The organism is Methanosarcina thermophila TM-1 (genome assembly GCF_000969885.1).
GTDB lineage: Archaea > Halobacteriota > Methanosarcinia > Methanosarcinales > Methanosarcinaceae > Methanosarcina > Methanosarcina thermophila.
On record NZ_CP009501.1, the window covers coordinates 288358 to 403700 of the forward strand.

Consider the following 115343-nt stretch of genomic DNA (forward strand, 5'->3'; position numbering starts at 1 on the left):
TTCTGGTAGTCGAAGACCAGAATATCGTGGCTCTTAATATCAGAAACAAATTGAAAAACCTTGGATATACTGTGACGGGTACTGCGTCCACAGGAGAGGAAGCCATAAGAAAAGCCGATCTGTCGAATGCAGACCTTGTTCTTATGGATATCATGTTAAAAGGAGAAATGGATGGAATTGAGGCTGCCCGTGAAATTAAGAACAAGCTTAAAATTCCAGTGCTTTATCTTACCGCCTATACTGATGACGAGACTCTGGAGAGGGCAAAAACAACAGAACCTGCAGGATATATCTCAAAACCTTTTAAAGAAGAGGATTTGCACAGCAATATAGAGATGGCTCTTCACAAACACAGAGCTGAGAAAAAGGAAGCTGAGAAAGAGGCGGAAAAAGAAAGTGAGAATAGCACTGAGTAATTTTTCACCATAAATCCGACCAAATCAAGTCTCAACGAGAAACTTTAGAGGAAATTCCCACTGGCACAGGGAGCTGAAATTCTAAAAATGGAATTGAGAATAAAGAAAGTAATTCCAATCGGAAAGAATCCTCTAAAATCTCTTTTAGTGAACTATCCCCTGCTTTCTGATGAAAACAAGGAGGGGATTTTCCGCCTTAGGTTTAAAATTGGCGTTCTGACTATGCTCTTTCAGGGTAGATTGCACCGAAGAGAATAACCGTGAGATATGTCAGACAAGTTTCTTTTCTTTTTTCAGGATAAACTCAGCCTACTAGACTCCATGCTACAGAGAATCGAGAGAGATTTACTTGCGCGCGATTTACTACTGAAAAATTGAAAATGCCGTATAAATGAAATCTCGGAGTAAGGGCATAAAAGATTATTAAAATATTTAACAAATATTGCCTTGTCTGATTTCTGTGCAGAAGGCTGAAGAAGAAACAGGAAAGCGATTTTGATAGGAAGACTAATCTGCTGTAAGGACAATAAGATTAACAAGAACTGGTGTGGGGCATGGTACTTCGTTTGTAAATGAAAATGAGCTTGATGAGGTCAGAACTATTGAAGACGGGTTCCGTAAAGCGTATAGTGGAGACCAGAGAGGCACAATAGAAGCCATCAACAGGTTAAGGGACTTCGTGTTTCAGCTTATTCATCTAGATGCCAATGCTGAAAATGAGCTGGATTTGAAAGCACTTATCATCTCAATTGGGGATATAGCCAGGGTTGCTGCTGAAAAGGAGATGCAGCAGGCATGTGCAGTTTCATGCTATGTACTTGGGGATATAGTGTTTGAGGCTGCCAGCCAGAAGAGGGAAACTATTGCTATAAAGGCTTTATCCATTATAGGAAGCCTTGCCCAGGAGATTGCAGAAAAGGGACTGGATACGGCAGCGAAAAGTGCAGCTGAATCGCTTGGGAACTGTGGGAAGAACTCTTCTAGAATGAAAATGGAAACCTTGGTAAGCCTTTCTGAAGTTTATCTTATGCAGGTAGCCTTGAAATCAATAGAAAAAGGTCTTCCTTATGCCGGAATTGCTGCCATAGATTTTCTTGGAGAAATAGGTGTAGCTTCAGCCGAACAGGAAATTGAATCCAATGCTCTGGAAGCTGCAGTTATTCTTGAAGACCTGGGCAATGCCGTCATAAGAAGGGAAAACAGCGAGTCCCATGCAAAGGCTATAATTGAGGCACTTGAAAACCTGGGCAAAGCAGTCTCTCAGCGCGGCATGAGAAATGTAATCATTCAGATTGCGTGGTCTCTGGAAACAATACGTGTGCTTACTCTTGAACGTGGAATGAAAGGAGCATGCTTTGCCGCAAAGGCTGCACTCGAATCTGTCAATACAGCAGGTCTGCTTGATGAAGTACAGAATCTGGAAAAGATCAGGGAAATAAAAGAGCTCCATTCTATTATTTTGAGAAAGCGTTAAGGAAGGAATAGTTGAGTATTCAAAGCTCAACGGATGGCAGTGGGGTTTGAAGATATAATTCCTAGAAAACAAGGTTGTAAAAAAAGAATAGTGTAGTTGATCAGTAAAATAGTGTAAATGATCAGTAAAAACAAAAGCTCGTAATAAAATTTGTAATGACGTTATAGAAAAGAAATCATTATAGGAAAGGCGTTTCGCGTAGAAAAGAATATGGTGCTCCGGCCGGGATTCGAACCCGAGTCTTCGGCTCGAAAGGCCGGAATGATTGGCCGGACTACACTACCGGAGCACATCGCATTTCATTGCGCATCTCACAGCGCATCTCACAACGAGACCTTCAATAGATACTAGTAATATATAAAGCTGTCCCTCTCCAAACCCCTTCTGGGGGATCTATTGGTCAGATAGAGTTTTATGTGAGAACTATTTAAAGGAATTTCATTTCTTTTTATAGACATGCCGCGACTCATTAAAAAAAACTTTTTCTAAACTCTTAAAGCTTTTTTAAAAAAACTCGATTCAAAATTAGTGAATTAGGGCGGGCAGGCGGCAATAAATTATGGACTTTGAGCTCGCCTGAAACTCACATGAGTTACTGGCAACTGACAGCACTATCTGTGCAAGGCAATACATTATAAATTATACGTCTATGGAAAAGTCAGAGGAGTAATTCTCTTAATTATAGAAGTTATTTGTGAAAATCTGTAAAAAAAAGTATGGTGCTCCGGCCGGGATTCGAACCCGAGTCTTCGGCTCGAAAGGCCGGAATGATTGGCCGGACTACACTACCGGAGCGTTTTGTATGTTGTTCCCCTTATTGAAGGAGGTTCTTCAATAAGGGGCTTTTCTATATATAATTATCGGTTGCCTGTACTTTCGATATGTTATTAACTGCTGTACTTGGTAACCTTTTCAGATTTCTTCTTAAGCTTCATTCATCTTCGATATCGACATTGATTTCGCCGGTTTCTTCCGATCTCTCAGCTTCCTGTTGAATGAGGTTTTCAATCCATTCGCTGAGTCTCCCGCAGTATTCGGGTTGACAGTCGCCGGTGCAACCTGTACAGGCCGAAAATAAATTTCCTGCAAGCAGGAGGTCATATTTTTCTTTAACCTCTTCTTTTGCTTTCAGCAGGTATGTTCTTGCACCGTTTGAAACTCCAACCTCTCGTACAATAAGGTCTTTGTCCAGAAGCTTTTTTATGATTCTGGAACATTTTCTGCTATCGATGTTCAGCTCTTTCCAGATAAGGTTCTGGAAAACGCCTTCTTTATGGCTTTTTATTATGTTATAAGCTTCTTCTTCAAGATCCATGATTCCACACTATGATGTTCCTTATGCACACTATGACGTTCCTTATGTACATTATGATGTTCCTTCTGAAGTTTATTCTTCGACAGGAGTAATCAGTATGATGTTATTACCACGAAGCACTACAGAACCAAGGGAACGGACTTTTTCTCCTTTTACGATCTCCATGGTGTCCTCGAGATGAAGGTTCATGTAGTCATCCACACTCTTAAGAGTGCCTTCAAGCAGATTAAGGTCGCCTTTCATTTCTACCTGGATCTTTGATCCAACGATCTTCTGAACTTTTTTATTTGGGAACAAATTTAAACCCTCGCTTATTTGTTCTGCTTTTTCCCCGTACTCCCGGGTTCCTGTTTCTTATGTCCCAAGCCGGTAAGGGCGAGCTGCATCAGAGCCGCATCACATGTGCGGTCTGTTCGCTGCCTGTCTCAGCCGCTTCCTGTCAGTAATCGAGAAAATTTTCTAATATCGTCACTCCACCGGCTTTTAAGAAGACTGAAAATTACTTACCCTTTACAGAGATATATAACCATCGATCTTCCGGGTTCTCAAAAGACTTCCTGGATCAAATAGCTCCTTATGGAAGTCAAGTTCGATTTCTCAGTTAACCAGAATCCTTAAGCTATTTTATCCTGACTCGAGCCAGGATCAGATATAACCCTGAATATCCGTACTTTCGTCAATAGGCTTTGCAGCATCTTTTTTTGGTCTCGGGATTGCTCTTGCAATAGGTCCGAAAACGGACTCATATTCGTTTATATGCTGGGTCAGCCACCTTGAAAGCTCAAGTGCAGCAACAGGAGAGAGTATAATCTCAGCCTCAACACGCCTCTCGATAACCCTTGGTTCTGAGGCATCCCCAAACATTTTAGGAGTGTCGTTGTAAAAACCGATCCTGAAATCGTAGGGGCTGTGCCCTCCTGCTGCTCCGATAGCATATATCTGCCTGAAGTTATCAGGTTTCAAAAATTCTATTGTGATATTTTTTTTAACCTTCTTTGAGGCTTCATTTTCAATATTTTTCTTGTGTTCTACGTCCTCAGTCATGAAATCACCTCTATCTTACTCTCTCAAAATTCTGTTATAATATATCCTGTTGTCGAATTCTGATATATTATATACTGGCTGGATTTTGGGAAAACCTGTCAGCCCTGCGTATAAACAATTCATTTTACATATAAACAGGAGCATCTTAACTCTCTATACAATGCTATCTGCAAAAACGTTTTTGATCTCTTAACCTTGGACTTTCTTTTTAAGCTTTTTTGCTTCTTCTGCCACTCCCTTTTTGGAGTGCACCTTTGCTATAAGTTCCACAGCATCAAGATTACGGACTGCGTTGTCCAGATACCCGAAAACATCGCCCTGGTATGCGGAAATTCCGTATTTTTCTTCAAGTCTCTTTACAATCTGTTCAGGTTCAAGCGCTTCTGTACGCAACTTGATAATTTTTTCCGAGAACTTCTGTTCTGCACAGCCGCAGTAAGGCGAATCTTTGCAGGCACAGGTTAAAAAGTCCGAAGCAAAGCTCAACATTAACTCCCGGATTTTTACATCAAGCTGGGAAAGGGATTCCCCGTCAAAGATTATATCAAGGGTAGCCCCCTGAAAGACCCTTGAAGGCATATTAACATGCAGAGAGCTTCCTATCTGGTTTGCATACTTGAAGTACGCTGCATCGAAAAACTCAAGGTTTGTCACAATCTGAAGGGGTTTGTTCTCTTCAAGCACGGCATCCCGAATCAGGAAGGCTTTCGATACCGAAAGGAAATGAGTCGCAACAATCTTTCCAAAACGCGTAAGCGTTATCCGGTTTCCTTTTCTTTCCAGAAAGCGATAATTCTGGAGGCGCTGGATTAATCTTTCCAGGTCGTAGTTCCCAAACATCATGTTATGGATCTTCCTGAGATCCTGCACCGAAGAAGTGACTGCAACTGATGCAAGCACTTCCTCAAGCTGCTCGGCTTCTCCGTACTGTACCCCTGCTGAGAGCATTTCGCCCTGAAGCAGTTTGATTGCAACCTCTTCTTCGGTATCGGACTGGGAGCCTGAGTAGGACTTTCCGGGCACGGGCATAAGCACGACAATTCCGCGGTCATGATAGTCGGGCCTGCCTGCCCTTCCGCTCATCTGCAGGAAGTCCTGGACTGAAATCCAGTCTACTCCCATTGCCAGAGATTCAAAGATTACCTGGGAAGCCGGAAAATCCACACCTGCCGCAAGGGCAGCTGTAGTCACGACTACCGGAAGCTCTCCTTTTGCAAAGCGAGTCTCAATTTTCTTTCTCTCGTACTGGGAAAGCCCGGCGTGATAGGGAGCTGCCTGAATTGAAAGGGCGGCGGCGAGCTTGTGGCAGTTCCGGCGGGAGTTTGTAAAGACAATTGTCTGCCCCCTATGCTTTTTAGAAGAAAGCATCGAATACTCTTCTTTCGCTAGCTGAGAAATTAGCTTTGCCTTCTCGTTTTCCTGGCAGAATAAGAGATGCCGGTCAATAGGGACAGGTCTGTGCTCGTAACGGACAAGCCTGGCTCCGAGCTTCTTTGCATAGCCCTCAGGATTTGCTACGGTTGCTGAGAGATAGATAAACTGCGCTTCGGGTGCCACATACCTCAGCCTTCCTATAAGCCCGTCCAGCCTGTGCCCCCTTTCCTGATCTTCGAGGGTATGGACTTCGTCCACAATCACAGTTCCGATCTTACCCAGGTAATCGGCATTTCCAGACCTGAGCATATGGTCTATACCCTCGTAAGTCCCCACGATTATATCCGCACTCGGGCTTGTATGCATTTTCACGCGCTGGGAAGTTTTTATGAGATTTGCCCCTATCTTTATTGAAGTGGTGAGCCCAAGTTTCGAATAGCGCTCTCTGAACTGGTCGTATTTCTGGTTTGCAAGTGCCACCAGGGGAACCAGATAAAGCATTTTTCCTTTTTTATCAAGAAGGTTCTGGATTCCTGCCATCTCCCCTATAAGGGTCTTTCCGGTTGCTGTCGCCGAGACTACAAACTGATTTTTCCCTTCTAGAAGCCCGGCTTCAATCGACAAAGCCTGAACAGGCAGTAAGGTTTCGGATCTTTCGAGCAGCATGTCTTTGAATTTCTTTTGAAGGGGCAGGTTCTTTATCCTGACAGTAGCACTCGCAGGGTTTGTCCATATAGTATCGTAACGCGTAAACTCCGGGTCCAGCCTATCAGGGGTAAGCATCCTGATAGTCCTATCCAGGTCCCTGGTCTTCACGAGAACCTGCTCAAGGAAATCTATGGATTTCTCCCCATACTGCACACCAGCCGAACGGACTGCACGCAAAAGTTCTTCTTTTGCACAGTCCAGGCAGATGAGTTCATCGTGGTATTTTATGGATTTACTATTTACAAAGTTGAAACGTTTGTTTATCAGGCAGTGTTTGCAGATTTTAACTCTATCTGCACTGAGTTGAAAACCTTTGAGCATCTCCATAAACGCAGTCTCATTTGCGGGGTCTCCTCCTTCTGCAAGCATTATCCGGTTTGCACTGCGTAAGAGCTCTATAAACTGCTGGTGAGGAATGAATTCTTCTTTTTTACCGGTAAGAAGCCTTATTTTGTGGGGACGTGGTCCTTTGTGACTATCCTTTATATAGAGTTCCGCCGTATAAATCGGCTGTTTCAGCCGATCCTTTATAGCCATAACTCTTATCTTCGATTTTTCAGCGTAGCCTAAGACCCAGAGTATCATTTTTATCCTGATCGATTGAAATTTATTAAATTCTCTCAAAATTTACTATTTACACTTTTAACTTCATTCGGTGCTCAATTTTACTTACTTTTCCTTAGCACACCTTTTTTGTCATTCTTTTATCCTATTTGCACCTCATCTTATAGGGAACTATTATATAAATATTTTATCACTTAATAATTATATAAATAAGATAATCTGCTCTTTCCTGAAGATCACAGTATTGAATAAGCTGCTTGAAGCATTCGAATATGCAATTTTGTGAAATGACACCATGACTCATTTAAGTAATATTTGAAGAAGTTACTTAAGTGAATTGTCTGGAAAATTTCTAAAGACATGCTTAAAGAAAATGTTAGTAAGAGTGCTTATTGTAAAGAAAATTCTGGAAAAATATCTTATCAAGAACCTATTTGTAGAGATTGTATTTATTTGGAGTCTGCTTCCCTGCTGCCTTTTTAAAATAAAACTTATAATATACTTCTTCTGTAATTTCTTTAAATAAGACCTTACAAGCATGCTCTTCTCTCTTCTTTTGCAACTTTTTAACAAAAAGTTATGGTTACAAGCATGCTCCTTCTGTTGCAAATCTGCACATACAGCTTCGGGTTTCTTTGAGATTTTCTATGGTGTCAGAAATTATTTCAAAGATCGAATCCTGGGCTTTTCCCACAACTTCAGTGACTTCATCCGCGGTTAGTTTCTGTGTGGTCAACCCACATGCCTGGTTTGTGACAATGGCGAGAGAAGCATAACAGAGGCTGAGTTCTTTTGCAAGGACTACCTCAGGCACACCCGTCATGCCCACAACATCAGCAAACTGGCTCATCATTCGGATTTCGGCTCGGGTCTCAAAACGCGGACCTTCCGTGCAGGCATAAATTCCTTCAGTATAGGAAAGCCCTTTTTTTTCCAGGGCACACCTGAGAGCAGTCCTGATTTCCGGGCAGTAGGGCTCAGAGAGATCGACATGTACAGTCCTATCATCATAGAAGGTAGAGGGTCTGTTCCGGGTAAAATCTATGAAATCATCAAGCACTACAAAACTGCCCACAGGATGTCCTCGCATTGACCCTACGGAATTTGTAGAGATTATACGCTTTGCCCCTATGGCATGTACTGCCCAGATATTTGCCCTGTAGTTAATTCTATGTGGAGGAATATGGTTTTCTCCTGCATGCCTCGGAATTATTGCAACTCTTTTTCTTCTTATGGTAGTAAAATAAGCGGTAACTTCTCCATATGGAGTGTGTACTGGCTGGCTTTCAAATTCCCTGTATGAATTGAAACCAACACCACCGAACACTGCAATCTCTACATTTTCAGCTGCTTTTTCCATTTTTATCTACCTGATGTTTTTTACCGTTGCTCCATTTTTCTATTCGCCTGACCTATCGGATTCTGGTTACCTGGAAAAATAACCGCAGTCAGGCGAGCTTTTTCTTTCTTCTACCCCTTTCTGGGTTTCCATTTTCGGAAGCCTGGTTGGATACGCTGTACTTTATACCTACAAGAGCAATAAGAATTGCAACTATGACTGAATATACAAAATACTGGAGGGCAAGAGTTGCATTATTAGTAATGCCTTCCGAGAGGGAGGCTGCCGCTAAAATATACGTGCTTGCACCCCAGAAGAGCAGTCCGGTTGCGATTATAAAGAGAGAGATGGAGATATTTTTATAAATTGGCTTTTCCTCCATCCTTAGATCGAAAATTTTTCCAAGATTAGCAAGCAGCAGGGCTCCTGCATACCACCAGACTGAGGCATTTATGAATACCGAGACAAGCGTAAGGGTTCCGTGGTACCACACCCCTTCTGCCGAATAAAGTTCCCATACCTCCATGGCTCCGTATGCAGTTGCTACAAGAATTGTAAGCAGGGCAGCCGTATAGCTTATGAAAACCATCTTCTGTTCCAGAAAAGCGTCCCAGAGCCTTTCTTTCTCAAGGGCGACAAGATCATCCAGCCCAAAGCCCCTGTACAGCATGTAAAGCCCTACAGCTGCAAAAATTCCCACAACTGCACCTTCTGGATACTGGGCAAGCAGAAATATTGCATAAATAAGAAAAGCAAGCCCTAAAGGTACAAAGAAGGTCTGGGAAATCTTTGGGTCGCTGAATGCATGTTTCAAAATATAATAGGTACTTTCCAGATTTTCACTTTGCATTACAACGATTCTTTTTACGGAGTCAATTTTTATACGGGATTGGACAATAGGCACAAGCGTCTCGTCCTCTGCACCGTCTGATACAAAAATCGCTCTCTGCACATCATGCGTATTGAGAAAGGTTTCGAGCTGTTCTGCAATTTTCTGGTCTGAGATTACTCCAACGTTTTTGTCTCCTGCAAAAGAGACTATCTCTGCATCGATTCCTTTTGCCCGCAATTCATCAAGAATCCTGATCCCGCCGAAAATTGTATTGGTATCAGAATCCTCCGGATCTGCGATCCCAAGTGCGGCGGCAGCTTGAATATTTGCTTCCCGTCCTACTATCGGGGTTTCGAGCTTTGCTTTTTCGCCCAGATCGTTATCTCTGTCTATGCATATAACTAAGGTCTGCATACTTCCTCTATAGCCTTTAATGGCTTACTCTATCACAGAGAGCTGATTTTTCCTGAGTACGGCGTCTCAATCCGGTTCTCATATCTTTCCATAAACTCTTTGAATCAGTTAACTAGCCTTACTTTTACAAGCATACTATTTTAATTTATACTTTATAAGCTTGTAGCGTAACATTAATTTACTTTTAAAATTAGTTTTTGGTTGTGGAGGGTTCACAGAATTTTACTGATAATATTTAAACAATTCCAAAACTTTAAATAAAACTTTATGGGGTAATTTTATGATACCGAAAGTTCATAATAAATATCTGAAAAACAGACTTTCTTTTGAGAGAAATCCATTATATTTATTAAATCCATTATATTTATTAAATATATGAAGGGGTCTATATGGTACAAATGGAAAGTGAAAGCAAGGGAATAGAAACCGGAAAAAAGAGTTCCGGGATTCAGGAACGGTTAGGAAAGCTTGGAAACGACATTGATCTTCTTGCAAAGAAGACAGGGGACGAAGCCTCGAAACTTGCAAAGAGTATAAATGCAGAAATAAAATCTCTTTCCGAGGAGATGAAGTCCATTGATGTAAAGGATGAGGTAAAAAGCATCACTGGCAGAGTTGATAAACTCATTGATACAACCGGTGAGAGTGCAAAAAAGCTTGCCTCGGACATCAAGACCGATGTAAAGAAACTGGTGGACAGGTTCGAAAGCTCTATCTCAAAGAAAAAATAAGCACGACGAAGTGACGGATGAGAAGGTAGAAATCTTCCACGGGGAAGATAGAAATCTTCTTTTTAACCTTTTATATAATAATTTTTTACTGTGAGTATTTTCTTTATTACGGTCTCTAAATGTTTGATGGGAAGTCATTTGCCGCTAGAGGTATTAGGGGAGGTTTATTATGTCTGTTTCTTTAAATCCGTACAATTTTACCCAGATCAATCCTGCAAGCTCTCAGCGATCTCTCTCAAGCCATTCGTCTGATCTCTCTTTTTCTCCCGAACCCATAGAAGAAATAAAACTCTTTCTTGACATGGATGGAGTCCTTACGGACTTCACAGGTGCCTGCGAAAAACTGAGTGAGGATATGATGTTCTGGTACAGCAATGATAGAGAATTATTCTGGAAAAAAATTGCATCGGCAGGGATTGAATTCTGGTCAGAGATGCCCTGGATGCCAGGAGGAAGAGAGCTGCATGGGTTTCTTAGAAGTTCGGGCTACTTTCCTACAATCCTTTCTGCGCTCCCAGGACCTGAGAGAAAAAAAGCCTTAACCAATGCGAGAGAAGGAAAAATCAAATGGATCAGGAGAGAACTTGGACCCTCTTATGCAGAAAATGCGATCCTCTGCTACCGCCCGGAAAAAGCCCTGCAGTCAGGGACTGCAAGGGTTCTTATTGATGATAATTCCGAAAACATCCGCGAGTGGGAAGAAGCAGGAGGTATTGGAATTCTGCATAAGAATACCAGCCGAACAATCAGGTGTTTCAGTAAGATTCTTGAGGTTGAGCAAAGGTTCTGATACTAATTTTAAAATAATAAACTTGCTAATCTTAGCTTCTTGGAGGAGGCGTTCGGTCAATTTACACTTCCTGCTTACAGGCTACAATAAGGGCTACAATGTTTTCCCTGTGATTTTTGATATCTTCTCCTTCCGCATTCTTCAACCATTTTTCTCCGCCGTGGATTGCGTGGTCTCCGCAGATAAAGAAAATCGTCCCTTTTTCTGCATTCCGGAAAATCTCGCCCAGGTTTTCATCTACGGCTTTTGCAGCCTTTTTCAGTTCTTCCCAGCTTTCTGCCCTGTGGGAAAAACGATCAAGAGCCCTTAGGTGAACCGCCAGGATATCAGGCTTTTCTTTGAGAGCACGCACAGCATAATTCGTTATCTGAAGGTCATAATCCAGGATATCTTCGGAATCTGGAACTCCATAAAAGTCTCTTATTCTTCCCCTGAAACTTTCTGCACCTTCATACTCGATGACCGCTGACGCTTTCATGCCTGCCCTGTAAGCCCATTCCATGATACTCTTCAGTTTCGGATTTTCCGAGTCTTTTGCTCTTTCGGTATAGATATCTTGAGTCGAGTAGACATTATGCATTTCTGGTGGATATCCTGTAAAGATTGATGCAATAGCAGGGGATGTTGTTGATGCAACGGATTTGCACCTGAACAGGATTCCTTTTTCGGCAAGCTCACTCAGTTTTATCATTAATTTAGAAAGGTGCTTGTAAAGGGAATACCCAAGACTATCAACCACAATAATTACTGCCGCTCGCTTGCAGCCTCTTTCCTGCGCGTAGGTTTCTACTGCTCGAATTGGTCTGCCTGCAGGCGGAACCATAGGAATTTTGAGCAGTGTCGCGATCGTAGGGGCAATATCAATTATGCTGCATTCTAAAATTTCCATGTGCTCTCCAATACATTATCTAGTAAGCCGGTTTATATCTATTTTCCTGTACTGCCGGTTTTAAATTCAGATCTACATAACATAGACCTTTTTAAAGCCCTGAGGCTATTGCTGCAGGTCTATTTTGGTTCCGCCGCCTCTAGGATGGACAAATGAAAGTACAGCTGAATTTTCATGAAAGCCAGCAGTACCTGTGATAGTTTATATATTATCACGTAGACTACATATGTAGTGTAAATACTACATATTGTGTGGCAACAGGCGTTTGCAGCTATTGTAGTAATTCATAGTTGATTACATGCGTGGACGAAAACAAAAACAGGCGTAAAGGTGCATAAAATGAAAAAGGCAATAATAGCAATTCTGCTGGGAATACTGCTTGTAGGAGCCTCCGGAGCAGCAGTCGTCAGTGCAGTTACTTCGGATAATGCAGGGACAAATTACGGATCTGTACCACACAGGTGGGCTGCAAGATGCATGGGCTTGGGTCCGTGTGCAGGAAATTTCTCCAGCTGCCCATATCTCAACTCAGATAAGCCGGTTGAAGTTGAGGTCGAGACTTCAGATGAAGCCCGCGAGATTGCAAGGAAAGAAATCGATAGCAAGATCTCTAAAGATGACATTTCTCAGATGCGCCGCTGGTGGATTGTTACCTATCAGGACGAGGATGGGGTTTACAATCAGGCAAGAATTGATGCTATCAGCGGTGAAGTATTTACTGACTACCCGATTTGCGCAGGAGCACAGGCAGGCGAAAGGCACTGCAGGGGACAGGGTTACTGCAGAGGAGATAGTTATTGAGAATATTATCGAGTGCTCAAGCTAACTCTTAATAATTATCTTCTTTATTCCATCAGATTAGGTTTTAAAGTTACAGCTTAAGCATTCATTTTATCAACCTTTTATCAGTTATTTCTATTGAGTTTTTATCGCTACCTTTCTACCAGATATTCCTTATATTTTGCTTAGCAATATCTAAAGAAAAACTCGATGAGATAAGAAAAGTAAATAATATCAAGAAAACCTGTTTTTTCGAGGTGGGAAGCTTGAATGGTATGGGATACGGCATGATGGGCTCGTTCTGGGGTTTTCTCCTGAACCTTCTACTTATCTTGCTTATAGCAGGTGCAGTGGTAGTGCTGCTAAACAGGTCCGGGTATGCAGCTCCAAGGGATAATGAGCGAATAATTAAAATGGAAAGAGATATCGAAGAAATCAAAAAAACAGTGGAAGAAATAAAATCCAAACTGGAAGAAATCTAAAGTTTAGTCGGAGTGCTAGAATTTTATACAACTGCGGCAGGTTCAGGGAATCTTCCAGGTCAGGTGACACCAGAAATACGTGAGGATATTCAGGATGGAAAAATCACTTGAAAAGATAGTGGAGATCGGCGAAGCCCTCTCTCATCCCATAAGGTTGAAACTGCTCTACCTGCTGGCTGAGAGGGAGAGGTATGTCTACGAACTCGCCAAAGACCTGAACCTCTCAAGGCAGGTAGTAAACCTGCATTTGAAACGCCTGGAAAAAGCCGGATTTGTTGAAAGCGACCTCAGACTTGATGATGACGATATGCGGGCAAAGAAGTTTTTTAGATTAAAAGAGTTTGAAGTTTCCCTGTCTATTGAGGATATAAAGCGAATTTTCGAATAAGGATGGTGTTTTACAGGGTTCAATATATTCTCCCAATTATTCGATTTTTCTTTTCCACTCCCTGAGCAAATATACAAATCTCCCTCCGTAATCTCAGGGTCGTGATTATTCTCAACAGGAATATATCCCGGCTCACCGTAATACTGTTTGGGGATTGGTATGGTTAGTACAATTAACAAAAGCCCTGAGAAGCTGCAGGCATAGCTCCACAGCCAACGATAAGAATTGGTATGGTTAGTACAATTAACAAAAGCCCTGAGTTTTCAGAAAGCATTCTCAAAGAAATATTTGGCTTGTATCAGGACATAAGGGAGCTGTCTGATGATGAGATTCTCAACTGTTCTTCGGACAGGGTTGAGAGATTGTTCCTGAAACTAGATGTTTTAATTACCCGTGATCTGTACAGCGATAAAGATTTTGACCTTTTGAATAAACCAGAAATGGAACCGGTTTTTGCTCACATGAATCGATTCCGAAATTTATATACTGTAAGGCTTGAGACCAGATACTCAAACGAGATCCTTGCAAGCCAGTCGCCGTGGAAGGTGCTTGAAAAGTATCTCTTTTACAGGAATTACCTCAGGCTGGTCCAGATAGAATATGAAGGTTTCAAATTAAAACCCGAGGACAGGATCTTTTTTCTCGGGAGCGGGCCCCTTCCCCTGACCCTTATCGTTTTCCTCAGGTGCCACGGGATAAAGGGCACAGGGATAGAGCAGGATCCTGCAAGTGCACAACTCTCAATAAAAGTACTTGATAAGCTCGGGCTTTCGGAAGACATCACCATAATTAATGGGAATCATCTTTCCATCAGCCGTGCTGATTTCATAGATTCTGGCACCCATTCAAAGGCTCTTATTATAGCTGCCCAGGCTGAGCCCAAAAAAGAAATTCTCGATCACCTGCTAAAGGTAATACCTGAAGGCTTCAGGCTATCTTACAGAATCTATGAGAAAGGCTTAATGAAACTGTTAAACCTGGATTCTTCGCTTGATTTGCCTGAAGGTTATAGAGAGTATAAGAGAATCCAGCCTGTCCCTCCTGCATATAATACCGTCGTATTTCTGCAGAGAACAGAATTTCTGAAGAAAAATGAGTAAATGCTCCGAAAACTGGAGCATTATGAGATTCATTTCCAACTGAACCTTAGTAGAATTCTTTTTGGTTCTCTTGTAAGCTCAGCTGCTTTCAGTATATAGGTGCACTATCTCCTGGCGGTACCTGTGTATTATTTGCTTTGGATACCTGGGGACAGACATTGACTATAGAAGATTTGAAATCCGTACAGTTTTCATTGCTTACGGTCAGGTTAACTCTATAGCTCCCAGGTCTCGCGTATACATGTAGAGGGTTCCGCTCACTTGAATTTGTCCCATCTCCAAAAGTCCAGTACCATTTAGTCGCACCTTTTGACATGTCCGTAAATTTCACCGCATAAATGGGCTTGCTGCTGAAGTTTGCAGTAGGACATTTTGGTACTTCAGGACAGGTAGGACATGGACACGTGGGACATGGCGGTTTTGGTACCGGAATAGCACACACACAATGTCCGGTTGGAACAGGAAGGCTTCTTGCAGGCGTTGTTGCTATAACGTTGTTGTTTATCGTGTTAATTACCGTGATAGTATTGCTGTTAAGGTTTGTCACATGTGCTTCGTTTCCTATTACTGCAATACTGGCAGGATATTCTCCAACGTTAATTGTGCCTATAATATTGTTGTTTATTGTGTTAATTACAGTAACAGAATTACTGTTGGCGTTACAAACAAATGCTTTTGTTCCTGCAACTGCAATTCCGGTAGGATATTCTCCAACATTAATTGTGCCTATAACGTTGTTGTTTATCGTGTTAATTACAGTTACAGTGTTGCTGTTAGCATTGGTCACATATGCATTTGTTCCTGCAACCGCAATTCCAGCAGGATTCTTCCCAACATTAATTGTGCCTATAACATTGTTGTTTATCGTATTAATCACAGTGACAGTATTGCTGTTGATATTGACCACATATGCATTTGTTCCTGCGACTGCAATTCCAGAAGGATGCTCTCCAACATTAATTGTGCCTATAACATTGTTATTTATCGTGTTAATTACAGTTACAGTGTTGCTGTTAGCATTGGTCACATACGCATTTGTTCCTGCAAATGCAATTCCAGCAGGATAATCTCCAACATTGATTGTGGCTTCAACACTGTTGTTTACTGTGTTAATTACAGAGACAGTGTTGTTGTTAAGGTTAGTCACATACGCCTTTGTTCCATCTGGACTAACTGCAACTCCTCCAGTATCGGGACCAACACTCAAATTGGTTGTAGTATTTGTTTCTTCGTTAATTACACTGATAGTACCATTAGTTTCGATTACCGGTGATATAATCTCTGGTATCGATAAATTCTCTGGTACGGTTATATTCTCATCTGGTACTGTTATGCTATCCCCTGATACTGTTACATTCACTGCCGGCTCTGTTATATTCACTTCTGGTTCTGTCACATTCACTTCAGGTTCGGTTATATTCACTTCAGGTTCTGTTACATTCACCTCTAGCTCTGTTATATTCACTTCTGGTTCTGTCACATTCACTTCAGGTTCTGTTGGCTCTGTGACATTTATCTCTGGCTCTGTTATATTGACTTCCGGCTCTGTTACAGTAGGTTCTGGTTCTGTTACATTCGCTTCAGGTTCTGTTACATTTACTTCAGGTTCGGTTACAGTAGGTTCTGGTGTTTCTGTTACAGTGGGTTCTGGTGCTTCTGTTACAGTGGGTTCTGGTGCTTCTGTTACAGCAGGTTCTGGTGCTTCTGTTTCTGTCTCGGTAGGCTCTGGTACAACTGGTTGTGTTTCTGTTTCATTATCTCCTGGTGCTGTAGGTAATAGCGTTTCTCCATTCTGTGCGGTTACTGATACAGCTGTTACTGATAACAAAAAAAATGTCACCGTAAAAACGCTTAATATCTTCTGTATTCTGTCAAACTTTCGTTTCCCCATTTATCATAACCCCAGACTTTGCTAAGTTTGATACAATTTTGACCTGATTATTTGACCCTCCCTGCCCAAAAAATCTAATATAATATTTTTGCAGATTATCGCCCACGTCAATTTTTAAAAATTATTTCCAGATCTTTATACAACCACGGCTTTTTAACAGGCTTTCAAAATTGTATCAAGGAAAGATTACTGCTATATGATATAATACTTAAAGAAATATAATTAAGAATATTATAATAATAAAAGCTTTAAAGTCTATTGCCCGATCAGTACAAATATATATGGAGATTCATTTTTTAATATGCCTTCTTATCTTCTTAAAAAGGAGTAAACAAACATGAACTAGTAAACATATATGAAAATAGCTGGGATTTCTTATCATCCTAGATTGGGTATCTTATATACACCTGTTGATTATTTGGCAGATTTATATATTTTATGCAATCCAGGTTTTTTCTTACAAAAAATATTATTTCGCTCTTTTATCATACTCATAACATGTTTTTTAAAGCAGGAACAATTAAAAGTAAGTTTTTGTTATTCTGACCAGCATTGCTTCCATAACAAGCAACCCTTTCGGTCGTAGGGCCTCAGAGCTTTTTGCAAGAGGCGGGTCATGAGAAAAACTTCCCAATTAATCTGATCTACTAACATCTTGCTCAATCCAGTAATTCTTCTGAAATTAGATAAGCTGCCTTACTTTTCCCTGGGGAAGAGCTATGTGTTAGCGGCAGTAAAAGAAGTCAAAAGTAAAATGCCCACCATACAATGAATTTTATTTTTCATAGTAAAAGGTATTACCTAGTAAAAAGTATTACATAGTAAAAGGTACATTGATTCAAATCCAGAGTATATCGTGTACTTATGATAAAAAATTAGCATTTTTGTAGGTTCTAGCGAACAATTGAAAGATACTTTCTAAAACTGGGGGGACAAATTATTTGCTGGACAGTGAGATAAAATCTCTAAGGCATCCTGCCGAAATACCTCTTTTCATTATATGTTTGCTGATCAGTGTTTTTATTTATGTTACTTTAATGGCAGCTCCGATTCTATATCCTGATCTCCTCGGGAAGGAATATATGCTGATAGTCCCGGGAACGATTGTTTTTCTCTCATACGTCTCTGGGCAGACTTACGGGGCAATGAGGGCGAATGCGATCAAGCTTTCCGAAAAGCAGTTCCCTGAACTCTACGAAATTATAAAGCGCCTTTCTTTTGAACTGAATCTCAAAGAAATTCCAGATGCATTTTTAATCCAGCAAGGTGGGCTAATAAACGCGTTTGCTACCAGGCTGTACTTCAGGAGAAATTATGTAGTTTTTTATGCGGATGTGGTTGAGGTCGCATACAGGGAAGGAGACTTTGATTCTCTGGAGTTTATAGTTGCCCATGAGCTGGCACACATAAAAGCAGGTCATGTTACTCTGCTCTACAACCTCTCAATCTTCCCGGTTGCCTTTGTGCCTGTGCTAAAGAACCTTTTATGGACTGCCCTTAGCCGGGCAAGGGAGTATACTGCAGATAGGATTGCAATCCGGCTTGTTCCTTCAGGCAAAAGAGGGCTTATAGTCCTCTCAGCAGGCGAACACCTATACAAAAATGTTAACTACGAGGAATATCTTGAGACTGCAAAAAGCCCTGAGGGCTTCTGGACCTGGTCAACGAATCTCTATTCAACACATCCAACCCTGGTGAGAAGGGTAAAAGCTCTTAACGAAAACCAGCCTGGAAAAATTTTTTAAACCATGGATTTTGAAAGTATAGATCTTGAAAAATTTATCTGGGAATAGAAATGAGAAGTTTTTCAGCCCGGAACGAGAGAAAAGGGCTTAAAATTGCAGTTTCTGGAGCAAGGTTCCAGAACAGCAGGCAGAAGCCGCAGGGAAAATCAACCGCTAAATGGGAATAAATACGGTTATAAGTTTACAAAAAATAAATTTTTATAATGCTTTAAATAGATTTAAATTATTATCCATCTAATACCTCCAAAATGCCATATTTGACTGAGATTGTAATCATCCTTGTTCTTATCGCACTCAATGGCTTGTTTTCCATGTCAGAATTTGCCCTTGTTTCTGCCAAGAGAACTCGCCTTAAACAGCGGGCGGAAGAAGGGGACACAAGGGCAGATGTTGCGCTTAAGCTCGCGAATGAGCCCACGCCCTTTCTCTCAACAATCCAGATAGGAATTACCCTTGTAGGTATCTTTGCAGGTGCATTCGGTGGATCCACGATAGCAAAGGAACTTGCAGCTTACCTTAGAGAATTCCCTGCTCTGGCTCCATACAGCAGCGGTCTCAGCATCACTCTCGTTGTAGTTTTGATTACCTACCTTACCCTGATTTTTGGGGAACTTGTCCCTAAACGGCTTGCACTCAACAATGCGGAGTCCATAGCCTCCGCTGTCGCAAAACCCATGTTCTATCTTTCTATTATTGCAAAGCCGTTTGTGATAATTCTCAGTTACTCAACCGAGTCTGTGCTCAGGGTCTTAAAGGTCAGGAAGATTACCGGGCCGCCTGTTACAGAAGAGGAAATCAAGATCATGCTTGAGGAAGGAACCGAAGCCGGAGTGTTTGAGAAAGCCGAATTGAACATGATAGAAGGTGTGCTTGAGATTGGCGACCGTCGTGTCGATTCCCTGATGACGCATCGCTCTGATATTATCGGGCTTGACCTTGAAGATTCGACCGATGAGAATCTGCGGAAAATGATAGAAAGTGGCAGATCACATTTTCCGGTATATGAAGGTGAGCTGGATAACATTGTTGGTATGATCTCCGTAAAAAAGGTTCTTGAGAAGTTTGTGAAAAGCGGCACTGTTGATCTCAGAGATTTGGTTACAAAGCCGGTCTTCGTACCTGAAAGCGCTTCGGTTCTGAAGCTTCTGGAATCGTTCAAGCAGACCGGTGTGCATTTTGCTCTTATAACTGATGAATACGGGAGCATTCAGGGAGTGATAACCCTGCACGACATCCTTGAAGCCATTGTGGGCGAAGTCCGTTCTCTGGGCGAGCCTGAGGAGGCGCAGATTAGAGTTAGAGAGGACGGCTCCTGGTTGATTGACGGGGATACGCCCATTGAAAAAGTTAAGGATTTTCTGCCTGTGGATTCCTTTCCAGGAGAGAAAGAGGGTTACTACCGGACAATTGCCGGGCTGATTATTTTTATTCTGCAGCGAATTCCAGTAACTGGAGACTTTATTGTACACGGAGGACTGCGGTATGAAGTTGTGGATATGGACGGCAATCGAATAGATAAGGTGCTTGTGACGCGGTTTCCCCAGGCTCCTGAAGATCAAACACCTGCTCCTAAGATTTGAGTGACTGTAATCCACTCATAACTTTTTCGCATCTGAATGATAAAGTTTCAGAATGGTATTGAAGAGACTAAATACCCTGCAAATTAAAAAAAAGAAATTAAAGAGAATTTCGATAAACTGTATTTTTATTTCTGGAAATAAAGGGATTTTTCAGGGGTTATCACGCTCGAAATTCTCAATCCCGTTTTTATCGGGCTTGAACAGGCGATTAGGGCCTTTCAAAGATTTTATTTGCTGCATGTTGACTGTTTAGAGCTAATCGCGCAGTCGATCTGATCACAGGTCTTTCCGGAGTTGTCAGCGCAGCTTCTCTGGTCGCATGCCTGACCACATTCATCTACACAGTTTTCACAGCAGTCGCCTTCACAGTCTGCCTCGGTACAGTTTTCACAGCAGTCTCCTGTGCAGTTATCCAGACCGCAGACGTCTATACATTTATCACAGCAGTCGCCTTCACAGTCTGCCTCGGTACAGTCGTCACAGCAGTCTCCTGTGCAGTTATCCAGACCGCAGACGTCTATACATTTCTCGCAGCAGTCGCCTTCACAGTTTGCCTCGGTACAGTCGTCACAGCAGTCTCCAATGCAGTTTGATTTGTCGCAGCCGCCAAAGGACAGGCTGTTTAGATCACTGTAAGCAGGGGATTTCTCAGCTTGGCATGCTGAGGCTGTAAACATTCCTATAGTTAATAACATTAATGCAACAGAAACAGATGCTGTAATTTTCCAGATTGACTTTCTGTCAAAATCCATTTTTTTCCTCCTTATTTGTTTACATTTGATCCGAGAATACTCGCAATCGAAAGCCAACTGGAGAAATTAAAATATAAACATACTTATTTCTATAGTGTATTATAAAAATCCAAAAAAGAGTTTAAAGCTTTGTAACGCTTTATTTTCAAACATTAAAGATTACAAAATTATAGATTGTTTTTAACTCTGTTCAGAATCAATTTAAGACTAAACCTGAGGCTCTTAAGGAGGTTACATATTCTAAAATCTTGATACAGTCTTTTGCAATCGAACAAATCAGTCATATGGAGAATTTTTCTTCATACTGAATTCTTAAAGGTCAAAACTACAAAGGAAGCTTATATTTCATACGTTTAATGGAAAACTAGCATTAAAAATGCTCTTCATGCTATTTTTTTATAAAACCTGTCAGTTTCTCTCAAAATAATAAGAATAACCTGATCAACATTTTCTGGAAATAGGAGAAGGAAATTATATGGAAATTATTATATTTGCAGTGCACTATTTCCTTCTCACTTGTTTACTTTTATTTTTTCTGTGTATGTTCCAGAATCCAGTTTCCGATAACCTCTAGAGCAGTTGGAGAGATAGTTTCTTCTATTCTCGCGTATTCTGTGGGAGATCCCGTATTAGCGGTCTGGAATAAATGGTTGAGACCTGGCAACTCTTTAACTGAATAATCTTTATTGCCTCCTGCCCTGAGAGCCTCATCAATAGCGCGGAGGTTTTCTTTAGGCGGAACTTGAAGGTCTTTTTCCCCATTGATTGCCAGTACGGGACATTTAACTCTCATCAATGTTGGTCTTGGGTCATATGTCAGGAAGAAGCGCATCCAGGGTGAGGTGAGTTCTTTTACCTGCGAGTCAATAGCAGCCTCGGAATAGCCTAAATTTGCTTTTTCCTCTTCGCTCAGATTTGCCAGTTCAGCCCTTAGAATCTCACGAAGCTTCTCCTCAGCAATTGTATTATTTTCTTCCTCCTTTACTACAGAAAACATTCTATTCAGCAAAGCTCTATTTTGCGCAATAGTCTCATTACTTACTCCCTCGGCTCTTGCAATCAGGTCACTTTGCATATACAGAATTTCCTCTCCAGTCAGCCCAGGGGCTGCCATCAGTACAATGAATGCAATGTCTGGAGATTTTACTGCCACCATAGGTGCAATCAGACCTCCTTCGCTGTGCCCTATCAGTCCTATTTGGTCCGGATTTATTTCAGGGCGGTTTTTTAGAAATTCAACACCTGCAAGTACATCTCCTGCAAAGTCCTCGGTTGTAGCCTGTGAAAAATTCCCAGTCGATCCTCCAATACCTCGATCATCTACCCGAAGTACGGCAATACCCTGGCGTGTCAGATAATCCGAAAGTACAAGGAATGGACGGTGTCCGAAGACCTCTTCATCACGATTTTGCTGACCTGAGCCCGTTATGAGTATGACTGCCGGGAAGGGTCCCTCTGACTGTGGAAGCGTTAATGTTCCTGCCAGCTTTATTCCTGCTTCTTTATTTTCATAAACAACCTCTTCTTCAGTATATGGATATGGTTTTACAGGGTTCTGAGGTCTTTGCACTTCAGGGATCTTCTCAGTCCTGTTAAGGATAAGTGGGAAAGTTGATCCTGCCTGTTTCCATTCTCCTTCAATAGTCTCGCTACTCTCCTTATATACCCCTTCAAAACTTCCCCCGATGGATTTTACCTCGAGGTTCAAAATGCCTTCTTTATAACTGACAGTATCAACCGGTATACCGCTTACTCCCTGATCAGGGCTATCCATGCTGGCATTGATAGACCCATCAGGATTAGTAGAAATATTGAATACTATCCTTAACTGCAACCCACCTGGGACGGTTAAATTTCCCATCCAGATGCCTTCTATGTCGCTGAGATCTTCAACACCCTCATCAGTCGTGTTATTAATTTGTGAACTGTCTTGCTGCTGTCCATCTGGTTGAAAAGTGCATCCCAGACTCATTATAGTAATAATCAGCAAGACCAAGCAAATTGTTACTTTACTTCTCATAATCTCCTCTCTTTCACATTTTTAATCTGGCGTTTTTTTTCCCTCTCTATTTGCCTCTCTTTGAATATCTGATCTTTTAATGGGATTGTTTCTGCGCTTGTAGAGTCGGAAAGGAATGAATATTAGAAAAATGAATAAGTTAAAACTTATGGCTGAAATTCTAATTCTCAGAAGGTAAAGCTAGGAAATCACGTTTGAGGTATGATAAATGAGATGGCAGGAAAAGAAGAAAGCAAGTTCAAGAAAAGGCAAATTAAGTAGTGAGAGTTAAAGCTATATTAGAAAAAGATAAGGAAATAGTGATAGTTGAAAGCTATATTGGAAAAGTTAAGGAAAAATAGAATAAGTAAGAACTCATCTCCTGAGAATCATTGTTCTCAGCCTATCAGCAGCGCTTGCAGACTTATCGGCAATGCCTCCTATCCTTTCGACAAGCCCTATAAGGTGGCAGACGCCTGCGCCCCCGATAGCATCCTCATTTTCGAAGATTTCTCTTAATAGGGCTGTTTCAAGCACATCCACATCATGTTCAAGCTTTTCGACTTCAGGAATTATGGTCAGTGTTTCCTTTATCTCTTCCTTGCTGAAGGAAGTTGCAAGTAGCTTGTAAAGCTTGCCTACGAGTTCATCGTATAACCTTGCAGTTTTCAGGGAGGTGCCCATTAACTCCATAAAGCCTTCTTTAATCTTATCAGGAACATCTTTGCAGGGGCGAAGGGTCATCCAGTAAGCGGCAGCCTGGGCGTAGTCGGCAATGGAATCCTGCTGCTTAAGGAAAGAAAGAAGATCCTTTTTGTTCACTGGCAGCTTCACTGAAGAGGGAATCCCTGCCCTTATCTTCTGTTTGAGTTTGTCAGCCTCATGCTCCAGCTTGTCAATCTCTTCCGTCCTCTCTTCAAGTATGGGATAATTGCCTGCACAGTAGGCTTCCATTGCTTCAGCCAGCTTTTCAACTGCCATCACTCCCTTTTTAGCGTGTTCTTCCAGAGGCACAAAGGGAGATTCAGCGACCACGTCAAGGACGGAGCGGATATAGTCTATCATAAGAAGATCACCTCAAGCCCTACAAAGATCAATGCTGATGTAAGGGCAGCTATAGGAACTGTTGCTACCCAGGAAGAAATAATCCTCCATATCACGCGCAGGTCAACCGCTGCAATTCCGCCTGCAAGCCCGACCCCTATAACCGAACCTACAAGTGTGTGTGTAGTCGAAATCGGGAGGGAACTGTAACTGTGAAGCAGAACTACAGAAGCTGTTGCAAACTGAGCAGAAAAGCCACGTGTTGGAGTGAGTTCCGTAATCTTGGAGCCGATGGTTAGAACTACTTTATAACCCCAGGTAGCCATTCCTATTACCATTCCAAGACCTCCCATTACAAGCACCCAGATGGGGATTCCGGCTTCTGCTCCTGCCACTCCTATAACCTTAAGCGCTGCACCGAGAGGACCTACAGCGTTTGCTACATCGTTTGATCCGTGAGCAAATGCAATATAACAACCAGTTATGATTTGCAAGGATATGAATTTTTTCTCAACGAAAGGAAGGTCTATAGCTCTATGAAGGTAAATCTTTCTTACTATAGAAAAGGTAACGTAAGCAAAAACAGCCCCAAGAACTGGAGACACAAACCAGCTGACAACAATTTTTGTAATTTGTCCCCAGTGGATGTCAGAAAAAGAGATAGTTCCATTGTAGGCTGCAACCAGTCCAAAGCCGAGTACAGAGCCAACAATAGAATGGCTAGTTGAAACGGGGAGATTGTAGAAGGTTGTAAGGGTTACCCAGAAGCCTGCTGCAAGAATTGCAGCCAGCATTCCAACTGCAACTACATCGGGATGCATGCTTCCTATTGCATCAATGGGAACAATGCCGTTTGCAATTGTCTCAGTAACACGATCACCGAAGAATACGGCGCCTAAAAACTCAAACAAAGCAGCAATAATAATTACCTGTTTAAGTGATAAAGCACCTGTTCCAACCGAAGTTCCCATAGCATTTGCGAGGTCATTTGCCCCTATATTCCAGGCCATGTAAAGACCTGCTAAAGTAAGCGCTATGATAAGTAATTCCATTTTTCTTACTCCGCAAGTTTCAAACTTCAACTTTTATAATTGTTATAAACTTTATAATCACCGTAAAATCAACATCTTTAAGTTTTGATCAATCTTTATGTAAAATCCTTATAATTTCAAGATGCCTATTTAAATTTAGAATTCCTATGGTATTCCAGATAATTTCATTATATTTTATAGTTTCCTTATACTTCAAGAATCTCTATATATACTATAGATCTATATACGCCTATTTTTGGTATATTTATACTCTTTATCTCAATCGAACTTTAATTCTCCAGTAAGAATGATGAGGAGATATTCTAGAAGAAGAAAGCTTTTCCGTTATTCAAAAATAGCAAAAAGTTTTTATCCAGATGTGCCTTTCAGGGAATTTATTGAATATCTAAAAGAAGTTTAAAGGCAGTATAATTCTGAGGCATGTTTAGAGAGGATGTTTGAAAGGCTTATTGACCAATGATTTTTGCTCCGTGATACTTATCTTATTATGCATCAGTAACCTGGCTTTCAGAAGGCGAATTTTCAAAAAGCTTCTTCCAGAAGACCTTCTCCATAATGTAAAATCCCATAAAATGATTGAATTTCCCTGCAGAATCTTTTCAAAAAACAGAAAAATTAATATGAGAATATTAACTTCAAAAAAGCCAAATTTTGTATTATTTCTCTTGTTGTATTATTTTTCTTGTGTGTAGTTTCCTTATCTTACAATAGGAGCAACAAAGGAAGGTTTATAGAGAATAATAGTTTTCAGGCTTCCAGCTCATGAAATTCCTGATCTTTCAGCTCTTTTTCCCTTATTCTTTCTCTGAGCAGGTCAAGCACCTCTTCATCCGAGACATCGTACCATCTCTCATAAACCTGGGCAACAGCCCTGAAATATGCAGGAGTCTCAAGCACTATGAGATCGTCCACCTTTTTCTGAAGTTCCTTTGCAACCTCTCTTCCGGCTACAGGTACTGCAACCACGACCTTTCCGGCTTCTCTGTTTCTGCAAAGTTCAATGGCTGCCCGCATTGTAGATCCCATTGCAATGCCATCATCAATAAGAATTACTGTTCTTCCCTTGATCTCCGGCAGGGGCTTGCCTCCTCTAAGGGTTTTTATGCGCCTTTCGATCTCGGCAATCTGCTGTTGTTTTATCCTTTCAATAGTTACCCCTTCAAGCCAGTAGTATGCATCTTCTAAAATAAACGTACTCCCATCCTCGGCTATTGCCCCGAATCCGGCTTCGGGGTTATCCGGAAAAGGCAGTTTCCTTGCGATAATGAGGGAAAATTCAGCATTCAGTTTTGCTGCAACCTGCAGTCCTACCTCCACCCCTCCGCGAGGGATTGCAAGAATCACAGGATTTTCTTCCCTGTATTTCTCAAGAGCTTTTGCAAGCTTTTCCCCTGCATCTTTACGGTTTTTGAACATACTTCCCCCTTAAGTTCATAAACTGTTCTTTTTCTGTACAGATCTCAAAATCAAACTATCCTTACAGGCCGCCTGTATATCTCGACTGAGGAGCCTGAAGGAAGCGTTGTTTCAGGCAAACAGAGCTCCAGAACTTTTTTTGCAACATCTTCGGGTTTGAGGACAGGCTCATCGGTATGCAGCGACCGGTACATGCTGGTATCCACGCTGGCAGGGCAGACCGCATATACATGAACCCCGCCTCCGGTCTCGTAGGCAACAGACTCCGTAAAACCAATTACAGCAAATTTTGAGGCACAGTATATTGATAATTTTGGTATTCCATGCTTTCCTGCCCCTGATGATATATTTATTATCCTGCCTTCTCCCCTTTTAAGCAGGTGGGGAAGAGCGTACTTCGTGCAGAAAAACATTCCTTTTACATTTGTATCCATAATCTCATCATATTCTTCAGTTGAAGTCTCCACAAGATACTTTCTATACGCCACTCCTGCATTATTTACGAGGATGTCAATTCTTCCAAAGGCATTTATTGCCTTTGAAACCATATTAATGACCTCCTTTTCTTTTCTAATGTCCGTCTTTACCGCAAGAGCCCTTACACCCTGCTTTTCCACCAGCCTGGCAGTTTCTCGAATTTCTCTCTCGGTTCTTGCGACAATTACAATATTGGCTCCTTCTCCTGCCAGCGACTGGCAGATAGCCCTGCCAATTCCTCTTCCCCCACCGGTTACAATGGCTGTCTGACCCTTCAGTTTCATAGCTGTCACTTTACAGTCACTTCATTAACAGTCACTTAATTAATTATCAGGCAGGATAAGGATATATCTTTGGAAGCAATATTTCTGAACTGTAGTCAAGTCCGATCTCAGTATTAAAAAGAAAGAGAATAAAGAGGAATAAAAAGATTAGAACTCTTTCGAATTTAATTTTTGAATAATCATCTCGAATTTAATTTCTTGAATAATCAAAAAGCAACATTTCTCCTGAATGTGCGTCAATTAATACTGAAGCAGGAAGGCTGTCATCTCTTTCAAAACTTGAATCAATGAATCGGATCCACCATGCCAGACGAGTTTTATCTTCATTGTCCTCTTTCCAGACAAGGCTCGACGAAAGAACTTTTACAGTACTTGCTTTTTCTTCTCCTATGGGTGGTTGGCTACTCATGAATTCTTTGAGAATCTCAACTGCTTTTTCATCCGTAATGCTTGGTTCAGTATCGATGAGTGCTCTCTTCCTCATCCATAGACCAGCTTTTGTCATAGCTTAAAACTTCGCCTGTTTCTGCATTAACATCAAGCAGTATTCCATCGGAAAGAGAAGGTATTCCTCTGATAATTCTTGCATAACTTACATGATAATATCCTGGCAGATCGTCAGCGGCAGGTCCTATGTAATTTACATCTTCAAGCTCAATCTCATTAATTTTTTCCGCTGAAACCCTGGATTCGATATATTCTTCTGCTATTTTCAGAGCATCATCTTTGCTTATACTGTCTCTGCCCTGTACATTCTTTGATCCATCATATACAAAAAGTAGCTCTCCATTAGAGGCATTTATTCCTGCAAAGATGTTTTTTCCATTAGTTGTTTTTGAGCTCACTCGCCAGATTATCCCGAAATTTTCATCATCAATCAACTCTCCATGAATAGATTCATTGGTTACTTCCGGATTTTCTGAGATTAGCTTGTTTTTTGCATCCTCAAAACTAATATTTACGTCTGCAGTTGAGGGATCAGGGTATTTTATTTGCTTTGCATCTTCTTTTGTAAAGATTATTCCCCCCTCTTCAGAAGCAAAAGCTACAAATATTGCACACAATAGTATCAAACCTAATTAAAAATTAGCTTAAATCTCATAATTTTCTCTCCTTTAAGCTTTTAAACACAAGTTTGAATTTCATATAATCCAGTTACTGGAAATATCTGTTGCATACCCAAGCCCCTCTTTTACTTTGTTGCTATATATCTGGTTTTTATTATTCTGTATAAGAATTATATATAAGTTCACATTCTGTTCTAAAATCTGTAAAATCTTTGTCACCTACCTGGGCTTATCCTTCGATTCAGGCTGCAAGACCTCACGAACGCGCTATCGCACTGGTAAGGAAAAATTCCAGCAATAATATGGCGTCTTATCATAAACGATGAGATGCATGAAGATGAGATAGGATATCAGAAGGAGTAATTCAAAAGAGGAAGATTGTTGAGACTGAGATATTCTCAGTTGATGAAAGGATAGCAATAATTAGTGGAATGATCGCAATTATGGGAAAAAGGAAGGAGAAAGTATGTGAAAAACAAATAAATATACTTTCATGCCAAGGAAATGAGCAATCTTAAAAAGGAAAAAGCAAATCCGGCAAAAGAGTGCAGTAAGACCTGAAAACATATTGTAAGTTCGCCAAAATTGCCGGACTATGTCCTGCTCTCTCACAATCAAAGCTGAGGGACTGGAGGAGCCTGAATCTCGATTATCTTTCCTGATGTAACTCTTGAATCAGGCGAGGCAAGTTCCAGAACCTTTTCCGCAATATGCTCGGGTTTGAGTGGGGGTCTCTCTGCAAAGAGTGACCTGTACATGTCCGTATCCACAGCACCCGGACAGACTGCATAGACTTTTATTTCTCCTTCCAGTTCGGCAGCAATGGATTCTGTTAAGCCGTTTACCCCGAACTTCGAGGCGCAGTATACAGAAAATTCAGGAAGCCCGTGTAATCCCCCTACCGAAGATATATTGATGATTTTTCCGTTCTTACTTTCTCTTATATATGGAATCGCATATTTTGTACAGAGAAAAACTCCTTTTAAGTTGGTATCCATAATCTCGTCATATTCTTCCAGAGTGGTTTCCTCCAGCCTTTTCTTGTGAGCCACTCCTGCATTATTGATAAGAATATCAAGCCTGCCGCATTTATCGATTGTCATTGAGATCAGACGCCTTACATCCTCTTCACTGCGGATATCAGCCTGAATAGCCATGGCTTTGCTGCCCATCGATTTTAACTTATTCATTGTCTCTTCTATCTCACTCTCATTTCTTGCTGCAATGACGACGTTTGCTCCTTCTTTTGCCAGAGCAAGGCAGATAGCTCTTCCTATCCCTTTGCTTCCCCCAGTTACAAGAGCTGTTTGACCTGCTAAACTCATTGCTATCCCTTTTATGCTTTTTTCTTACTTTTATCGCTTTTTTTCTTTGTTTGTATTATTTCTTTTACTGTTTCACTTCTTTAATCACTTCACTTTTGAACAGTTTATTTTTATCTAATCGTTTTTTATTTAATCAAGGATAAAACTGGTAAAAAAGGGGATATATTTTTTGAAATTAAGTTTCTGAAAAAAAGTTCTTTGAATATGGGTTGCAGCTCATGTGACTCTAACCTTGGTAAACCTCCACCTCGCAATAAGAAACATTATTCCCGCAAAAGCCAGCAGAGCTATGAAGGAAATAAGGATTCCCTGCTGGGTATAAGTATAACGGAGTCCGATTGATGAAAAATCGCTCCCTATTGCAAAGTACCTTATCCCGCTGACAAGATGTGTTAGAGGATTGATTGTAGATAGAGCTCGGAGCACAGGAGGAAAAGAGTTCACAGGATAAAGCGCATTGCTCGTGAAAAAGAAAGGCATGGTAAGCAGGGTTATTACAGCTTGCATTCCTTCCGGGCTTTCCATTGTTATGGCTATTGCAGCTGAAAGGAAAAGAAAGCCGAGTGAAAATGCCCCTATGAAAAGCCCGATCCCCAATAGCGAGAAGATAGTTTGCGCAGGAGTATATCCTTCAAAGAACTCAACTCCAAGCAGAAGCCCGAACCCCATTATAACACTTGCCTGGATAAGAGATTTCGTCATAGCTGAAAGCCCTATCCCTATGATTATATGGATTCTAGGGAGAGGACTTGAGAGTGTCTCCCGCATAAGCCCCCAGTTTTTGTCAAAAAGCAGGACTGTCCCCCCGAAAAGGCTTGTAAAAAGCGTGGTCATGGCAATAACGCCTGCTCCTATAAAAGTCAGGTAACCTACAGTCTTGACCCCGGGAATGGCTGGCATGGTTGCAGTCAATCTTTCAAAGTTGTTTGACATTGCGATTCCGAAGAAGGCAAGCCAGAGGGCAGGCTGGACAAGGGAAGCAAACAGGAGAGTCCTGAACCGAACAAACCTTAGCATATCCCGCCAGTAGATGGTAAGGAAACCTGTATGCATCTTTAACGCCCCCTCGCCCTCTGGGTTACAGTCGAGCCTTTTTCCATGCCGGTATCCCGCAGTTCCCTGCCTGTATAATGGACAAAAACATCATCCATTGACGGTTTTTTCAGGTTTACGGCTCTTATCCTTATTCCTTTTTTTCTAAGCCTATCCATTATCTCGGGCAGCAGGTAGGTGCCATCCACATTGACCATAGCAACTATTCCTTTTGATTTTTCCCGTACTCCTTTTACATTCTCTAGCTTCTTCAACAGGTCTGAAGCAGTCAAGTTTTCGCTGGTTTCAAGATATATGAGATCCTGACCAAGTGTGTTTTTTAACTCCCAGGGTCGACCTGTGACAACGATCTTCCCATGATCAATAATGCTTATCCTGTCACTTAGCTGGTCGGCTTCATCCATATAATGGGTTGTCAGGAAAATGGTCGTCCCCTGCTCGTTTATATCTCTTACATAATCCCAGATTCTTATTCGTGTCTGAGGATCAAGCCCTAGTGTTGGCTCATCCATGAAAAGCACTTTCGGTCGGGTCATAAGCCCCCGCGCAATCTCAAGCCTGCGCTTCATCCCGCCGCTTAGATGCCTTGTCAGAGTATCCCGCTTTCCCTCAAGTTCTACCAGCTCGAGAAGCTCATCAATTCTCTTTTGCCTTTCAGCTTTTGGCATGGAATAGAGCCTCCCATGATATTCCAGGATCTCTTTCACGGTCATATCCCTGTCAAGGGTCAGTTCCTGAAAAACAATCCCTATAGCTTCCCTGACCTTCTCGGGCTCTTTTTTCAAATCGTAACCCGCAATTTTCACTTCTCCTTTCTGAACGGGCAGCAGCGTTGTGAGGATATTGATCACAGTACTTTTCCCCGCTCCATTCGGTCCCAGGAAGGAGAAAATCTCCCCTTTTTTCACCGTAAAGCTGATATTATCGACAGCTTTTATCTCGCCGAAAAAATATTCAAGACCATTTACTTCTATTATATTGTCTTCCAGAGCCAGTACCCCATACCCAGTTTATCATTTCCTCAAGAAAAATTGAACCTTTATGATAAATAGATTCTTTGCTCCGTGAAGCCTGAACTGGATCGGGTCAAAACTTATATTCGTTCAAAATAATAAATAAAACAGAATTAAAGGGAATATTGAAATGGGGAGTTAAATGATAGAAATTATAGAGGGTTTGCCGGATAATGTAGTAGCAGTTAGGGTAAGTGGAGAGGTAACTGGGGACGATTACAGCAAGGTGCTAATTCCTGCTATTGAAGATAAGATACAAAAGTACGGAAAAATCCGGATGCTTTACCAGATGGACAAAGAACTCGAGTGGTTCACCATCAGCGCCATGCTGGAGGATGCTAAGGTTGGCATAAGGAACCTTACAGCTTTTGAAAAAATCGCAGTTGTTTCAGATGTGGACTGGATGAACAGTGCAGTTGGGCTCTTTAAGTTTATCATTCCCTTTCCGGTGAGAACATATAAAAACGAAGAACTCTCTGAGGCAAAAGCCTGGATCAGTGAATGAGTTTAGTATCCATCCTCTCACTCGTTCTTACATAACTGGTAACTATTCCACTTTTTCAATTTAATCTGTGAACTTTTGCTTTACCGCTCCAAAGTTTCCTTTATATTCGTTAAGCTACTCTTTATGCTTGTCAGGTTCTCTTTTATATCGGTTAAATTCTCTTTTATATCCGTAAAGTTCTCGTTTAGAGCCGTTAAATTCTCTTTTTCACGTGTTACGTTTTCTCTCATACCTTCAAGTGCAATTGTCAAATTTTCTTTTTTACTTATCAGGTCTTCTTTTGAGTCTGTTAAGTTCTCTTCTATGCCTGTTAAATTTCCTTTTTCATCTTTTAAGGTTTCTTTTATTTCTTGAACCTGATTTGTCAGGTTGTCTTTTTTCTCATTTAAGTTTTCTTTTATGACCTCTAAGTTTCCATTTTCGTTTCCAGGCATATTTAGAAAACTGCCGGAAGATAACAGTATTAGTGAAATAAGTACCAGTACAATGAACAGAAAGCTAAAGAGTTTTATTTTTCCGATTGTCTCACCTTCCGTTAATGATATTGGGTATGAGAAGCTGCATCAGAGAATTATATATTCCGTGTTCATATAATTTTCTTTAATCTGCTGTGATTTCTTTGTAACAATTCCCGAAGCTCCTATCGAATATCTTTTACAGTTGTAGATTCCTCTTTGAGCGCCAGGAAGCCTGAAAAATAAAAATGAGTGATATATCTCAAAAACTTTCTCCAGATCAAAACCTCAATTTTTTTATTTGGGCGGGAAAGATTTTAAACTTAGAAATTAAGGAAAACTACAACTTATATCCACAATTCTATAATTTTAAAAGCATTATAAGTAAATTTAAAATTACCAATCGAATGACTAGGAGTTTTTCCGGAGGGGGTAACATAGTAAGTACTAGCTTTACGCGGGATATTCAATTTCCACCTCTGCCGCTTGAAGAATGGGAAGATACGAAGAATACGCTGCATCTGTTTTTGCAGATCGTGGGGAAGGTCAAGCTTGGGTTGTCTCCGAAGATGAACCACTGGTGGCATGTCCCGTTTTATGTTTCTGTGCGCGGGCTCACGACGGGACCGATTCCTTACGAAGATATGATTTTCGAGATGCAGTTTAATTTCCGGGACGAAGTGCACGTTTTAAGTATTGAGACCAGTGAAGGCGACTCAAGGGTAGTGCCATTAAAGGGACTGTCGGTTGCCGGATTTTATGACAGGGTGTTTTCAAGCCTGGGAGATCTCGGGATTGTGGCGGGCATCAGGCCGATGCCATATGATATACCTGAAGTGAGTACCGAGCCTTTTCCGTCCGATTTCCAGCATGCGTCCTATGACGAAGAATATGTGAACCGGTTCTGGAGAATCCTTGTGCAGGTCTCTTCTGTTTTTCAGATTTTCAGAGGCTGGTTTACAGGAAAAAGTTCACCTGTGCACTTTTTCTGGCACCATGCCGACCTTGCACTTACTCTGTATTCAGGCAGGCCTGTACCTGTTATGGAAGGGGCAAACTCTGTCGAACGCGAGATTTTCTCAAATGAGATGATAAGCTTCGGTTTCTGGGCGGGAGATAAGAAAATGAGGGAGCCGGCTTTTTATGCGTACATGTACCCGCAGCCAGCCGGTTTTATGAATGAGCCGTTAAGCCCGAAAGAAGCTTTCTGGAGCCATCAGTCAGGGCTTGCACTACTAAGGTATGAAGATGTCCGAAACGCAGCAGACTCCCCGGAAAAAGCGATTCTGGACTTTCTTGAGAGCGTATATCAGGCGGGAGCAAAAAGAGCAAACTGGGACATTGAAACCTTCAGGCTTCCTTCGTCCGAAAAACAATTCAAGGAGCAGGCTCAAAAGCAGTATAAAGGGCAGGCAGATATACTGGAAAAGCTGGAAAGACCTGATGCCTAAATCAAAATTTCTTAATTCAAAACTACAGGGATCTTAAAGAAGAGCTTAGGGGACATCTCCTGTTTTCCCTTTTCTATCTTTTATTTTTTCTTTTGCTCTTCGGTATCGAATTCAAACAGAATTTATCTTTTATTATGCTTCGTTGTAGTCTTTTAACCCGGAAATTATTCCCGGTTGGAATAAATATATAAAGGCTATTTTTGCACATAAATCTATATATGGGGATTTTTAAAGAATATTTATGTATTTAAAAACATAATAGAGCAATAAATTCAAATTAAAGTTTTAGAAATACTTATTATATTAATTAAACTGTTTTTGAGCCATTTTAAATGTAAGTATCCTTATATTTAATCCAGCCAATAATATAAGACTACCAATTGAGGGGAGTCTGCAAACAGTTAATAATTTCTGTAAATTCAAAGGCGGAACAGAAATTGCAGGCACCTTAAACTCTCAAACTGGTGAATTTAAAAATCGAATCCCTTACTATAAACAAGACTCACCAATTTAGAACAGATGCTCTTCAAGCTTGCATAAATTCGATTTTCAATTAGTTAAATAAATCAGAGGTATAATGTATGGAAAATAAAGAATCTGGTAGAATAAAAAAGGTGCTTGCTGTTTTGCTGGTAGTCTGTTTTATATTATCAGTAACGGCAGCATCAGCAAGTGCAGCTAATAGCAGCAATGGCTACAATGACGGCTACAAGAAAGGTTACGAAGGCGGCAAAAAACAGGGTCAGAAAGACTGCAATAAATACGGCATAAAAGAAGTTCTCTCGAAGATTCCTTCCCCTTTAAATGACAAAAGATGGACCAAATTTTACAGAGATAACTATAACAGAGGCTTCCAGAAAGGGTACCTCGATGGTTACAACAAATATAGGTATCTGTGCTTAAAGTAAGATGTTAAAAGGTGTTAAAAATAAAATGTTAAAGTACGATGTTAAAGTACGATGTTAAAATAAGATGTACTTAGGGCTCTGTAGAAATCCTTAATTTAATCCATAATAATTGTATTACTTTTTTGTTTATATTATAGACTATTAGTTTAACTTTTACTTCTTTTACTTGATTTCTAACCTTTCTTGCTCTTAATGTTTCTCCAAATTTTCTTTTTACAACAGATATTATTGTCTCTACTATATTCCTTCTATTGTATTTGATCTTATCAAAGTCTTTGTTTAATTGTTTTCTATATTTTCCGTTTATTCTCTTTCTTTTTCTTTCTCTCAAAGGTACTATTGAATCTGCTTTTATCTCTTCTCTTATTAGAGTATGAATTTCTTCGGAATCATATCCTTTATCCATCACATAACATTGAGACTTTCTTGACTTGTTTGATTGTCTTATCAGAGTCTTTGCATGCTTGACATCATGATCTGTTTTTTGGCTAATTTTCCATCCTAATATTACTTTTTTAATAGTGTCTACTGATATTGAAGTTTTAAGGAAGCTCCTTCGGAGCTTCCCTGTTCTCTTAGAATAATAATGACTTGCATAAGAACTCGTAAATCCTGTTGCATCAATTGCCGTAATGAGAACTTTTTCTCCATGTGAGTAAAATAGTTTTAGAGTTTTTGACAAAATTAGGTTAAACAATGAAGAGGGAATTCTGGACACAAACTTTTGAAGAGTAGTGTAATGAGGAACCTTATCAAGGTCAAGTTTTTCCTTTATACTGTTCATGAGGTCAACAAGTTCTACAAAGTCACGGTAGTCTGTACTTATATACTCCTTCAATAAAACAAGAACAAGAAGCTGATGTTGAGTATAAACACGTTTGGAATATTTGCAGGAGTAAAGGTTCAGTCTGGAAGACTGAACCGTTTTAAGACTGAGATCAATAAATTTAATATACTTATTTGATGACAATAGCAATTGCTCCTTTGTTTTTTGTGTGGACAAAAAAATTAAGGAGCATTTTTACAATTTTATTTTTATAATTTTTGGGTAAAAACAGAATTTAGAGGATTTCTACAGAGCCGTACTTAGGTATAAAGAGCTGAAGCAAGAGTTAAAAACTCTCAAAGCCCGAGCAGGAAAATATTATTACGTGGTGGTTGCTAGACGTGCCGGCATTAAGAATTCATGTGAAAATTACTACCTTGTAACTCCTGTTTAACGATTTCGCTTTTGATTCACATGGTAGGCTTGTTTAGCAATCTTATCTATAGATTTTTAGCTCAATTATAATTATAAAATTCTTTCAGGTTTATTCGCTGTGTCCGGATAAAAGTACTGGATATTATACTGTACTATAAATCGTCCTATTGCCTGTTAGCTTTATTTAAAGAGAATAATTCTGTATACAGGATATATCATGGTATTATATAATAATTAAAATATTCACATGGAATTATAACGCTAATAATAATTTAAAATCTATTTATATGCTTGACGGACTCTTTTTGCTGCTTAAATAATATAGAAATAAATAAGAGACGAAATATTTATTTATAATTTATACTTACTTACTTGTATAACAGTAACCGTAGCAGTCTATAAACGTGAAGAAAGTTCGCAGTGAGCCTGCTTTAAAATTACATATTTGATCTTACCAGAAGCAATTTCGTAATGTGTTCACTATCTCACTATATCAGATATATATCGGGTCATGGGGGCGGGTTAACGATATAGATCTTAAAACGAGCGGATTAAAATGAGCGGATTTCCTGTATCTGCAGAACTATAGAGATTCATGCTTATAATTTTAGCAACTGGTTCCCATGGCCTCAATTTACAATACTGGATTTACTGGTAGATATGGAATTGAGGTCATACATTATTGTTTGCACTTCTGCTTTACTCGCTCTGGGGGTATCTGCTTTACCTGTTTCAGGGGTACCCTTCCTAGCAGACAGCAACGTCACTGCAACCATTCACGGGGCAACGTATGCATGGGATACCTTTGAGCCCTGAATGATACTGTTATTAATATAAATTCCAATCCTCCTCAATCCATAGTAGCAAAAAATGGCACATATTCCTTTGAACTGGGGCCTGGGGAATATATTATTACAGCCAAATATTACCGGAACGGGACTGTGATTTATTTAAAACAAGCACCTTTAAAAATTGAAGATGAAGGCAACTATGTTTTCGATCTCCTGCTTTATCCAGTGTCCGAAAATCCGGCAACAGGAACAGTTGAAGATAAAAGTGGTTATGACGATGAGGTGAGTCCCACCGAAGAAGCCAAGACGGGCTCTTTTACTGATTTTTCTACCTTAAGTTACCTGCCAACTTTAAGTTACCTGCCAGCAACCCTTATGTTTCTCTTTCTGCTCGGCGGAGGCTATAAACTTTCCAGAAAGCTAAGTGAGATTAAAGGACGCAGCCCTCAGACAGGAAAATCCAGTACAAAGGGAATTCTGGCAAAAATTCTTGATAAAAGTCCTGGTTTTGAGGCAAAGCCGGAGTCTGGAGGTACAGGAGAAGTAACTTCCATAAAAGGGTCAGTAATAGAGCCGGTAATAGAAACTGCAGGATACTCTGAAATTGAGACTGCTGCTTTGAGAAAACTTCCTCTTTCAGAAGAGCTGCTTGAGATTCTGAATATAATTCGTAGTCACAAAGGCAAGATTACCCAGAAAGAACTTCGCCACAAGCTGAAGTACTCCGAAGTAAAAGTCAGCCTCCTGCTTTCAGAACTGGAAAAGAGAGGACTGATTAAGAAGCTCAAGCATGGTCGTGAGAATATTGTGGTTTTGACGGATGAGGGACGCAAATAGGGCAACATGATATAAAGAGCCTAAAGCTTGTGTACAGAAAGGAATAATAAAACTTGTGCGGTAGATAACGAGAAATTCATGAATAACAAGAAATTCATATGACTTAGAGAGGATTTCTCTCACTGACAACAATGGAACGAAAAAAATCTAGGGAGGAGGTCACTATCTCTCGATGACGGTTTCATGGACCTCCTCACTCTTTGAGCAGTAAGAACCATACTGCTCTGGATCTTACGAGTTCTTGATCCAAGTTCTGCTTCTTTAATCCAAAGGGGTATTCAAAGAATACTCATCGGTTTACTTTTCAGCCTTTAGCTTTCAGCCATTTCTCACAATCGGCTTCAGCAATACTTGTAATAGTGGCAGATGAACTTGTTGTAACCGAAGAGCCATTTGAGGTACAGCTGGTACCATTTCATGTAAAGCATGTGCCATCTCTTGTAATCTTTGCTGTGCTTCTTAAAGTTCCATTTCTTCCTTTCATTGTCCCATTTCTTCTTTTCTCTGTCCCACTTCTTCTTCTCGTTGTCCCACTTCTTCTTCACGTTGTCCAACTTCTTTCTGTCGCCGAACTTCTTCTTATCGTCAACCTTCTTCTTATCGTCGTACTTCTTGTCTTTGTACCCGGGTGCTGCACTAACTGATGCAACTGTCACTGACAGTACAAAACAGACTGCCATGAGAACTCCAATTATTTTTCTCATATTCACGTTTATCCACTCCGAAATCCAATTCTTTTAAACTTTTCAAAGTTTATTTAAACTCTTCAAATAAACTCTTCAAAGTTTATCTATACCCACTTTAGTTGATCCAATTTGATGATAAGCACCGACAGATTAGCACAATTTGATGATAAACACCGACAGATCTATACAGATTTGTTTCATATCTGTTTCTGAAGCTGTCGGTTTTGTCCTTCGTTTTTGTTTTTCTGGCTATCTGCCGGTTATTGGAGCTATATTCAATTGTCCTGCCGCCTGATTGCGGCTTGACAATGTTAAAATTAGCTAGATTAAATATAAATATACTTATACCCAAAAACAGCTTACGGAGGATTATTTAATAAAATAATAGTTTAAAATTGTTATATTGAATAAATAAGCCTTTATAAAGTTTATAATCTAATTATATAGATTTATAATGAGTTTTAATCGAATTAGAGGTTTTAAACTTTAGTTTTTGAGGGTAGATAGTTGGAATTCAGGTATAAAAATCTCTTCACATTTTGTGGGTCATCAAAATATGTTTGTTTTCCAAACTGGATAAGTATTCATCATTTCTTAGCTCGTGATTTTATATTCTGAGCATCCTTTTTATTCAGAGCATTCTCTTAGCCCTGCAAATGCCCCTATCAATTATTGATTAAAAGTTTTTCTCATCTGAAATACAAACAATTCTAAATCAGAAAAAGTTTAAAGGTGATATTCCAGGAATAAGTTTTTTTAAACTTTTTATTGTCAGAATAACCTTAAAAATGTTTTTAATTTCCTAAAGATCCTTCTAGAAATGTAAGATTTGGAAATTATGCAATATATTTGCCTGTTAATATATTTCAAACACAAGCATTAAACTCGCCTTAGCTGCTGAAAGCACGGATTCCGGACGGATCTCTCGGTTGCCTGAACATTGTGTCGCCGCTCTCTGTCATTGGCTCACAGAACGTGCAGGAGATAGCATTGTGTACATTTGCCCTGTCCGGGATTCGTATAATGTGTTACCCTGACCGAATTTGAAAATAAGTGTACAGGTGTGGAACGTGTGGAAGGTTTCTGGTATGAAACTGTGTGCCGAAAAATAAAAGGTACTATCACGCATATGCAATAGCAACGATATCGCTGGAGAAAAAAGGATACAAAAAATATGGCATTAATTGAAATTGGGCATCCGGTTATTGGGAGTTGGGGGAGGGGGTATGGGGGGGTTATTAAAAAGAGCTAAAAGGTCTCTTATGACCTTCCCAGATGCCCAATACCGTAGAGTACTTCATTGTATATAAACTTAAAGATTTAATCGCAAACTGGCGAAGTATAGTCAATCCATCTAACAGATAAACGGGCATGTGCGACCTTATGCTGGAATGGCGACATTTAAACAAAACTTTTAAACTTATGGCAGCTAAATTATTACTGCTTTTATAGGATGATCTTAAATTTACGATCTTGCATACGATGTATTATTTCAGGGCTGGCGCCCGTATATGGGCTCTTACTTAAGAAGATCGTTACTTAAGGGGATTAATACCAGAGGGCGAAATTAAAACTCGGGAGATAGATTATCTTTCGTTCAGAATTCTTACAATCAATGGCTTTAAGGATGAAACGTATTCCACTGCTGTGTTCCAGATAGCCTCAAGATCAAGACCAAAATCGCCGTAGACCATTTTGTCGCGCAGTCCGGATATTTCTCTCCACGGAATCTCAGGATGTTTCAGTTTCAAGGAATCCGGCAAAATCTTTCGTAGCCTCTCCAATAATTTCAAGAGCCAGAATCGCAGCGTATATGGTTTTATCATCTGCAGAAAAATCCTCAAATTCAAATCCCTCAATGAAACTCTCGATTTTTTCAATTGAATCAAGAATGTCAATCAAAGAATCTTCCGGATCTCTTTCTTCGGCTCGCATAAAGCCATTACCTCGTTCAGAGCTCTCATCTCAAAAAAAATATGTTTCGTATATACTTGTTACTTTCTCCTGCTTTTTCCTGTATAAGAGAGCCGGGATACAATGCGCTTCCCTGGAAATGATCACCCAGCAACTTTGAGTAAAATCGTCGATGAAATCGGGAAAGTAATGGCAGTATGGGAAAATAGCAGCTTAGAAAAAAATAGAAACACAGATGAAATTAGAAAAATAATAAGAATAGTTGAAGTCGGGAATTTTACCTTGCGCACAGCTGCTGCTGTCTTGCATCGTCCAGAACAAGTCCAGAAACCAGGAAGAAGAAAGCCATTATAAACTGATAAAGCTGCCCGCTAATAAATCCGTAAATAAATAAAATGAGACCTGAAGTCATAAGCAGTACGCATAGAAGGAAGATCGACGATTCTTCATGGTTCAAATTAAAGAAGTGATAAAAGATTTCACTGAAAAGGTGTCTCCTTGCGCCGCCCGTGTCCGTGTAATTGCCTGAATCAATAGAATTCCCCGAAACAATATCTCCAGAATTTATACTATTTGAAGAGACTGATTCGCTGTCCACCAAAATACCCCCCTTCCAATGTTGTTTTTAAATTTGGCTGCTTTTTCGTTATAGTTAATATTACAATCTTCCTAAATTTAAGTTTACTGTGGGGGTGCGTTCTCATATTGCTCTTTCAATTGCAGACTTATGGGATCTGAACAATACTCTATCCTTATTAAAATTGCTTGATAGGAAGAATTAGAGGGGTGATAGTAGTTATTGTCCTCCTGTCCGCTGTTCTTTATTGCCAGAGGAAGAGGAGGGTGTTGAAGGGAATAAACATAGGATTCGGTAAATAGAGCTAAAATTTAGCAAAACCAGACATATATTAAATGGAAACTCTGTATCCAAATGTAAAGATATCAGGATAAATAGTAAAAAAATAAAAAGTGGTGTGTATTATGAATGGGTATCTGTAAAAAGGCGAGGTCAGAGTATTAATAAAACTCCTGGATTTGTTTTGAGACGTGCCTTCTCAGAAATCCGTACTAACCATTACCTTTCGAGTATATAATAGGAAGGTATCTTAAAGTATACTGTGCTTTCATCTTCTTAAGAAGAGTCAATACAAGTTTTACCGACTTCAAAGCACGTATTTCCAGCCGTCTTTTTTCAGATTGTCCCTGTGTACCTGATAATCAGGCATCAGTTCCCTGACCAGCTTCCAGAACCGCAAAGAATGATTTTTCTCTTTTACGTGGCAGAGTTCATGTACTACCACATACTCAAGCTGATCGGGAGGAGCCATGATAAGCTGGAAATTTATCCTCAGGACATTGTCTGCGGAACAACTTCCCCAGCGCCGTTTCTGATGCTTCACTTTAAAAACCGGAGTAACTACCCCGAGTTTTTTCGAATAAATCTTCAGAAGTTTCTCAATCTCCTCTCTGGCACGTTCACTATAAAAACTCCAGATCGCTTCTTTCACCAGGAACGGAATTTGATCTTCAGAAGTATTCCCAGGAATTTCAACTCTAAGTTCAGAATCCTTAAGAAGAGCCAGGGGTTTTTTAATACTATTTTTGAATACGATTTTTAGAGGATATTCCTTGCCGAGATAAAGATAGCTTTCACCTTCGGAATACTGCTTACTCGGATCAGGCAGCCTGTTTGCCTCGAAAAATTCAAGTTTTTTAACAATCCACTGCGCTTTTCTTTCGACCATTTTCCTGATAATATCCACATTCAAACCCTGAGGCGCCCGGAATTCAATTCTCAGGTCGGGGCGGACTAAAATAGCTGCTCTTTTTCTCTTTTTACTATAAATAATTTCATAACTTATAGTTCGGTCACAGGCTTTTATACTGTCGTATTTTCTCATATTGATTTCTCGATTAAATCTCGACTCTTGTTGATCTTACATCAGGCTCCGTTTTAACTTTTCCCTTTTTTCTCAACAAACCGCTGCACCGTTTGACCACGCCGTCATGCCGGTTTTCGCTCAAGCCTTTTTTCGAAAGGCTTGTGATCAAGCAGTTTTTTTAAAAAAGTCTGCGCTGCAACCCTTTTACAAAGAGGCTTTACTGAAAAGCTTTTGCAGAAGAAAGTTAGTAGGAAGGTTTATGGAGTTCGGGAGTGAGACCTCACACATAAGCGGTATACATATTGTATGCCCGTGTATAGTGTTCGAGAACAAGCAAGGTAAGGATGTTCGTGGTTTTGTCGAAAGTATAGACAAGCACAAAGGGACCGATATGTATTCTCCATTTTCCCTGAAATTCGGTTTCAAGAGGGATGCCCATCTCTGGTCTGTAAGCCAGAAGGCTGAGGCGGTGTTTTACGTAATCGTAACTTTGCCTGTCAAGTCGGTACAGGTTTTTAAGGTTTCTGCGGACCGAGGGGTGAAGGGCTACTCTGTATGTCATTCCTCTACCTTTTCGAAAAGTTCATTAAGCTCAAAAGCAGGCAGGTTATGGAGTAAGCTATCCTGTTCCGCTTTCCGGATCTTAGAAGCGAAGGACGGCTGAAATGCAGTCTCTGGCGGATACTTGATTTCATTGAATTTTTTCTCGAGCTCTTTTAGCTGGCTGAAAATTTCCTCAAGCATCATACTCATCAACTCGTTCAATCCACAGATCCATCTAATAATCCCAGGATTAAATCAGGCAACTTCCCGGATTAGTTTATTAATTCCCGGTCTGACTCCGCCGATTAGCAGTGGAATTTAAAAGTTTATACTGGACTTTAATGTCAGGCTTTAAGCACTGTTTCTCATTATTTTTGAACCTTTGTTTAAAGGAGAGTTTAATATACTCGTTTATATAAATTTCGGGTTTTTAAATATGGTTTAGAATACATTCCATACAATTACCCACGTACTATTTATATTTTTAAATAAAATATATCTCCGCATTTTTAATCTAATGCGCCCCAATTACAAAGAATCCCAATTCTAAAAAATGGACAGGAGGCATTTAAATACAATACAGCATGGGCATTGACGCAGGAGGCACCTACACAGATTCGGTCATTATTCGGGATTCCGATGGTAAAGTGATGGATTCTAGCAAAGCGCCTACCACCTATCCAGACCTGCTTGAAGGAATAAGGAACTCCATAGATGGGCTGGATGAAAGATATCTAAAAGATGTAAAAATGGTTTCGGTCTCTACCACGCTTGCAACGAACACAATCCTTGAGAAAAATGGCTATCCTGTAGGCTTGATTCTTGTAGGAGACTACGAAGTTCCGGAAAAAATGGATATTGAGTTCTATACTATTGTAAAAGGAGGTCACGACCACCACGGAGCCGAACTTACTTCTCTTGATCTGGAAGCTGTAGAAGCCTTTGTCCGTAAGGTTAAGGACAAAGTCTCGGCTTTTGCAGTCTCTTCCTACTTCAGTGTTCGAAATCCTGCCCATGAACTGGCAGTCAAAGCCCTCATTAAGGAGCTTACCGGAATGCCTGTAGTCTGCGGGCACGAACTCTCTCTTGACCTTGGAGCCTATGAGAGAGGGATTACAGCCTACCTGAATGCTCAGCTTATTCCTGTTGCAAATCAGTTCATCCGTTCAATCAGGGAAGAAATTTCCAGGCGGGGAATGAATTCGAGGCTGCTCATGCTCAAATGCGATGGCTCGGTCGTGGGCATTAACGAAGCTCTGGAAAAACCAATCGAGTCCATCTTTTCGGGCCCTGCAGCAAGCCTTGTAGGAGCCTCTTACCTTTCAGGGCTTGATACCTGTGCGGTTATTGATGTAGGCGGGACAAGTACGGATGTTTCCATGCTCGAAAACGGGCTTCCTGAACTCTGTGCCGACGGGGCTGTAGTCGGAGGCTGGCAGACAAAGGTTAAAGCTATCAGGATGGAAACTTCGGCAATGGGAGGAGACAGCCATATCTGGGTCCGAAATATGAAAATAAACATCGGTCCAAGACGAGTTATTCCACTCTGCGTTGCAGCTGTCAAATACCCGGGTTTTCTCGAAACCCTGAGAAAAGGAAGAATCCCCGGAACTATGCACCTTGAGGAAAATGTGCAGCCTACCAAGTTTTTTGTAAGGACAGGGCTCGAACCTTCCGACCTCGGAAAGCTTGAAAAGGAACTCTTTGACAGGATAGGGGATTTCCCGACATCTCTTAACGATATCTTCTGGGAGACCCAGAAAACGCTTTTTCCGGGCTTGCTTGATTCGCTCATAAGGAAACGTCTGATACAGGCAATTGGGTTTACTCCAACGGATGCGCTTCACGTGCTTGGGGAATATACCGAATGGGATGAAGAAGCTTCAAAGGTTGGAGCAAAACTTCTGGAGCGCTATACTCAGATCGACCATATCGAGCTCTGCAAACAGATAAAAAAAGATGTTGCGCGGAACATGGCTCTAAACCTGTTATCTTTTGTTCTCAAGGATGTGCCTCCGAAGGAAATCGAGAAAATCCTCCTTTCCGACAGGTTTATACAGTTCAGGATGAAAATTCCAGTAGTGCTCATTGGAGGCCCAGTAGTTGCATACATAAAAGAACTGAAACAGATTCTTGATGCTGAAATTATAGTCCCTGAACATGCCAAGGTAGGAAACGCAGTCGGAGCTGTTATGGGCAAGGGCATAAAAAGGCTTGAAATCCTGATCAAAAGCACATATTCAAAAGACAAGAAGAGAATGGTTCTTTTATTCTCCCCACTGGGCAGGGAGATCTTCGGAAGCTATCCCGAGGCTCTGGAATACGCTGATACCCTTGGAAGAAGACTTGTCATGGAATATATGACCGAATCAGGTTTCGATAAAGGGCAGGTTCAGATAGAAGTTAGCAAAAAAGATATCTCTTTGAGTGAAACCGGAGCAATACCTGTAGAGACAAAGCTTGTTTTTGTAGGTGTCGGGCTGCCAAATGTCTGATTTCCAGAAATTTTCTGGGACACTTCTATTATCTTAACCTGCACTGTAATTGACGTCCGCAGGACAAGTACCGATGTCTCACTGATACAGAAAGGGCTTCCTCACCCTAGCGAAACTGAAGCGGTTATCGGCGGTTGGTAGACAAAAGTCCAGGCACTTCGCATGGAGACTTCGGCTACGGGTGGGGACAGCCACATCTGGGTGCAGGGCGGCAATTTCCGGACAGACTAAAACTGGATGAACATATCCAGGCAGTAAAATTCCTTGTCCGAACAGAATAGAAGCCTGTTTTTTGAAATCGGGGCTACCTTACTTGCAAACATGTTTGAAGCTAATTTCTTCTGCCGTTTTAAAGTGGATATTCCTGTTGTCCTTCTGGGGGGTCCCATCTAGAGCTTATGTGAACGAAATGAGAAAGCTAATAGATGCTGAAATTTTTGTTCCTGAGTATTCAGATGTTAGAAATGGGGTCGGAGCTCTTGCAGGAAATGGGACAAAACGTATCGGGATAATCGTGCGTATGCTTTACAGTGGGTCAAAGTACGACCTTAAAAAACAGAAAGTATTTTTGTATGTACCCCTAACGGAAGGAGGGATTTCATGATAGGAATGAAGCCATGGATTTCGTTGAAGAATTTGGAAAAAAGTTGATTCTTGATTACATGACTGAGCCTGAATTTTTACCTGAGCAGGTTACAGTTAGTGTAGAAAAGAAAGATATAAAAATCCATGCAGGTGAAATTCAGTGGAAATGAGATTTATCTTTGAAGGAATTGCGAATTACAATGTCTATGAAAAAGCTCTATCTGGACAGGATAAATCCGACGAGGGCTTCAGAGAACTAACTGAATTGAATTCCCCTCTGGACTGCACCTCAAATTTGAGGTGTTAAGTCTTTTAAAGCTGAAGTTAATATGATAAAGTTCATAACTCTGGTGTACATTTCAGTGATGAAAAATAGGACTATCAACCCAATAGTTCAGTTTACTACTTTAAAAAAACCTTAAACTATCTATGTGTATTGGTTGCTTGTACAATGAACCCGCATAGTAGACACATAAAATCCTTAAGGAGTTAGCATGATCCCAAGAAAAGCATTTATGACAAAGGGTACTGGGGTACACAAAGACAGACTGGCATCTTTTGAACTTGCGCTGAGGGATGCAAAAATCGAGAAATATAACCTTGTAAGTGTCTCAAGCATCCTGCCTCCCAACTGCAAAATAATACCCAGAGAAGAAGGACTCTTAGAGTTGAAAGCTGGTTCCATTGTCCATTGTGTACTTGCAAGGAACGATACTAATGAGCCTCATCGTTTAATGGCTGCAGCTATAGGAACTGCGATACCTGTAAACGAAGAAAACTACGGGTACATCTCCGAACACCACTCCTTTGGAGAAGAAGAAATTATTGCAGGAGAATATGCTGAAGATCTGGCAGCAACTATGCTTGCAACCACCCTTGGTATAGAATTTGATGCAGAAGCCGCCTGGCACGAGAGAGAGCAGGTCTACAAAGCAAGCGGGCACATTTTCGATACGTTCCACATCTGCCAGACTGCAAAAGGCGATAAGAACGGAAAATGGACTACTGTTGTAGCTGCACTGGTCTTTATTACAGAGTAAGATCAGTTAAAGAAAATAAATTAGGGCTATTTTTAATTGGGTTAAGGGGAAGAAATTCCAGCCTTCCCCCCATCTAATAAAAGATCAAGGGCTGGAAGAGCTCGTCCCCAATCCCGAAATTTTTTAATTTTTTCCATCAGGTGGAAATCTGTAGCCTGGAACGCAGGTTAATGAATCAATTGAACCTTCTGAATTCCTATACTTAATTCCAATGTATTATTACTCTTTTCCAATGTATTATTACTCTTTTCCAATGTATTATTAGTCTTTGGCCCTGGGAAGTTACATGGTCTTTCTACGCTTTCAGGTACATTCAGGAGAACGATATTTTTTTCCTGTTTAAAGCGGCTGGAACATTTACTGTACCTGAATCAGTGTTTATGATTTGTTTATTCTGAGAAAACACCTTTTATTCTGCAAAATAGATCATTTTATTGGGCAGAACTGTCAGTTCGCTATCCTCGATTCCTGAAAGGATAAGTTTCTCTATCCTTCCCGAGGTATTTTTACGGGTAGTTTTTATCCCGAGAACCCTTGAAGTCTGGACAATAAGATCCTCAAGTGGGGTTGAATACTGGTTGTTCAGGACAAAACGAATAGCTTCTTTTATTTCCTCGTCGCAGATCCATTCGATTTTTGCAGGTGCGTCTCCAGCACGCCTGCGCAGGAGACAGGCAGGTTCCGAAACCGGCCAGTAAAACTCACCTTTTACTCGAATTTTCCCGGAATTTTCGGCAGCCTCCACAGCATCATATATTCGCTGTTTTATCTTCCCGAGCATGCGGGGAATTCCTGTATGCGATTTTATCCGCTGCGGCAGGAGTTCTGCATGAATAGGACCCTCACATGCTACAATCCTTATAATTGCTTCCTCAAGCTGCTTATCAGAAACCTCAGAAAGATCTCTGGATTGCGGAAGTCCTGAGGAAAGGCAGACTTGGTAAAGGGGTACCATCGCTTCTAATGAATTATCTTTCCCGGACTGTTTTTCAGGCTCGTTTTCTGGATAATCATCTTCTAAGTCAGGTTCGGATTCAAAATAACCTTCCGAACCGTAGATATAAGCAAACTCATTAAGTCGCCTGCGCTTCTTTCTTTTCTCGGGAACTGAACTGAAATCTATCTCAGGATAAGCCTGGAAGAAACTTACTTTCTCAGGCTCAGGCTCAGGTATGGGTTCAGTTCTGTCTTTGTCCGATCGAGGGTTTGCATTAAATCTAAGAAGTTTTGATTTTCCTGACCTTCTCACAGGCTTCTTGCGGGAGTTTGCGTTGGCAACCTTAACCAGTGACTCTGCCCTTGAGGTCATTTCTGGCAGAAAGTCCTTACTTGAAGGGGCAGTAAGCCCTTCTTCCAGTCTGAAATATGCGCCTGAATAAGGCTCTTTAACTTCGGTTCCAAAGGAAGTCTCGGGAAGAAGTTCGGCTTCGAAAGATTCTGAAAGGGAGCTTCGGTCAAAAAACCCGGTTTCAAATTCCTCGCTACCTGCATTCTCATTACTTTCTGCGGGCAAAGCCGAAACAGAGAATACTGGGTTTTCAGGGGAATCCGAAAACTTTCCTGCAGGAGTGTAATTTAAGGGTTCAGCCCAGGAAGATGGTTCGTTTATAACAGGAATTTCGGGCATGGCTTCGGGTTTTGCCTGTTGCTTTGCCTGTTTTACAGCTTCTCTTACAGCTTCAAGCAGTTTCTCCCTGCTTTCTTTCGGATGCAGGTACCAGTCCGTTGACCAGACTCTGTAGATCTTCCAGCCAAGCCCCTCGAGTACCTGCTGGCGCAGACGATCACGATCCCGTGCAACATGCAGGGAATAATAATCTGCTCCGTCACACTCTATTCCAAGCACATAGTGTCCTGAATGAACAGGGTCAGGGACTGCAAGGTCGAGCCTGTAACCTGCGCAGCCTATCTGCCTGTGGACTTCGAAGCCATTTTCTGTCAGGAAAGCAAAAACTGCCTCTTCGAAAGGCAAATCGAAGGTTTCCCCACTGCATGCGGGCGAGGGAAGCCTGCCGCTCTCAGCAAACTCAAGGAAGACTTTCAGGGCTCGGAGCCCGAAAGGCGAATTTTCTTCCAGATTTAAATCCCTTGATGTAAAGTTTGAGAAAACAACGCATTTTTCCCTGGCGCGTGTAATAAGAACATTGAGGCGTCTTTCCCCCCCTTCACGGTTAAGGGGACCGAAATTAAGAGAAAGCTTTCGGTTGCTATCAAAACCGAAACCCACACTCAGAAATATGACATCCCTTTCATCGCCCTGAATAGTTTCGAGATTCTTAACGAAGAAGTGCTCTCCTTTTTCATTTACCGAATTCAGGTCAAATCCCGGATTTACTTTAAGCAGGGCTTCGATTTCTTCCTGGATGGCTTCCTGCTGTTTCACATTAAAAGTCCCTACACCGAGGCTTTTGTCGGGATACCTGCTGAAGTGTTCGAGAACCGCCCTTGCAACAACTCTTGCTTCTAACCGATTAACTCCGCTTTTACCCCTGTCATAAACCGCATCCGGAAGGTGCACGAACTTCAGCCCGAGCTTTTCGTCTTTTTGCATTGGCGAAGGGTAAACATAGAGCTGGTTATCGTAAAATTCCTGATTTGAAATCGCGATAAGGGATTCATGCCTGCTCCTGTAGTGCCAGCGCAGGGTCTTTACCGGGAAGCTGCGTTTGCAGACATTCAGGATGCTTTCCATATCCCCGGCTGCAGTATAGTCATCTGGATCACTCTCAGGAGCGAGTACAGTATCGAAAAATTCTGTTGGAGGAAGCTGCTTTGAGTCTCCCATTACCACTACCTGTTTTCCGCGCAGGAGAGCTCCAACTGCATCTTCGGGTCTGACCTGACTTGCTTCGTCAAAGATTATCACATCAAAACGGGTGCTTCTGGGGTCAAGATACTGTGCAATGGAAAGCGGGCTCATCAGGAAACAGGGCTTGATCTTCTGAATGATGCCACCTGCTTTCTTCATAAGGGTGCGGATAGGCATATGCCCTCTTTTCCGGTTGAACTCATTGAGTAAAATGCCTGCTTCCGAAGCCCTTGAAGCACCTGAATTCAATTTTGGGGCTTCTTCATAAGCCAAACAGATTACCCTTCTTTGGTTTTCCAGAAGCACTTTTTTGTCAAGTTCCCTGAACTTTTCAAGTTTACTTTCGTGCAGCTCACGGATGAAAGTAGAGAGCGCAGGTCTCTCCCTGAAGGCTCGATTCAGGAGGATCTCGGCGTAGTTACCTTCAAAAGCAGGAATCGCATCCGAGACATCAAGTTTTCCGGATTCAAGATCCTCTATCATAGGTGCTGCCTTTGTTTCCAGACATGCCTGCCGGTATCCGAGATACTGGCTCCAGAGTATCAGGGAAGAAGTTTCGTTTTTCCATTTCATTATACGGGATTTTAACAGGCTCAATTTTACAGTTTCCAGGCTATGTCCAAACATTTTATTGAAATCCGCGCCTATTCGAATCCCAAACTTATTAAGTGACTCCAGAAACTCCTGCTTTGCAGCAAGCACCCGGTTGGCTGCCGATTCAAGAGCTGTATTGTCAATTCCGGCTGCTATAAGCCTGAAACTTCTGTCCGTCAGAATTCCTTCTTTCAGGTATTTCCGGAAGGGAATTACCCACTGACTGTATTCCTCAAGGAGAGCAGGATCGCTTTCTAAACCTTTCCAGTAATCTCCAAAATACTTTTTACCTTTTGAATCCGAATTTTCAAGCTCCAGCCTGCAGGCCTTATATTCGGAAAGCGAAGCAAGATCAAGAAGGATTTTGCTGTCCCGCAAAGGTGCTCCTGAGCGATAGCAGGCTGAAATCTCTTTCCTGAGCTTCCTGTATTTTGGGTTTAAAAACTTGAGGAGACTGCTGGAAAGCTCCTCGAATTTAGAGGTATCAAGATCAAAAATCGCAGGGTTAAAGGTTTTCTCCACAAAAGTCCTGAGCTCAATATACCGTCTGAAGCTCGAAAGCAGAGCGTCAGCCCCAGCTCTTGAGGTTTCAGATTCCCACTCCAGATTCTGAAGCATTCTTTCAGGCAGGGGGTTTGTTTTCCCCAGAAGCCTTGCGGCTTCGATTGCAGTTTCAATTCCTTCGAGAGTTCTGGGCTTTGAGGTTGCAGAGAGGTCATTAAATGTTTTTATGGCTGTTTCCAGGGCTTCAAAAGCTGCTGCACATTCGTCTGTAAGGACTTCGATTTCTCCGAGATCTGAAGGCAGTACGAGCCCAGGTTTGCAGCCATACCAGGGATTTTTCCGGATAGGACTGAGAAAAGGAAGTACCTGACCCAGTTTTTCCAGAACAGTTTTTGCATCGGTCCAGGCTTCAGGCTCCCAGGTTTCAGGCTCTTGAAATTTGTAAGCAGGCATTTTCAGATTTTTTGATTCGAAGTAAGCCTTTGTTTTCTCCCTTATGCCATAAAGGGTATAGAGGCTGGGATAGAGATTTCCAGCAGGCTTTCCAAGGGACAGGGCATACTGGTTGAGTTCATGTTTTAGCTTCTCGAGCTCATTGAGATCTCTGTCAGGGCGTATTGGGGAGGGGGCTGCACGATTCAGGGTTTTCTCCAGTTCTTCAAGCACGGCTTTTTTCCGGGTCTGGTTGCTGTGAATTTCAAGACAGAGTTCTCCCAGACCAGCCGAGTCCAGCCTGCTCTTTACCACCTGAAGGGCAGCCATTTTTTCACTCACGAAAAGTACGCTTTTTCCCTGTGCTATAAGCTCTGCAATGGCATTAGCAATTGTCTGGGACTTGCCGGTTCCGGGCGGTCCCTCAACGACAAGATTCTTTCCGGCTTTTATGTCTTCAATAACCGCGATCTGGGAAGAATCGGCATCCATTATCAGGTACGTGTCTTTTGCTGAGAGTTTCAGGTCAACCTCATCTTCAAGGAAGCCGGAATCCTCACAATCGGGATCCCCAGGATTAAAAACTTTCTGAATCAGGGGATGGTCAGCAGGAGTCATGTCCTCAGGCCAGGTTGCAGGATCGAGATCCTTATACATTACAAATTTTTTGAAATTAAAAAGGTCAAGACAGACCTCAGGCAGGAGTTTCCAGTCTTCTTTTTCGCGGATTTCCCGGGATACAGCCCTGAAGTATTCTTCAATGCCTGCAGCTTCTTCAGGCATCTCGAATTCGGGAAGAAAGATTCCAAATTCCTTCATTTTTGCCTGGAGAGTAATTGAAGTAAAGATTTCGTCTCCTGTCCACTGGATGCTGAAAACACGGCTTTTTCCTACGCGTTTGAGTTCGACAGGAACCAGGAGAAGGGGAGCTTTAGGATTTTTTACGGCTACCCTGCTGTCGTTCCACTGCAGAAAACCCAGAGCAAGGTAGAGCACAGGATATCCCTGTTCTTCAAAAATAGAATTTGCTTGATTAAAAACATAAAAAAGCTTCTTATCAAGGGTTTCGCTGTCATCCGGGGTTTCCAGGAAGGATTCAGAACGGAAACTCCGGATATTGTCTTCTTTCTGGGATCTGTCTTCTTCGGAAATAAGGGTTTTTCTTATTGTTCTCAAAAGTTTGCTTTCCTTTTCCGAAGTCTCATCTTCTTCCCCAGTTTTGGTTTTTCTTCCTTTCTTGGACCTGGTTTTTGCTCTGAACCTCAATGACTTTTCATGAAGGACAAAAAGTTCATAAATCTCTTCTGGCTTTCTGCCTGAGATTAAGATTGTCCTTCTCTGAGAAGGGCGGTAATTGAGAAGATTGTTTCGAAGGGACAGATCAAGCAAATTCTGCCTCAGTGCTTCCAATTCCTTAGCTACATCTACCATAAGAATACCAGGTTCTTTTCAAATAATCAATGAATGTATACGATAAATAAGATGCAGAACATTTATTTAATAAATTTTACTCTGTTCTGCCAGCCATAAAGTTTGGAATGGAGGAGAAATACAACCCGGCTCGATGAGAGCTCCTTTAAAAGGAACATATTTAAGAATAATACATTTAAGAATATTTTCCTTCTTATATCTGAAAACAATTCCTCTACTATTAGAGTTTTTCTTTATGTTACGATTACTCCTCCCAGAGCTTTGAACGCAGTTATTGTGTCGAAACCGTTGCGCCGGTTTATCACCAAGCGTTGCGCCGCTTGACCACGCCGTTGCTTGGGGTTTTCGCTCAAGCCTTTTTTGAAAAGGCTTGTGATCAAACTTTTTTCTAAAAAGTTTGTGATCAAATATTTTTTCCAAAAAGTTTGCGCTGCAACCTTTTTATGAAAAGGCTTGCCGAAACCGTTGTTCCGGTTTATAACGCTCATGAGCCCTGTTAATTAAAGAATCGAATTTGTGAATATGGTTGTCACCTCGAGGAGGGGCTCGAGAAGGTTCTTGATAAGCCCTGTTTCAGGAGACTGCCATATACCAAAAAGCGCAAACAGCCCGAAAAGAGATACCCGGGTTGCTGGCAGCCTTTTATAAATCACGACTTAGCAACACTGTCAAAAAAATCATTTTATAAAAGTAATTTCGATAATCTTAAATCCTGTCAAAACAAAATATATGGCGGATAGGCGAGTGCGGAAAAGATTAATAAAAGGCGTGTTTGGGTTGCTTTCTCAACTATCATCACATCACCCCCAAACACGCCTTGCCTCATGTTCGTGTATCTTCCTGAAGCCACCCACTTTTTTTTGCTGCTTTTCTTTTTTCAGCTTTGGGAATTACAGATCTTCCCTCATACTCTTTTACTGTATCCTTTTTTTAATTTCCTCGTGATTTAGTTTTTCCTCGTAGCCCCGAATGCAGATGCCGACGTGTTAGACTTGGGAAGTTTGCTCTTGACTCCAAGTATCCTGACAATAATCAGGCTTATTTCAAAGAAGATTACCATGGGCACGGCAAGCATTATCTGACTGAATACATCCGCTCCCGGGGTTATGGCGGCTGCAATAATCATTATAAGGACATAAAGATGCTTTCTATAAGTTACAAGTGTGCTGTATTTTACAAATCCATTTCGGGTAAGGAAGGTGAGTATTATCGGAAGTTCGAATACCAGACCGAACATTGCCGTTCCTGTGGCTACGAACGAGATGAACTTGAAGATAGAATAAGTTGCAGTTACCCCTGAACCGGCTGCATCCATATAGAGGTATTTGAGGAAGAGGGGCAGCATGAGGAAGTAGGCATATGAAGCCCCGAGGATGAACATAATAATGGCACTGATGCCCAGTACAACAATCTGACCTTTTCCTATCGAGATTGGAATCCGAATTGAGTACCGCCTCGAAATAGCCCTGTAGATATAAAATGCGATAAGAGGCAGGGTAATGAGCAGCCCTATTAACACCGATAGTTTGAGCTGCAGCATCATTACTTCCAGAGGGGAAATGTAAATAAGTTTTGCACCCTCTGGGAGGAGATCTTCTTTCATCCTTTCTATCAGGGGTCCGGTAAACTGAAATGAGAGAATTATACCTGTAATAAGGACCCCTGCAATCACAAGTAGCTTATTTCGCAGGGTCAGCAGGATTACACTGAGATTTTCAATGGCTTCAGACATATGGAGTACCTATCCGGAAAAGCAAAAGAAAGTTCCTTCTCCCGTTTAAGGGAATTCTGGTTCATTGCAGGAGCCCAGGGCAAGGAGAACTATTCACTGCAGTGGTTCTTATCATCAACTTTCTTTTACCTATTTTGTTTTTTCGTTCTTGGTTTGTTTGGCTCTTTTCACGGAATCCTTTGAATGTTCCACGGAACTGCCAGCCATCCAGGAGGAATTCGGTTAAAGAGAGCCAAAGTTCGAGTATGTGATAAGGATGGCAAAGTGCAGATGACCGGGAAATAGCAGTTACCTTAATAAGTTACCTAAATAGGTTATATTAATTATAATAAATATATTATATTAATTATCTTAATCGAGTTTTATAATCCTTCAGATTATATCAACTATCTTAATCTGATTAAGTAATTACCATAACTATATTAAACAAATTTCTCAAATAAATTATATCAATTGCGATAACTATATTATATAAATTATCTTAATTAGGTTATATTAATTACCATGATGCAATAAAATAATTATCTTAATTTGGTTATATTAATCATTTTAAGTGTTTTCCATTATATTTAGTAACTCAGCTGCCATAAGTTTTCAGGTACGCCCTTCTTAAGGTATGCTATAATCAAATATAAAAAATGCAGTAGAAGATATTACGAAAAGAAACCGTGAAATGAACTTCAAGTTCCCCTGCACAGGCAAATCGGAACCCTGGCAGAAGGTTTGTAGATTCACATTTAATAGTATTTACATTTAATAAGATTCAGATTAATAATATTTACATTTGATAAGATTCACATTTAATAATATTACATTTAATATTATGTTCCGATATTAATATATTTATCCAGTACATATGAGCGGAAAAAATGGACTCACAGCACACAGACAACGGAAAAATAATTTCTACCGGACAGGTATCGGGAACGAATATTTATACCTCAGGTGTTCCGGGAGATATTGAAGTACCTATTACTGCCCACCTGTTCGAGCTAAGGAACCGGCTGGCAATCGTTTTAGTCTGGCTCTTTCTGGGAATAATTCTCGCTTTTCCATTTTCGGCAAAAGGGATGCTGCTTCTCTGGAAGGAGTTTATAAGTACTGACCTTTACATGACAGCATACTCCCCCCTTGAATGGACTTTTGCCCGCCTCAAGCTCTGCCTGGTCTTCGCCCTTGCAATCTCAGTTCCGCAGTTCTTCTACCAGCTTTATAGATTTGCGGGCAAGGGACTTTATCCGCATGAGAAACGGTTTTTCCTCAAGGTTATTCCGGCGTCTTTCCTGCTTTTTCTCTTCGGAGTGGCTCTGGGTTACTTTGTTGTCCTGCCTGTGATGTTCAAATACATCCTCCTTTACTCGGGCGATATGGCTACAGCTCAGCTCTCAGTTCAGAACACCCTCTCAGCCGTAACTACGATCCTGGCAGGCTTCGGAATTGTGTTCCAACTTCCCCTGCTTTTAGTCTTTGCCGTAAAGATGGGGCTTGTGGAGTACCAGACCCTCAAAAAGCAGAGAATACTGGTCTACAGTATAATTCTGGCAGTTTCGTTATTTCTATCCCCAGATCCAACTTTTATCGCCCAGATGGTTGTAGCACTTCTACTGGGATTACTGTTTGAGTTCAGCCTGCTGCTTGTCAGGTTATTTTGAGATTAGTCTGTCTATTTAATATAATTTCTTTCTTTTAAAATATAAACTACTCTAAAAAACCTCAAAGTAAGCCAGTCCACCGATCTTTTTACAAGAACTTTTATATTTGATTGTTGATAATAACCAGCAATGATAGGTACACCAGAATTGATAGCAATCATCGTTGCTGCTCTCTTCCTCTTTGGACCCCAGAAGCTTCCTGAGCTTGCACGGTCTTTGGGAAGTGCAATGGGAGAATTTAAAAAAGCACAGCGTGCGGCTGAGCTTGATCTCACTCAATTCGATGCCTATACCCAAAAATCCAGTAATACGGCAGCTCCAGGAGAGAAAGAGAAGGAACAAGAGGACACTCCGGGCAGCAGTAAAGAAGCAAAAACTGATGCAGGTTTAAATGTCAATAATACAGGCATGGAAAATTCGCTCGAAGCCGAAAAATCTGCCACTGGACCGGAAGAGCCCAGAAAAAACTGAAATTCAGGACTTAGCTGTGATGAAAAGAAGGTCTGGAGGATAGATTTAAGGAGAGAGCCAGGGAGATAGACTGAATGGAAAAATGAAATAAAAAGAGTTAAATATATAAAATATCTTACATAAAATATCTTATAACAAATAAAGTAGAAGCTTTATATATTATAAAAAAACTTAGCTTAACTTAGCTATATTTAAAATTTTTATCCCATTATTGCTGAATCAATTATATTTATTTAAGAAAGCGATAGTTGAGGCCAAGCCAATGATAGGCACAAATGAACTCTTAATGATTTTCGGAGTAATTGTACTCCTTTTCGGGGCATCCAAACTTCCGGAACTTGCCCGCTCCATGGGAAGTTCAATGGGAGAATTTAAGAAAGCCCAGAGAGAATCGGAACTAAGTCTGAAGGAATTTGAAAGGTCCCTTAAGGAGCCCGCAGCTTCGAAGAGCAAGATACAGGAAACCGCCGAGAAACTCGGGATTGATATAAGAGGTAAAACCGACGAACAGCTCCTGGATGAAATCCAGAAATCTGCAGAAAAGCCAAAGGAAGTCTCCGAACCCTGAGAATACCTGAAAAGTTGCTTCTCTGCTTTTCATGGCATTTAACTCAGGTTTAACCTTTTATCGAAGCCTGTCATTTTAATTTTATTTTAGCTCATATTCTTAATTTTATTTTCAATCGGGTCCGGATAGTGTTATAATTCATCAGGAGACCTTTTGTGGTTGAGTTAATCAGCGAAGTTGACAAAAACGATAACTTTCTCAGACTACGTGATCGAGAGGATTTTTATTCAGGAGAACACATCCACAGGGCTGCTCAGCTTATCCTGCTTAACCCTGAGAATGAAATGCTCGTACAGAAAAGGTCGTCTAGAAAACGCTGGTATCCGAACCGTTACACATACTCGGTAAGCGGTACTGTAGCGGACGAATCTTATGAAGCCTGCATGATGCGGGAAATGCGTGAAGAGATCGGAATCTCAGTTCCTTTCCGGAAACTATTTAAGATCTCCTGTATTTTCGGAAACAAAGGAGCCTTCCACATGATATTTTCAGGTCGATGCTCGGCAAAAATTGCAAACTTAATTCGACCAGATCCCGAAGAAGCCGATTATGTTGAATGGATAGATCTGGAAGAATTGTACAGGGCTGTCAGAGCCGAACCTGAAAAATATACGCCTTCCCTGCGAGCAGGAATTATAAAAATCTTCCAGGAAGGATATGAAAAATATCTCTTCTGACAAAGTAATAACTTTTTTTTCTAAGTAATGAAAACCTTTTCTTAACTTTTTCTTAAAGAGATTGGAGCTTATATTTCTAAAAACAAAGTCTCAATAGAATGAAAAGATAGTAGATTGGATACATTCAGAATCTGGTCTCATATAAATGGCGCGTCAGAATCACATCCTCAAATTTTGAAAGAAAAATTTGAAAGAACAAATCTGGATAAAGAGATCATACAAAATCACTCTTAATCTGCGATAAATGAAGCCATTGATTAATCAAAAAGGAAATGGAAACCTTTCAGGCTGAGAAAAGAATCCATGATGCAATTCTGGTATGGTTCATTTCTCTTTTATGAAAAGCGACTTTAGAGCTTTTTTCCAGTCACAACACGCCAATATACTGAGAAATATTAAAAGAATTGTCCAGCAAAGCAATGATAAAAACATAATAGTTATTATCAACACATAATTAAATAGTTTATCATGTTATCGACAAGAAATTAGCGTGTTATCAACAAGAAATTAAATAGTTTAGCATGTAGTAGAAAATAAGCCAGAGAAATGATTACCGGAGTAAAAAGAAACCGTGGAAATTCAGCTATCTTGCAGGATGATAGATTACGATATTTCTGAAAGAAATTTCAGATAGGCTTTTTCCTGAATTCCGGGCACTCTCCTGTTTTTTTTACTGGCTCTCACTACTTCCGGGCTTCCTGACACTTATATTTATCCGGCTCAGTATCCATATTCATCTGATGCTTCTTTTAAGCCAGCGTATTCACCTATAATGGGAATATGTTCCCCGCACTTTGGACAGGTCTTCTCAGGTGTAATATCATACTTCTCGATCGCAAATAAGCCCCGGGCAATTAGCAGTTTTCCGCAATTCGGGCAGAAGGTATTGTTTCTCTCACTGCCAGGCACATTGCCCATGTAAACATATTTAAGCCCTTCCTCAGTTGCGATTTTACAGGCTTCTTGCATAGTTTTTATAGGTGTGGGGGAGACGTTCTGCATCTTGTACTGCGGGTGGAAACGTGTAAAATGCAGGGGGGTCTCAGGTCCCAGGTTTTTGTAGACCCATTTTGAGAGCTCCCTGAGTTCATCAAGGGAATCGTTTGCACCCGGTATGATCAGGGTTGTAATCTCTACATGTATGCCGAGCTGTTTTGCAAGGACTGAAGCCTCAAGCACAGGAGCCAGTTTTGCGCTGGCGACATTGTGGTAAAATTTTTCATTAAAAGCTTTAATGTCGATATTTGCGGCATCCAGATAAGGCGCAATATGTTTTAGGGCATCAGGCGTCATGTACCCGTTTGTCACATAAATTGTTGCAAGCCCTGCGTCCTTTGCCAGTTTTGCACACTCGTAAGTGTACTCGTGCCAGATCGTGGGTTCGTTATAGGTCCAGGCAATTGAACTTGAACGTGAGAGAAGCGCCCTTTCAATCAGCTCACCAGGAAGGATATCCATTGTATAAGCTTCTTCTAGGCAAGCCTGGGAAATTGCCCAGTTCTGGCAGTGCTTGCAGCGGAAATTGCATCCTATCGACCCTACTGAGTAAGCATAAGATCCCGGATAAAAGTGATAAAGAGGTTTCTTTTCTATAGGGTCAACGGCTTCGCTTGAGACTGTCCCGTAAATAAGCGTATATAATTGTCCGTCCCTGTTTTCCCTGACCCCACAAAAGCCCCTTTTCCCCGGAGGAATTTTACAACTCTGGGCGCAGAGATTACAATGTACTTTGTTGTCCCCGATTTTCTCGTAAAGCATGGCATCTTTTATCACATCGATCCCCATCTAGAAATTGTTTTTTTGTATAATAACGGTTGCTGTTATTATATTTCCCTCTGTTCTAGAAGCAAGTGAAATACTCTTTTCTGTTACTAGAAAATTGAAATTGCCAGAAAGACGAGGGAAAAATACAGCATGCTCAAGGATTTTCTCATGCACTTCGGGCTTGATGAAACACCGCAGAAGAAGATGCCTGCAAAATTGAGCATATCCTTAATCCAAAAACAGCACGTACATTGGAAAAATTTATAGAATTTATGGATAAGGAAGAAGAATCTAAAATCTGGATAGATCATTTCAGATATTTTGTTATTTTTTATGTACTCTTGTTTAAACTGACACTTTAAATGGAAAATTCAGAGCAAGAAAATAATTTAAAAAAGGAATTTAGAAAGACGCGTCTACGTAATCGACCGGTCTTTTAAAAACAGCTGTTATCATACCGTTTTCATCAATTTCATCCGCAAACTTGATGAGTTCCCAGCCTTCAACTCCAAGTCGGTTAAGATCTTCTTTTGTCTTTGACCACTCACTGAACCTTATCTCTTTAACATCATATTCCCAGATGGTCATTTAATCATCTCCAGTAAAGTTGGGTAAAGTTAACTCATATATTAAGTTGTGGCATCTGCTATATTTATCTTTTTAAAAAATAGAATTGCGATCAAAGCAAGTAAAGTTGAGTTATAGTTTGATCTGGGAATTGATCTTGAAATTGGGTTGACACCCGGGTTTCTTGAGAGGAATGAGTAAAAAGGAAAAATTGTTGAGAGTTGATTTAAACAAATCAATTCAAATCTCAACCAGTTTATACTCCCGGCTTCCAAGCCCGATTTCTTCTCCATATTTGAGCTGATGAGTTCCGTCAACCTTTGGCCAGGCGCCCTTGAATTTATCGGCTCCGGCTTCGTGGTTAAATTGCAGGGAGGAGCTGACAAGCCCTTTCTGATTATTTACGAGGTCGTAACTTGCCTGGTCAAGGGCAACAGGATCAGTTGAAGCCAGGATTCCTATATCCGGCACAATAGGCGCATCGCTCCAGGGCACACAGTCGCAGTCAGGTGTAATTTTAAGCAGGAAATTAATATAACCTACCCTGTTTTCCTTTCCTTTCACCGCGCCATATGCGTATTCTGTAACGCATTCCAGAAACTCCGGGATGTCGTTTTCCCAGTCGATATCAATTGCCTCCGACGGACAGGCTTCCATACATTGCCCGCAGCTTATGCAGATATTAGGCTCGATCATTGAAACCTCGCCTACAAGAGCAGAAGCTCCAACCGGACAGATCTCAACGCATTTCCCGCAGGCTACGCACTTTTCTTCAACAACGTGCGGGCTTGTCCTGAAGTGCTGTTCTTTCTTGCCGGCTGCGGGAGCACAGCCCATAGCAAGATTTTTGATAGCCCCTCCAAAACCGGCTACGATATGCCCCTTAAAATGGGACATCACAATCATGGAGTCCGCAGCAGCAATATCTGACCCTATTTTTACGGAATTGAAATGCTTCAGCCCGATCTCGACCTCTGCCGCGTTCTGGCTCTTCAAGCCGTCCGATATAATAAGTGGAGCCCGGACGACGGAATAATCAAAACCATGTTCTATTGCTGTTGTCAGATGATCGACGGCATTATGCCGGCTGCCCGAATAAAGTGTATTCGTATCCGTGATAAACGGTTTTGCCCCGGCTGCCCGGACCTTTTCTACAACCTGCCGTACAAAGACCGGATTTATGTATCCATCGTTCCCATACTCTCCAAAATGAACCTTTATTGCAGTCAGGTCGTCTGACCCCAGAAGCTCAACAAACCCTGCTTCATCAAAAAGCCTCTGAATCTTGCTGATGGTATTTACCTGTGGGTTTCTAGCCCTGAGATCTGCAAAATAAACTTTACTTGCCGTTTACGTCCCTCCTAATCTAGATTTATGCTTTATCCTGAATGTGAAATTAAAAGTGTGAAGTTAAGAAAGTGTTTTTTATTTTTAGGTATTGCGCTGGATGGAAAGAAAAGTTACTGGTCAATAAAGTTCACATATCACAAAGATTCTGTAAAAAATTTAAAATATGTTTGGATGGCGATAAATTCCTGATAATTCTTAATTCTTGGTAATTCCTGCCTAAAATCGAAATATCTTATAAATCTTATCTTACGACTTTCCAGTAAATCTCTTATATTTTTAATATCCACCGCTATTTTCTTGAATCTTTCCTTTTCAAGCCGCTTTTGTTAAGTAAAATTACAGGTCTTGCCCCGGAGGAATATACAATTGCGAGATACCTTTCAAGTCTTTTAAGGTTGAGATCCTTTCCCACGGCAGTCACAATAAAAATGGTATCAAGATTTGCAGCAATTACCTGCTCCTCACCCTCGTTTCCTGCTGCCCCTCTTGAGAGGCAGGTTCTCCTGGGAAGGACATTAACAATCATTCGGGAGCCCAGTTCTGGCTGGTCAAACAAAACGACATAATCTCCTACAGCTGGCTGCTTCCCGATTTTCTGGAGTGCACCGGAAATTCCAGCCTGCACGACAGCTCCAGGGATAAGAACCTCACAGACCGTTTTATGCCTTGATGCGACTCTTCCGGGAATGTAAGAACCCTTGTAAGCAGAAAAAGCCAGTTCAAGCTTTTTGTTCCAGCCTGGAATAGTATCGGCGTCGCTGTGGACTGAATTATGACCTGAACTCTCTGTTTCTCTATGATTGTTCATGAAGTGGAAGTATCTGATTAAATGGATAAATATTTTGATATTTGCCTTTTCTCGGTCAGATTGTTCCTGAAAATTTCTTTCCTGCCGGCTGCAAAAGTTTTCCTGCCCGATAACTGGCTCTATTATAAATCCCTTTTCTCTACTTCCCTTTTTCTCTATTTTCAAATTCTTTTTATAGTAAAGTAGTAAATTCAAAATAATGATCGATTCTGCATCTTTACAAATAACTGCAGTTTTTATTGTCATCGTTATAGCTATTTTACTTATACCCTTACATTTATGGAAAAGGCTCTATAAGGCTGAAAAATATATTGGAAGCTCTACTGAAGAGAAAGAAAATGAGAGCGAGGATGAAAAAGAGGATTCGGTGGCGCTTGATCTTTCCCTTGGCATATCATTCGGTTTGATACTTGGCCTTTTGATAGACGATATGATCCTGGGAATTGCTCTCGGACCTGCTCTTGGAATGGTTTTTGGAGCTATATATGAGGAAAAAGAAAAGAAAAAGGACGTGAAAGATAAATAATAACGTACTTTCATGCCAAGTAAAGGAGATACATTTTCAAGGCTGAAAACTTCAGGACTTTTTCTTTGTTCATCAAGTGTGAGACCAATCAATAGATGACAAACTAATTTGTTCCTATAGATTCTCAACAAAAAACATCTCAAGGTGGGAATGCAGCTATTTTCATCAGGAGTTATTTCATATGTTTTTTGTCTGTAGTTTAGGAGATCAAATACAACCATGACTACTTATTTTTATAACTGCAAAACATAGGATTTAGAGTAAAAAGTAGTATTTGAGTGAGTTCTGAGAGGGGTTTGAATGGATCTTTCTATAGATATCGTACCTGTATCTGTGAAAATGATAAATGCATTTATTATCAGAGATGAAGGGACCATCCTGGTCGATTCTGGATGTCCGGGGAGTGAAGATACCATACTTGAAAAACTGCATGAGATAGGGGGTTGACCTGAAGATATCCGGCTCATAGTCCTCACACACGGACATGCGGACCATGCAGGAAGCGCCGCTGCCCTCAGGGAAAAAACAGGTGCAAAGGTTGCTGTGCACCGCCTGGATGCAGACAAAGTTCGCGAAGGAAGGCAGGGGGGAAGCTACTTCCTACTGGAATTACGGGAAGGATTCTTGGGCTCTTTTTAGGTCAGGAAGCACTCTCCAGATACCCGGCTTTTGAACCTGATATTCTTATTGACGAATCCCTGGAACTGGAGGAATATGGAGTCCGAGGACGGGTGATCCACACACCAGGCCATTCTCCGGGCTGCGTTTTCGTCCTTCTGAAAAATGGGGATGCAATTACAGGAGACCTTATATTTCCTTCAATTCTTTCAGGAAAGCCGTCCCTTCCTTTCTGGGCAGATGATCCGGCTGAGGCCAGAAGGAGCATAAAAAAACTGATTGACATTACATCCGGAAAGATTTATATTGCTCACTGGAAACCGTTCAGTTCTGCGGAAGTAAAAAGGAGTTTTTCAAGCCTTTTTGAAGGCACTAATCCGTAAAAACTCAGACGTAGAGTAAAACTCCGCAAGCACAGGTTTTAAAGTAAGCCTATATATTCTAGGGACATAACTTTTAGGAAAGTAAGATTCGCGAACTGTTTGCTCTTCCATTATGCTTACAATCTACATTTCATCTAGGTATCTCTGCAGCTTATCCGCAAGTTTGCCAATATGAATTCCATCAACGATGAACTTGGACTGCAAAAGCATCATAAGTTTGCTTTCTCTTTTATGATATGTGTCCATCAGTATTTAAAAAGTAAATATTACAATATTCCAAAATAATTAAAAAAAGGAATTATCAAGTCTATGAGGATTAAGAACTATTTCAGCTACATTCAAGCCTGTAAATTGTTTATTCCTCTAGACCTGATAGTACCGCTAATGGCAATTTTAATAGTTACAAAAGCCACGGATCATCTTCGGGCTCAATGTAAGGATCGCCGTTAGTATCAATTTCCCTACCTGAATCTTTTTTCTCTGTAGGTTGATTTAATTCAGGATGCTTATTGTTTGCTTCATAGTTGGCTTGTCTTGAAGTACGCGCTGGCAAATTTAAATCAACAGTTGAGATGTCTATCCCCAGTGCTTTTGCAACGCCCTCACCATATTTAGGATCTGCCTGATAGCAATTGTAAATGTGCCTGTGTTTGATTTGGAGAGTAGAATCGCCCATATTTCTGGCGGTATTTTCAAACAAAACCTGCTGCTGATCAGGAGTCATAGCTCTGAACAACTCTCCTGGCTGGGTGTAATAGTCATTGTCATCTTCTCTGAAATCATACCTCATGATATCTGTTGAACCTGTTTTTTCAACTGGAAGTGCATATTGAGGTTGATCTTTCCAGTTTCCATAGCTATTGGGCTCATAATTCAGTTGACTTCCTCTATTGCCATCAACTCTCATCTTTCCGTCTCTATGGAAACTGTGATAGTTTTTAACACCCTGAGGAGAATTCACAGGTATCTGATGGTGATTCACACCCAATCTATACCTCTGTGCGTCTCCGTAAGAGAACAAACGTCCCTGCAACATGCGGTCCGGAGAAAAACTAATTCCTGGGACTACGTTAGCCGGTGAAAAAGCAGCCTGTTCCACGTCTGCAAAGTAGTTTTCAGGATTTTTGTTTAACTCAAATTCACCCACAGGTATCAGTGGAAAATCCTTTTTATACCACATTTTGGTCAGATCAAAGGGGTTATTCTTCATAGAGTTAGCCTGTTCCTCTGTCATAACCTGTATATACATTTTCCATTTTGGGAAATTGCCTTTTTCAATGGCTTCGTAAAGGTCTCTTTGATGGCTTTCGCGATCCATTCCAATAACTCTTTCAGCTTCCTGGTCAGTGAGGTTTCTTATACCCTGTTGTGACCTGAAATGGAACTTTACCCATACCCGTTCATTATCTTTATTTATTAAACTGTAAGCATGACTGCTAAATCCATGCATGTGCCTGTAAGAAGAAGGTATTCCACGATCACCCATAATAATAGTTATCTGTAGCAGAGCTTCCGGTAATGATGTCCAGAAGTCCCAGTTAGTATTCGGGCTACGCATATTGGTACGCGGATCACGTTTAATAGCGTGGTTCAAATCAGGAAACTTTAGAGGGTCTCTGAAAAAGAATACAGGCGTGTTATTCCCTACCATGTCCCAATTGCCCTCTTCAGTGTAAAACTTCAAAGCAAAACCACGAATATCACGCTCTGCATCAGCTGCTCCACGCTCACCCGCTACAGTAGAAAAGCGTGCAAACATTTTGGTTTGCTTTCCTATTTCAGAGAATATAGCTGCTTTAGTGTAATTGGTAATATCATGAGTTACAGTAAATGTTCCAAATGCTCCTGAGCCTTTTGCATGCATTCTGCGTTCTGGAATTACTTCTCTGTCAAAATGTGCTAATTTTTCTAGAAACCAGATATCCTGTAGCATAAGAGGTCCGCGTCTACCGCTTGTCATGCTGTCCTGATTGTTTTCCACTGGAGCTCCTGCTACCGTAGTTAATTCAGGAGTGTCTCCCACTGTTTGATTTCTGCTTGGAAGTGGCTCCCCTAATTCATTTTTATCCATTGGATTTTTATAGTTGTCACCTATCATAAAATACCCTCAACTATATGCTCTCACGTAACTTTTTCATATTCACATTTGAAGTTATCAAGTCCATTAGAAAAAAAACCATTTCCAGCAGAAATTAAGCATGTAAACTATTTCTTCCCCATAGACCTGACGAGCCTCAAAATCTCTTCAACTATAAAAGCAAATTTCTTTGCTACTTAGTTTACTATACAGTTAGAACCTTATATTAGTTCTGGTTAACATTTTTTGTTATATTTGTCCAACCTTTGTGCATTACTAGCATCATCGGGATGGATGAATGAGGATAGCCTTATCGTAAAACTGAGAGAATTTATGCCCTTCCCCGAAAAATACTTTGCCAGCCCAAAGTCCCTGATCATAAACCCCTCCTGAGCCGTGTAGCAATAAGACAGTTTTCCCTTCCCCTCTATAGCATACTCAATATCCCCATACCCTATTTCAAAAGAGTACTGTTATTAATCATTCCGACTTTCCATACATAACTCAAACTCATTTGAAGAATATGTAAGTTTGAAGAAATTGAGGGAGAAGGAGAGATGGAAAGAGGAGAAAAAAGGAATGACAAGGGAAAGAGAAATGAGAAGTGAGGATAGGAACGAATGTGAGCAGGTCAAAGAAAAAGAATGCCGAATATCCACCTTTAGTTTCCTGGAACCTGCAGATGACAGATATAAATATCTGAGAAAAGATTCAGAAGAGCCTCTTGCAAAATCATATTCAAGTCTTCCAGAAAAAGAGAAAATAATAGAAGAACTCCTTCGACTCAGTTCGGATCCGAACCCGCAGATAAGAAGAAGCGCAATCGATTCTCTTCTTACTATTTATTCGCTAAAATCAGGCAAAGAACAGGATATATGGAATGAACTTCTAAGAATATCTGGTGATACGGACACAGGTGTTAGAAAAGGTGCTGCAAGCATGCTTTCGCGTGTCTTTCCGGTAGTTGAGGAAAAATCTACCGTTTTTTCTGACCTTGTAAAGCTTACTGAGAGTCAGGACTCCCAGCTCAGGAAGAAAGCTGCAGAGCTTTTTACTGCCGCATTTGCATACTCAGATGATAAACAAAAAACATGGAATGATCTTGTGAAGCTTACATCTGCTGAAGACAGAGAGGTAAGAAGAGAGGCTGTACTCGCTCTTTCGTCAGGTTATTCAGAAGTTCCGGATAAAGCGAAAGTCTGGAGCGACCTTATCAGACTTTCGACTCATGGTGATAGCTTTGTTCAAAGGGTAGCAGCAAGAACTCTTGGATCTGCCTTTTTTTATGTGCCTGATAAAACACAGGCATTTAAAGACTTGCAGGTTCTTATTGGCAACCCTTATATCTACGTCCAGATTTACGCACTTCGATCCCTTGGAAAAGCTTCCCTCTGGAAGGCTCTCAAGGCTGAAAACGAAGCTACTTATCTTTTCGGGCTTAAAGAAGCGGTCAAATATTTTAAAGAATCGAATGAGGCTTCTACCAGCACTGCTATTCCCGAATTATACTATCCCTTTTACAATGCTCTCTTACAGATTCTTTTCGGGGAAAGATCCTCAAAACTTGAAAGTGAACGATATATCTCAGAGGTAACCCATAAGATCAATCTGGAAGAAGACAAGAGGCTTCTTAAAATTATGGAAGAATTCTCAGACCTCCTTCTAGCAGCAGGAAATCTGACTGCTGGAGATTTACCTGTCCGGAAGAAACTTCTTGAAGCCAGCATTGAGGCTTTTGAAAGAGCTTCAGGACTTCTGGACATTATGGAAGAAGACGCTATTCTTGAGCAAAAAAACTTGAGAAAAGAGTGTTCAATAACAGGAAAAGTAATTACGGAACAGAAGCTAAAAGAGATTCTTTCCGGAATCAGGTATAAAGCAAGAACAGCATGCTTTAAGGCAAAAGGCAAGCCTACGGAAAAAATTACATGTGCTGTAAATGAGAGGGTCAAGACATGGAGTTTCCAGGATCTTGAGAAAGATAGGAAAGAACTGGACAGGCAGCTTGAGTCTTTGCTCAGCACTCTTAGAGTTCAAATTCCCTTTATTCCTGAAAATATGTCTATTTTTCAAAAGCTTGATGATATCAGCCAGGAGCAGTGCCTTCTTGAGCGTTACAGGCATGTCAGTAGATTATTAAGCCTGATCCCCGGAGCTAAGATGCATTCAAGAGCCTCAGATAAGAGAATCCAGAGGATAGGGTATGAAAGATAGGTGCTTTATAGATCTGCAGCTTCGGGACTTTCTGACTATGAAAGGCAAGAGAGGCGGAAACAGAGATAAAGTCTTCCTCTTAACCTTCGTCCAAACTATCCTTCAGTGAGAAGTACAAATACTTCAAATCTTAACTTATCCTCAGCTAAAACTTGCGGTTCTCTCTTACTATATCTTTGCCCGCCAGTGTTTAAGTCCTGTATAGTATCATCCTTTGAAACCTCAATATCTGAGATGGAAGCATGTTGGAAAGCAAAATTATAGCCGCACAATCGGATGACAATTTTATAGAAAGGATGCGCTTTGAAAGCGAGATTATTTCGGACCTCGATATTGCAAGGATAGATTTTGAATCGGTAGAGTTTATACAATGCCAGTTCAACAAATGTGATTTTTCAAAAACCAGCTTTTATAATTCTGTGTTTGATAACTGCAATTTTGCAAATTGCATTTTTATAGGGAGCTACTGGAAAGGCTCCAAAGTTTTAACGTGCAAGGGTGATGGCAGCAACTTCAGCAAAAGCCACATGAAAGAAACCTCTCTAGCGGATAGTTCGTTCAGATATGCAAATTTTTCAAGTTCTGTACTGGAGAACTGTGCCATTCATGGCTGCAATTTCATGGAAGCCTTATTATCCGAGATTCGGTTAAAGAAGCCCACGCTGAAAGAGGTTAATTTCACAGGAGCAGACTTCTTTAAAACTTCACTCAAAGACATCGACTTATCGGATTGTATCATTGACGGGATGATAGTATCTGATATATGCAACGAACTAAGAGGGGCTATAGTCAATGCCTGGCAAGCAACAGAACTTGCTGCAAGGTTTCTGGGAATCAAAATTGTCTGAAAATAATCGCTACCGCGCCCGAAATGAATACTATCGAACAGGTTCATTATGAGCCTGGACTGCAAATGGCATTATAAATCTGTCTTCTCTCGTAATATCTCCCCAATGAAATATTGGCTGCACTTTTTCCCTGTTTCTGAGATTTGTGTGCAGAATATGTGTAAATGTTGTTCACGGCAGTATAGAATTGAGATGTATCATTTTGTAAAAGAGGCAAAAAGGATTAAAAATGGCTTCTGGGGCAGCTCGGCGATAAAAATTACAGATTCAACATTAATAAATAAAGATAAACAGTATTCATATTGTGATAAATATGAAAGTTAAATACGCTACCATCATAGTTGAGGATATGGATGAGTCGATTAAATTTTACACGGAAGTTATGGGACTTAAAATAGATAGCCAGCACAACCCTCAACCTGGAGTAACAATCACATTATTGAAAGGGGAAGGAGATGCTATGATAGAGCTTATAAAGGATACAGAACATGATACTGGCTTGTTTTCAGTGGGAATGGATGTTGAAGACATAAGCACCACAGTGAAAGAACTCAAATCCAAAGGTGCCAAAATCACAATGGAACCCACACCCATAACTGTTGGAACCCTTGCCTTCTTAGAAGATCCAAACGGAGTCAAAATAGCGCTAATTCAACATCACTGATCTTTTTTTCAATTCAGTACAGTTACAGGTAAGATCAGAAGTTCAAAAATTGTTGAAAAGCTGGCAAAAAAGACAAAAAGAAAGTTGAAAATCATATTTAGCAAGATAGACGAAATTTTTCAGGACCCTCATTGGTACTTAAACTTCCATCCCTTCTTCTTTAAGGAAATGGTCTATCAGCTTTCTTGCAATGCTTATTTTTCCAGGCAATACAGGCAAATCCCCAACTGGGAACCACCGGGCGTCTTCGATTTCAAACCCATCGGGCTGGATTTCCCCTGAACTGTATTCTGCAGTAAACCCGATCATAAGAGAATTAGGAAACGGCCATGCCTGTGTTCCGAAGTAAGTGATATTTTTAACCTCGATTCCCACTTCTTCCCTGATTTCCCTAACAACTGCGGCTTCAGCAGACTCTCCGGGCTCAATGAAGCCGGCTATCAAACCATACATGCCCTCTGGGAAGTTTGGAGATCTGGCAAGTAAAATTTCATGTCCTTTCCGGATAAGTACGATAACGGCAGGCGATATTCTCGGATAAAACAGCTCCCCGCAATCAGGGCACTCCTTTCCCCTTTCTCCGGGCTTTTGCAGGGTTTTTGCCCCGCACCTGCTGCAAAACTGGCTCGTCCGGTCCCATTCCATGATCTGAACGGCTTTATTAACAAGTGCAAAACACTTTTCACCTATTTCTGTATATGCCTGCCTGAGATCCATAAATTCCATTCCTTCAGGTGGCTGCGCGTTTTTCGGAAGCTCCACGGAATAGCAGTGTGTTCCGCCAAGGGCTCCAAGATACTGTTCCCTGATACCTGAAAGCCCAAGCTCTCCCAGGTCAATCAGCCTGGGAATTGCTCCGGGATTTTTATTAAGCTTGAGGAGAATCTCACGGTCCCGGAAAATAAACCAGAGTGCTTTTTCGGTCCTATTGGCTGGCGGCTCTACACCTATGACAAATTCCGGGAAGGTAGGATCTTCCCTTTTTATTGAAGTCATAATGTTCATACTTATTGTTTTTCGTTCTATATATGATTACAGTAGCATTTTTATTCTATTGCTTATTCTGCTGTTTATTCTTTCAGTTTCATTGGCTCTCCACAACAGTCCATATCCCCCGCACAGCCTGTAGCACAGTCGTGATCTATGCATTCACTTATCACTTTAAGTTCAATCCCGCATCTTTCACAAACAAGAATTTGATCAGTTTTCAGATCATTACAATTCATTTCAATCACCCCTATATACCTGATGAAAAAGTATGTAATTTAGATTCAAATTGCTTGCGAAACATCAATTCTGAAGTTTGGTTTGTGAACCTGGAGTTAAGATTAAGAAAAAAAAAGTAAAAGGGAGTGATGAACCAGAAAAAGTGGAAAAACTCCTGCAAACTGAACTTTAAACCGGTTTTTCAGGCTTTGTATTCGTCAATCTCCCTGGCAACACAACTCTCAAGTGACGCATCTGCGACGGCTTTTGCAACCGCGGGCACTACACGTCTATCAAGAGGATGAGGAATTATGTAATCTTCTGAAAGCTCACTGACTTTTACGACGTCAGCAAGCGCATGGGCTGCAGCCATTTCCATTTCAGGCGTTATTTTCCTTGCACAGGTGCTCAGAGCCCCTTTGAAAACCCCGGGGAAGCTCAGGCAATTATTAAGCTGGTTTGGAAAATCCGACCTGCCTGTTGCAATAATTCTTGCTCCTGCCCGTTTTGCAGCATCTGGCATAATCTCAGGGATAGGATTTGCCATCGCCATAATAATTGCATCTTTTGCCATAGAGCGAACCATATCCTCGGTAACTATGCCTCCTACCGAGACCCCTATGAAAAGATCAGCTCCCGGGAAAGCTTTTTCGAGTCCTCCTTTCAATTTTCCGGGGTTTGTAAGCCTGGCAATTTCTTCCTTTACAGAGTTCATGCCATCCTTTCGGCCCTGGTAAACGAGCCCTTTGCTGTCGCAGGTAAGAATTTTGGCGGGATTTGCCCCTGCACGAACCAGAAACCGAAAAATCGCAACACCTGCAGCACCAAGACCTGAGATCACGATTTTAAGCTCATTTAACTCTTTATTCACAATTTTAAGGGCATTTATAAGCCCAGCAAAAACTACAATTGCTGTACCGTGCTGATCATCGTGCATAACTGGCAGTTCGAGTTCCTCACGCAGCCTGGATTCGATTTCAAAGCAGCGGGGAGCACTGATATCTTCAAGGTTAATGCCTCCGAAAGCAGGAGCAAGGTACTTTACTGCTTTTATCACCTCTTCGGTTTCCTGTGTATCCAGACAGATAGGAAAGGCATCAATGCCTGCAAATTCCTTGAAAATTATCGCTTTTCCTTCCATGACAGGCAGGGCAGCATGGGGTCCTATATTCCCAAGCCCGAGCACTGCAGACCCGTCAGTGACAACAGCAATGGTATTTCTCTTCAGGGTATAAAGGTAAGCGAGCTCCGGGTCTTCGCTTATTTTCCTGCACGGCTCGGCAACTCCTGGCGTATAAGCAACGCTGAGATCGTGTATAGTTCGAAGGTGGATTTTACTTGCAACCTCCAGTACACCCCCAAGCTGCCGGTGAATTGCAAGCGATTCTTTATACAGGGATATGTGTGTATCATTGCCTTTTTCTTGGTATTTTCCAGCATCCATTCCAGAGTTTTTCTCCAGGCTCGTTTCTGGGTCTGAAACCGAGTGTATATCTTTTATTCTAGTACCCCCTGACAATATTCAGCACTGAGAGCTAAGCTTCAATCCAACAAGGCTCTGAGAAATAAAATCTCCTGTACAATAGTTCTATGCAAACCATAAATAAACCCGCTGCCAGATAATTTCAGAGTCTGACCTGTCGAGCAAAATGTTCTCACAAAATTAGCAGCCTTTTAAACCCGCGAAAACTTCAGTTATTAAGCAGTTGGGGTAAAAAATCGCTCTAATCTAATCGGCGCACTCGGCAGTCATTACCTCAGAAAATATACCTTTTCAGGAGAATAATCCCTTATGCAAATTAAAGGAATAGCCCGCGATACCCTCGACTTTATTCTTGAGGCTAGCAAATCCATGGCTCCTCAAGAATTTGCCGGACTTTTGCAGGAAAAAGGGGGCATCATCACTGAAGTTCTTATATTGCCTGGCACAGAATCAAGTAATAAGAGCGCAATTCTCAGGCTTTATATGATGCCAAACATCAAAGCCGTAGGTTCGGTCCACAGCCATCCGGGCACGAACCGCAGCCCCTCTCAGGCTGATCTTCGTCTCTTCTCGAGAACAGGGAACTACCATATCATAGTGGGGCGCCCCTACAATAAAAAAAGCTGGACATGCTATAACAGAGAAGGAGAGATTATTGAGCTGCCTGTACTCGATGTGGAATTTGAGGATAATGAGGAAAATCTGATTTAAGGTCAAGTCTGTAAAGCTGCAAATCACAGGCAAATGACAAACTACAGGCAAATGACAAACTACAGGCAAATGGCAAACTGCTGGCAAAAGCTTTCTAATATATAAATAACTTTAATTATTTGTTGTAATTCTCCGGCGATTGCCCTGATGTAGACCTACCTTGTTTCTGATAGCCACCAAAAATGTTTTATTTACAGATACATATTATTTAGAGGATACATCCCTGTAATTAAGAAATCTGAGGAGAAATGATTTCTTGCCTCAGAGGTTGTATCCGGGCAACCACTCTGGGATAAAAACCGGGTGGCTTTTACATATTTGGAGGTAGTAATCCAAATGCCTACATGCCAAGATTGTAGATTTTATACGGCTATTGATGAGATTAAAGGCGAATGTTTCAGCCTGGGCTTTGAGGTGCATGGGAAAACCGATTCTAAGAAATGCCCGGAGAGGGCCTTCAGACCAAACAAAGGACATAAATCAAAAAAATCCGGAGCCCACAGTTATTAAGAGAATGTGAAAAACAAAGGTAGATAAGGTAAGGCATAAGAAGTTAAAGCAAGGCATAAGAAGTTCGAGTTTACAAAAAGAACTCAAAAAAGAGGTTAACGTATAAAATGAATTGAAACAACCTCCAGCCCTGATAGAAATTCCGGAGCATTAATTACTTTTCTTTGCTTCTTTGCTGCCGGAACTAAACGAGCTAAAAGAAATCCTATTAATTTTTTCTATTCCTGCATACTTTATGTTTCATAATGGCATCCATGTCGCATTTTATACATAACAAAATTTTTTAAAATACTAATTTCAAACCATATCTATCAACTGATCTGACATGGAGAGCGTGCCTCATTTGTGACTTCAAGGATTTCCTGGGCAATCTGGATAAGCCTGAGCCAGGTATTGAGGGCTGAACGAAGGGAAACGACATCTGCGGCTTTTACGCTCAATACCAGCCTGTTTTTGTCCTCAAGGGACAGGTCTATTACAGACCTTTCGGAAAAGCTCTCACTGAGCTCGGGCAGGAGAGCCCTGTAGATTATTTCTGCGGTTTCGGTTTCAAAGGTGAATTCTGCGAAAAGTTTCAAGGAATTCCTCCTGAAGAATCCTGTTTTTAGTATTTTAATCGTTTTAACGGTTTTTGAGTTAGATAGAGGAATCGATTTATAAAAGCCAGTTATAAAATAAAAGTCTGGAGGTCAGTACTTTTTAAAACCCCGGAGATTAAGTTTAAAAAGTGACTTTCCGCTGCCAATAAAATCGATATACTCTTCCCTGATAACTATCAGAGTGGAATTCGGAGGAAGCTGATCGATTTTGTCGCTTTCAACCCTCTTGAACTGGAAAAAGGACTCAAAGGCGTCTGCAATCTCTCCCTGACCTGAGAGCGCGGGTTCGGCGCCAGGGAACCAGTAGGAATCAGCTTCCTCGGAATACCAGTCCGTAAACCTGATCGAGAAAAGGAGCTTCCCATTTTCATCATAAAAGCTGAGTTCTCCTGGATTTCCGTGGTACTCCCCTATAATTATGAGAGGTCCGCCATCCGCAAATTCCAGGAGTTCTTTCATGCCCATTTTTCCGCGTGTTATACACCTGCCGGCTATAAACCGTGAAATTAACTTGCAAAGCGACCTGGTCCTTACAGAAGGTTTTCGAGAGGTGGTAATTAGCATACTTCCCCTGATAGATTGGAAGTATATATTAATTTCTCCTCGCAGGGTTAAGATTTATTCTGTTTAGAGGTTGTTAATGAGTTTTCCACATTAAGCCTATCCCAATATTCAAGGTTTACTTTTTGGAGCTCATATTTTAAGTGATTAGTCATGCTAACACTATGCAGCTAATCTTAGAAATTTCTGTATTTTAAAATAAATATAGTTTTTCTGATATTTTATAATAAATATAGTTTTAAAGTTGACTCTAAAAATAAATCTTTTGATAACTTTTACTCCTCTTGCCTAAAAGATACAGGAAATATTAATAGTTCAAATTAATAATTAACATGAAAGGCTTTTATATTTTTGTTATAATATCCTTATATTGTGGTAGGATAATGTGGGGCTGTTAAGTAATTTCCCAACTTTCCTGAGATTCTGTCAGGATTATGGAAGCTAAGGTGTTTTTTCAGCTACACTTGAGCCTTTAAATGACTAGCCCTCGTAAATTTGAAAGTACAGCAAATTGTAGAAAGGGGTGGAATCTTAATGAGTCGCCGATCTCCTCCAAAAAGGAGAGGTCAGAAACCAAAATTCGATCACGAAAAAATCGAAGAACTCCTCAGAGCAGGTGAGAAACCTGTTAAAATTATGCTTCTGGTTGGTTGTTCGTATGGGGTTTTACGATATGTACGAAAGAAAATGGGGAGAAAGAAAGTATAAAGAAGCATAACTCTGAAGAGAAAATATATTTCTGAAAAGATATTTATTTGCATTGGGTTAAGGTAAGATCTATAAGAAATATGTTGCTTTTAATGTGTTTTCCTGTTAGCCAATTATTACGTTTATTGAATTAATTATTGAGTTGTTGAGGGGTGAAAAATATGGCTAAAAGAATAGTTGCAATCGCTCTTACCTCCTTACTCATAGTAGGACATATGTTCAGGCGGTGGAAACATATGCAAAAATCTCCTGTCTGGAGAGGATTTCTAAGCGAATCTATGTGGATAGATGACTATAGAAACCTATCGCTTTTCAAGAAACTGATTTTCTGGGTGAATTATCCGTTCTCTTATGCTAAGTATTTATGGGTTGTTGTATGGGATCGTATTGATAGACTGTCCTTTAGAGATTCAAAAGCAAGGTATGCTAAAATAGGGATGGAATACCAGAGAGCTTATTAAATGCAATGACCACGGAAAAGTTAAGTTTTGTTTAATCGCCTGACAACTTGCCAGTATCTCTTTTAACTATTTCAATATCTCTTTTAATATTTCTTTTATACTGACACATCGATTATTTTTTGTTTCTTCTCCATTTTCTCAAAGAAGATATAATAAAGGACAGTAGCCGCTACATATAGGATGCATGTCAGGAGGAAGGGAAGGGTATAGAGACCATGAGCCATCATCAGGCCGCCTGCATAGGTACTTAATCCTACAAAGGTGTAGCAGCTCATCCAGATCAGGCTGTTCACAGTTGCCCTTTGATCTTCACTGACTATCTCCATATTGAAACTGCTCAATACTGGATTTGACATATTCATTATAGCTGACCTCATAACAAATCCAAAAGCAGCTATTGCAAGTATGGATGTGGATATAAAGAGCAGGAGAAAAGGTATTGAGGCAAGCTGAACCAGGGCTACAACTTTTACCTTCCCGAGACCTTCTGTAAGTATGGGAACAAACAGTAAGGTAAACATCATCACCAGCTGAGAAAGAGAAAAGATTGCGCCTATTTGCTCCGGGCTGGCTCCTAATACAATATCAAAATATACATTAAAATAGGGAAGGGCAAGTCCCCATCCCATGCCTATTAACCCGTTTACAAGAATCAATTTTCGAATTGTCACTGACCTTAAAGTGGAAAAAAGGGTGGAAAATGCGGCTGATCTTTCCACCAGGTTGTTTCTCTTACTATCAATGAATATTAAAGGTAACAGGGAAATTAATACAGCGGCAAGTGACGCATATAATGAAAGCTGGTAAGCAGCCGGTCCTGTAGGGTTAATGTCGAGGAAACTGGTGAATATTTGCGGCAAATTGCCTCCTGCAAAGTTTCCTATCATGACCCCTACAGTGTATAGCAAGTAGTACATCGAAAACAGGTGCATTCTCTCATAGCTCGTAGAGTTCTCAACCATGAATGTGGGCGCTGTAACAATCTTGAGCGATGAGGATACACCGTAGACAATGCTGAAAAAAGCTAGCAGGAATTTTGAGGTGGTAGTGTACAGGATTGAAAAGGATAATAGGAGAAGCGAGCAGGACAATAACAAGGTATTCTTTCTACCTGCCCTATCGCAGAACATGGCTGCAGGTATTGCGGACAGTCCGGTAGATATGGAAACAAGTGAGAGCATAAAACCGAGAAAATCCTCTCTGTATCCAAGCCTTAAGATGTATAGATTGAAAATCACTTCGTAGATTCCCAGACTCAAAGAGATGAGAAATACGTATACTAAAAACAAGCATGCATTTCTACTGAAGCCGTTTAGCTTTGCCCTGTACCCGGCAACCGCACTTATGGCTGTATTTAGAACAAGCTTACTGTTAAATGATGGGTATTTTCTCATGGTAACTACTCTGAAGAAATATAGAACATAGGGTCTTAGTCAATGTCCTTCTTTTCTCTTGGGTCAAGCAGGTCCCTTAATTCATCTCCTAGGTAATTAAATGCCATAACCGTAAGCATGATGGCAATCCCCGGGAAAATCATGATGTAGGGGACGGATCGAATGTATGTTTTTCCTTCACTTAGCATGGAACCCCATTCCGGAGTAGGCGGCTGCACACCAAAACCCAGGAAGCTGAGCCCTGCTGCAGACAGTATCACATATCCCATTCCTATAGTTGCCATTACTATGAGGGGAGATATGATATTTGGAATTACATGGCGCAGGATCACATGCATATCTCCTGCCCCAAGCCCTTTAGCAGCCTTGATGTAATCCTGTTCTTTTACTGTCAGGACAGAACCCCTGGCAAGACGGGCATAGCCAGCCCAATCCACTGTTATTAGGGCTATGACCAGATTCATGAATCCTGCACCGAAAAGCCCGGCTATACCAAGTGCCAGCAGCAGGCTAGGAAAAGCCAGGAAAGCGTCAACAACCCGCATAACTATCTCATCTAGCCACCCCCCATAATATCCAGACAGAGTACCAATGGCAAGACCTAAAACAAAGGAGGAACTCACTACCAGAAGTCCTACTAATAACGATACTCTTGCGCCAAAAATTATGCGGCTTAGTATGCAACGGCCAAGATGATCGGTTCCAAACGGGTACTCTCTGCACGGCTCTTTAAGTCGGAGTTCAAGATTTGCTTTTTCAGGGTCGTGGGGAGCTATATATCCTGCAAAAAGTGCTGCAAGTATGAAAAAAATGAGGATCCCTGCACTGAGAAACAGTCCCAGATTGTTGTTTTTAAGTCTTGCTTTCATATCTGATCTTTGGGTTAAGGTAAGCATAGGATATATCCACTGCAAAATTAACCAGGACAAATATCACAGCAATGAAAAGCACACAGCCCTGTATCATGGGGTAATCCTTGCTGAGTATGGATGAAACGATGAGGTTGCCTATCCCTGGCCAGGAAAATATTGTCTCAACTATGACAGAGCCGTTCAGAAGATACCCGAAATTCAGCCCTGCAACCGTTACAACAGGGATGAGTGAGTTCTTTAAAGCATGCTTAAGAATTATTATATGTTCAGGAACTCCTTTGGCTCTGGCTGCCCGGATGTAATCTTGCTGCATCACGTCCAGCATACTTGCTCTCATCAGTCTCATGGTTACAGCTGCATAACTCGTTCCAAGGGTGATGGCAGGCAAAAAAATGTAAGTCAGGCTTCCATCTCCATATCCTGATGAAGGCAAAATCTCCAGGATAAGCGCGAAGACTATGATCAGGATATAAGCTTGCCAGAAGCTGGGCATTGAGACTCCTGTAAGGGCAAATAACCTGCAGGCAGCATCCACAGCTGTTCCTTTTCTCAGGGCTGAGAGAATGCCTAAGGGGATTGCAATGATAAGGGAGACCAGCATACTGATTACAGCAAGTTTCAGGGTGACTTTAAAGCATCTGAGAATTGCCTCCGAGACATTCTCACCTGTCATGTACGATTCTCCAAGGTCTCCACGGAGGACTTTCTCCATCCAGTTAATGTACTGGATATGTACAGGGTTATCAAGCCCTGTTTTAGCCCTGAATTCTTCTACGGCTCTCTGATCGACACCTCCCATGGGATTCATAAGTGCATTCTCTGCCGTATCTCCAGGTGAGATATAGGTTATAGAAAAACTGATAACAGAGACCAAGAAAAGGACAGGGAGAAGAAGTAAAAACCTTCGAGTTATGAACTCTATCACAGGTCATTTCTCCTTTATATGTCCAAAATTTCTTTCCAGGTTGCTTATTTTTCTGCTTTGATGAAGTAAATCGGATCGGAGGAATCATGTTTATCAAACAAACTGTCTTTCTCCTTTTCAAATTTACAAAAGTCCTCCATCCGTGTTATACTGACAGTTCCAAATCCGGAATCCTTAAAGATTTTAGATAAATACTCAGGCTTTAAACTGAATAAAGGAAGATCTTTTTTAATGGGCTCATACTGCTTTCTGAAAATCTTCATGTAATTTTCTTCCTTCTTTCTTCCGGACAGGCTTTGCTGATTCCACTCTCCATCTATTGCAATTATTTTTCCGCCATCTTTCAGGACTCTCCTCCATTCCATCAATGCTTTTCTGGGATCTGGAAGAGTCCAGAGTAGATATTTATTAACAACTACGTCGAAATATGCATCAGGTAGCTGGAGGTTTTCCGCATCCCCCTGGAGGAAGTCTATCTTAAGTGATCTTTTTAATGCATTTCTTCTCGCCTTCTCCAGCATGTTATTTGATAGATCAACCGCTGTTACTTCATTTCCCATTTCAGCGAATAATAGCGCCAGAAAACCAGGGCCGGTTCCTACGTCAAGGACTTTCAAGCCTTTTTTTCCCTCTACAGCTTTTAAAAGCATAGCTTTCCAGGCATTGCGTCCTTCTTCAGAATTTTCGATAACTCCGTTGTTATAACTCTCACTGCGGTAATCCCAGTAGCTCTGGATAATTTTTTTAGTGTCCATATTATTCCTCCAGGTAAATGTCTTTGGTCAGGAATGACACTTCATTTGGAAATTGTTTAAATCCGCCAACCTTTGCATTTGCTCCGACTATAGAATTCTGGTAGAACACGAAAAGTTCAGGACAGTCTTCCATTACCTGCATTTGCACACTGTCATAGTATTCCTTTCTTTGTGCCGGGTCCATGGTCTGCCTTCCCGCTTCAATCCATTCATCTACCTGGGGATTTGAGTAGCCAGTTCTCTGTGCCTCGCTCCCAGTAGACTCAAAATGTTTAGAAAGGATGTAGTCAGGATCTCCAGTAGGAGCTACTCCCCAGGCATAGAGAGAAAGGTCATAGTTTCCGTTATCCATGTCGGTTTCAATTGCACCACTTTGCAGGATACTGACACTGGTTTTTAGCCCAATTGATTCAAACTGAGATTCGATTACCTCTGCTGCAGGCTTAAGCTGTGGGCGGGTAGTATAAGTCTTTATATTTAATTCAAAGGGCTCTCCATTATATTCCAGCCAGCCGTCTGCATCAACATCACTAAAACCTGCTTCTGTCAATAATTTTTTAGCTTTCTGCTCATCACGGGAAAGAGCATCTATCTTATCATTAATCGACCATTCCATTACAGATGGGAATATACTCTTTGCAGGGGTTCCCCCTACACCTTCAAGTGCAGAATCCACAATTTGCTGGCGATCAAGGGCACAATTCAGAGCCTGTCTTACTTTTACGTCATCAAATGGTGCCTTTTTCGTGTTGATATACAGGAAATATGTTCTTAGCGTTTCTTTGTCGTATACAGTAAAATCAATATTATTGCTCAGCCTCTCCACTTCGGATTGGGGAATATCGCTAGCGATGTCAACTTCATTATTTTCCAGCTTGAAGATTCTGGACATTTCATCAGGTACGTAATATATGATTGCCCCATGGAGCCTGGGAATACCGTTCCAGTAATCTTCGTTCCTTTCCACAACAAGGCTTACATCCCTGCTGAAGCTTTTAAATTTAAAAGGACCTGTCCCAACTGGATTGGTACTGAGATCTTTCGCACTAGGACTGACTATTGATGTAACAGGGTCTGTGAGGCTTGCTATGGTAGGAGCGTATGGATATTTTGTTTTTATTGTGACGACATTCTCAGAATCTTTGGTTATGTACTCAATAAAGTCATATTCCCCTTTTCTTGAATTATTAGAGTCCAGCACCCTGTTAAGAGAATATATTACCGCATCTGCATCCAATGGGGTGCCGTCATGGAACTTTACTCCCTCCCTAATATGGATCTTCCATTCAGTATCTGAGATCTGTTCATATTTCTCAGCAAGTTCGGGTTGAAGGTCCATATTTTCATCATAACTGAAGAGGGTTTCATATATCCCGGCTTCTCGCATAGACCAGCCAGTCCATTTTATCGCCGGGTCAAGAGTATCAGTAGGGATAGAAGCATCGGCATATCTCAATATTCCTCCCTGGCTCGATATATTGGTCTGGTTTGCAGATGCCGTTTTTTCTCCACTACTCTGGTCGATACACAACGATCCCAGGACTGTAGCCATGACTACCAGCATGACGGGAACTGTAATCCTATATTTTTTATTGATGTACATAGAACCCTATCCATATTACATTCATTCTTTCATTTCTAAGATCCAGCAACGAGGTCAGGCAACAAGCTGATCACTGGTAACACCCGTTTTACCTGCGTACCTGTCCTGATAAGGCTGCTGAGTACTTTTTTCAAGTACATGATGACATGCAACAAGTTGATTTTTCAGCTCTTTCAATTCTGGAGTTTTTGTGAGGCAGATTTCTGACCTGAGGAGACATTCCTGATAATACGGACAGGTAGTTCTCAAAGTCTTTTTGATTTCACTGACATTAACCTCAGAATCAGCTTCCTCTGCCAGCAACAATTGTGTGTAAGGGTGTAGAGGGGAGTGAAAGATGTCTTCTATTTTTCCAGTTTCCACAATCTTTCCCCTATACATCACAGCTACCCTGTCGCACATATGTTTGATCAACTCAAGATCGTGCGAGATGAACAGCATAGTAAGGGCATACTTTTCTTTCAGGTGTCTTAGCAGGTTCAATATCTGTGCCTGTACCGAGATATCCAGGGAGGCGGTTGGCTCATCAGCAACAATAAAAACAGGTTTAAGAGCAAGCGCTCTTGCGATAACTGCTCTCTGGTTCTGGCCTCCACTGAGCTGGTAGGGAAAGCGGTTGACATGTTCGGGACTCAGCCCAACCTGCCTGATAAGCTCTAAGACCCTGCTTTTAACCGCCTCCCGATTGTTACCCTTAAGTTTTAGTGGTTCAGCTATGCTCTGCCCAATTGTCATTTTGGGATCAAGGGAAGAGTCAGGGTCCTGAAATATCATCTGCATGCAGGGACGGATGTTATTCAACGCCTTATTATCAAGCGCGGTCAATTCTATTCCATTAAAAATAATCTTTCCTGCTGTTGGTTCTATAAGCCTGAGGATACACTGTCCCAGAGTAGATTTCCCACTCCCGCTTTCCCCTACAATGCCAAGAGTCTCCCCTTTTTCTATGTGAAAGGATACATCATCCACTGCTTTGATTCTGGTTCTGGGAAGGAAGCCGGAAGTAAATATTTTTTTAAGGCCTTTTACCTCAAGCATAGAGAAAACACCTCACAGTCCTGCCATTTTTTTCGAGCATGAGAGGGTGTTCGGTTTTACACCTATCACTGCAATAACTGCAACGAGGATGGAATCTGCATCCCTTGGGAGGATCGATTAAAGAAGGGCTGCTGCCTTTTATTGGTTTAAGCCCCCTTGCAGGGAGAGAGTTAAAAAAGCCCCTTGTGTAGGGATGCAGCGGGTTTTTAAATATTAATGCTGCAGGTGCAATCTCCACTAATTCTCCTGCATACATCACAGCAACCCTATTGCATACTTTCTCTGCAACCTCCAGGTCATGGGTGATGATTAACATCGTATTTTTTTCAGAAATGTCTCTTAAAAGTCTCACTATTTTCCTTTTTACAGTTATATCCAGACCCTTTGTTGGTTCATCGGCAATGATAAATCGAGGTTCACTGGCAATACCCATGGCTATTACTGCCCGCTCTTTCATCCCTCCGCTAAACTGGTGAGGGTAATTTTTTGCTCTTTTCCGAGGTTCTTTGATCTTTACGAGCCCCAGAAGCTTCTCTGCCATCTCAATAGCCAGGCTGCCTTTTACTTTTTTATGCAACATTATAGGCTCAGCTATCTGAGAGCCGACTGTCAATCCTGGATTAAGAGAACTTCCAGGGTTCTGGAGTATCACGCCAATTTCCTTGCCCCTGAGTTTTCTCATGGCGTCTTCTTCAATCGAATACAGGTTTTTTCCACAGTAGAGAATCTCCCCTTTGAGAATAACATCTTCCTGCAGTAACCTCATGACAGAAAGTCCAAGTACGCTTTTGCCACAGCCTGATTCCCCGATAAGTCCTAAAACTTCATTCATTTTTATGGAAAGGTCTACCCCATTTACTGCCCTGACCAGACCGTCGTCAGTGGGAAAATCCACGTATAAACTGGAAATTGTGAGTAAATTCAATAAAAATCACTCTCTTATTAATTTGGATATAAAGCAACGCTCCTGCATTTGCTGGAGTAGTTTTTTATAACAGATACTTCCAATGTTTTTCATTTTTAAAACACTATATCATATGAATAATGAATTTAATAAAACTAAATATTAATAATTTCTAAATTTTTATGCTAGGAATAAACATAAAACATGATCATTATAAAACTTTCGAATTTATCCTGTATGTAAAAGTAATAATATTGGTTCATTTTTATTGCAAAAATATGAGGATAAAAGTAACAATAATGTTTCTTTTAAGATATACCTTTTAGATGCATTTTTTAAGATACGGCTTTTAAGACATACCTTAAATTTTGATTTAAGGTTATTATTGATCAAAACTGCTGCTAAATAATTCTGAGAATAGTTTAATTCTGCTTTACAGGAGTTTAATAAATTTAATGTTGATTTTCAGGTATTTGGTTAGAGATTTACTGTCTCTTTTCTCTCATTCCTATGACAGAAAAATCAATTGTTTCTCATTTCTGTTTTCTCATTGTTTCCTGTAAACTTACATTTTTAAGCGGATTTTTCTTTTTTCTATCTTACTCATTCTTATGGATTTTATTATATCAAATCTTACGGATTTTATTATATCGATTCAAACTAATGTTAAAAAAAGTTAATATTTTATATGCTTATAAGATATAGTGTTACGTTTAATGAGATATTTATTCACACACTTGGTCATTTTAATTAATTTGCCCTTAGGCAAATGATTTTCTTAACTCATCTTATGGGTGAACATATGGAAATTAAAGAAATGATTAGAGATTACTGGGATTACCGCAGTGAGGTTTATAGCACTGGCATTGTAGAATACTCAGAAGAAGAGCGCACTGCTTGGAAAAACATGCTTTCATCAGCATTAAACCGAAGAGAACAGCTCGAAATTCTCGATGTCGGTACAGGTCCAGGTCAACTTGCTTTGATGTTTGCAGAGATGGGACATCATGTGACTGCAGTTGACCTTTCAACCAATATGCTGGATAAAGCTAGAAAAAATGCCTTGAAGAGATCTCTGGACATAAATTTCATTCAGGGAGATGCAGAGGATCTGCCGTTTCCGGACATGCAATTTGACGTAGTATCCAGCAAATTTCTCCTGTGGACGCTTCCTAACCCGCAAAAAGCTCTGTCCGAGTGGGGGCGGGTATTGAAGAAAGACGGAATGGTCATTGCTATCGACGGCGACTGGTTCAACTCAGGGATATTCCTGAGATCGATACGTACGGTATCGGATTGCATACGTTCCATAAAGGAAAGAAAACACCAAAATCCCTATAAGCAACACTATAACCTGATTAAAAACGACCTGCCTCTTTATAGCTTGAAACCTGACCGGGTATTCAGGTTCTTAAACGATGCAGGTTTTGAGAAGATTAATATTGAGCGTATGGATTCCCTCTGCCGTTCAGCCAGGAAAAAAGGGAGCCTTCTGGATAAGCTCGACTATGCTCATCCTATTTATTGTATAAAGGCTGTTAAAAGATAGTTATTATAACTCTGTTGCAGGGGAACTAGGTTTTTAAATTGTTAAAAAATAAACTGTCAGAAATCTTAGGCAATACCGTTCAATTCTTTTCTTCGAACAACCTCAATTAGCAAGCAAAAGAAGTTAAAAAGAAATTTTCGGCAAAGATGTCGATCTTTACTTCCATTGGGAAACAAGATCATATAAACCTGGTATTAAGCCATTTCTGGAACTGAACCCAGATACTACAGAAGAAATCAGGGGATTATTTCAAAATAAATTTTCAGATCTTTAACCTTGATAGAAAATATATTTTTAAAAGTATTCGTTTTTCTGTTTATCCTATACATCGAATAATTAGATAGTAGGATTAGATAGTAGGGCTCATGTTCACAGAAGCCCGGTCTTTATCTAATACTTCATTTGCTTGCCGAAAAATTATAAAGAAACTCCTTTATTCGGCCTTAATGCGCTTGATGGTTGTAGGACGCTCTTTTACCAGGATTCTGTGCCCGCAGTAGGGACATCTTATACCTGTGTACTCGTAGTCGATTTCCACTTTCTGCTTACATCGAGTGCATTTGTATCCCATACAACCACAACCTTACAGATTCACTTTGCCTCAGCAACATTCTTCATGGTGCGCAGAAGAGTCTGACCTACACTGGTATATGGAATATAGGTCCCCCCAGCGAAGGTGTGCCCGCACTTGCTGCACTTCCAGATACCGGTTCCGATTCTTTTAACGGTCGGGCGGGCGCATTTTACACATACATGCGGAGCTCGCATGCGTTCTTCCAGGTCTGCAACAAGCTTCCTATCCTTTCTTCCGTATCTGGGACCAAATCTGCCTGCTGATCTGGAAATTCTTCCTTTCTTAGTAAACTTTTTTGCCATCGTTAATAACTCCTTATAAATGTAAACGTTTAATTCGAAAAGACTCAATCTGAACCTGCTGGCACATGGGTCAGATCCCTGAAACCCAGCTTCTCAGATTCCTTTGTCACTTATTGCCGTGTACTTAGACCGTAATACTGGCATTTCATATTTATATTTAATTAATCCTGCCTGAACCATTCCTACTAAATCATTCCTGTCTTACCAGATCCTTCAGGTAAAGTTCCCTGAGTTCGGCTGCCTTTTCGCACGCTATATCGATTGCTTCCAGCACCTCAGCCTCGGTTAAAGGAGCAGAGCCCATTTTTTGCATGCCTACAACGGCTCCATCCGAACCTGAGACCACAGTCAGTTTTGTCTCACAAACGGCTTCCTCATCCAGAGAAGGGTCCACCATGAGCTTTGAACCTATCTTGGCAAGAGTCACGCCCACAGGAAGTTCTTTCATTGGAAGGGGCACATTTGGCCCGATTCCCTGCTGCTCGTTTGGGATAATAGTGGTCATAAGAGCCGCAATAGCAGCGAGACAGGATGCATCAATGATATTTCCATCGTCATTGAGGACGTGGACATCTATAAAGACGATCCAGACGGATTCTCCAACGGTTATGCAAAGCTTCTTTATATCAATTGCGCCCGATTCCCGGATTCCCCTGTCTACAACTCTTGCCATCTCGATTGCTTCTTCTCTGGGTGGGCCCGGCTCAAACTCGGGGGAAGCAATAGGATTGAGTTCCAGGTTGGTAATAATCACGCCTTCGTCCTGAGAATCCGGAAAAGGGGTTCCTGTCTGAAGCTTGACACCTACAAGCACCTGGGTATTTCCCAATGTCACTTTTGCCGAACCCTCAGCTTTTGCGATAACATTCGTCTCGAGCTTGATATCCCTGAAATCTTTAAAGCCGCGCCCATCCTGGCGTTTCCCCTTAATCATAAGGTTGTAAATGTAGTCCTTCTTAAGTGTGGCAATAACTTCACTCATAGTTTTCACCTCTGCTTCCAGATTCAGAGGGATCCTTCACTACCTTCCAGGGTCCTTTGCACTCCTCTTCTACGGGCACTTCTTCGGCTTCTACTGCCTTTTCCCTGGATTCAGCTTCAGGCTCGATCTCTGGTTTGGATTCAAAAGCTTCTTCTGAAGCAGCCTTTTCAATCCCGGCTTCTTCCTCAATCTCAGGTTTTTCCTCAATCTCAGGTTTTGCCTCGATCTCAGGTTTTTCCTCAATCTCAGGTTTTTCCTCAATCTCAGGTTTTTCCTCAATCTCAGGTTTTTCCTCAATCTCAGGTTTTTCCTCAATCTCAGGTTTTTCCTCAATCTCGGGTTTTTCTTCAGCAAATTCCTCGATTTCAGGCTCTAATTCTGCTTTTTCAGAAACAGTTTTTTCGGGACAAAGTTTTCCAGTCACCACAGACTCGGCAAATTCCTCATAAGAAGCCTCAAAAGCAGCTTCAAACTCAGTTTCAGCTTCTAAAGCTTCCTCTTCAGCTTCTTCTTCGATTTCTGTTTCAATTACTTCTTCTATAGCTTCCGCTTCTATTACTTCAGCCTCAGCCTCTTTAATGATTTCTTCGAGTTTTTCGCACTCGGAAGCTTCTTCATCAACAGCACAGGCTTCAACCGTTTCCTGGGAAAGCTCTTCCTCAAACTCCCCGGCTTCCTCAATAATTTCTTCTACAACCGCTGCTTCCGGAGCGTATTCAAGAGAAGGTTCAGCTTCCACAGCTTCAATTTCAGCCTCTTCGGTCTCTTCTTCAGGCTCCTCGACAGGAGTTTCAAACTTCTTTCTCAGGACTGCCCGCTGAATTTCAAGAATTTCTTTGCAGCCCTTCTTTACAAGTTCAAGACCTTTCTTGATTTCTTCGGGAGTGAGATGTCCGTCCATCTGGAGCAGGGTAATATCTCCATCCTGAGTCATTGCAACAGGAAAATCCGCCTCACCATAATTATCCTCTTCCTTGTTAAGGTCGAGTACTATCTGCCCGTCAACTTTTCCAAAAGCACAGGAAGTTATCAGTCCCTTCATTGGAATGCCTGCATCGGCAAGAGCTATGCTTGAGGCATTGATTGCTGCTGTCCTTGTTCCCGCATCAGCCTGAAGCACCTCCACAAAAATATCAATTGCGGTCTTCGGGAAGAGCTCTGTCATAATTACCGGTTCAAAAGCTTCCCTGGAAACTTTTGAGATTTCAATGCTCCGTCTGCTTGGTCCGGGTCTTGCACGGTCTTCCACAGAAAAAGAAGCCATATTATATCTATAACGGATAACTGCATTATCTGCACGCTGTGAACGGCGGGGGTGGGCTTCTCTCGGGCCGAATACACCTACGAGAATTTTATTTTTCCCCCATTCAAGATAACATGAACCGTCGGCTCTAGAGAGTACTCCGACCTCAATTTTCATGGGCCTGATTTCATCCGCACGCCTCCCGTCAAGGCGCAGCCCATCGTCAGTGATTAATTTTTCAGGTTTATCACTCATACTTTAATCTCCAAAAAACTCCTAAAACAACTACTTTACAGAAGCTTTCCTAAAATCCCTCATAATATCCGGAACTCAGTTCTTTGGATCCAGCAGCACATCGATCTTCCTGTAAATTTCTTCGGAATGATCTTCTTTAGGCAGCTTTTCCTCTTTCTTTTCGCTTTTAAAAAACTTAGCGGGCTTAGATTCTTTTTGTTTACTCTTCTCATTTTTTATGAAATTGTAGACCCGATCTGTCAATCCGGAATGCTGGGCTTCGGCTTCGATCTTTCTGAGAGCCCTGCTTAAAAGCTCCACATCGTCGTCCTTTCCATCGATCCATATTCTACCGTTCTGGCCAACAAAAATGCTACAGTTTGTCTCTTTCTTCAGCATTGAGATCATGGAACCGCCATGTCCGATCACACGTGGGACTTTTACAGGCTCAATTTCGACAATATGGCCTGTTTTAAGTTTATGGAGGGTTGAATCCCGGAGGGCAAGCTCGACTTTCATAGAACTGTCTACATCTTTTACTCTGAGAATTACAGAGTCGCCTACATCCAGAACTTCGGACATTTCTTGGGGTTCTATTCTTCTGGGATACTCAGATACATGGAACAGGCCTTCATAAGGAGAGGCAATATCCATTATCCAGTTGGATGGCGTAACCGCAATAACGACCCCGATCACTACATCATTCACGGAAGGGATATAGGCTCCCGCAAGAGGGATCACTCCAACTTTATCCTCTTTAAGACTTTCAATACCGCAAAACAAAGAATAGATCTTATCGTTCTTGACATAAGTCCCGTATCCGGCTTTCTTGGAATTTTCGGATAGCAGGTCACCAGGGATCACTATTTTTTTATCCATCCAACATCCTCTTATAAAAGTTTAGTTTGAGCCTCTCCCTTTGTAAGATGATTTATAAGAGCGTAAAAATCAGTCTGGACTCCTGCAGGGATTCTTACAACTGCAATCCAAGAGCCATCAGGCTGCCATTCTTCTTTTGTAATACTTCCGATTCTGGAAATCTCTCCGTATGCTTTGGGAGCATACTCGGGAGGGATTTTCACAGCAATATTGATCTCCTCAAAGCGTATAGGTATAAGCGGGCGAATGGCTTTCATTGTAATATTGACCAGCTGATCCACGCTTTTTAAGGGGTCTATATGCACCTTTGCTTCTTCCATCGCTCTTTCGATCCGAGCGGGGGGGTGCGGTGCTTTTGTTTGGGGGTTTATAGCATTTCTGGAAATGGTATAGATAACTTTTCTCTTTTTTTCTTCGATCATGCGTTTTCTCTGATCAGCAGTGAGCTGAAGCTCCCCACTTTTCAGAATCATGGCAGCAATCTTTAAAGGGTCGGTCGTCTCAAAAGCATTGACAATATCGGACTCTGCTGCTCGATCCCCTCGGCTTGCGTCTTCGAAGATAGTTTCAACCGCCAGGATATCTTCAAGGTTTACGTCCTCTCCTCGTTTGTAGGCCAGAGCCCCTTCGGGCTCGACCAGGACCTCGAAGTGTTTGTTGCCTCTCTTGAGCCGTGCAGTCACTGCCTCGTCCAGGGACACCATTTTCGAATACCTTCTCCAAAACATTATTTGAGAATCCGAAGATTCTCTGATTACTCACTCTCAAATATTATATAGATTTTATTCTTTGCGCTCAGTTTCGCGATATTTCATAAGGATTTGCTGGACATAATTCTCAACTTCTTCAGGAACCAATTTCCTGAATTTTTTATCCTTAAGCGACACAACACCAACCTCAAGGGTAGATGCATCAAACTTGCCTTCAGCAGCCCTATAGAGCGCATCCATGCCAAGAAGGATAGCTTCGTCCATGTTCATATTTTCCCTGTATTCAGCCTCAAAGACCTCAACGACCGCATTTCTGCCTGCTCCGATAGCTGTTGCCTTGTATTCAAGGAGCGCCCCGCTCGGGTCAGTTTCAAAGAGTCTGGGCAGATTGTCATCCACGCCTGCAATCAGAAGTGCAGTCCCATACGGGCGAACTCCGCCGTACTGAGTGTAAGTTTGCTTGTGATCGCAGATTTTCTTAGAGATAACCTCCACACCTATGGGCTCGTCATAAGAAACCCTGTTGATCTGCGCTTCTACACGGGCTCTGTCAACAAGGGAGCGGGCATCCGCTACAAGTCCTGAGGTTGCTGCCCCTATGTGGTCGTCAATCTGGAAAATTTTTTCAATTGACTCGGCTTCCACAAGCCTGCTTGTTATTCGCTTGTCAACCAGCAGCACTACCCCATCGACTGCCTTGATCCCCACGGCTGTTGTTCCCCTTTTGACCGCTTCGCGGGCATACTCTACCTGAAAAAGTCTTCCATCAGGGCTGAAAACAGTAATCGCCCTGTCATAGCCCATCTGTGGTGCCATCTGCATATTCCGTATCTCCCTTAATTTTTATTTTGTATTATTTTCATCTTCCCGGCAAGAAACCGGGCTTTCTTCCTTTAAGTATCTCCTGTTCGCAGGCTAGTCAGCTAAATCACCGCCTTCCCCAAAAAGGCTTTGGTCAGTGATTATGAACTGCTGCGCGAATATTCCGAAAATTCAGGACTGAAAGACTGAAAGTCCCCGACCCATTGTTCAGGTAAGGAAACCGACTTTTGATTTCCTATAACGTATTTCTACCTTATTAGAGTTTTTAACCTTCCATTCGGAACTTTCAGTTCTGAAAGAAATTTTCGGACGAAACTTGCGGAAAATACCCCAGTTGCAGGAATTCAAAGGTATTTCTACCCTGCAAAGTATGTTTCCAGATCTGAATACGCACACTTTAAGAGCTTTTTTAAGTTTTTAATTTCAGTTCCAATGTTAACTAAGTTCGCTAATAAAGTGTATTTACTCAGTTATAATGCTTGTGAAGCTTCGAGTTTTTCAGCATTTAAAGCCGGATTTTGAAATCTTAGAAGAACTCTTACTTCTACAGCATCATCTTATTCGGGTTTCTGTCTGCTTTCCAATCAGACCCGCAATCGTCCGGATTTGGTTTTCCTGCCAACTACTTTCCTATCAATCAGTCCTGCCAATCAATATTATACCTGTTACAACTAATATACTCATTAATATAGTCATTCATTATAGTATATATTAAACAGCATCCTGATAGTTCATTAAATAGTTTTCTACTGTCTCAAGACCCAAACTTTCCAAGCCTGGCATAAAAATCAGTGACTCCTAAACTTACTTAATCTGGCTTTCCTGAATCCTGCCTGGCTTGTTATTCTTCAACCTTTCTGGATTTCATTCTGATTTCAGGCTTGAAAACCGTATGATTTTGGAGAAATTTTTCGGTTGCTTTTTTAATCGTGCCCGATATCCCAAGTACGTGCAAAGTCGCCCTCTTTCCGCCAACCCTGGTAAGAGTTGCCAGGGAAGCCCTTGTTTCTTTCACTTTAGTGTGAGAGCACTGGATAATGCCTTTACAGTCTTCGAATCCCAGTACTCTGATATCACATTCACTTGCAGTGACATCCCCAAGCAGGGAAGAAGCCGAGGACATAACCTCTTTGACGAGATCACTCCTGCTGACCTGCCCCTCAGAAACCAGTTCAAAAGCCAGATAGCGTTTTTTTGCACGAAGCGAAGGAAGCAGACGTTTCAAAAGTAATTTCCCTCCTCAAGCACCTCTACACCTTCCCTGATATACCCGGGACCTGGGCGGTTTTTCGAGATTATTCTTTCAGGCACAGTCGTCATGGCTTCAAGGGCTTCGTCTTCTTCAAGCCCGCAGACTTCAGCGAGGGCAAGGGCATCCCTCGGAGAACGAAGGTCAAAACAGGACATCGCATCGCTAGAAAGGACAAGGGGAACGTCATATTTTCTGGCAAGGTCAAGGTTTGCCCTGAGATCCGACAACAGGCGAACGCGCCTTGGACCTCTTGAATGAAGAAAGGGTCTTAATGTCAGGCCGATTGCAACGTTATTTTCAGCTGCGGCTTTTGCAAGCACCTGATTTAACCCGCTGCTCTTCTCAAAAGCCGGATGGTTAAGGATATCCACTTGCGGATTTTCCAGTGCAGCCCTATTGATGTTTTCGGAACCTCCATGCACTATAAGGACATCCACAGATTTCCGAAATTTTCCAATAAGTCCATGAAGTTTTGAGGGATTTTCCTCTACAAGCTCGATTCCCCTGAAAATCTCAAACTCATTAGTAGAAGATAGTTCAGGCTGCGATTGAGGAAGTTTATCCGAGTGATTTGCAAGCGCAATCCCGCTGTACCCAAAATGTCTGGCGAGGGCAGCAAGCTGCTCAGCAGTATTTTCCCCGTCTGGCACCGCATGAACGCAAAAATCGTAGAATTTCGGTTTACCCAAACAACTCCTCCACTATAGCTCCGGCTTTTTCCCGGCTCTTCGGATATGTTTCGATCTTGATTTTTGCAGTGATCGCATCCGAGGAATTGGTCAGCCTCACCTGCTGCAAGTATGCAGCCTGTTTGTCAAAGCGGAGATGGAAGACCTGGTTCTCGTCCAGCCTTTCAGGCATTTCTTCTCTGAGCTTTGCTACGTCTTCCTCAGAAAGTCTTTCCCTGACAAAACGGGCAAAATTCAGACAGTCTGCCTTTCTTTTAAGCTGTACGCTCAGGATAGTAATAGGATTTCCATGGTGCCCTTCAGCTTGAAGCTCTTCAATCAATTCGCTTCCTTCCCGGACGCCGGCACCAGATAAAAAAAGGTCCAGAGCCTCGCGGACTCTGGAAACATCTTCAGTTGCGTGGGCGATCACACGCAGTATTATGTGATGAATCACTTGCCTCGACTCTTGTGTGCACGGATACTTGGTCTGGTTTTCTCAGTACCTTTTCCGCGTGTAGACAAGCCTCTGCCCTTGCGGCCAGCGCTGGTCTTGCCCCTTGCGGCTCTGTCCCTGATAGACGGGTCGCAAATCCAGTTCAGGTTTTTGTCGCTCTTTATCACGGGGTGGTGGGGATCTACAAGAATAACTTCATACCATTTGTGCTTTCCATCCTCTCCTACCCAGTAAGAGTTCAGGACCTCAAGGTTGGGGTATTTGCGGTCTGCACGGGATTCAGCAATCCTCTGAATGCTCATGCCACCTGTGATCTTGTTTACTCCCATTCTCTGGGTTCTTCTTCCACGGTTGAACCTTGTTTTACCAAGCCCTCCGCGGCGTACCTTTACCCTGGCGACTACAATGCCCTGCTTGGCTTTGTATCCAAGGGAGCGTGCCCTGTCAATTCTGGTCGGTCTTTCAATTCTGGTCACAGATCCCTGCTTTCTCCAGACCTGCAAGCGCTCCCAGCGGAGGTCGTTCACATAAGTCTCATCAGGGTTTTTCCATGCATCGCGTACGTATGTATAAAAAGATTTTACCAATTTAAACACCAAGTTTCACTTTTGTTTCACGGTTCAGCCCTGCCCTACAGGACCACATTCCAACGGGATCTAATCCCGAAAATGAAACATGCGATAAACTGAATCATTTGATTTAAAGCTTTGCCTATGCAAAAGCTATTAAGGGTAAAAAATCCACAAAAAGCACTGGATTAGTTCAGGTAGAAAAGAGAAAAACATGGATTAGATTTAAGGCAATTGCCCGAAAAAATTGGAAAAGTAATAAAAAGTAATAAGAAAGCACTAAAAAGCAGATTCAAAATATTGAGAAATATCTTACCAGCTATGAGAAATCAGCTTATGAGATATTAAGAAATCGGTTAGTAAGAGTAGTAAGAGTATGAAGAACCTTGAGGCGCTGAATCCGTTTACTGCATCCCCCCAATGCAGCCTCTTCGAAGATCTCGTGCTCCCCCAAACACATTTCGAAGAGATGGATCAGCGCCCTCAGGAGGTTCTCCTATGTGGTAGATCTCAGTTCGCCCCTTTTCTCCGGTTTCCCACTCCAGAATATACTAATGACATAAATTATTTTAAATTAATTATATCAAAAATTGTATTCAACGAAAAAAGATTTTAACATAAAAATTTTCAATGCAAACATAAAATTCAACTATATACACATGATTTTATAGCGTATACTCGTGCTATTAAGTAATAAGTACAACTGCTTTTGATTTTTTTTATGATTTAAAATGAGAAGTTTCTAATCAGGAAAAGCGGGAAAGAATAAAAAACAGGAAACACAGGCGCAGCTTTTCCTATTTCCGGATTGCAAGCAATAACGGTTTTTTATTGAGTAATTTCCTGCTATCTGAATCTTATCAAAGCTTGCCCATCTTTATTCCCGCATGGTTACTGATAAAGCTTCCTGGGAAACTCGCCTTCTTCAAACTCTTCTACTTTGAAACTTTTGTAGTCTTCTGCCAGATGACTGACCTTCTCTTCGTTTAAGAGGCTCGGCTCATACCCAAGTCTTAAGAAGATTCCGGATAATTATATTATCCGTAATATAATATGGGTTGGGGGAAATTATTGGGGCTTTCAGATGCTTCCTGCGGGGGTGCCAGAGAGGCAAAACTCAGATCCTTGCTATTGAAAACACTCACTTTTTTGCTGCTTGCTATCTGCCTGGTATCTCCAGTCAGTGCAAAATACTCACTGGAAGAAGCTGAGACACATATAACAGTTAATCCCCGCGGGGTTGTCCATGTTGAAGAGTCGGTTTCATATGTATTTGATGGGAAGTATTTCGATGTTCACAGAGAACTAAAAACCCTGCCGGGAGGATCTATCGAGAATGTTGAGGCGCATTTTTCCGATAAAGAATGTGAACTCTTGATTGAACCGACTCAGGATGGGTACAGATTAATAGGTTTGCTTCCAGACCCTACCCCTGAAAGATTAACATTTCATATTTCTTACGATTGCTACGGTGCAGTCAAAGTTTACAGGGATGTCTCTGAACTTAACTATAAGCTGTGGGGAGGTGAATGGGAGAAACCTTTAAAGAAATTTAAAGGAAGTGTTATGCTTCCGGTGAAAAACGAGAGTGAAATCAGGTACTGGATTCATCCGGCTGACTATACCCGGGAAGTAAATGTAAAAAATGATGTCATTCTGCTAAGAACAGATGAGATCCCTTCCACCCAGTGGTATGAGATCCGGGCGGTTTTCCCGAGAATTGCATCCCCCAATTCAGATCTTGTCCAGGTGGATAATTCCGCAGGGCTCGAAAAGATACTGGCTATTGAAAGTGAATATCAAAAGAAAGGGCTGATCCTGGAAGATCTGTATAGTGCGACAGTTTTATTTGCACTCTTTGTTCTGGCGTTTCCTATTTTTATATACTATCGCTATGGAAGAGAACCGGAGATCGATCATAGAACAATATCTAAAAGAGATATCTTTGCCGATTCCAAGCCTGCCGTTGTAAATGCCGTTATGAAAGGGAGCATGGGTATCCCCACAATAGATGGATTTACTGCAACCATTCTGGATCTTGTTAACCGAGGCTATATTTCATTCCGGAACTTAAAACCCGAAGAGAAAGACTTGTCAGATACTCAGGAGCCCGGATCCAGAGATTTTATGGTAGAACTTCCCGGTAATGAGAAAGACCCTCAAACCAGTAGAGTCTCCACTAAACTGGAAGATTTTGAAGAAGATGTGCTCAGTTTGTTAAAGGCGCATGCTTCCGAAGGGAAAATCTCCTGGAAAAAATTTGAAAAAGAGCTTCAAAACGAACCGGATTCCTATAAGTTCTTAATTGCCTGGAGCAAGAAAGTTCAGGCATACACGGCGTTTGATAAGTTCTTCCAATCCACCGGACATGTGTACATGTACTGGTTTTCTAGATTGATTTTAATAGCAGCAATTGTTTATTATATTTTAATCACCGGGTTTTTCCCTTCAAAAGTTTTTCCTCTGACATCAAAGATTTGTGTGTTGACGGCTTCGATTGGGATTTATGGATTCATTATGACAAAATTCTCAAATACGTTCATAACGGTTTTTGGACGATGGACTCCCGAAGGAAACCTTTACTACAAACACTGGAACAATTTTAAAAAATATATTACAGACCTCTCTGCTCTAAAAGAACACCCTCCTGAATCAGTTGAGGTCTGGGATTCCTATTTTATATATGCTGTCTCTCTCGGAGTCGCAAAGGAAATGCTTCAAAATATATCTCAGATTGTTCCGCCCGAGCAGTTAAAAAGGAGCCGCTTTCATCCTATAAGCTGCAATTATTATAGCAAGTCTGGTTACGACACGGAAATGCCTTCTCATCATCCTATCAAGGAGGAGATGGAGACAGAGGAGGCTGGCAATATAGGAGGTGGTTTTGAGGAGAACAGCGGAACTGAATAATAGCTGATACCTTGAGATCTGTCAAAAAAACCTTGAAAATCAGTAGCCTATAATTAATTAGTTTTTAAGGATTTTGCATTCTTAATTGCAGTGCAGACCTACTCTAATTTTCATGTTTTGCTATTTTGTAAGAGAACTCCGGTAAAATTTAATATATTGAATATAATATGGATTTGGGGGAATCTGGCTGAGATTTTTGAAAGGATCTCTTAAACCTGTAAAAGAAACATGTACTAATCCTGCATTCCTGAAAATAGCTATAACTGCTACTCTGCTGGTTCTTTTTTTTCTGGTGCCCTCAGCCAGTGCGAGGGACTATACTCTGGAAGAAGCGACAACGAATATAACTATAGATCCCGCAGGCATTGTTCATGTTGAGGAATCGATTTCATACACTTTTGATGGGGATTATAGTGAAGTTTTTAGAGTCCTTAAAGTGTCTCCAGGAGAATCTATTCGGAATATCCAGGGATATTGTTCGGATAATGCATGTACTTTCAGAGTAGAAGAGACTTCTGAAGGATACGAGTTGATAGGTGAACTTCTAACCCCGACTCCTGAAAAAGTGACTTTTTTTGTTTCTTACGATCATTACGGTGTAGTTAAAGTCCATAACGATGTTTCCGAATTTCACTATAAGCTCTGGGGCGAAGAATGGGAAAAATCTCTTGGAAACTTGAAAGGAAGCATTACACTCCCTGTTGAAAACGAGAGTGAGATTCAGTACTGGATACACCCGGCTGACTACACTCAGAATGTTAGTGTGGAAAAGAACACTCTCTATTTAAGGACGGGAGAAATTCCTTCATATCGATGGTATGAAATCAGAGTTGTTTTTCCAAGGATAGAATCCCCCAACTCCAGTATTGTTCAGATAGACAACTCAGAAGGCCTCAAAGAAATAACAGCTATTGAAAATGAATACCAGCGAAAAGTATCAATTTTAAATAGCCTTTACGGTCTGACAGTTCTTTTCGCTCTCATTTATCTGGCAGTTCCCTTCCTCATCTACTTCAAATATGGAAGAGAACCGAAAATAGACTACGAAGCAGTATATGAAAGAGAACCTCCTACCGATTCAAAACCTGCGATAGTCAATGCTATAATGCAGGGGGAAATAGGCATCCCTACAATGGACGGATTTACTGCTACGGTTATGAACCTTGCCAACCTTGGTTATATTTCTCTTCGTACTATAACATCTGAAGAAAGCAAGGCATATGGTTTGTTTAAATCCAAATCTGAAGACATTTTAATTGAACTTGAAAGTCCAGAATCTTACGCGAAAGCTGAGGGGAAGTTCCCAGAACTAGCAGATTTCGAGAAAGACGTGCTCAATTTATTGAAAAAACATGCTTCTGGAAACAAAATTTCATGGAACAAACTGAAAAAAGAACTTGGAAAAGGGACAGATTTCTATGATTTTATTCTCGCCTGGGATGAGAAGGTTAAAAGGCATATTGCAGTTGAAAAACTCTTCAAATCCACTGGGAACAAATACATGAGCATTTTCGGCGCAATTACTACAATTGCAGCAATCATTTATTTTATCGCAGTTTCTAATTTTTTCCCATCAGATGCATTCCCTCGGGCATCCAATGTAAAAATACTTGTAATTTTGATTGCAGCTTTCGGGATAGTCATGATAATTTTCTCAGCGGTATTCGAAAAGGCGCTTGGGCGCTGGACTCCAGAAGGGAGGCTTTTTTATGAACGCTGGAACAACTTCAAAAAATACCTCACGGATTTTTCCGCGCTAAAAGAGCATCCTCCGGAATCCATTGAACTCTGGGACTCTTATCTGGTATATGCAACCGCTCTTGGAGTTGCAGAAGAAGTCCTTAAAAACATGTCATTAGTGGTTCCTGCTGAACAAATGGAAACAAGCCATTTTTACTACGTGTACCACAGCTTCGGCCAGTTCGGTTCAGGCTTTGAGAGTGCTTACTCATCTTCAGCTCCATCTTCAGCTCCATCTTCATACGGAAGCGGGGGAGTAAGCGGAGTGGGCGGAGGTTCAGGTGGCGGAGGCGGTGGAGCCCGTTAAGGTATATTTCAATTTAACGGATGGTGATTTCTTGTTACTGGAGATCTCGATAATAATATTAATAATTCTGGGGTTACTTTTTGTCATAATTTACAATGATCTTATAAAACAAAGAAACAGGGTAGAAAATGCCTGGGCTCAAATAGATGTCCAGCTTAAAAGGCGCTATGACCTTATTCCAAATCTTGTAGAAACCGTGAAAGGCTATGCAAAACACGAAAAAACTCTTTTAGAAGATATCACAAAAGCCAGAGCTGCGGTGATGTCTGCAAATAGCATCAGTGAAACGGCAGAAGCATCAAATTATCTGTCCTCAACCCTCAAATCCCTATTCGCAGTTGCAGAAAATTACCCTGAACTGAAAGCCAATCAGAACTTTATGCAGCTTCAGAAAGACCTCATGGAGACTGAGAATAAAATTGCCTATTCAAGGCAGTTTTATAATGATACTGTCATGAAGTACAATATCAGCATTCAGACAATCCCTAAAAATATTGTCGCATCCCTCATGGGATTCACGAAAAAAGATTTATTTGAAACCCAGCAGGCAGAAAGGGAGACTCCAAAGGTTAAATTCTAAATATCTCCACTGGAAATGACTGGATGGCGAACAGGTTGTATGGGTTGGAAAAAATCCCTTCTACTCGGGAACATTTTTTAGTTAATAAATAACTACGAAAGTCTCTACCAGCTTGCTTGACACCCTTCACAAAAGGCAAATGGAAGTCGAAGAAAAAAATTGAGAGAAAGCAAAAAGAGGAAGCATTAGCCCTCTTGAACGCAAACGTCACGCTGCAACCCTTTTACGAAAAGGCTTGACCGAAACCGTTGCGCCGGTTTATCATCAAGGGTTGCGCCGCTTGACCACGCCTACCAGCCGTTTTCGATAAAACCTTTTCTCAAAAAGTTTTCGCTCAAGCCTTTTTTGAAAAGGCTTGTGATCAAACTTTTTAGAAAAAAGTACACACTTAAGTTTTTTAAGGAAGCCCGTTAAAAGGCTTGCAGGATCGGGCAAAAATGAGTAAAATTTTCCGTCCAAAAATAAGCCCTCTTGAGCGAAGCGAAAAGGGCACCGTCCTCCCGAGACGGGACTCGGGCAGTGAAAAGATCCCGTCCTCTTGAAGCGTAAATCCAGTCCAAAAGATTGTTATATAAAGGTATTTATTTTTTAATAGGATGAGACTTCAATGGATAGATGCTTTAAAAGGAATCGGGATTATACTTGTTGTTTTTTCACATCATAAACTGCCTGTCGCGCTCGATACTTACATCTTTTCCTTTCATATGCCGCTTTTCTTTTTCATATCCGGGCTGCTGTTTGATTTTGGGAAATATACATCATCGGCTGCAAAGTTTGTGAAGAAAAGATTCAGGTCACTTATCATTCCTTACTTCGGCTTTGCCCTGCTTACCTGTCTGTTTTATTTATTACTGGATATATGGTACCAGCCAGGGATCACGAATATTGACTTTTTCAAAGACAGTCCTGCCGAAAACATTCATTCCATAGTCTATGCACTGGGACCCATGATCTCTTACAATCCGCCTCTCTGGTTCCTGACCTGCCTTTTTATAACCGAGCTTCTCTTTTACGGGTTTGCAAAGAGATATTACGCTGAACCGGGAAAGCTTATGTTCTGGCTCACGGTTGTCGGAGTGCTGGGATATCTTTATTCGGTCTATGTGCCTTTCAGGCTGCCCTGGAATGCGGATGTGGCTCTCACGGCTGTGGTTTTTTATGGGGCTGGAAATTTGTTCAAAAAATTCCTGGAACCTGAAGAGCGGAAACTGCTGGAAAAGCCTAAAGCTAGCCTGAGTCCCCAGCCCTAGCCAGATGCGAAACTCAAAAAAGGGTTTAACAAGGTCTGGAAGTTCCTTCCCGGTATTCTTGCCTTTATAAACCTGCTGTATTTTGGATACCTTTTACACTTTCCTACGGCAGAAGAGATGAATATGAACGTGCTGAAATACGGAAACTTCTTCTCTTACTACCTGCTGGGCTTTTCAGGAATATTTACCTTTGTTTATCTTTTCAAAAACATCGGGAGTTCAAAGGTACTGGAATATTACGGGAGAAACAGCCTGATTGTTCTTGCGCTTCACTTCCCTGTAAAAGATATCCTTACAAAACTTATAGTTCTGGTCTTTGTGATTGATGTTGAGGCATATTATTACAATGTCGGCTTTGCTCTTGGCTTGACAGTGCTGAACCTGCTCTGCCTGATACCTGTAATTTTCCTTATCAATAATTACTTCCCGTTCTTACTCGGAAAAAAGAGGTCTTCCGAGAGTTCTGGAGGTTTAAGGATTCGCTTGAGGAAATTCGTAAATTGATGCTGCAGAGATTCGTAAATTGATGCTGCAGGGTTTTCAGGGTATCTCCCATTTTATACTCCGGCTACATTAGCCGATTATATTTTTTTGGATTATTCTCCAGCAGCTTTATGGTTACACTATACTGTTACACCCTGTGTAGACTGATGCCAGAAGAACTGCGAAAAGTAGGAAAGAAAAAGCAAAATACTATAAGAATAACATCCGGATAGATCTCCAGCATAAAATAAAACGGTGCCGAAAAAAATGGACATTTCCCTCTTCTTAGATCAGATTCAAGCTTCTAGCCGCTATGAAAACCAGATAATTCATAATGAAAAAATTCCTGCAAGAGAAGCCCTGTATGCGCCTCTTGAGCTGAAACCACAGGTAAAAGCAGCCCTTTCAGGCATCGGGATTGAAAATCTGTATACGCATCAGGTAGAAGCCATAGAAAAAGTCCGGGAAGGAAAAGACGTTGTATTGTGTACGACTACAGCAAGTGGAAAGTCCCTTACTTATATGATTCCTATTTTTGAGACCATTCTTAATGAGCCCGAAGCAACCGCCCTTTATATCTCTCCTTTAAATGCCCTTGTAAACGACCAGTTAAAGTCTTTTCTGGAATTTGAAGCAGCTCTGAAATCAGGGGCAGGCATAGCCAGATATACAGGCGCTCTCTCAGAAGCCGAGAAAAGGACGGTAAGAGAAGGGCAAACCAATGTGGTTTTAACAAACCCTGAAATGATCCATATGAGTTTTCTTGCCTGGCATCATCTCTGGAGGCGCTTTTACTCGAACCTCAGGTTCATAGTCGTTGACGAGAGTCATTACTATCGGGGGGTTATAGGCAGCAATATGGCAAACCTGCTAAGGCGGCTTTTACGCGTGGCTAAGTATTACGGGGCATCTCCGCAGTTTATTTGTTGTTCTGCGACTATAGGAAATCCGGACGACCATACGGAAACCCTTATCGGGCGAAAAGCTGCAGTGGTTGAGAACAACGGTTCTCTTCAGGGCAGTCAGCAGTTCGTTTTCTGGAACCCGCCACTTTACATAAACAATAAAGGGTGCACACTGAGGAGAAGCAGCTTTTCCGAGGCTTCTTCGCTTTTTGCAGAGGCTGTACAGGCAGGATTCCAAACTCTAGCTTTTACCCGGTCCAGGCAGGGAGTTGAAAGGATGTATAAACACTGCCGGGAGCTTTTAAGGAGGAAAAATCTCTCTTCTGCAATCTGTTCCTATAGAAGCGGCTATTTTGACAGGGAAAGGGAAGAAATCGAAAAGAAAATGAATTCTGGAGAACTTCGGGGGGTTATATCCACAAATGCACTCGAACTGGGGATAGATATTGGAGGACTTGATGTCTGTATTCTGGACGGGTATCCGGGGACAGTTATGAGTGCAAGGCAGCAGGCAGGTAGGGCGGGCAGAAGTGGAAACGAAAGCCTTGTTGTCCTTGTAGCAGGCACAAACGCTCTTGATCAGTATTATATGAGAAATCCTGCTGACTTTTTTGCAAGAAGCAGTGAAAATGCCGTACTCAACCCCGGAAATCCATATATCCTTGCTGGACACCTGCTCTGTGCCGCAAAAGAAATTCCTCTAAAGACATCTGACGAGAAATACTTCGGGCAAGGCTATTCAAGAGTTGTGGAACTTCTGGAGATCGAAGGTCTGCTTGCAGGTAACGACCTGAAGTATTCGACTGACCCGTTCCCGTACAAGCACGTTTCTCTCCGGGGAATCGATAATAATACTTACTCTCTGCTCGCTTTTGAAGGGGAAAAATGCTTCCCTATAGAAAAAGACATCGAGGAAACTCTAGCCTTCAGGGAGTGCCATCCCGGGGCTGTTTACATGCACAGGGGAGAACCTTATTACATAAACAGGATCGACCATGAAAAGAAGGAGATCCATGCTGTAAAAACGCATGATGCTTATTATACGAAACCCATGATCGACTCGTCTGTGATTGTACAGGAAACATATGCGGTAAAGCCTCTGCTGCACGCGCCGGAGGTTGAGGTTGGGCTTGGGGAAGTCGAGGTGACGGACAGAGTTATTGGTTACAGGAAAATCCAGACCCAGAGTAATGAAATAATGAGCGCACACAACCTTGAGATGCCTTCAATAAGCCTCCAGACAATGGCTGTCTGGCTCAAGCTTCCGGACAGGCTGCAGGAACTTGTAGGGGAACATAAACTGGATTTTGCAGGCGGGATCCACGCCATAGAACATGCAATGATCTCAATGTACCCTCTTCATCTGCTTGTGGACAGGAGCGATGTAGGTGGGGTTTCCACGCCGTCCCATCCTGACCTCGGAAACAAAAGCGGGATCTTCATTTATGACGGGCACAGGGGTGGAGTGGGGTACGCAGAAAAAGGTTATGACCTTATAGAAGAGGTGCTTGACGGCACCCTAAAAGCAATCGAGAGCTGTCCCTGTGAAAGTGGCTGCCCGAGCTGTATTCAGTCCCCGAAGTGCGGAAATAATAATGAACCTCTGGACAAACATGCTGCAATCATGCTCCTGCATGAGATTCTCGGAAAAGCCCCCTATATTCCGCCCGAAAGGAAAGAAAAACACCTTTCCGAAGTCCGGAGAGCTTCAAGGCAGGCTCCCGAAAAAAGAAGTACAGACGATGCTCTAAGCAGGGTAAGGCGCCAGCTCCGGCGGGAAACCATAAAACAGGAATCGCCTGCAGGGCAGGATAAAAAAGAGAAAACCTTCATTGTCACGGATGAAAAGGGAAGAATGATCGGAGTAATCTCTGCCCCTGCTCCTGAAAAAGCTGCCGCAAAAACCTTCCACCAGAAACTCAGAGGAGAAAAAGAACCCACAAGGGAGAAACCCCTTGAAATACGTGTCAGAGACCTTGGAGCAGGTAATGATTACAACTTCCAGCTCTGGGTTGAGATCTCCGAAAATAAAGGAAATGAAGCCGTTAATGGAGAAAATGGAAAAAAAGTTGTAAAGAAACTGATTATCAGGAAAGTTGTCTGAGAAATAATGTGCCTGATAATGTTTCTCAGATTTGTCAGGAAGGTTAAAGGACTTGCTTTACTAGAGAAGTCTGCTTTTGAGACCTGATAGCTAATTTCCGTTTGCTCCGCAGTTCTGGCTCTTCGCTGCTTTTCTGTTGTCAGTAAATAATGCTTTTAAGGGTGCATTTCCCGAGGTCACATTCGCAAAGAAATCGGCAACAGGCGGTTTTAATGAAGGGTCCATTACCGATACCGTACACATGTAAATGTCTTGGTTTCCCTGGAAAAGTTCATTGACTCTATATCCATTACGTGAATCCACCCAGATTATCCTGTCGCCATAAATTGCGGGATGTATCTGATCGGACTTATTCGTGGTGATCTGGGTTTCCGTGTTAGTGGAGATATTGTACATGTAAATATCCCAGTTTCTATTGTACCAATCCGCCCATACTATTCTATCCCCATAGATAGAAGGATTTGATTTAGATTCATTGGTGATGGTGATTCTGGTCTCCTTAGAGGTAGAGAGATTGTACATATAAATATGGCTGCCATTCAAGTAAACCAGCCTGTCACCGTGGATTTTTGGATTCGATGCGGATCCGCTGGTGGTAATTTGAGTTTCTGTAGATGTTGAGAGATTATACATGTAGATATCATCTTTATACCACGTACTATATCCTCTGTGCCGATCATACCACACTATTTTTTTACGATCACGCCACACAATTTTATCATCATAGATAGCTGGATCATCTTGATCGGATTCGTTTGTAGTTATCCTTGTTTCCCTGCCTGTGGAGAAATTGTACATATAAATATCTCCATTTCCATTGCGATAATCCGTCCAGACTATCCTATCACCGTAAATATCAGGATCGAATGCTTTTCCACTGTTTGTAATACGAGTTTCTTTAGAGGTAGAAAGATTATATACGTGTATATTGGAACCTTCCGCTCCTCCTTTGGTATCGCGATATTCATTCCAGACGACTCTATCCCCATAGATTGCAGGCCATATCTCAGAATTATAGTATGAAATATTGGTAGGGATTTGAGCCTCTGTGGAAGTGGAGAGATCGTAAACATAGATAGTATAATATCCCCATACATTGCAATCATCAAGAAATATTATTCTATCGCCGTAAATAGCAGGTTTTACCTGATTTGATTTGTTTTTGGTAATCTGAGCCTCCATGAAGGTATACTGAGGCCCGTCGGATACTACTACTGGATATAACTTCGAGAAGGTACCATTTTCATTGCTTACTGTCAGATTGACAGTATAGGTACCGGATACAGGGTACACGTGAACCGGTGTTTTATTGGTAGAGTCAATGATTCCATCATTCTCGAAGTCCCATGCCCTGGACGTTGCATTCTGGGAAAGGTCTGTAAACAGGACAGAAAGAGGTAAATAACCATTGCTTGCATTAGTACTGAATTCTGCAACAGGAAATACCGGCTGCTGGTCTCCAGGTATAGAGACGAGAGGAAGGTAATCAATATCATACGCACTGACCGTATAGATAGAGTCTCCGATTCCATCCTTATTCCAGTCGTTGCAGGTTTGTGAGAATCCGGTCCCGTCAGGTTTTGCCCAGTAATTGCCGCCTATATAGGGCCCACATATAATGTTAGTGTCTGAGGTTTTGGAAGTGTTTAAAGAAACAGAATTTCCTCCGGGGCTATAGTCTTCCTTCGCAACATCGCCTGTATAGTTGCCTGTGTCATTAAAGAAGTTGACTGTATTATTGAATATATTATTGTAGAACCGGTTAATTCCATAATATGACTCTTTACCGACATACTTCTCACCGAGATTATCCTTAATCTGGTTAATATATACTCCACATTGAGTATTTAGCTCCACTCGGTTATTGGCTACTACATTTCCGGAGGAATCACCTTCGAGTGATATTCCTATATTGTTGTTTGAAATCGTATTATTTAAGATTGAATTATCTCCCGCCTGGTCCATAGCCCAGCCGTCCACCAGTATCCCAATGTTGTTTTTTGAAATAGTATTGTTTAAAATTGAGTTGCCTCCTGAGCCCCAAATAGAAATTCCTTTATCGTTATGTATCAGGGTATTATTGTAAATCTTATTCATTCCCGCTAACCAGATTAGATGGATGCCCACACTACAATTTACAATTGTATTGTTTTCTATATAAGAAGAAGCTTCTGAGAGTGAAATTCCGGACTCTGGATCATTCGATATATAGTTGCCGAGAATTCTGCAATCACTGTAGATTAATCCTATGCCACCCTCCAAAAGGGTGTTATTAAGCAGAAGACATCCATATGGTCCGTGATCAACACTAATATTTCCGCTAACAATTAGATTATCAGAGACTGTAAAAGTAGAATCACGCCCTGATCCCGATATGTAGATACCTGATTTTAAAATTGTATTTTTCTCAATAGTGGAATTGTCGCAGTTATCAGCCCCAATGCCCGATTCTAGAATATTATTCTTAACAGTGCAGTTCTCAATTTTATCATAAATAATCAAATCCTCCCAGTTATCATTTCTAGGACCCTGTAAATTTAAATATTCTTGTACGCTAAAACCGCTTAGGGTAATATTATTCGCGCTTAGTTTAAAAGCCCTAACAGTAGTATCCTCAGGATTTTCAGATACAGAAAGAATGCTTACATTATTCCATATATCCACACATTCATTATAGAAGCCCGGATAAACAAGAATGAGATCACCTGATGAGGAATTGTTTACTGCCTCCTGAATAGATTTGAAATCTGCGCCTGGACCACTGTTGTCTACAGTAATTTCCTTGGCGGATGCAGGATTATAAACTGCAGCCATAAAAAAAATAGTAACCAATAAAAATACAATCAATCTACTTACCCACACCTGTTCTTCCCCCTTTAAACCAAATCAGATTTTATCGAACAAATAAGATTTTAGAAGATCTTAAACCCTTAAAAAAATGCCAGGTTAAGGACTAATTGAATTTCTTTTCGGTATTATATAATTGTTTTTAATTTCTTAGCAAAAATAAGGTAAGTGAGAAGACTATATGCAATTTAAAAGATTATAAATCCATAAATTCTTTTTTTAACGCGTTTCAAGTCTTAAATTTTTAAACCGGATATTTAATTTAGATAACAGGTGCCTCAGCTATTCTTCAAGCGAAATAGAATTTTTTTATACGGATAATTTCATACCTGATTATGATATAAAGGAAAATTATGCCTGATTATGGTATAGGGGAAAAGTATACCTGACAGGGGAAAATTATACTTAATTAGGGTGCAGAAGAAAATTGCTAGATAGGAAAAATGCCTGCGAAGATTGCTTATATAACAGGCTTCTATTGATCTTTTACAGCTTGCATTTTCTGTCACAATAAATTATAAAGAGCATTTCAGGAGCACGTTAGCGTTTTGCTTTGAATTTGGGGATTTACAGAGGGGACTTTGAAAAGCTTTCGGTTTAAAATTATTACTGTTTTCAGGAGTTCTCTATGCTGAGATTGGGAATTTCAGATATTTGAATGCTTAAAAAATTGAAAAGGTGCTACGCATGGATAATGAAGGCAAATATTCAGGGAAAAGGGAGAGAAATTCGGACTATGATGTGATAATTGTAGGGGCAGGACCTGCCGGAATGTTTGCAGCTTATGAGCTTGCAGAGTTCAAGTCTTTAAAAACTCTTATCGTGGATATGGGCAGGGATATAGATGAACGCATGTGCCCAATGAAAACTCAGACATACTGCATGCATTGCACACCCTGCGATATCATGTGCGGAGTAGGGGGCTGCGGGACTTTTTCGGATGGGACCTTAAACCTGCGGCCTGATGTCGGTGGGGATCTGGCAGCCCTGACAGGAGATCAGACTGAAGCCTGGCAGCTTGTGGAAAAGGTGGATAAGGTTTTTTTGAAGTTTGGGGCGCCACAGGAAGCTCTGTTGACCGAAACCCCGGAAGTAGAGGAGCTTAAACGCAGGGCTGCCTCGGTAGGAGCACGTTTTATAGAAATAAAACAGCGGCATATAGGTTCGGATAATGCCCCTACAGTGATAGCACGCTTTAAACAGTACCTTGTTAATAGAGGAGTGGACTTCCTGCTTGAGACCGAGGTAAAGGATCTGCTTATCGAGGACGGAACCTGCAAAGGAGTTATACTGTCTGATGGACAGGAGATGCGAGCCAGCTACGTGCTCCTGTCACCTGGAAGACGGGGCTGCAACTGGGTCTCGAACATGATTGAGAAACATGGGATCGAAGCCAGTTATGGCGGAATTGACATAGGGGTAAGGGTAGAAGTCCCTGCAATTGTAATGGACCCTGTAACGAAAATTAATCGCGACCCCAAATTCCATATCCAGAGCCGCCGTTATGATGATTTTGTCCGGACTTTCTGCACAAACATGCGAGGATTTGTTGTAAAGGAGGAGTATGAAGGCTTTATCGCAACTAACGGTCATTCCTTGGCAAATACCCAATCCGAAAATACCAATTTCGCTTTCCTTGTCCGAATTGAGCTCACCGAACCCATTGAGAATACAACAAAGTACGCCCGTTCAATCGCAAAACTCGCAACCACGATAGGGGGAGGAAAACCAGTCCTGCAACGCATGGGAGACCTTAGAAGAGGCCGACGAACAACAAAAGAACGCCTTGCAAGAAACCTTGTTGTAAATACGCTCAAAGACGTAACCCCTGGAGATATCTCAATGGCTCTTCCTCACAGGATAGTTATGGACATAATCGAAGGGCTTGAAACCTTAAACGAGATAATTCCCGGCGTCACCTCGGACTCGACTCTGCTCTACGCCCCTGAGGTCAAATTTTACGCAATGCACCTGAATGTCAACAGGCAGATGGAAACCAGCGTCAAGAATCTCTTTGCAGCCGGAGACGGAGCTGGGCTCTCAAGGGACATTGTCAATGCAGCTGCTACAGGCATTATAGCAGCCGAAGGCATTATAAAAATGGTCAAAGGGGGGAGGAACAAAAACAGAGACAGGAAAATAAATAAAAATTATAAAAATTAGGGAAAAGCTGCACAGAGGAAAGAGAAGATCTTATTTTAAAGGAGGTTGCGTTCTCATCTCAAGTTTGGATCGCTGAAAAGATTCAAAATGCCCAGTTTCAGAGTCTGAGAAGAGGTTCGGAATAGAATTCAGGACTTAGTTTAAGTTTTCAATCCTTTTGCCTGTATGCCGCAGATCTTTGTGGAGTAGGTGTTGCTTGTGGAGGTTTGCTTCAATAGATGAGAACGCAAGTTATACAACGCATTCATGGCATATATTATTTTTAAGATGTAATGTTATTTCATTGGTATAAGTCTTGGTAAGAAATGATATATCTTAGTTCATTGGTTTAATGGCTATATTAGTGATAATGATTATTGGGCTGGTCGAGCAGTAGAGACAGTTGAAAATCTTGAATCTGCGCTGGAGCAGTTCAGCAGCATTTATCAGGAACTGGAAAGAGAGATGTAAAATCCTCTCCAGCTCATGGGTTTATGTGATGAACTCGAAGCAAAACTCAGAAAACAGCGGGAAGATAACAAGAAACTTATGCAAGCGGCTTTTAAGGATTTATTAGAAGGTAAAAAACCGAAAAACGAGAATTTGATTTCCTAGTTTGGCTCGGCAATTTTTCTAAGTATATCCATCATCCCATCCGAGTCAAAAGGTTTTACTACAAACCCCATAGCGCCTATCTTCATGGACTCCGTTATCAAGACCTGCTGACCAAGAGAGGAAAACATTGCCATTTTTGCGTCCTGGTCTATAGCAAGGATCATGTCCAGCAGCTTTTTCCAGTTCATACTGTCTGGCATATTATCCGGCACCATTATATCCATCAGTACGAGATCAGGCTTTAACTCCAGATACTTTTGAATGGCTTCATCCCCATCAGCCACCTCAGCAACAACCTCGTGCCCGTGCTTAAAAAGAGTATTCCGGATTGCCATTCGCATAAATTCGGCGTCGTCTACAATCATAACCCTTGCCATTAAGTTTCCCTCTTTTTTATTTTTATCAAGTAAATTATATTATTCTATGGTTTTAAGTAATATTTTTTAGTCTAATGCTTTTCAGCCTGCCTGTAGGTAATAAACTTCCTATAAATCTACAGAACTAAACTGTTTTATTCTTTTTGGTCAGTGTTGAAGAGGGAACTCCATAACAGGAGCTATGTATACGCTTTATACGCCTGCTGTCTTGTGAAGGACATTATTTATGCAGCAGAAAATAAATGTAAACTCTTTCTAGGTTACAGCATAATACCTTTTTTAATCGGAATATAAAAGCGGGAGGGGCAAAGTTTTATGGGAATTGAAGATTGTCTGGGTGATTTCCAGATTCCGGAATACCTCCATTATATGGATAGTGCGGCAACCAGCCTTATTCCTGAGCCTGTAATAGCTGCAATGAACGAATATGACCGGCAATACCGAGCTAGCGTTGGCAGGGGAATGCACAGACTTGCAAGGGTTGCAACCCAGAGGTATCAGGACGCACACGATAAGGTCGGCAGTTTCATTGGCGGGAAAGGAGGCACGACTGTCTTTACCAGGAACGCCACCGAAGCTATCAATATGGTTGCTGCCGGCTTTGATTGGAAGCCCGGAGACCGTATAGTTACAACTGTTGTAGAGCACCACTCCAATTTGCTTCCCTGGCTTCGGTTACGCCAGAAAGGCGTTGAGGTAGTTGTTATCCAGCCTGGTGAAGTCGGGGTTTTTGATCTCGAAACATTTAAGGAGGCAATTACTGCTGGAACAAAACTGGTTGCTGTCAGCCATGCCTCAAACGTACTCGGTACAGTGCAGCCTGTGAGGGAAATTGCTGACATCTGCAAAGCTCAGGGAGCCTACTTTCTTGTTGACGGGGCACAATCCGTTCCCCATTTTCCTGTAGATGTCCGGCACATTGGATGTGATTTTCTCTGCTTTTCCGGGCATAAGATGCTGGGACCTACAGGCACTGGCATTCTGTGGATGCGGGATGAGATTATTTCTCCTCTCATACTGGGCGGAGGCACAGTCGAGGACGTCACAACCGAAGGGTGCACCTTAACAAGCGGTTACCGGCGGTTTGAAGGAGGCACTCCAAATATTTCAGGCGCAATAGGGCTTGCACAGGCTGTAAAATATCTCGAAAGCCTTGGAATGGGTTCGGTGTTAAGACACGAGCAGAGACTTACTGACCGCCTGCTTTCAGGGCTTGCCGAGATCGAAAATGTCACTGTCTATGGACCAGAGGATGTGAAAAACAGGATAGGGGTTGTTTCCTTTACCATAGATAAAATCCATCCGCATGAAATCGCTTATCTGCTTGATGAAAGAACCGCAATTCTCGTCCGTTCAGGAGATCACTGCTGTATTCCGCTAATGAAGCATCTTGGGCTTGAAAACGGCACAGTCAGGGCAAGCCTTTACCTGTATAATACCCTGGAAGAAATAGACCTGCTTATTGAGACCGTGGAAGAGATTGCAAGCACCGTGTAAAAGATAGCCTGGAATGTGAAGGAATTTTGCGTAATAGAGATATAGGCAGGCATAATGCTCTTGATAAGGAAACAGGTTACGGGTTGAAGCACAATGTGGATTTTTTCCAGGACAATTGTAGCCTCTCTGGAAGGCTCTCTTCGGAAATGATAAGAAAATGTCTTATAGCCAATATTCCTATTATTGCCTCAAGAGGTGTAATCAACCCGCTTGCCGTCAGGCTTGGGGAACAATCAGGTCTTACTATTCTCGGTTTTGTTCGGAGCCAGAAGATGAATATCTATACAGGCATAGAAAGAACCAGGATTAAAGATTCTGCCTGAGCTTAACCTGATTACGATACTGATTTCGATTTCCTGATGCAACTGGCAGCAACGGATATGTGCTAAAACGTCTATTGAGGAATCTTAATGAATAACCCGTTAAAAACGATAAGAGAAAGAAAACCCCTTATACATCATATAACGAACTGGGTAACGATTTACGACAGCGCAAACATGACAAGGGCTTTTGGCGCGCTGCCTGTAATGGCGCATGCTCCTGAAGAATGTGCTGAGATGACAGGAATTTCCTCGGCTCTTGTGCTAAACATTGGAACCCTCACCTCCGAAATCATCGACTCCATGTTACTTTCGGCTGCTACTGCAAACGAAAAGAAAATTCCTGTTGTGCTTGATGCCGTAGGGGTTGGGGCTACGAAATTCAGGGACGAGATGGCTGCAAAAATTCTTAACTCGGTCCATGTAGATATTATCAAAGGCAATTACTCAGAAATTGCAAAACTGGCAGGCGAAAATGCTGAAACAAAAGGAGTTGAAGCAACTACAATCAGTGCAGATCCCGAAAAAATTGCAAAAGAGTTTGCAAAATCAAGCTCCGCAGTTGTCGTGATGACAGGAAAAGAAGATATTATTAGTGATGGAGAGAGGGTATTTGTTGTAAGGAACGGGCACGAACTGATGGGTTCTATAGTAGGAACCGGGTGTATGGTTGCATCGGTGATAGGCGCTTTTGCTGCCATTAATCCGGATTACTGTGAAGCCTCAAGAGACGCTCTGTGTTATTTTGGAATTGCAGGAGAACTTGCAGCCGTGAAATCAAGTGGGCCTGGAAGCTTCAAGGTTAACCTGTATGACGAGGTGTTCAACCTCTCGGATGAAAAAGCGAGAAATATGATGAATTTTGAAGAAAAGCAAGCTCAAAAATAAAAAACGGCAATTTTGAAAAATGTGCATGAATGAGCGGGTTTAAGCATATGAGCCAGAAAAATTTCAGCCGAAAAAATTCCCTTTTAAAAGAAATTGATTTCTACCTTGTAACGGATTCCAGGCTCTCGAAGAAAGGGACTTTATCTGATGTCAAAGAAGCCGTGGAGTCAGGATGCAAGATTGTTCAGTACAGGGAAAAGGATAAAAGTACTAAAGTGATGATCGAAGAAGCCTCCGAAATCAAGAAGATATGCAGCGGTAAGGCTATATTTCTGGTAAATGACAGGATAGATATTGCTTTAGCGGTTGATGCGGATGGTGTACATATCGGTCAGGACGACATGCCTCTTGAGACGGCAAGGAGACTTCTTGGAGAGGATAAAATCATCGGGCTCAGTGTGCATGACAGGGAAGAAGCAATCCTGGCGGAAAAAGCCGGAGCTGACTACGTGGGTCTTGGTCCTATCTTTGATACAGCCACAAAAAAAGATGCTGGAGAGGGGATCGGTCTGCTTAAATTAAGGGAAGTTAAAGCTGCAATAAGAATTCCTGTAGTCGCTATTGGCGGAATAAATAGAGGAAATTGCGAGAGCGTCGTTCAAAACGGAGCTGACAGCCTGGTAGCGATTTCTGCAGTCGTGTGCAGTGACGATGTAAAAAAGGAAACTGAATATTTCATTGATACAATCCGGAGAATAAAAAGGCAAATATCGGATAATCTATAAAGAAAGTACTGATCAAATAAGGAGCAAGTTTGGAGTATATAATCGGCTCATTATCTGCTTAAAAAACATACTGTTTCAGAACAAACTCCTTCGCCTTCCAGTTCAAGTGTTGAGTGTACGATATGAAACTCCTTTAATTTGCTTTTAATAGACTGCTTTATAGTATCTGGTTCTTGCAGGTATTTGTTCTCAACAACTATATGCGCTGTTAGAAAATCCGTCTCTCCTTCCAGAGACCATATATGGACATCATGAACCCTTTTCACTCCTTCTATCGATACGATGGAATTTTTGACCTCATCAATGTCAATATATGCCGGAACACCCTCTAGAAGAAGGTTAAATGTTTCCTTTGCATTTCTGAGAACTCCCCATAATACAAAAATCGTGAATCCTATTGTCATTATGGGATCAATAACAGGCTCATTCCAGAAATTTATAATTATTGCTCCAATGAGCAGGGCTACCCATCCCAGAATGTCTTCTAGAAGATGCCATGACAGAATTTTCTCACTCTGGCTCATCCCTTTCTTCAAGCGAACAAATCCCAGCCCATTTATCATGACCCCAATGATTGCAATTAAAAGCATTCCTTCGGCATTTACGGGTTCAGGATTGATCAGACGCGGTATAGCCCGGGACAGTATTAATAATGACCCGGCTATAAGCACAATAGTAGTAAATACCGCAGATAAAAGGGATAACCTTCGATATCCAAATGTCATTTTACCTGTTGCGGGCTTTTTTGCTTTCTTCTCTGCTAACCAGGCTATTATCAATGCAAAACTGTCAGCAAAATCGTGCAACGCGTCAGCCATCAATGCCAGGCTGTTTGTTAAGACTCCTCCAATAAATTCTATAACTGTGAAGAGTATGTTCAAAGCTGCAGCAAACCCCACGTTTTTTTCCCTATCTCCCATGGACAATACATCCACTCATGTTGTTATTAAATTTTCTGTATTTTATTTAAATTGAAATGAAAAACGATTATTGAGTTCGCTATAAATACAAGGTTATCCATATATCAAAAACTCATCACATATGTGAACTACGAATACTAAAAGTTTTATGACTGCAGCAATAGAAACTAATAAAGTTATTAACATTATACATAGTTTGTTAAGTTAGCTATTATCTGGTTGTCGGGATAAATTATTGAGAACCGTGAGCACAGTGACTCCTTTACATTTTCTCAAAATATAAAACAATGCTCGATTTCTCGTATTTATTAAGAACTTGCATCCTGACTTCTCTCATATTAGAAGTTTATAATTAAATAAGGGATAAAAATGAATGAAAAACATCTGAGATACATACAGCAAAACAGGAAAAAAATAGGAATTTCCGTTGTAATCCTCTTTTTCTCGATTGCATTGGGAATACTTATTTTTCATACTATAGAACCCAGCTTTTTTCCAAAACCGGGAAATAAAATTGTGTATGTAGCTGCTGATGAAAGTGGAAACTTCACATGTGATGGGAGTGATGATCAGGTAGAGATAAATAGAGCTCTTGCATATGTTGCAGAAAATCCCGAGTATTCAACTGTTCATTTGAAAGGTAATACTACTTACGTTATCTCTGACAGTATTTTAATTGGGAGCAATACAGTCCTTCAGGGAGACCGTACAGCTGTAATTAAACTCGAGGACAATGCAGACTGGACAGTGGGCAAGCCCATGATAACACAGATGGACCGCTCCGGAGTCAATAGAGTCACTATAAAAGGATTCGAGATTGACGGAAACCATGACAATAATCTAGACAAAAAGAGAGGGCAAGGATATTACAATATGATCCATTTCTATGATTCTAAGAATATAGATGTGCACGGCATGTATATGCATGATGGGCATGGAGATGGGTTAAAAGTGGAGAGAAGTTCCAATATTATATTTTACAATAACAAGGTGTATAAATTAGGACATGACGGGCTTTTTGCCATCGATAGTGAGAATATAAAAGCGTGGAATAACAGAATAACCTGCAGGACGAATGGCGGGCTTAGAGCAATGAACTCTAACCATGTAAAATTCTATGACAATGTGATTGATTCTTTCTTCCACTGGAGTGCAGGTGGAGCTGGAATTCTGATTGAAAAAACGACAGGTATCGTTAATGATGTAGAGATTTATAATAATACTATCCATGATACGTACGGTCCCGGGTTATGGCTGATAGGCTATGGGAACTCTTATCCTAGGGAAGAGGCACAGAATGTCCACATACACCACAATACCTTCTACAATACCGGTACGAATCCCAACATTAATTGGGTAGGAGGGATAGTGACAAGCGGGTTTTATGATACGCTTATTGAAAATAACGTATTTGACGGGGTATATCATGGAGCTATTATTA

At 41.3% G+C, this 115343-nt stretch carries 115 protein-coding genes, 2 tRNA genes and 3 pseudogenes (2 of these 120 only partly in view); 55 read left to right on the forward strand and 65 right to left on the reverse strand.

Going from position 1 to position 115343, the window contains the following annotated elements; genetic code table 11:
* Together MSTHT_RS01305 and MSTHT_RS01310 are read left to right on the forward strand one after the other, a co-directional pair.
* Window positions 1-416, forward strand: partial view of a response regulator gene (locus MSTHT_RS01305; RefSeq protein ID WP_048166238.1) — the 3' portion only. 16 nt of this gene lie to the left of the window's left edge; only the last 416 of its 432 coding nucleotides appear in the window; its start codon lies off the left edge, out of view; it ends in the stop codon at window positions 414-416.
* Window positions 417-963: 547 nt separating this feature from the next.
* Window positions 964-1890, forward strand: coding sequence for a hypothetical protein (locus MSTHT_RS01310; protein ID WP_231588133.1), 927 nt, complete (start codon window positions 964-966; stop codon window positions 1888-1890).
* A gap of 211 nt (window positions 1891-2101) precedes the next feature.
* Here the strand turns inward: MSTHT_RS01310 and MSTHT_RS01315 are convergent.
* The 8 genes from MSTHT_RS01315 to MSTHT_RS01350 all read right to left on the reverse strand — a co-directional run bounded on the left by MSTHT_RS01315 (window position 2102) and on the right by MSTHT_RS01350 (window position 9480).
* Window positions 2102-2179, reverse strand: a tRNA-Glu gene (locus MSTHT_RS01315).
* Between the two features lie 428 nt (window positions 2180-2607).
* Window positions 2608-2685, reverse strand: a tRNA-Glu gene (locus tag MSTHT_RS01320).
* Window positions 2686-2821: 136 nt separating this feature from the next.
* Window positions 2822-3205, reverse strand: a complete 384-nt coding sequence (locus tag MSTHT_RS01325; protein ID WP_048166240.1) for a helix-turn-helix transcriptional regulator — start codon at window positions 3203-3205, stop codon at window positions 2822-2824.
* A 72-nt stretch (window positions 3206-3277) separates the two neighbouring features.
* A complete protein-coding gene (locus MSTHT_RS01330) occupies window positions 3278-3502 on the reverse strand; it encodes an LSM domain-containing protein (RefSeq protein WP_048166241.1) in 225 nt (74 codons plus the stop codon).
* Between the two features lie 348 nt (window positions 3503-3850).
* A complete protein-coding gene (locus MSTHT_RS01335; RefSeq protein WP_048166242.1) occupies window positions 3851-4249 on the reverse strand; it encodes a DUF3467 domain-containing protein in 399 nt (132 codons plus the stop codon).
* A 189-nt stretch (window positions 4250-4438) separates the two neighbouring features.
* Window positions 4439-6916 (reverse strand): DUF5814 domain-containing protein, encoded by a 2478-nt coding sequence (locus tag MSTHT_RS01340; RefSeq protein WP_048166243.1) that lies wholly within the window; start codon window positions 6914-6916, stop codon window positions 4439-4441.
* A gap of 562 nt (window positions 6917-7478) precedes the next feature.
* Window positions 7479-8255 carry an S-methyl-5'-thioadenosine phosphorylase gene (gene mtnP, locus MSTHT_RS01345; protein WP_048166244.1) on the reverse strand — a complete coding sequence of 259 codons (777 nt, stop codon included), beginning with the start codon at window positions 8253-8255 and terminating at the stop codon, window positions 7479-7481.
* Window positions 8256-8343: 88 nt separating this feature from the next.
* Window positions 8344-9480 carry a DUF373 family protein gene (locus MSTHT_RS01350; RefSeq protein WP_048166245.1) on the reverse strand — a complete coding sequence of 379 codons (1137 nt, stop codon included), beginning with the start codon at window positions 9478-9480 and terminating at the stop codon, window positions 8344-8346.
* A gap of 389 nt (window positions 9481-9869) precedes the next feature.
* Between MSTHT_RS01350 and MSTHT_RS01355 the strand changes: the two genes are divergently transcribed.
* Both MSTHT_RS01355 and MSTHT_RS01360 read left to right on the forward strand, forming a co-directional pair.
* Complete coding sequence (locus tag MSTHT_RS01355; RefSeq protein ID WP_048166246.1) at window positions 9870-10211, forward strand: hypothetical protein; 342 nt, start codon at window positions 9870-9872, stop codon at window positions 10209-10211.
* A 169-nt stretch (window positions 10212-10380) separates the two neighbouring features.
* Window positions 10381-11001 carry an HAD family hydrolase gene (locus tag MSTHT_RS01360; RefSeq protein WP_048166247.1) on the forward strand — a complete coding sequence of 207 codons (621 nt, stop codon included), beginning with the start codon at window positions 10381-10383 and terminating at the stop codon, window positions 10999-11001.
* Between the two features lie 61 nt (window positions 11002-11062).
* On the opposite strand, the gene MSTHT_RS01365 is transcribed toward MSTHT_RS01360, so the two are convergent.
* On the reverse strand, window positions 11063-11890 hold the full coding sequence (locus tag MSTHT_RS01365; protein WP_048166248.1) for an alkaline phosphatase family protein: 828 nt from the start codon (window positions 11888-11890) through the stop codon (window positions 11063-11065).
* A 339-nt stretch (window positions 11891-12229) separates the two neighbouring features.
* Here MSTHT_RS01365 and MSTHT_RS01370 point away from each other — a divergent pair, with 339 nt between their 5' ends.
* From MSTHT_RS01370 to MSTHT_RS01385, 4 genes are all read left to right on the forward strand, one after another.
* Window positions 12230-12691 (forward strand): PepSY domain-containing protein, encoded by a 462-nt coding sequence (locus MSTHT_RS01370; protein ID WP_048166249.1) that lies wholly within the window; start codon window positions 12230-12232, stop codon window positions 12689-12691.
* Window positions 12692-12927: 236 nt separating this feature from the next.
* Window positions 12928-13152 carry a hypothetical protein gene (locus tag MSTHT_RS01375; RefSeq protein ID WP_374756216.1) on the forward strand — a complete coding sequence of 75 codons (225 nt, stop codon included), beginning with the start codon at window positions 12928-12930 and terminating at the stop codon, window positions 13150-13152.
* A 94-nt stretch (window positions 13153-13246) separates the two neighbouring features.
* Window positions 13247-13540 carry an ArsR/SmtB family transcription factor gene (locus tag MSTHT_RS01380; protein WP_048166251.1) on the forward strand — a complete coding sequence of 98 codons (294 nt, stop codon included), beginning with the start codon at window positions 13247-13249 and terminating at the stop codon, window positions 13538-13540.
* 230 nt (window positions 13541-13770) lie between these two features.
* Complete coding sequence (locus MSTHT_RS01385; RefSeq protein ID WP_048166252.1) at window positions 13771-14640, forward strand: nicotianamine synthase family protein; 870 nt, start codon at window positions 13771-13773, stop codon at window positions 14638-14640.
* 88 nt (window positions 14641-14728) lie between these two features.
* On the opposite strand, the gene MSTHT_RS01390 is transcribed toward MSTHT_RS01385, so the two are convergent.
* Window positions 14729-16120: a PKD domain-containing protein gene (locus MSTHT_RS01390; RefSeq protein WP_231588134.1), complete on the reverse strand. Its 1392-nt coding sequence runs from the start codon at window positions 16118-16120 to the stop codon at window positions 14729-14731.
* 52 nt (window positions 16121-16172) lie between these two features.
* Between MSTHT_RS01390 and MSTHT_RS14890 the strand changes: the two genes are divergently transcribed.
* From MSTHT_RS14890 to MSTHT_RS01400, 3 genes are all read left to right on the forward strand, one after another.
* Entirely contained in the window at window positions 16173-16556 is a 384-nt protein-coding gene (locus MSTHT_RS14890; RefSeq protein WP_231588135.1) for a hypothetical protein, read from the forward strand.
* A 916-nt stretch (window positions 16557-17472) separates the two neighbouring features.
* Window positions 17473-18276 carry a M48 family metallopeptidase gene (locus tag MSTHT_RS01395; protein WP_082086709.1) on the forward strand — a complete coding sequence of 268 codons (804 nt, stop codon included), beginning with the start codon at window positions 17473-17475 and terminating at the stop codon, window positions 18274-18276.
* Between the two features lie 248 nt (window positions 18277-18524).
* On the forward strand, window positions 18525-19856 hold the full coding sequence (locus MSTHT_RS01400) for a hemolysin family protein (protein WP_048166253.1): 1332 nt from the start codon (window positions 18525-18527) through the stop codon (window positions 19854-19856).
* A gap of 227 nt (window positions 19857-20083) precedes the next feature.
* Here the strand turns inward: MSTHT_RS01400 and MSTHT_RS01405 are convergent, their stop codons facing one another.
* From MSTHT_RS01405 to MSTHT_RS01435, 8 genes are all read right to left on the reverse strand, one after another.
* Window positions 20084-20608, reverse strand: a complete 525-nt coding sequence (locus MSTHT_RS01405) for a hypothetical protein (RefSeq protein WP_048166254.1) — start codon at window positions 20606-20608, stop codon at window positions 20084-20086.
* 526 nt (window positions 20609-21134) lie between these two features.
* A complete protein-coding gene (locus MSTHT_RS01410) occupies window positions 21135-22628 on the reverse strand; it encodes an alpha/beta hydrolase family protein (protein WP_181952214.1) in 1494 nt (497 codons plus the stop codon).
* 354 nt (window positions 22629-22982) lie between these two features.
* Complete coding sequence (locus MSTHT_RS01415) at window positions 22983-23672, reverse strand: TIGR00153 family protein (protein ID WP_048166255.1); 690 nt, start codon at window positions 23670-23672, stop codon at window positions 22983-22985.
* The gene (locus MSTHT_RS01420; protein ID WP_048166256.1) at window positions 23669-24703 is read right to left on the reverse strand and encodes an inorganic phosphate transporter; all 1035 of its coding nucleotides are present in this window, start codon (window positions 24701-24703) and stop codon (window positions 23669-23671) included. Before MSTHT_RS01420 ends, MSTHT_RS01415 begins: the two co-directional genes overlap by 4 nt.
* Before the next feature lie 747 nt (window positions 24704-25450).
* Complete coding sequence (locus MSTHT_RS01425; protein WP_048166257.1) at window positions 25451-26119, reverse strand: phosphoribosyltransferase; 669 nt, start codon at window positions 26117-26119, stop codon at window positions 25451-25453.
* Window positions 26120-26169: 50 nt separating this feature from the next.
* Window positions 26170-26880 carry an SDR family NAD(P)-dependent oxidoreductase gene (locus MSTHT_RS01430; protein WP_048168286.1) on the reverse strand — a complete coding sequence of 237 codons (711 nt, stop codon included), beginning with the start codon at window positions 26878-26880 and terminating at the stop codon, window positions 26170-26172.
* A gap of 190 nt (window positions 26881-27070) precedes the next feature.
* Window positions 27071-27364, reverse strand: coding sequence for a hypothetical protein (locus tag MSTHT_RS14895; RefSeq protein WP_231588136.1), 294 nt, complete (start codon window positions 27362-27364; stop codon window positions 27071-27073).
* Window positions 27336-27953, reverse strand: a complete 618-nt coding sequence (locus tag MSTHT_RS01435) for a YcdB/YcdC domain-containing protein (RefSeq protein WP_231588137.1) — start codon at window positions 27951-27953, stop codon at window positions 27336-27338. The genes MSTHT_RS14895 and MSTHT_RS01435 overlap by 29 nt, the downstream gene beginning before the upstream one ends.
* Before the next feature lie 279 nt (window positions 27954-28232).
* Between MSTHT_RS01435 and MSTHT_RS13885 the strand changes: the two are divergent.
* A pseudogene (locus tag MSTHT_RS13885) lies at window positions 28233-28465 on the forward strand (hypothetical protein); the annotation flags it as partial.
* 96 nt (window positions 28466-28561) lie between these two features.
* On the opposite strand, the gene MSTHT_RS01440 reads toward MSTHT_RS13885, so the two are convergent.
* From MSTHT_RS01440 to MSTHT_RS01450, 3 genes are all read right to left on the reverse strand, one after another.
* Complete coding sequence (locus tag MSTHT_RS01440) at window positions 28562-29272, reverse strand: SDR family NAD(P)-dependent oxidoreductase (RefSeq protein ID WP_048166258.1); 711 nt, start codon at window positions 29270-29272, stop codon at window positions 28562-28564.
* A gap of 216 nt (window positions 29273-29488) precedes the next feature.
* Entirely contained in the window at window positions 29489-30325 is an 837-nt protein-coding gene (locus MSTHT_RS01445; RefSeq protein ID WP_048166259.1) for an ABC transporter permease, read from the reverse strand.
* Window positions 30326-30327: 2 nt separating this feature from the next.
* The gene (locus tag MSTHT_RS01450; protein WP_231588230.1) at window positions 30328-31314 is read right to left on the reverse strand and encodes an ATP-binding cassette domain-containing protein; all 987 of its coding nucleotides are present in this window, start codon (window positions 31312-31314) and stop codon (window positions 30328-30330) included.
* Between the two features lie 166 nt (window positions 31315-31480).
* On the opposite strand from MSTHT_RS01450, the gene MSTHT_RS01455 reads away from it, so the two are divergent.
* Complete coding sequence (locus tag MSTHT_RS01455; RefSeq protein WP_048166260.1) at window positions 31481-31843, forward strand: SpoIIAA family protein; 363 nt, start codon at window positions 31481-31483, stop codon at window positions 31841-31843.
* Between the two features lie 80 nt (window positions 31844-31923).
* On the opposite strand, the gene MSTHT_RS01460 is transcribed toward MSTHT_RS01455, so the two are convergent.
* A complete protein-coding gene (locus MSTHT_RS01460) occupies window positions 31924-32277 on the reverse strand; it encodes a hypothetical protein (RefSeq protein ID WP_048166261.1) in 354 nt (117 codons plus the stop codon).
* Window positions 32278-32705: 428 nt separating this feature from the next.
* On the opposite strand from MSTHT_RS01460, the gene MSTHT_RS01465 reads away from it, so the two are divergent.
* Together MSTHT_RS01465 and MSTHT_RS01470 are read left to right on the forward strand one after the other, a co-directional pair.
* A complete protein-coding gene (locus MSTHT_RS01465) occupies window positions 32706-33749 on the forward strand; it encodes a DUF5996 family protein (RefSeq protein ID WP_052721902.1) in 1044 nt (347 codons plus the stop codon).
* 581 nt (window positions 33750-34330) lie between these two features.
* Complete coding sequence (locus MSTHT_RS01470; protein ID WP_048166262.1) at window positions 34331-34657, forward strand: hypothetical protein; 327 nt, start codon at window positions 34331-34333, stop codon at window positions 34655-34657.
* 70 nt (window positions 34658-34727) lie between these two features.
* Here the strand turns inward: MSTHT_RS01470 and MSTHT_RS01475 are convergent, their stop codons facing one another.
* Window positions 34728-35627, reverse strand: coding sequence for an IS5 family transposase (locus tag MSTHT_RS01475; protein ID WP_048166263.1), 900 nt, complete (start codon window positions 35625-35627; stop codon window positions 34728-34730).
* A gap of 891 nt (window positions 35628-36518) precedes the next feature.
* Between MSTHT_RS01475 and MSTHT_RS14900 the strand changes: the two genes are divergently transcribed.
* Together MSTHT_RS14900 and MSTHT_RS01480 are read left to right on the forward strand one after the other, a co-directional pair.
* A complete protein-coding gene (locus tag MSTHT_RS14900) occupies window positions 36519-36674 on the forward strand; it encodes a hypothetical protein (RefSeq protein WP_231588138.1) in 156 nt (51 codons plus the stop codon).
* Between the two features lie 125 nt (window positions 36675-36799).
* On the forward strand, window positions 36800-37486 hold the full coding sequence (locus MSTHT_RS01480) for a helix-turn-helix transcriptional regulator (RefSeq protein WP_231588139.1): 687 nt from the start codon (window positions 36800-36802) through the stop codon (window positions 37484-37486).
* 341 nt (window positions 37487-37827) lie between these two features.
* Here the strand turns inward: MSTHT_RS01480 and MSTHT_RS01485 are convergent, their stop codons facing one another.
* The 7 genes from MSTHT_RS01485 to MSTHT_RS01510 all read right to left on the reverse strand — a co-directional run bounded on the left by MSTHT_RS01485 (window position 37828) and on the right by MSTHT_RS01510 (window position 42734).
* Window positions 37828-38190 (reverse strand): hypothetical protein, encoded by a 363-nt coding sequence (locus tag MSTHT_RS01485; protein ID WP_231588140.1) that lies wholly within the window; start codon window positions 38188-38190, stop codon window positions 37828-37830.
* A gap of 1568 nt (window positions 38191-39758) precedes the next feature.
* Window positions 39759-39923 carry a HepT-like ribonuclease domain-containing protein gene (locus tag MSTHT_RS15300; protein WP_197071755.1) on the reverse strand — a complete coding sequence of 55 codons (165 nt, stop codon included), beginning with the start codon at window positions 39921-39923 and terminating at the stop codon, window positions 39759-39761.
* Window positions 39904-40107: a HepT-like ribonuclease domain-containing protein gene (locus tag MSTHT_RS15305; RefSeq protein ID WP_082086712.1), complete on the reverse strand. Its 204-nt coding sequence runs from the start codon at window positions 40105-40107 to the stop codon at window positions 39904-39906. The genes MSTHT_RS15300 and MSTHT_RS15305 overlap by 20 nt, the downstream gene beginning before the upstream one ends.
* Before the next feature lie 256 nt (window positions 40108-40363).
* Complete coding sequence (locus MSTHT_RS01495) at window positions 40364-40684, reverse strand: hypothetical protein (protein ID WP_148704329.1); 321 nt, start codon at window positions 40682-40684, stop codon at window positions 40364-40366.
* A gap of 565 nt (window positions 40685-41249) precedes the next feature.
* Window positions 41250-41987, reverse strand: a complete 738-nt coding sequence (locus MSTHT_RS01500) for a M48 family metallopeptidase (protein ID WP_048166265.1) — start codon at window positions 41985-41987, stop codon at window positions 41250-41252.
* A 262-nt stretch (window positions 41988-42249) separates the two neighbouring features.
* A complete protein-coding gene (locus MSTHT_RS01505; RefSeq protein WP_048166266.1) occupies window positions 42250-42531 on the reverse strand; it encodes a type II toxin-antitoxin system RelE family toxin in 282 nt (93 codons plus the stop codon).
* Entirely contained in the window at window positions 42528-42734 is a 207-nt protein-coding gene (locus MSTHT_RS01510; protein ID WP_231588141.1) for a hypothetical protein, read from the reverse strand. Before MSTHT_RS01510 ends, MSTHT_RS01505 begins: the two co-directional genes overlap by 4 nt.
* A gap of 350 nt (window positions 42735-43084) precedes the next feature.
* Here MSTHT_RS01510 and MSTHT_RS01515 point away from each other — a divergent pair, with 350 nt between their 5' ends.
* The 7 genes and pseudogenes from MSTHT_RS01515 (at window position 43085) to MSTHT_RS01525 (ending at window position 46632) form a co-directional block, all read left to right on the forward strand.
* Window positions 43085-45007 carry a hydantoinase/oxoprolinase family protein gene (locus MSTHT_RS01515; protein WP_048166267.1) on the forward strand — a complete coding sequence of 641 codons (1923 nt, stop codon included), beginning with the start codon at window positions 43085-43087 and terminating at the stop codon, window positions 45005-45007.
* A 36-nt stretch (window positions 45008-45043) separates the two neighbouring features.
* Window positions 45044-45214, forward strand: a pseudogene (locus tag MSTHT_RS15545) (hydantoinase/oxoprolinase family protein); the annotation flags it as partial.
* Complete coding sequence (locus tag MSTHT_RS14695; RefSeq protein ID WP_181952213.1) at window positions 45142-45288, forward strand: hypothetical protein; 147 nt, start codon at window positions 45142-45144, stop codon at window positions 45286-45288. The pseudogene MSTHT_RS15545 and the gene MSTHT_RS14695, both read left to right, overlap by 73 nt.
* A 119-nt stretch (window positions 45289-45407) precedes the next feature.
* On the forward strand, window positions 45408-45611 hold the full coding sequence (locus tag MSTHT_RS14700; RefSeq protein WP_181952212.1) for a hypothetical protein: 204 nt from the start codon (window positions 45408-45410) through the stop codon (window positions 45609-45611).
* Between the two features lie 13 nt (window positions 45612-45624).
* On the forward strand, window positions 45625-45762 hold the full coding sequence (locus tag MSTHT_RS14705) for a hypothetical protein (RefSeq protein WP_181952211.1): 138 nt from the start codon (window positions 45625-45627) through the stop codon (window positions 45760-45762).
* Window positions 45753-45899 carry a hypothetical protein gene (locus MSTHT_RS14710; protein WP_181952210.1) on the forward strand — a complete coding sequence of 49 codons (147 nt, stop codon included), beginning with the start codon at window positions 45753-45755 and terminating at the stop codon, window positions 45897-45899. Before MSTHT_RS14705 ends, MSTHT_RS14710 begins: the two co-directional genes overlap by 10 nt.
* A gap of 187 nt (window positions 45900-46086) precedes the next feature.
* Window positions 46087-46632 carry a pyruvoyl-dependent arginine decarboxylase gene (locus MSTHT_RS01525; RefSeq protein ID WP_048166268.1) on the forward strand — a complete coding sequence of 182 codons (546 nt, stop codon included), beginning with the start codon at window positions 46087-46089 and terminating at the stop codon, window positions 46630-46632.
* Window positions 46633-47041: 409 nt separating this feature from the next.
* Here MSTHT_RS01525 and MSTHT_RS01530 read toward each other — a convergent pair whose 3' ends face one another.
* From MSTHT_RS01530 to tatC (MSTHT_RS01540), 3 genes are all read right to left on the reverse strand, one after another.
* Window positions 47042-52402 (reverse strand): DUF3320 domain-containing protein, encoded by a 5361-nt coding sequence (locus MSTHT_RS01530; RefSeq protein WP_048166269.1) that lies wholly within the window; start codon window positions 52400-52402, stop codon window positions 47042-47044.
* 233 nt (window positions 52403-52635) lie between these two features.
* Window positions 52636-52890: a hypothetical protein gene (locus tag MSTHT_RS14715; RefSeq protein WP_197071756.1), complete on the reverse strand. Its 255-nt coding sequence runs from the start codon at window positions 52888-52890 to the stop codon at window positions 52636-52638.
* A 458-nt stretch (window positions 52891-53348) separates the two neighbouring features.
* Window positions 53349-54134, reverse strand: a complete 786-nt coding sequence (gene tatC / locus MSTHT_RS01540; protein WP_048166271.1) for a Sec-independent protein translocase TatC — start codon at window positions 54132-54134, stop codon at window positions 53349-53351.
* A gap of 869 nt (window positions 54135-55003) precedes the next feature.
* Here tatC (MSTHT_RS01540) and tatC (MSTHT_RS01550) point away from each other — a divergent pair.
* The 4 genes from tatC (MSTHT_RS01550) to MSTHT_RS01565 all read left to right on the forward strand — a co-directional run bounded on the left by tatC (MSTHT_RS01550) (window position 55004) and on the right by MSTHT_RS01565 (window position 57502).
* Complete coding sequence (tatC, locus tag MSTHT_RS01550; RefSeq protein ID WP_048166273.1) at window positions 55004-55786, forward strand: twin-arginine translocase subunit TatC; 783 nt, start codon at window positions 55004-55006, stop codon at window positions 55784-55786.
* Window positions 55787-55915: 129 nt separating this feature from the next.
* A complete protein-coding gene (locus MSTHT_RS01555) occupies window positions 55916-56257 on the forward strand; it encodes a Sec-independent protein translocase subunit TatA/TatB (RefSeq protein ID WP_048166274.1) in 342 nt (113 codons plus the stop codon).
* 262 nt (window positions 56258-56519) lie between these two features.
* The gene (locus tag MSTHT_RS01560) at window positions 56520-56825 is read left to right on the forward strand and encodes a twin-arginine translocase TatA/TatE family subunit (protein WP_048166275.1); all 306 of its coding nucleotides are present in this window, start codon (window positions 56520-56522) and stop codon (window positions 56823-56825) included.
* A gap of 155 nt (window positions 56826-56980) precedes the next feature.
* Entirely contained in the window at window positions 56981-57502 is a 522-nt protein-coding gene (locus MSTHT_RS01565; RefSeq protein WP_052721790.1) for a Nudix hydrolase, read from the forward strand.
* Window positions 57503-58222: 720 nt separating this feature from the next.
* Here MSTHT_RS01565 and amrS read toward each other — a convergent pair.
* Window positions 58223-59287 carry an AmmeMemoRadiSam system radical SAM enzyme gene (gene amrS / locus MSTHT_RS01570; protein WP_048166276.1) on the reverse strand — a complete coding sequence of 355 codons (1065 nt, stop codon included), beginning with the start codon at window positions 59285-59287 and terminating at the stop codon, window positions 58223-58225.
* A gap of 203 nt (window positions 59288-59490) precedes the next feature.
* On the opposite strand from amrS, the gene MSTHT_RS14910 reads away from it, so the two are divergent.
* Entirely contained in the window at window positions 59491-59628 is a 138-nt protein-coding gene (locus tag MSTHT_RS14910) for a hypothetical protein (RefSeq protein WP_231588231.1), read from the forward strand.
* Between the two features lie 40 nt (window positions 59629-59668).
* Here MSTHT_RS14910 and MSTHT_RS01575 read toward each other — a convergent pair whose 3' ends face one another.
* The 3 genes from MSTHT_RS01575 to rsgA all read right to left on the reverse strand — a co-directional run bounded on the left by MSTHT_RS01575 (window position 59669) and on the right by rsgA (window position 61991).
* Entirely contained in the window at window positions 59669-59854 is a 186-nt protein-coding gene (locus MSTHT_RS01575; protein ID WP_048166277.1) for a hypothetical protein, read from the reverse strand.
* Window positions 59855-60073: 219 nt separating this feature from the next.
* Window positions 60074-61126: a DUF362 domain-containing protein gene (locus MSTHT_RS01580; RefSeq protein ID WP_048166278.1), complete on the reverse strand. Its 1053-nt coding sequence runs from the start codon at window positions 61124-61126 to the stop codon at window positions 60074-60076.
* 346 nt (window positions 61127-61472) lie between these two features.
* Entirely contained in the window at window positions 61473-61991 is a 519-nt protein-coding gene (rsgA, locus tag MSTHT_RS01585; RefSeq protein ID WP_231588142.1) for a GTPase RsgA, read from the reverse strand.
* Window positions 61992-62190: 199 nt separating this feature from the next.
* Here rsgA and MSTHT_RS01590 point away from each other — a divergent pair, with 199 nt between their 5' ends.
* From MSTHT_RS01590 to MSTHT_RS13640, 5 genes and pseudogenes are all read left to right on the forward strand, one after another.
* On the forward strand, window positions 62191-62517 hold the full coding sequence (locus tag MSTHT_RS01590; RefSeq protein ID WP_048166279.1) for a hypothetical protein: 327 nt from the start codon (window positions 62191-62193) through the stop codon (window positions 62515-62517).
* 300 nt (window positions 62518-62817) lie between these two features.
* Window positions 62818-62964 (forward strand): hypothetical protein, encoded by a 147-nt coding sequence (locus MSTHT_RS14245; protein ID WP_156149689.1) that lies wholly within the window; start codon window positions 62818-62820, stop codon window positions 62962-62964.
* 18 nt (window positions 62965-62982) lie between these two features.
* Window positions 62983-63054: pseudogene (locus MSTHT_RS15445) on the forward strand (MBL fold metallo-hydrolase); the annotation flags it as partial.
* A complete protein-coding gene (locus tag MSTHT_RS14915; RefSeq protein WP_231588143.1) occupies window positions 63047-63190 on the forward strand; it encodes a hypothetical protein in 144 nt (47 codons plus the stop codon). The pseudogene MSTHT_RS15445 and the gene MSTHT_RS14915, both read left to right, overlap by 8 nt.
* A gap of 13 nt (window positions 63191-63203) precedes the next feature.
* Window positions 63204-63518, forward strand: coding sequence for an MBL fold metallo-hydrolase (locus MSTHT_RS13640; RefSeq protein ID WP_331454386.1), 315 nt, complete (start codon window positions 63204-63206; stop codon window positions 63516-63518).
* A 400-nt stretch (window positions 63519-63918) separates the two neighbouring features.
* Here MSTHT_RS13640 and MSTHT_RS01600 read toward each other — a convergent pair whose 3' ends face one another.
* Window positions 63919-65616 carry a catalase gene (locus MSTHT_RS01600; RefSeq protein ID WP_082086714.1) on the reverse strand — a complete coding sequence of 566 codons (1698 nt, stop codon included), beginning with the start codon at window positions 65614-65616 and terminating at the stop codon, window positions 63919-63921.
* A gap of 558 nt (window positions 65617-66174) precedes the next feature.
* Between MSTHT_RS01600 and MSTHT_RS01605 the strand changes: the two genes are divergently transcribed.
* The 3 genes from MSTHT_RS01605 to MSTHT_RS01620 all read left to right on the forward strand — a co-directional run bounded on the left by MSTHT_RS01605 (window position 66175) and on the right by MSTHT_RS01620 (window position 69321).
* Window positions 66175-67809 (forward strand): HEAT repeat domain-containing protein, encoded by a 1635-nt coding sequence (locus MSTHT_RS01605; protein WP_148704327.1) that lies wholly within the window; start codon window positions 66175-66177, stop codon window positions 67807-67809.
* Between the two features lie 242 nt (window positions 67810-68051).
* Window positions 68052-68657 (forward strand): pentapeptide repeat-containing protein, encoded by a 606-nt coding sequence (locus MSTHT_RS01610; RefSeq protein ID WP_048166280.1) that lies wholly within the window; start codon window positions 68052-68054, stop codon window positions 68655-68657.
* Window positions 68658-68970: 313 nt separating this feature from the next.
* Window positions 68971-69321: a VOC family protein gene (locus MSTHT_RS01620; RefSeq protein ID WP_048166282.1), complete on the forward strand. Its 351-nt coding sequence runs from the start codon at window positions 68971-68973 to the stop codon at window positions 69319-69321.
* Between the two features lie 138 nt (window positions 69322-69459).
* On the opposite strand, the gene nudC is transcribed toward MSTHT_RS01620, so the two are convergent.
* The 3 genes from nudC to MSTHT_RS01630 form a co-directional block, all read right to left on the reverse strand.
* Window positions 69460-70317, reverse strand: a complete 858-nt coding sequence (nudC, locus tag MSTHT_RS01625) for an NAD(+) diphosphatase (protein ID WP_048168295.1) — start codon at window positions 70315-70317, stop codon at window positions 69460-69462.
* 74 nt (window positions 70318-70391) lie between these two features.
* Window positions 70392-70547, reverse strand: a complete 156-nt coding sequence (locus MSTHT_RS14720) for a hypothetical protein (RefSeq protein WP_181952208.1) — start codon at window positions 70545-70547, stop codon at window positions 70392-70394.
* Window positions 70548-70729: 182 nt separating this feature from the next.
* Window positions 70730-71971 (reverse strand): NAD(P)-dependent malic enzyme, encoded by a 1242-nt coding sequence (locus MSTHT_RS01630; RefSeq protein WP_048166283.1) that lies wholly within the window; start codon window positions 71969-71971, stop codon window positions 70730-70732.
* A gap of 348 nt (window positions 71972-72319) precedes the next feature.
* On the opposite strand from MSTHT_RS01630, the gene MSTHT_RS01635 reads away from it, so the two are divergent.
* Together MSTHT_RS01635 and MSTHT_RS14725 are read left to right on the forward strand one after the other, a co-directional pair.
* Entirely contained in the window at window positions 72320-72721 is a 402-nt protein-coding gene (locus MSTHT_RS01635; RefSeq protein ID WP_048166284.1) for a Mov34/MPN/PAD-1 family protein, read from the forward strand.
* A 336-nt stretch (window positions 72722-73057) separates the two neighbouring features.
* Entirely contained in the window at window positions 73058-73231 is a 174-nt protein-coding gene (locus MSTHT_RS14725) for a hypothetical protein (protein ID WP_181952207.1), read from the forward strand.
* A gap of 311 nt (window positions 73232-73542) precedes the next feature.
* Here the strand turns inward: MSTHT_RS14725 and MSTHT_RS01640 are convergent, their stop codons facing one another.
* The gene (locus MSTHT_RS01640; RefSeq protein WP_048166285.1) at window positions 73543-73809 is read right to left on the reverse strand and encodes a KEOPS complex subunit Pcc1; all 267 of its coding nucleotides are present in this window, start codon (window positions 73807-73809) and stop codon (window positions 73543-73545) included.
* Between the two features lie 111 nt (window positions 73810-73920).
* The gene (locus tag MSTHT_RS01645) at window positions 73921-74394 is read right to left on the reverse strand and encodes an rRNA maturation protein (protein ID WP_048166286.1); all 474 of its coding nucleotides are present in this window, start codon (window positions 74392-74394) and stop codon (window positions 73921-73923) included.
* A gap of 531 nt (window positions 74395-74925) precedes the next feature.
* Between MSTHT_RS01645 and MSTHT_RS14250 the strand changes: the two genes are divergently transcribed.
* Together MSTHT_RS14250 and MSTHT_RS01650 are read left to right on the forward strand one after the other, a co-directional pair.
* A complete protein-coding gene (locus MSTHT_RS14250; RefSeq protein WP_156149690.1) occupies window positions 74926-75099 on the forward strand; it encodes a hypothetical protein in 174 nt (57 codons plus the stop codon).
* A 161-nt stretch (window positions 75100-75260) separates the two neighbouring features.
* Window positions 75261-75560, forward strand: a complete 300-nt coding sequence (locus tag MSTHT_RS01650) for a hypothetical protein (RefSeq protein WP_048166287.1) — start codon at window positions 75261-75263, stop codon at window positions 75558-75560.
* A 95-nt stretch (window positions 75561-75655) separates the two neighbouring features.
* Here the strand turns inward: MSTHT_RS01650 and MSTHT_RS01655 are convergent, their stop codons facing one another.
* The 7 genes from MSTHT_RS01655 to MSTHT_RS01685 are packed head-to-tail and all read right to left on the reverse strand — an operon-like array spanning window position 75656 to window position 83072.
* Window positions 75656-76954, reverse strand: a complete 1299-nt coding sequence (locus MSTHT_RS01655) for an MFS transporter (RefSeq protein ID WP_048166288.1) — start codon at window positions 76952-76954, stop codon at window positions 75656-75658.
* A 35-nt stretch (window positions 76955-76989) separates the two neighbouring features.
* Window positions 76990-77823 (reverse strand): nickel transporter permease, encoded by an 834-nt coding sequence (nikC, locus tag MSTHT_RS01660; RefSeq protein ID WP_048166289.1) that lies wholly within the window; start codon window positions 77821-77823, stop codon window positions 76990-76992.
* Window positions 77807-78751, reverse strand: a complete 945-nt coding sequence (gene nikB, locus MSTHT_RS01665) for a nickel ABC transporter permease (protein WP_048166290.1) — start codon at window positions 78749-78751, stop codon at window positions 77807-77809. The genes nikC and nikB overlap by 17 nt, the downstream gene beginning before the upstream one ends.
* 44 nt (window positions 78752-78795) lie before the next feature.
* Complete coding sequence (locus MSTHT_RS01670; protein ID WP_048166291.1) at window positions 78796-79506, reverse strand: class I SAM-dependent methyltransferase; 711 nt, start codon at window positions 79504-79506, stop codon at window positions 78796-78798.
* A gap of 1 nt (window position 79507) precedes the next feature.
* Entirely contained in the window at window positions 79508-81109 is a 1602-nt protein-coding gene (locus tag MSTHT_RS01675) for an ABC transporter substrate-binding protein (protein WP_048166292.1), read from the reverse strand.
* Window positions 81110-81163: 54 nt separating this feature from the next.
* A complete protein-coding gene (locus MSTHT_RS01680; protein ID WP_048166293.1) occupies window positions 81164-82147 on the reverse strand; it encodes an ABC transporter ATP-binding protein in 984 nt (327 codons plus the stop codon).
* Entirely contained in the window at window positions 82140-83072 is a 933-nt protein-coding gene (locus tag MSTHT_RS01685; RefSeq protein WP_048166294.1) for an ABC transporter ATP-binding protein, read from the reverse strand. Before MSTHT_RS01685 ends, MSTHT_RS01680 begins: the two co-directional genes overlap by 8 nt.
* A gap of 781 nt (window positions 83073-83853) precedes the next feature.
* On the opposite strand from MSTHT_RS01685, the gene MSTHT_RS01690 reads away from it, so the two are divergent.
* The gene (locus tag MSTHT_RS01690; RefSeq protein WP_048166295.1) at window positions 83854-84600 is read left to right on the forward strand and encodes a class I SAM-dependent methyltransferase; all 747 of its coding nucleotides are present in this window, start codon (window positions 83854-83856) and stop codon (window positions 84598-84600) included.
* Between the two features lie 433 nt (window positions 84601-85033).
* Here MSTHT_RS01690 and MSTHT_RS13910 read toward each other — a convergent pair whose 3' ends face one another.
* The 11 genes from MSTHT_RS13910 to MSTHT_RS01740 all read right to left on the reverse strand — a co-directional run bounded on the left by MSTHT_RS13910 (window position 85034) and on the right by MSTHT_RS01740 (window position 93310).
* Window positions 85034-85171 carry a DNA-directed RNA polymerase subunit P gene (locus tag MSTHT_RS13910; protein WP_011021777.1) on the reverse strand — a complete coding sequence of 46 codons (138 nt, stop codon included), beginning with the start codon at window positions 85169-85171 and terminating at the stop codon, window positions 85034-85036.
* 20 nt (window positions 85172-85191) lie between these two features.
* Window positions 85192-85476, reverse strand: coding sequence for a 50S ribosomal protein L37ae (locus MSTHT_RS01695; protein ID WP_048166296.1), 285 nt, complete (start codon window positions 85474-85476; stop codon window positions 85192-85194).
* A gap of 190 nt (window positions 85477-85666) precedes the next feature.
* Window positions 85667-86467 carry an exosome complex protein Rrp42 gene (gene rrp42, locus MSTHT_RS01700; protein ID WP_048166297.1) on the reverse strand — a complete coding sequence of 267 codons (801 nt, stop codon included), beginning with the start codon at window positions 86465-86467 and terminating at the stop codon, window positions 85667-85669.
* Entirely contained in the window at window positions 86451-87956 is a 1506-nt protein-coding gene (rrp41, locus tag MSTHT_RS01705; protein ID WP_048166298.1) for an exosome complex exonuclease Rrp41, read from the reverse strand. Before rrp41 ends, rrp42 begins: the two co-directional genes overlap by 17 nt.
* A 75-nt stretch (window positions 87957-88031) precedes the next feature.
* Window positions 88032-88814, reverse strand: a complete 783-nt coding sequence (gene rrp4 / locus MSTHT_RS01710; RefSeq protein ID WP_048166299.1) for an exosome complex RNA-binding protein Rrp4 — start codon at window positions 88812-88814, stop codon at window positions 88032-88034.
* An 11-nt stretch (window positions 88815-88825) separates the two neighbouring features.
* Window positions 88826-89518 (reverse strand): ribosome assembly factor SBDS, encoded by a 693-nt coding sequence (locus tag MSTHT_RS01715; protein ID WP_048166300.1) that lies wholly within the window; start codon window positions 89516-89518, stop codon window positions 88826-88828.
* Between the two features lie 78 nt (window positions 89519-89596).
* On the reverse strand, window positions 89597-90346 hold the full coding sequence (gene psmA / locus MSTHT_RS01720; protein WP_048166301.1) for an archaeal proteasome endopeptidase complex subunit alpha: 750 nt from the start codon (window positions 90344-90346) through the stop codon (window positions 89597-89599).
* A gap of 841 nt (window positions 90347-91187) precedes the next feature.
* Window positions 91188-91571, reverse strand: coding sequence for an Rpp14/Pop5 family protein (locus MSTHT_RS01725; protein WP_048166302.1), 384 nt, complete (start codon window positions 91569-91571; stop codon window positions 91188-91190).
* Window positions 91568-92287: a ribonuclease P protein component 3 gene (gene rnp3 / locus MSTHT_RS01730; protein WP_048166303.1), complete on the reverse strand. Its 720-nt coding sequence runs from the start codon at window positions 92285-92287 to the stop codon at window positions 91568-91570. Before rnp3 ends, MSTHT_RS01725 begins: the two co-directional genes overlap by 4 nt.
* Window positions 92280-92723, reverse strand: a complete 444-nt coding sequence (locus MSTHT_RS01735) for an RNA-binding protein (RefSeq protein ID WP_048166304.1) — start codon at window positions 92721-92723, stop codon at window positions 92280-92282. Before MSTHT_RS01735 ends, rnp3 begins: the two co-directional genes overlap by 8 nt.
* A complete protein-coding gene (locus MSTHT_RS01740; protein ID WP_048166305.1) occupies window positions 92720-93310 on the reverse strand; it encodes a 50S ribosomal protein L15e in 591 nt (196 codons plus the stop codon). Before MSTHT_RS01740 ends, MSTHT_RS01735 begins: the two co-directional genes overlap by 4 nt.
* Window positions 93311-93668: 358 nt before the next feature.
* Here MSTHT_RS01740 and MSTHT_RS01745 point away from each other — a divergent pair, with 358 nt between their 5' ends.
* The 4 genes from MSTHT_RS01745 to MSTHT_RS01760 all read left to right on the forward strand — a co-directional run bounded on the left by MSTHT_RS01745 (window position 93669) and on the right by MSTHT_RS01760 (window position 98829).
* Entirely contained in the window at window positions 93669-93908 is a 240-nt protein-coding gene (locus MSTHT_RS01745) for a hypothetical protein (protein WP_048166306.1), read from the forward strand.
* A 455-nt stretch (window positions 93909-94363) separates the two neighbouring features.
* The gene (locus MSTHT_RS01750) at window positions 94364-96202 is read left to right on the forward strand and encodes a DUF2207 domain-containing protein (protein WP_052721794.1); all 1839 of its coding nucleotides are present in this window, start codon (window positions 94364-94366) and stop codon (window positions 96200-96202) included.
* A 196-nt stretch (window positions 96203-96398) separates the two neighbouring features.
* Entirely contained in the window at window positions 96399-98249 is a 1851-nt protein-coding gene (locus MSTHT_RS01755; RefSeq protein ID WP_231588144.1) for a DUF2207 domain-containing protein, read from the forward strand.
* Window positions 98224-98829 carry a LemA family protein gene (locus tag MSTHT_RS01760; protein ID WP_231588145.1) on the forward strand — a complete coding sequence of 202 codons (606 nt, stop codon included), beginning with the start codon at window positions 98224-98226 and terminating at the stop codon, window positions 98827-98829. The genes MSTHT_RS01755 and MSTHT_RS01760 overlap by 26 nt, the downstream gene beginning before the upstream one ends.
* A gap of 264 nt (window positions 98830-99093) precedes the next feature.
* Here the strand turns inward: MSTHT_RS01760 and MSTHT_RS01765 are convergent, their stop codons facing one another.
* On the reverse strand, window positions 99094-99288 hold the full coding sequence (locus MSTHT_RS01765) for a hypothetical protein (RefSeq protein ID WP_048166308.1): 195 nt from the start codon (window positions 99286-99288) through the stop codon (window positions 99094-99096).
* Window positions 99289-99425: 137 nt separating this feature from the next.
* On the opposite strand from MSTHT_RS01765, the gene MSTHT_RS14920 reads away from it, so the two are divergent.
* The 3 genes from MSTHT_RS14920 to MSTHT_RS01775 all read left to right on the forward strand — a co-directional run bounded on the left by MSTHT_RS14920 (window position 99426) and on the right by MSTHT_RS01775 (window position 103571).
* Window positions 99426-100079 carry an acyltransferase family protein gene (locus MSTHT_RS14920; RefSeq protein ID WP_231588146.1) on the forward strand — a complete coding sequence of 218 codons (654 nt, stop codon included), beginning with the start codon at window positions 99426-99428 and terminating at the stop codon, window positions 100077-100079.
* Window positions 100080-100196: 117 nt separating this feature from the next.
* Complete coding sequence (locus MSTHT_RS14925) at window positions 100197-100583, forward strand: hypothetical protein (protein ID WP_231588147.1); 387 nt, start codon at window positions 100197-100199, stop codon at window positions 100581-100583.
* Between the two features lie 246 nt (window positions 100584-100829).
* A complete protein-coding gene (locus tag MSTHT_RS01775) occupies window positions 100830-103571 on the forward strand; it encodes a DEAD/DEAH box helicase (protein WP_048166309.1) in 2742 nt (913 codons plus the stop codon).
* A gap of 90 nt (window positions 103572-103661) precedes the next feature.
* On the opposite strand, the gene MSTHT_RS01780 is transcribed toward MSTHT_RS01775, so the two are convergent.
* Complete coding sequence (locus MSTHT_RS01780) at window positions 103662-106385, reverse strand: NosD domain-containing protein (protein WP_231588148.1); 2724 nt, start codon at window positions 106383-106385, stop codon at window positions 103662-103664.
* Window positions 106386-107105: 720 nt separating this feature from the next.
* Between MSTHT_RS01780 and MSTHT_RS01785 the strand changes: the two genes are divergently transcribed.
* Entirely contained in the window at window positions 107106-108581 is a 1476-nt protein-coding gene (locus MSTHT_RS01785) for an NAD(P)/FAD-dependent oxidoreductase (RefSeq protein WP_048166310.1), read from the forward strand.
* 590 nt (window positions 108582-109171) lie between these two features.
* Here the strand turns inward: MSTHT_RS01785 and MSTHT_RS01790 are convergent.
* Window positions 109172-109552: a response regulator gene (locus MSTHT_RS01790; RefSeq protein ID WP_048166311.1), complete on the reverse strand. Its 381-nt coding sequence runs from the start codon at window positions 109550-109552 to the stop codon at window positions 109172-109174.
* Between the two features lie 315 nt (window positions 109553-109867).
* On the opposite strand from MSTHT_RS01790, the gene MSTHT_RS01795 reads away from it, so the two are divergent.
* The 4 genes from MSTHT_RS01795 (at window position 109868) to thiE (ending at window position 112982) form a co-directional block, all read left to right on the forward strand.
* Window positions 109868-111049, forward strand: a complete 1182-nt coding sequence (locus tag MSTHT_RS01795; protein ID WP_048166312.1) for an aminotransferase class V-fold PLP-dependent enzyme — start codon at window positions 109868-109870, stop codon at window positions 111047-111049.
* Between the two features lie 26 nt (window positions 111050-111075).
* The gene (locus MSTHT_RS01800) at window positions 111076-111372 is read left to right on the forward strand and encodes a formate dehydrogenase accessory sulfurtransferase FdhD (protein WP_052721796.1); all 297 of its coding nucleotides are present in this window, start codon (window positions 111076-111078) and stop codon (window positions 111370-111372) included.
* An 87-nt stretch (window positions 111373-111459) separates the two neighbouring features.
* A complete protein-coding gene (thiM, locus tag MSTHT_RS01805) occupies window positions 111460-112257 on the forward strand; it encodes a hydroxyethylthiazole kinase (protein WP_048166313.1) in 798 nt (265 codons plus the stop codon).
* A 47-nt stretch (window positions 112258-112304) separates the two neighbouring features.
* Window positions 112305-112982 (forward strand): thiamine phosphate synthase, encoded by a 678-nt coding sequence (gene thiE, locus MSTHT_RS01810; protein WP_048166314.1) that lies wholly within the window; start codon window positions 112305-112307, stop codon window positions 112980-112982.
* Window positions 112983-113032: 50 nt separating this feature from the next.
* Here thiE and MSTHT_RS01815 read toward each other — a convergent pair whose 3' ends face one another.
* On the reverse strand, window positions 113033-113902 hold the full coding sequence (locus tag MSTHT_RS01815) for a cation diffusion facilitator family transporter (RefSeq protein WP_048166315.1): 870 nt from the start codon (window positions 113900-113902) through the stop codon (window positions 113033-113035).
* A 369-nt stretch (window positions 113903-114271) separates the two neighbouring features.
* On the opposite strand from MSTHT_RS01815, the gene MSTHT_RS01820 reads away from it, so the two are divergent.
* Window positions 114272-115343, forward strand: partial view of a right-handed parallel beta-helix repeat-containing protein gene (locus MSTHT_RS01820; RefSeq protein ID WP_048166316.1) — the 5' portion only. Its footprint extends 374 nt past the window's final position; 1072 of the gene's 1446 nt are visible here — the first part of the coding sequence; the start codon lies at window positions 114272-114274; the stop codon falls past the right edge of the window.

What these genes read in the sequence shown, in the direction of transcription:
- MSTHT_RS01425 (WP_048166257.1), bottom strand. Translation starts at nt 26,119, where the DNA reads ATGTTCAAAAACCGTAAAGATGCAGGGGAAAAGCTTGCAAAAGCTCTT.
- MSTHT_RS01695 (WP_048166296.1), bottom strand. Translation starts at nt 85,476, where the DNA reads ATGGCAAAAAAGTTTACTAAGAAAGGAAGAATTTCCAGATCAGCAGGC.
- MSTHT_RS01630 (WP_048166283.1), bottom strand. Translation starts at nt 71,971, where the DNA reads ATGGATGCTGGAAAATACCAAGAAAAAGGCAATGATACACACATATCC.
- amrS (WP_048166276.1), bottom strand. Translation starts at nt 59,287, where the DNA reads ATGGGGATCGATGTGATAAAAGATGCCATGCTTTACGAGAAAATCGGG.
- MSTHT_RS01385 (WP_048166252.1), top strand. Translation starts at nt 13,771, where the DNA reads ATGGTTAGTACAATTAACAAAAGCCCTGAGTTTTCAGAAAGCATTCTC.
- rsgA (WP_231588142.1), bottom strand. Translation starts at nt 61,991, where the DNA reads ATGAACAATCATAGAGAAACAGAGAGTTCAGGTCATAATTCAGTCCAC.
- MSTHT_RS01790 (WP_048166311.1), bottom strand. Translation starts at nt 109,552, where the DNA reads ATGGCAAGGGTTATGATTGTAGACGACGCCGAATTTATGCGAATGGCA.
- MSTHT_RS01350 (WP_048166245.1), bottom strand. Translation starts at nt 9,480, where the DNA reads ATGCAGACCTTAGTTATATGCATAGACAGAGATAACGATCTGGGCGAA.
- MSTHT_RS01420 (WP_048166256.1), bottom strand. Translation starts at nt 24,703, where the DNA reads ATGGAATTACTTATCATAGCGCTTACTTTAGCAGGTCTTTACATGGCC.
- tatC (WP_048166271.1), bottom strand. Translation starts at nt 54,134, where the DNA reads ATGTCTGAAGCCATTGAAAATCTCAGTGTAATCCTGCTGACCCTGCGA.
- MSTHT_RS01555 (WP_048166274.1), top strand. Translation starts at nt 55,916, where the DNA reads ATGATAGGTACACCAGAATTGATAGCAATCATCGTTGCTGCTCTCTTC.
- MSTHT_RS14925 (WP_231588147.1), top strand. Translation starts at nt 100,197, where the DNA reads ATGAATATGAACGTGCTGAAATACGGAAACTTCTTCTCTTACTACCTG.
- nudC (WP_048168295.1), bottom strand. Translation starts at nt 70,317, where the DNA reads ATGACTTCAATAAAAAGGGAAGATCCTACCTTCCCGGAATTTGTCATA.
- MSTHT_RS01445 (WP_048166259.1), bottom strand. Translation starts at nt 30,325, where the DNA reads ATGCATACAGGTTTCCTTACCATCTACTGGCGGGATATGCTAAGGTTT.
- MSTHT_RS01745 (WP_048166306.1), top strand. Translation starts at nt 93,669, where the DNA reads ATGAAGAACCTTGAGGCGCTGAATCCGTTTACTGCATCCCCCCAATGC.
- psmA (WP_048166301.1), bottom strand. Translation starts at nt 90,346, where the DNA reads ATGCAGATGGCACCACAGATGGGCTATGACAGGGCGATTACTGTTTTC.
- MSTHT_RS01460 (WP_048166261.1), bottom strand. Translation starts at nt 32,277, where the DNA reads ATGCCTGGAAACGAAAATGGAAACTTAGAGGTCATAAAAGAAAACTTA.
- MSTHT_RS01690 (WP_048166295.1), top strand. Translation starts at nt 83,854, where the DNA reads ATGGAAATTAAAGAAATGATTAGAGATTACTGGGATTACCGCAGTGAG.
- MSTHT_RS01470 (WP_048166262.1), top strand. Translation starts at nt 34,331, where the DNA reads ATGGAAAATAAAGAATCTGGTAGAATAAAAAAGGTGCTTGCTGTTTTG.
- MSTHT_RS01610 (WP_048166280.1), top strand. Translation starts at nt 68,052, where the DNA reads ATGTTGGAAAGCAAAATTATAGCCGCACAATCGGATGACAATTTTATA.
- MSTHT_RS01335 (WP_048166242.1), bottom strand. Translation starts at nt 4,249, where the DNA reads ATGACTGAGGACGTAGAACACAAGAAAAATATTGAAAATGAAGCCTCA.
- MSTHT_RS01500 (WP_048166265.1), bottom strand. Translation starts at nt 41,987, where the DNA reads ATGAGAAAATACGACAGTATAAAAGCCTGTGACCGAACTATAAGTTAT.
- MSTHT_RS01815 (WP_048166315.1), bottom strand. Translation starts at nt 113,902, where the DNA reads ATGGGAGATAGGGAAAAAAACGTGGGGTTTGCTGCAGCTTTGAACATA.
- MSTHT_RS01410 (WP_181952214.1), bottom strand. Translation starts at nt 22,628, where the DNA reads ATGAGAAGTAAAGTAACAATTTGCTTGGTCTTGCTGATTATTACTATA.
- MSTHT_RS01635 (WP_048166284.1), top strand. Translation starts at nt 72,320, where the DNA reads ATGCAAATTAAAGGAATAGCCCGCGATACCCTCGACTTTATTCTTGAG.
- MSTHT_RS14725 (WP_181952207.1), top strand. Translation starts at nt 73,058, where the DNA reads ATGCCTACATGCCAAGATTGTAGATTTTATACGGCTATTGATGAGATT.
- MSTHT_RS14720 (WP_181952208.1), bottom strand. Translation starts at nt 70,547, where the DNA reads ATGAATTGTAATGATCTGAAAACTGATCAAATTCTTGTTTGTGAAAGA.
- MSTHT_RS01780 (WP_231588148.1), bottom strand. Translation starts at nt 106,385, where the DNA reads ATGGCTGCAGTTTATAATCCTGCATCCGCCAAGGAAATTACTGTAGAC.
- MSTHT_RS01560 (WP_048166275.1), top strand. Translation starts at nt 56,520, where the DNA reads ATGATAGGCACAAATGAACTCTTAATGATTTTCGGAGTAATTGTACTC.
- MSTHT_RS01525 (WP_048166268.1), top strand. Translation starts at nt 46,087, where the DNA reads ATGATCCCAAGAAAAGCATTTATGACAAAGGGTACTGGGGTACACAAA.
- rrp41 (WP_048166298.1), bottom strand. Translation starts at nt 87,956, where the DNA reads ATGAGTGATAAACCTGAAAAATTAATCACTGACGATGGGCTGCGCCTT.
- MSTHT_RS01675 (WP_048166292.1), bottom strand. Translation starts at nt 81,109, where the DNA reads ATGTACATCAATAAAAAATATAGGATTACAGTTCCCGTCATGCTGGTA.
- MSTHT_RS01485 (WP_231588140.1), bottom strand. Translation starts at nt 38,190, where the DNA reads ATGAGAAAAATAATTGGAGTTCTCATGGCAGTCTGTTTTGTACTGTCA.
- MSTHT_RS01590 (WP_048166279.1), top strand. Translation starts at nt 62,191, where the DNA reads ATGATCGATTCTGCATCTTTACAAATAACTGCAGTTTTTATTGTCATC.
- MSTHT_RS14895 (WP_231588136.1), bottom strand. Translation starts at nt 27,364, where the DNA reads ATGAGGAAGAGAGCACTCATCGATACTGAACCAAGCATTACGGATGAA.
- MSTHT_RS01455 (WP_048166260.1), top strand. Translation starts at nt 31,481, where the DNA reads ATGATAGAAATTATAGAGGGTTTGCCGGATAATGTAGTAGCAGTTAGG.
- MSTHT_RS01605 (WP_148704327.1), top strand. Translation starts at nt 66,175, where the DNA reads ATGACAAGGGAAAGAGAAATGAGAAGTGAGGATAGGAACGAATGTGAG.
- MSTHT_RS14250 (WP_156149690.1), top strand. Translation starts at nt 74,926, where the DNA reads ATGAGTCGCCGATCTCCTCCAAAAAGGAGAGGTCAGAAACCAAAATTC.
- MSTHT_RS01355 (WP_048166246.1), top strand. Translation starts at nt 9,870, where the DNA reads ATGGTACAAATGGAAAGTGAAAGCAAGGGAATAGAAACCGGAAAAAAG.
- thiE (WP_048166314.1), top strand. Translation starts at nt 112,305, where the DNA reads ATGAGCCAGAAAAATTTCAGCCGAAAAAATTCCCTTTTAAAAGAAATT.
- MSTHT_RS01775 (WP_048166309.1), top strand. Translation starts at nt 100,830, where the DNA reads ATGGACATTTCCCTCTTCTTAGATCAGATTCAAGCTTCTAGCCGCTAT.
- MSTHT_RS01440 (WP_048166258.1), bottom strand. Translation starts at nt 29,272, where the DNA reads ATGAGTTTAGCAGGTCAAACAGCTCTTGTAACTGGGGGAAGCAAAGGG.
- MSTHT_RS01655 (WP_048166288.1), bottom strand. Translation starts at nt 76,954, where the DNA reads ATGAGAAAATACCCATCATTTAACAGTAAGCTTGTTCTAAATACAGCC.
- mtnP (WP_048166244.1), bottom strand. Translation starts at nt 8,255, where the DNA reads ATGGAAAAAGCAGCTGAAAATGTAGAGATTGCAGTGTTCGGTGGTGTT.
- MSTHT_RS14715 (WP_197071756.1), bottom strand. Translation starts at nt 52,890, where the DNA reads ATGAGCGTTATAAACCGGAACAACGGTTTCGGCAAGCCTTTTCATAAA.
- MSTHT_RS01380 (WP_048166251.1), top strand. Translation starts at nt 13,247, where the DNA reads ATGGAAAAATCACTTGAAAAGATAGTGGAGATCGGCGAAGCCCTCTCT.
- MSTHT_RS01600 (WP_082086714.1), bottom strand. Translation starts at nt 65,616, where the DNA reads ATGATAGGTGACAACTATAAAAATCCAATGGATAAAAATGAATTAGGG.
- MSTHT_RS14900 (WP_231588138.1), top strand. Translation starts at nt 36,519, where the DNA reads ATGGAATTGAGGTCATACATTATTGTTTGCACTTCTGCTTTACTCGCT.
- thiM (WP_048166313.1), top strand. Translation starts at nt 111,460, where the DNA reads ATGAATAACCCGTTAAAAACGATAAGAGAAAGAAAACCCCTTATACAT.
- MSTHT_RS01325 (WP_048166240.1), bottom strand. Translation starts at nt 3,205, where the DNA reads ATGGATCTTGAAGAAGAAGCTTATAACATAATAAAAAGCCATAAAGAA.
- MSTHT_RS01575 (WP_048166277.1), bottom strand. Translation starts at nt 59,854, where the DNA reads ATGACCATCTGGGAATATGATGTTAAAGAGATAAGGTTCAGTGAGTGG.
- MSTHT_RS01405 (WP_048166254.1), bottom strand. Translation starts at nt 20,608, where the DNA reads ATGGATTTTGACAGAAAGTCAATCTGGAAAATTACAGCATCTGTTTCT.
- MSTHT_RS01645 (WP_048166286.1), bottom strand. Translation starts at nt 74,394, where the DNA reads ATGCTAATTACCACCTCTCGAAAACCTTCTGTAAGGACCAGGTCGCTT.
- MSTHT_RS01430 (WP_048168286.1), bottom strand. Translation starts at nt 26,880, where the DNA reads ATGAAACTGAAGGGTCAGACAGCCATTGTAACCGGTGGGGGAAGAGGA.
- tatC (WP_048166273.1), top strand. Translation starts at nt 55,004, where the DNA reads ATGGACTCACAGCACACAGACAACGGAAAAATAATTTCTACCGGACAG.
- MSTHT_RS14245 (WP_156149689.1), top strand. Translation starts at nt 62,818, where the DNA reads ATGGATCTTTCTATAGATATCGTACCTGTATCTGTGAAAATGATAAAT.
- MSTHT_RS01680 (WP_048166293.1), bottom strand. Translation starts at nt 82,147, where the DNA reads ATGCTTGAGGTAAAAGGCCTTAAAAAAATATTTACTTCCGGCTTCCTT.
- MSTHT_RS13910 (WP_011021777.1), bottom strand. Translation starts at nt 85,171, where the DNA reads ATGGGATACAAATGCACTCGATGTAAGCAGAAAGTGGAAATCGACTAC.
- MSTHT_RS01620 (WP_048166282.1), top strand. Translation starts at nt 68,971, where the DNA reads ATGAAAGTTAAATACGCTACCATCATAGTTGAGGATATGGATGAGTCG.
- nikC (WP_048166289.1), bottom strand. Translation starts at nt 77,823, where the DNA reads ATGAAAGCAAGACTTAAAAACAACAATCTGGGACTGTTTCTCAGTGCA.
- MSTHT_RS01530 (WP_048166269.1), bottom strand. Translation starts at nt 52,402, where the DNA reads ATGGTAGATGTAGCTAAGGAATTGGAAGCACTGAGGCAGAATTTGCTT.
- MSTHT_RS01715 (WP_048166300.1), bottom strand. Translation starts at nt 89,518, where the DNA reads ATGGTGTCCCTGGACGAGGCAGTGACTGCACGGCTCAAGAGAGGCAAC.
- MSTHT_RS01400 (WP_048166253.1), top strand. Translation starts at nt 18,525, where the DNA reads ATGCCATATTTGACTGAGATTGTAATCATCCTTGTTCTTATCGCACTC.
- rrp4 (WP_048166299.1), bottom strand. Translation starts at nt 88,814, where the DNA reads ATGGATAAAAAAATAGTGATCCCTGGTGACCTGCTATCCGAAAATTCC.
- MSTHT_RS14705 (WP_181952211.1), top strand. Translation starts at nt 45,625, where the DNA reads ATGGATTTCGTTGAAGAATTTGGAAAAAAGTTGATTCTTGATTACATG.
- MSTHT_RS01650 (WP_048166287.1), top strand. Translation starts at nt 75,261, where the DNA reads ATGGCTAAAAGAATAGTTGCAATCGCTCTTACCTCCTTACTCATAGTA.
- MSTHT_RS14920 (WP_231588146.1), top strand. Translation starts at nt 99,426, where the DNA reads ATGAGACTTCAATGGATAGATGCTTTAAAAGGAATCGGGATTATACTT.
- MSTHT_RS01670 (WP_048166291.1), bottom strand. Translation starts at nt 79,506, where the DNA reads ATGGACACTAAAAAAATTATCCAGAGCTACTGGGATTACCGCAGTGAG.
- MSTHT_RS01505 (WP_048166266.1), bottom strand. Translation starts at nt 42,531, where the DNA reads ATGACATACAGAGTAGCCCTTCACCCCTCGGTCCGCAGAAACCTTAAA.
- MSTHT_RS01795 (WP_048166312.1), top strand. Translation starts at nt 109,868, where the DNA reads ATGGGAATTGAAGATTGTCTGGGTGATTTCCAGATTCCGGAATACCTC.
- MSTHT_RS01785 (WP_048166310.1), top strand. Translation starts at nt 107,106, where the DNA reads ATGGATAATGAAGGCAAATATTCAGGGAAAAGGGAGAGAAATTCGGAC.
- MSTHT_RS01370 (WP_048166249.1), top strand. Translation starts at nt 12,230, where the DNA reads ATGAAAAAGGCAATAATAGCAATTCTGCTGGGAATACTGCTTGTAGGA.
- MSTHT_RS01360 (WP_048166247.1), top strand. Translation starts at nt 10,381, where the DNA reads ATGTCTGTTTCTTTAAATCCGTACAATTTTACCCAGATCAATCCTGCA.
- MSTHT_RS01465 (WP_052721902.1), top strand. Translation starts at nt 32,706, where the DNA reads ATGACTAGGAGTTTTTCCGGAGGGGGTAACATAGTAAGTACTAGCTTT.
- MSTHT_RS01415 (WP_048166255.1), bottom strand. Translation starts at nt 23,672, where the DNA reads ATGATAGACTATATCCGCTCCGTCCTTGACGTGGTCGCTGAATCTCCC.
- MSTHT_RS15305 (WP_082086712.1), bottom strand. Translation starts at nt 40,107, where the DNA reads ATGCGAGCCGAAGAAAGAGATCCGGAAGATTCTTTGATTGACATTCTT.
- MSTHT_RS01365 (WP_048166248.1), bottom strand. Translation starts at nt 11,890, where the DNA reads ATGGAAATTTTAGAATGCAGCATAATTGATATTGCCCCTACGATCGCG.
- MSTHT_RS01340 (WP_048166243.1), bottom strand. Translation starts at nt 6,916, where the DNA reads ATGATACTCTGGGTCTTAGGCTACGCTGAAAAATCGAAGATAAGAGTT.